General features: G+C 62.8%; 101 protein-coding genes, 3 tRNA genes, 2 pseudogenes and 1 riboswitch (2 of these 107 only partly in view). Of the genes and pseudogenes, 52 read left to right on the plus strand and 54 right to left on the minus strand.

The genetic code is table 11. From position 1 onward, the window contains the following. From EOC93_RS00290 to pdeM, 5 genes are all read left to right on the plus strand, one after another. Window positions 1-1,142, plus strand: the 3' portion of a protein-coding gene (locus EOC93_RS00290) for a leucyl aminopeptidase family protein (RefSeq protein ID WP_127203555.1). It extends 223 nt beyond the left edge of the window; only the last 1,142 of its 1,365 coding nucleotides appear in the window; the start codon falls outside the window, past its left edge; it ends in the stop codon at window positions 1,140-1,142. 70 nt (window positions 1,143-1,212) lie between these two features. Beyond that, window positions 1,213-1,563 carry a MarR family winged helix-turn-helix transcriptional regulator gene (locus EOC93_RS00295; protein WP_095487941.1) on the plus strand — a complete coding sequence of 117 codons (351 nt, stop codon included), beginning with the start codon at window positions 1,213-1,215 and terminating at the stop codon, window positions 1,561-1,563. Window positions 1,564-1,593: 30 nt separating this feature from the next. After that, window positions 1,594-2,454 carry an NlpC/P60 family protein gene (locus EOC93_RS00300; RefSeq protein WP_095487943.1) on the plus strand — a complete coding sequence of 287 codons (861 nt, stop codon included), beginning with the start codon at window positions 1,594-1,596 and terminating at the stop codon, window positions 2,452-2,454. Between the two features lie 90 nt (window positions 2,455-2,544). After that, complete coding sequence (locus EOC93_RS00305) at window positions 2,545-5,067, plus strand: ligase-associated DNA damage response DEXH box helicase (protein WP_127203556.1); 2,523 nt, start codon at window positions 2,545-2,547, stop codon at window positions 5,065-5,067. Next, a complete protein-coding gene (pdeM, locus tag EOC93_RS00310; RefSeq protein ID WP_126103722.1) occupies window positions 5,064-5,780 on the plus strand; it encodes a ligase-associated DNA damage response endonuclease PdeM in 717 nt (238 codons plus the stop codon). Before EOC93_RS00305 ends, pdeM begins: the two co-directional genes overlap by 4 nt. 5 nt (window positions 5,781-5,785) lie before the next feature. On the opposite strand, the gene EOC93_RS00315 is transcribed toward pdeM, so the two are convergent. Genes EOC93_RS00315 through EOC93_RS00325 form a run of 3 tightly spaced genes read right to left on the minus strand, consistent with a single transcriptional unit; the run spans window position 5,786 to window position 10,401 of the window. After that, the gene (locus EOC93_RS00315) at window positions 5,786-6,721 is read right to left on the minus strand and encodes a DmsC/YnfH family molybdoenzyme membrane anchor subunit (protein WP_127203557.1); all 936 of its coding nucleotides are present in this window, start codon (window positions 6,719-6,721) and stop codon (window positions 5,786-5,788) included. Window positions 6,722-6,736: 15 nt separating this feature from the next. Beyond that, window positions 6,737-7,471 (minus strand): 4Fe-4S dicluster domain-containing protein, encoded by a 735-nt coding sequence (locus tag EOC93_RS00320; protein WP_127203558.1) that lies wholly within the window; start codon window positions 7,469-7,471, stop codon window positions 6,737-6,739. Then, window positions 7,468-10,401: a molybdopterin oxidoreductase family protein gene (locus EOC93_RS00325; protein ID WP_127203559.1), complete on the minus strand. Its 2,934-nt coding sequence runs from the start codon at window positions 10,399-10,401 to the stop codon at window positions 7,468-7,470. Before EOC93_RS00325 ends, EOC93_RS00320 begins: the two co-directional genes overlap by 4 nt. Before the next feature lie 274 nt (window positions 10,402-10,675). On the opposite strand from EOC93_RS00325, the gene EOC93_RS00335 reads away from it, so the two are divergent. Further along, complete coding sequence (locus EOC93_RS00335) at window positions 10,676-11,578, plus strand: LysR substrate-binding domain-containing protein (RefSeq protein ID WP_127203560.1); 903 nt, start codon at window positions 10,676-10,678, stop codon at window positions 11,576-11,578. A 6-nt stretch (window positions 11,579-11,584) separates the two neighbouring features. Here the strand turns inward: EOC93_RS00335 and EOC93_RS00340 are convergent, their stop codons facing one another. The 4 genes from EOC93_RS00340 to EOC93_RS00355 all read right to left on the minus strand — a co-directional run bounded on the left by EOC93_RS00340 (window position 11,585) and on the right by EOC93_RS00355 (window position 18,791). Continuing rightward, a complete protein-coding gene (locus tag EOC93_RS00340; RefSeq protein ID WP_127203561.1) occupies window positions 11,585-12,841 on the minus strand; it encodes an Hsp70 family protein in 1,257 nt (418 codons plus the stop codon). A gap of 110 nt (window positions 12,842-12,951) precedes the next feature. Continuing rightward, entirely contained in the window at window positions 12,952-13,743 is a 792-nt protein-coding gene (locus EOC93_RS00345) for a TIGR02186 family protein (RefSeq protein ID WP_095487957.1), read from the minus strand. Beyond that, window positions 13,743-14,666 carry a sulfite exporter TauE/SafE family protein gene (locus tag EOC93_RS00350; protein WP_095487959.1) on the minus strand — a complete coding sequence of 308 codons (924 nt, stop codon included), beginning with the start codon at window positions 14,664-14,666 and terminating at the stop codon, window positions 13,743-13,745. Before EOC93_RS00350 ends, EOC93_RS00345 begins: the two co-directional genes overlap by 1 nt. 192 nt (window positions 14,667-14,858) lie before the next feature. Further along, window positions 14,859-18,791, minus strand: coding sequence for a peptidoglycan-binding protein (locus EOC93_RS00355; RefSeq protein WP_127203562.1), 3,933 nt, complete (start codon window positions 18,789-18,791; stop codon window positions 14,859-14,861). 488 nt (window positions 18,792-19,279) lie between these two features. Between EOC93_RS00355 and EOC93_RS00360 the strand changes: the two genes are divergently transcribed. The 7 genes from EOC93_RS00360 (at window position 19,280) to EOC93_RS00390 (ending at window position 28,144) form a co-directional block, all read left to right on the plus strand. Beyond that, window positions 19,280-19,741, plus strand: a complete 462-nt coding sequence (locus EOC93_RS00360) for a MerR family DNA-binding transcriptional regulator (RefSeq protein ID WP_095487963.1) — start codon at window positions 19,280-19,282, stop codon at window positions 19,739-19,741. A gap of 302 nt (window positions 19,742-20,043) precedes the next feature. After that, a complete protein-coding gene (locus EOC93_RS00365) occupies window positions 20,044-21,840 on the plus strand; it encodes an acyl-CoA dehydrogenase (protein WP_127203563.1) in 1,797 nt (598 codons plus the stop codon). 54 nt (window positions 21,841-21,894) lie between these two features. Next, a complete protein-coding gene (locus tag EOC93_RS00370) occupies window positions 21,895-23,067 on the plus strand; it encodes an acyl-CoA dehydrogenase family protein (RefSeq protein ID WP_095487967.1) in 1,173 nt (390 codons plus the stop codon). A 32-nt stretch (window positions 23,068-23,099) separates the two neighbouring features. Further along, window positions 23,100-24,308, plus strand: coding sequence for an acetyl-CoA C-acetyltransferase (locus EOC93_RS00375; RefSeq protein ID WP_127203564.1), 1,209 nt, complete (start codon window positions 23,100-23,102; stop codon window positions 24,306-24,308). A gap of 12 nt (window positions 24,309-24,320) precedes the next feature. Then, window positions 24,321-26,540: a 3-hydroxyacyl-CoA dehydrogenase NAD-binding domain-containing protein gene (locus tag EOC93_RS00380; protein WP_127203565.1), complete on the plus strand. Its 2,220-nt coding sequence runs from the start codon at window positions 24,321-24,323 to the stop codon at window positions 26,538-26,540. An 83-nt stretch (window positions 26,541-26,623) separates the two neighbouring features. Next, window positions 26,624-27,274 carry a helix-turn-helix transcriptional regulator gene (locus tag EOC93_RS00385; protein WP_126103710.1) on the plus strand — a complete coding sequence of 217 codons (651 nt, stop codon included), beginning with the start codon at window positions 26,624-26,626 and terminating at the stop codon, window positions 27,272-27,274. Window positions 27,275-27,283: 9 nt separating this feature from the next. Then, window positions 27,284-28,144: a thermonuclease family protein gene (locus EOC93_RS00390; protein WP_127203566.1), complete on the plus strand. Its 861-nt coding sequence runs from the start codon at window positions 27,284-27,286 to the stop codon at window positions 28,142-28,144. Here EOC93_RS00390 and EOC93_RS00395 read toward each other — a convergent pair. Continuing rightward, window positions 28,107-29,756 (minus strand): annotated as a pseudogene (locus tag EOC93_RS00395) (lysine--tRNA ligase). The gene EOC93_RS00390 and the pseudogene EOC93_RS00395 overlap by 38 nt on opposite strands. Window positions 29,757-29,926: 170 nt before the next feature. Between EOC93_RS00395 and EOC93_RS00400 the strand changes: the two are divergent. Next, window positions 29,927-30,337 (plus strand): tellurite resistance TerB family protein, encoded by a 411-nt coding sequence (locus EOC93_RS00400; RefSeq protein ID WP_126103707.1) that lies wholly within the window; start codon window positions 29,927-29,929, stop codon window positions 30,335-30,337. 109 nt (window positions 30,338-30,446) lie between these two features. Here the strand turns inward: EOC93_RS00400 and EOC93_RS00405 are convergent, their stop codons facing one another. Then, on the minus strand, window positions 30,447-31,265 hold the full coding sequence (locus EOC93_RS00405) for a transporter substrate-binding domain-containing protein (protein ID WP_127203601.1): 819 nt from the start codon (window positions 31,263-31,265) through the stop codon (window positions 30,447-30,449). A 286-nt stretch (window positions 31,266-31,551) separates the two neighbouring features. On the opposite strand from EOC93_RS00405, the gene EOC93_RS00410 reads away from it, so the two are divergent. The 3 genes from EOC93_RS00410 (at window position 31,552) to EOC93_RS00420 (ending at window position 33,780) form a co-directional block, all read left to right on the plus strand. Continuing rightward, window positions 31,552-32,283, plus strand: a complete 732-nt coding sequence (locus EOC93_RS00410) for a LuxR family transcriptional regulator (protein WP_095487979.1) — start codon at window positions 31,552-31,554, stop codon at window positions 32,281-32,283. Window positions 32,284-32,380: 97 nt separating this feature from the next. Beyond that, a complete protein-coding gene (locus tag EOC93_RS00415; protein WP_077377404.1) occupies window positions 32,381-33,019 on the plus strand; it encodes an acyl-homoserine-lactone synthase in 639 nt (212 codons plus the stop codon). A gap of 14 nt (window positions 33,020-33,033) precedes the next feature. Further along, window positions 33,034-33,780: an enoyl-CoA hydratase-related protein gene (locus EOC93_RS00420; RefSeq protein ID WP_126103706.1), complete on the plus strand. Its 747-nt coding sequence runs from the start codon at window positions 33,034-33,036 to the stop codon at window positions 33,778-33,780. 68 nt (window positions 33,781-33,848) lie between these two features. On the opposite strand, the gene ppk2 is transcribed toward EOC93_RS00420, so the two are convergent. Continuing rightward, entirely contained in the window at window positions 33,849-34,757 is a 909-nt protein-coding gene (gene ppk2 / locus EOC93_RS00425) for a polyphosphate kinase 2 (RefSeq protein WP_127203567.1), read from the minus strand. Window positions 34,758-34,920: 163 nt separating this feature from the next. Here ppk2 and EOC93_RS00430 point away from each other — a divergent pair, with 163 nt between their 5' ends. The 3 genes from EOC93_RS00430 to EOC93_RS00440 all read left to right on the plus strand — a co-directional run bounded on the left by EOC93_RS00430 (window position 34,921) and on the right by EOC93_RS00440 (window position 38,148). Further along, window positions 34,921-36,183, plus strand: coding sequence for an ATP-binding protein (locus EOC93_RS00430; RefSeq protein ID WP_127203568.1), 1,263 nt, complete (start codon window positions 34,921-34,923; stop codon window positions 36,181-36,183). Window positions 36,184-36,281: 98 nt separating this feature from the next. After that, window positions 36,282-37,007, plus strand: a complete 726-nt coding sequence (gene phoU / locus EOC93_RS00435) for a phosphate signaling complex protein PhoU (RefSeq protein ID WP_095487987.1) — start codon at window positions 36,282-36,284, stop codon at window positions 37,005-37,007. 133 nt (window positions 37,008-37,140) lie between these two features. Next, the gene (locus tag EOC93_RS00440) at window positions 37,141-38,148 is read left to right on the plus strand and encodes a magnesium and cobalt transport protein CorA (RefSeq protein ID WP_095487989.1); all 1,008 of its coding nucleotides are present in this window, start codon (window positions 37,141-37,143) and stop codon (window positions 38,146-38,148) included. 98 nt (window positions 38,149-38,246) lie between these two features. Here EOC93_RS00440 and EOC93_RS00445 read toward each other — a convergent pair whose 3' ends face one another. Next, on the minus strand, window positions 38,247-38,765 hold the full coding sequence (locus tag EOC93_RS00445) for a GcrA family cell cycle regulator (protein WP_095487991.1): 519 nt from the start codon (window positions 38,763-38,765) through the stop codon (window positions 38,247-38,249). A 355-nt stretch (window positions 38,766-39,120) separates the two neighbouring features. Here EOC93_RS00445 and EOC93_RS00450 point away from each other — a divergent pair, with 355 nt between their 5' ends. The 3 genes from EOC93_RS00450 to EOC93_RS00460 all read left to right on the plus strand — a co-directional run bounded on the left by EOC93_RS00450 (window position 39,121) and on the right by EOC93_RS00460 (window position 42,392). After that, entirely contained in the window at window positions 39,121-40,320 is a 1,200-nt protein-coding gene (locus EOC93_RS00450; protein ID WP_095488084.1) for an aspartate aminotransferase family protein, read from the plus strand. 17 nt (window positions 40,321-40,337) lie between these two features. Beyond that, window positions 40,338-41,249: an ornithine carbamoyltransferase gene (gene argF, locus EOC93_RS00455; protein ID WP_095487993.1), complete on the plus strand. Its 912-nt coding sequence runs from the start codon at window positions 40,338-40,340 to the stop codon at window positions 41,247-41,249. 108 nt (window positions 41,250-41,357) lie between these two features. Continuing rightward, on the plus strand, window positions 41,358-42,392 hold the full coding sequence (locus tag EOC93_RS00460; protein ID WP_095487995.1) for an Hsp33 family molecular chaperone: 1,035 nt from the start codon (window positions 41,358-41,360) through the stop codon (window positions 42,390-42,392). Window positions 42,393-42,547: 155 nt separating this feature from the next. Here the strand turns inward: EOC93_RS00460 and apaG are convergent, their stop codons facing one another. Continuing rightward, window positions 42,548-42,940: a Co2+/Mg2+ efflux protein ApaG gene (apaG, locus tag EOC93_RS00465; RefSeq protein WP_095487997.1), complete on the minus strand. Its 393-nt coding sequence runs from the start codon at window positions 42,938-42,940 to the stop codon at window positions 42,548-42,550. A 225-nt stretch (window positions 42,941-43,165) separates the two neighbouring features. Here apaG and EOC93_RS00470 point away from each other — a divergent pair, with 225 nt between their 5' ends. Then, on the plus strand, window positions 43,166-44,320 hold the full coding sequence (locus tag EOC93_RS00470) for a ceramide glucosyltransferase (RefSeq protein ID WP_095487999.1): 1,155 nt from the start codon (window positions 43,166-43,168) through the stop codon (window positions 44,318-44,320). Window positions 44,321-44,368: 48 nt separating this feature from the next. Here the strand turns inward: EOC93_RS00470 and EOC93_RS00475 are convergent, their stop codons facing one another. Further along, entirely contained in the window at window positions 44,369-45,559 is a 1,191-nt protein-coding gene (locus EOC93_RS00475) for an O-succinylhomoserine sulfhydrylase (protein ID WP_095488001.1), read from the minus strand. Between the two features lie 57 nt (window positions 45,560-45,616). Next, a riboswitch (SAM riboswitch) is annotated at window positions 45,617-45,694 on the minus strand. A 125-nt stretch (window positions 45,695-45,819) separates the two neighbouring features. On the opposite strand from EOC93_RS00475, the gene EOC93_RS00480 reads away from it, so the two are divergent. Continuing rightward, window positions 45,820-46,914, plus strand: a complete 1,095-nt coding sequence (locus EOC93_RS00480; protein ID WP_095488003.1) for a 2'-deoxycytidine 5'-triphosphate deaminase — start codon at window positions 45,820-45,822, stop codon at window positions 46,912-46,914. 97 nt (window positions 46,915-47,011) lie between these two features. Continuing rightward, window positions 47,012-47,785: an ABC transporter substrate-binding protein gene (locus tag EOC93_RS00485; RefSeq protein ID WP_095488005.1), complete on the plus strand. Its 774-nt coding sequence runs from the start codon at window positions 47,012-47,014 to the stop codon at window positions 47,783-47,785. 170 nt (window positions 47,786-47,955) lie between these two features. On the opposite strand, the gene araD1 is transcribed toward EOC93_RS00485, so the two are convergent. The 4 genes from araD1 to chvE all read right to left on the minus strand — a co-directional run bounded on the left by araD1 (window position 47,956) and on the right by chvE (window position 53,143). Next, window positions 47,956-48,948 carry an AraD1 family protein gene (araD1, locus tag EOC93_RS00490; protein WP_095488007.1) on the minus strand — a complete coding sequence of 331 codons (993 nt, stop codon included), beginning with the start codon at window positions 48,946-48,948 and terminating at the stop codon, window positions 47,956-47,958. A 209-nt stretch (window positions 48,949-49,157) separates the two neighbouring features. Further along, complete coding sequence (gene mmsB / locus EOC93_RS00495; RefSeq protein WP_095488009.1) at window positions 49,158-50,450, minus strand: multiple monosaccharide ABC transporter permease; 1,293 nt, start codon at window positions 50,448-50,450, stop codon at window positions 49,158-49,160. After that, window positions 50,447-51,979: a multiple monosaccharide ABC transporter ATP-binding protein gene (mmsA, locus tag EOC93_RS00500; protein WP_095488011.1), complete on the minus strand. Its 1,533-nt coding sequence runs from the start codon at window positions 51,977-51,979 to the stop codon at window positions 50,447-50,449. The genes mmsB and mmsA overlap by 4 nt, the downstream gene beginning before the upstream one ends. A 99-nt stretch (window positions 51,980-52,078) precedes the next feature. Further along, a complete protein-coding gene (gene chvE / locus EOC93_RS00505; RefSeq protein ID WP_095488013.1) occupies window positions 52,079-53,143 on the minus strand; it encodes a multiple monosaccharide ABC transporter substrate-binding protein in 1,065 nt (354 codons plus the stop codon). Window positions 53,144-53,454: 311 nt separating this feature from the next. Between chvE and EOC93_RS00510 the strand changes: the two genes are divergently transcribed. Continuing rightward, entirely contained in the window at window positions 53,455-54,444 is a 990-nt protein-coding gene (locus tag EOC93_RS00510; protein WP_095488015.1) for a LysR family transcriptional regulator, read from the plus strand. A 20-nt stretch (window positions 54,445-54,464) separates the two neighbouring features. On the opposite strand, the gene EOC93_RS00515 is transcribed toward EOC93_RS00510, so the two are convergent. Then, window positions 54,465-54,538, minus strand: a tRNA-Gly gene (locus EOC93_RS00515). Window positions 54,539-54,616: 78 nt separating this feature from the next. Next, window positions 54,617-56,416 carry an acyltransferase family protein gene (locus EOC93_RS00520; RefSeq protein ID WP_245461340.1) on the minus strand — a complete coding sequence of 600 codons (1,800 nt, stop codon included), beginning with the start codon at window positions 56,414-56,416 and terminating at the stop codon, window positions 54,617-54,619. Here EOC93_RS00520 and EOC93_RS34550 point away from each other — a divergent pair. Next, window positions 56,315-56,713, plus strand: a complete 399-nt coding sequence (locus tag EOC93_RS34550) for a hypothetical protein (protein ID WP_245461341.1) — start codon at window positions 56,315-56,317, stop codon at window positions 56,711-56,713. The two genes, EOC93_RS00520 and EOC93_RS34550, sit on opposite strands and share 102 nt — an antisense overlap. A gap of 41 nt (window positions 56,714-56,754) precedes the next feature. Then, window positions 56,755-57,018 carry a DUF6460 domain-containing protein gene (locus EOC93_RS00525; RefSeq protein ID WP_095488019.1) on the plus strand — a complete coding sequence of 88 codons (264 nt, stop codon included), beginning with the start codon at window positions 56,755-56,757 and terminating at the stop codon, window positions 57,016-57,018. Between the two features lie 52 nt (window positions 57,019-57,070). Here the strand turns inward: EOC93_RS00525 and EOC93_RS00530 are convergent, their stop codons facing one another. Beyond that, complete coding sequence (locus tag EOC93_RS00530; protein ID WP_127203570.1) at window positions 57,071-57,973, minus strand: histone deacetylase; 903 nt, start codon at window positions 57,971-57,973, stop codon at window positions 57,071-57,073. 117 nt (window positions 57,974-58,090) lie between these two features. On the opposite strand from EOC93_RS00530, the gene EOC93_RS00535 reads away from it, so the two are divergent. Together EOC93_RS00535 and EOC93_RS00540 are read left to right on the plus strand one after the other, a co-directional pair. Continuing rightward, complete coding sequence (locus tag EOC93_RS00535; RefSeq protein ID WP_127203602.1) at window positions 58,091-59,428, plus strand: MATE family efflux transporter; 1,338 nt, start codon at window positions 58,091-58,093, stop codon at window positions 59,426-59,428. A 28-nt stretch (window positions 59,429-59,456) separates the two neighbouring features. Continuing rightward, entirely contained in the window at window positions 59,457-59,735 is a 279-nt protein-coding gene (locus EOC93_RS00540) for a hypothetical protein (protein ID WP_095488021.1), read from the plus strand. 74 nt (window positions 59,736-59,809) lie between these two features. On the opposite strand, the gene EOC93_RS00545 is transcribed toward EOC93_RS00540, so the two are convergent. Both EOC93_RS00545 and EOC93_RS00550 read right to left on the minus strand, forming a co-directional pair. Next, the gene (locus EOC93_RS00545; protein WP_127203571.1) at window positions 59,810-60,886 is read right to left on the minus strand and encodes a quinone-dependent dihydroorotate dehydrogenase; all 1,077 of its coding nucleotides are present in this window, start codon (window positions 60,884-60,886) and stop codon (window positions 59,810-59,812) included. Further along, on the minus strand, window positions 60,883-61,233 hold the full coding sequence (locus EOC93_RS00550) for a DUF952 domain-containing protein (protein WP_164758999.1): 351 nt from the start codon (window positions 61,231-61,233) through the stop codon (window positions 60,883-60,885). Before EOC93_RS00550 ends, EOC93_RS00545 begins: the two co-directional genes overlap by 4 nt. A gap of 109 nt (window positions 61,234-61,342) precedes the next feature. Between EOC93_RS00550 and EOC93_RS00555 the strand changes: the two genes are divergently transcribed. Both EOC93_RS00555 and EOC93_RS00560 read left to right on the plus strand, forming a co-directional pair. Next, a complete protein-coding gene (locus EOC93_RS00555) occupies window positions 61,343-61,780 on the plus strand; it encodes a hypothetical protein (RefSeq protein WP_126103692.1) in 438 nt (145 codons plus the stop codon). A 116-nt stretch (window positions 61,781-61,896) separates the two neighbouring features. Continuing rightward, a complete protein-coding gene (locus EOC93_RS00560) occupies window positions 61,897-62,556 on the plus strand; it encodes a response regulator transcription factor (protein ID WP_095488092.1) in 660 nt (219 codons plus the stop codon). Between the two features lie 35 nt (window positions 62,557-62,591). Here the strand turns inward: EOC93_RS00560 and EOC93_RS00565 are convergent, their stop codons facing one another. Beyond that, window positions 62,592-66,080, minus strand: coding sequence for a PAS domain-containing hybrid sensor histidine kinase/response regulator (locus tag EOC93_RS00565; RefSeq protein WP_095488027.1), 3,489 nt, complete (start codon window positions 66,078-66,080; stop codon window positions 62,592-62,594). A gap of 239 nt (window positions 66,081-66,319) precedes the next feature. Between EOC93_RS00565 and mscL the strand changes: the two genes are divergently transcribed. Beyond that, window positions 66,320-66,739 (plus strand): large conductance mechanosensitive channel protein MscL, encoded by a 420-nt coding sequence (mscL, locus tag EOC93_RS00570; RefSeq protein WP_095488029.1) that lies wholly within the window; start codon window positions 66,320-66,322, stop codon window positions 66,737-66,739. Between the two features lie 111 nt (window positions 66,740-66,850). Then, complete coding sequence (locus tag EOC93_RS00575; RefSeq protein ID WP_127203572.1) at window positions 66,851-68,017, plus strand: pyridoxal phosphate-dependent aminotransferase; 1,167 nt, start codon at window positions 66,851-66,853, stop codon at window positions 68,015-68,017. A gap of 24 nt (window positions 68,018-68,041) precedes the next feature. On the opposite strand, the gene hemA is transcribed toward EOC93_RS00575, so the two are convergent. Then, window positions 68,042-69,319, minus strand: coding sequence for a 5-aminolevulinate synthase (hemA, locus tag EOC93_RS00580; RefSeq protein ID WP_095488094.1), 1,278 nt, complete (start codon window positions 69,317-69,319; stop codon window positions 68,042-68,044). Window positions 69,320-69,595: 276 nt separating this feature from the next. On the opposite strand from hemA, the gene galE reads away from it, so the two are divergent. The 3 genes from galE (at window position 69,596) to EOC93_RS00595 (ending at window position 73,731) form a co-directional block, all read left to right on the plus strand. Then, window positions 69,596-70,591, plus strand: coding sequence for a UDP-glucose 4-epimerase GalE (gene galE / locus EOC93_RS00585; protein WP_095488033.1), 996 nt, complete (start codon window positions 69,596-69,598; stop codon window positions 70,589-70,591). A gap of 61 nt (window positions 70,592-70,652) precedes the next feature. Next, the gene (locus EOC93_RS00590) at window positions 70,653-71,903 is read left to right on the plus strand and encodes a D-amino acid dehydrogenase (RefSeq protein WP_095488035.1); all 1,251 of its coding nucleotides are present in this window, start codon (window positions 70,653-70,655) and stop codon (window positions 71,901-71,903) included. A 1-nt stretch (window position 71,904) separates the two neighbouring features. Continuing rightward, complete coding sequence (locus tag EOC93_RS00595; protein ID WP_127203573.1) at window positions 71,905-73,731, plus strand: alanine racemase; 1,827 nt, start codon at window positions 71,905-71,907, stop codon at window positions 73,729-73,731. Here the strand turns inward: EOC93_RS00595 and EOC93_RS00600 are convergent, their stop codons facing one another. From EOC93_RS00600 to EOC93_RS00630, 7 genes are all read right to left on the minus strand, one after another. Continuing rightward, entirely contained in the window at window positions 73,732-75,102 is a 1,371-nt protein-coding gene (locus EOC93_RS00600) for an FGGY-family carbohydrate kinase (RefSeq protein WP_095488039.1), read from the minus strand. After that, window positions 75,099-75,416: an L-rhamnose mutarotase gene (gene rhaM / locus EOC93_RS00605; RefSeq protein ID WP_095488041.1), complete on the minus strand. Its 318-nt coding sequence runs from the start codon at window positions 75,414-75,416 to the stop codon at window positions 75,099-75,101. Before rhaM ends, EOC93_RS00600 begins: the two co-directional genes overlap by 4 nt. Beyond that, a complete protein-coding gene (locus EOC93_RS00610) occupies window positions 75,416-76,417 on the minus strand; it encodes an ABC transporter permease (protein WP_095488043.1) in 1,002 nt (333 codons plus the stop codon). The genes rhaM and EOC93_RS00610 overlap by 1 nt, the downstream gene beginning before the upstream one ends. Beyond that, window positions 76,414-77,391, minus strand: a complete 978-nt coding sequence (locus EOC93_RS00615; protein ID WP_095488045.1) for an ABC transporter permease — start codon at window positions 77,389-77,391, stop codon at window positions 76,414-76,416. Before EOC93_RS00615 ends, EOC93_RS00610 begins: the two co-directional genes overlap by 4 nt. Then, the gene (locus EOC93_RS00620; RefSeq protein WP_095488047.1) at window positions 77,388-78,929 is read right to left on the minus strand and encodes a sugar ABC transporter ATP-binding protein; all 1,542 of its coding nucleotides are present in this window, start codon (window positions 78,927-78,929) and stop codon (window positions 77,388-77,390) included. Before EOC93_RS00620 ends, EOC93_RS00615 begins: the two co-directional genes overlap by 4 nt. Before the next feature lie 85 nt (window positions 78,930-79,014). Next, the gene (gene rhaS, locus EOC93_RS00625) at window positions 79,015-80,010 is read right to left on the minus strand and encodes a rhamnose ABC transporter substrate-binding protein (protein ID WP_095488049.1); all 996 of its coding nucleotides are present in this window, start codon (window positions 80,008-80,010) and stop codon (window positions 79,015-79,017) included. A gap of 45 nt (window positions 80,011-80,055) precedes the next feature. Continuing rightward, entirely contained in the window at window positions 80,056-80,865 is an 810-nt protein-coding gene (locus EOC93_RS00630; RefSeq protein ID WP_095488051.1) for a DeoR/GlpR family DNA-binding transcription regulator, read from the minus strand. Window positions 80,866-81,077: 212 nt separating this feature from the next. Here EOC93_RS00630 and EOC93_RS00635 point away from each other — a divergent pair, with 212 nt between their 5' ends. Continuing rightward, a complete protein-coding gene (locus tag EOC93_RS00635; protein WP_127203574.1) occupies window positions 81,078-83,180 on the plus strand; it encodes a bifunctional rhamnulose-1-phosphate aldolase/short-chain dehydrogenase in 2,103 nt (700 codons plus the stop codon). 123 nt (window positions 83,181-83,303) lie between these two features. After that, on the plus strand, window positions 83,304-84,638 hold the full coding sequence (rhaI, locus tag EOC93_RS00640) for an L-rhamnose catabolism isomerase (protein ID WP_127203575.1): 1,335 nt from the start codon (window positions 83,304-83,306) through the stop codon (window positions 84,636-84,638). A gap of 222 nt (window positions 84,639-84,860) precedes the next feature. On the opposite strand, the gene EOC93_RS00645 is transcribed toward rhaI, so the two are convergent. After that, a protein-coding gene (locus EOC93_RS00645) for an IS630 family transposase (protein ID WP_095483232.1) occupies window positions 84,861-85,809 on the minus strand; the annotation gives its coding sequence in 2 pieces (ribosomal slippage) (window positions 84,861-85,472 and window positions 85,474-85,809; 948 coding nt in all). Window positions 85,810-86,061: 252 nt separating this feature from the next. On the opposite strand from EOC93_RS00645, the gene ggt reads away from it, so the two are divergent. After that, the gene (gene ggt / locus EOC93_RS00650; protein ID WP_127203576.1) at window positions 86,062-87,801 is read left to right on the plus strand and encodes a gamma-glutamyltransferase; all 1,740 of its coding nucleotides are present in this window, start codon (window positions 86,062-86,064) and stop codon (window positions 87,799-87,801) included. A 68-nt stretch (window positions 87,802-87,869) separates the two neighbouring features. Here the strand turns inward: ggt and EOC93_RS00655 are convergent, their stop codons facing one another. Next, entirely contained in the window at window positions 87,870-88,214 is a 345-nt protein-coding gene (locus EOC93_RS00655) for a hypothetical protein (RefSeq protein WP_164547040.1), read from the minus strand. 247 nt (window positions 88,215-88,461) lie between these two features. Further along, complete coding sequence (locus EOC93_RS00660) at window positions 88,462-90,621, minus strand: TonB-dependent siderophore receptor (RefSeq protein ID WP_164759001.1); 2,160 nt, start codon at window positions 90,619-90,621, stop codon at window positions 88,462-88,464. A gap of 229 nt (window positions 90,622-90,850) precedes the next feature. Here EOC93_RS00660 and EOC93_RS00665 point away from each other — a divergent pair, with 229 nt between their 5' ends. The 3 genes and pseudogenes from EOC93_RS00665 (at window position 90,851) to EOC93_RS00675 (ending at window position 94,667) form a co-directional block, all read left to right on the plus strand. Next, window positions 90,851-91,726 carry an ABC transporter substrate-binding protein gene (locus EOC93_RS00665; protein ID WP_127203603.1) on the plus strand — a complete coding sequence of 292 codons (876 nt, stop codon included), beginning with the start codon at window positions 90,851-90,853 and terminating at the stop codon, window positions 91,724-91,726. Next, a pseudogene (fhuB, locus tag EOC93_RS00670) lies at window positions 91,719-93,765 on the plus strand (Fe(3+)-hydroxamate ABC transporter permease FhuB). The gene EOC93_RS00665 and the pseudogene fhuB overlap by 8 nt, the downstream one beginning before the upstream one ends. 20 nt (window positions 93,766-93,785) lie before the next feature. Beyond that, window positions 93,786-94,667: an alpha/beta hydrolase-fold protein gene (locus tag EOC93_RS00675; RefSeq protein WP_127203578.1), complete on the plus strand. Its 882-nt coding sequence runs from the start codon at window positions 93,786-93,788 to the stop codon at window positions 94,665-94,667. A 546-nt stretch (window positions 94,668-95,213) separates the two neighbouring features. On the opposite strand, the gene EOC93_RS00680 is transcribed toward EOC93_RS00675, so the two are convergent. From EOC93_RS00680 to EOC93_RS00735, 12 genes are all read right to left on the minus strand, one after another. Next, complete coding sequence (locus EOC93_RS00680; protein ID WP_095483500.1) at window positions 95,214-95,654, minus strand: hypothetical protein; 441 nt, start codon at window positions 95,652-95,654, stop codon at window positions 95,214-95,216. A 258-nt stretch (window positions 95,655-95,912) separates the two neighbouring features. Further along, entirely contained in the window at window positions 95,913-96,449 is a 537-nt protein-coding gene (locus EOC93_RS00685; protein ID WP_095483501.1) for an MgtC/SapB family protein, read from the minus strand. A gap of 334 nt (window positions 96,450-96,783) precedes the next feature. Beyond that, window positions 96,784-96,859, minus strand: a tRNA-Phe gene (locus EOC93_RS00690). A gap of 198 nt (window positions 96,860-97,057) precedes the next feature. Then, window positions 97,058-97,255, minus strand: a complete 198-nt coding sequence (gene yacG / locus EOC93_RS00695; protein WP_095483502.1) for a DNA gyrase inhibitor YacG — start codon at window positions 97,253-97,255, stop codon at window positions 97,058-97,060. A gap of 49 nt (window positions 97,256-97,304) precedes the next feature. After that, window positions 97,305-97,931 (minus strand): Maf-like protein, encoded by a 627-nt coding sequence (locus tag EOC93_RS00700; protein WP_126103674.1) that lies wholly within the window; start codon window positions 97,929-97,931, stop codon window positions 97,305-97,307. Window positions 97,932-97,958: 27 nt separating this feature from the next. After that, complete coding sequence (gene infA / locus EOC93_RS00705; RefSeq protein WP_006200926.1) at window positions 97,959-98,177, minus strand: translation initiation factor IF-1; 219 nt, start codon at window positions 98,175-98,177, stop codon at window positions 97,959-97,961. A gap of 92 nt (window positions 98,178-98,269) precedes the next feature. Next, window positions 98,270-98,734: a low molecular weight phosphatase family protein gene (locus EOC93_RS00710; RefSeq protein WP_281032968.1), complete on the minus strand. Its 465-nt coding sequence runs from the start codon at window positions 98,732-98,734 to the stop codon at window positions 98,270-98,272. 1 nt (window position 98,735) lies between these two features. After that, entirely contained in the window at window positions 98,736-99,221 is a 486-nt protein-coding gene (locus EOC93_RS00715; RefSeq protein ID WP_126103672.1) for a UPF0262 family protein, read from the minus strand. Between the two features lie 6 nt (window positions 99,222-99,227). Next, window positions 99,228-100,520: a histidinol dehydrogenase gene (gene hisD / locus EOC93_RS00720; RefSeq protein WP_127203579.1), complete on the minus strand. Its 1,293-nt coding sequence runs from the start codon at window positions 100,518-100,520 to the stop codon at window positions 99,228-99,230. Window positions 100,521-100,530: 10 nt separating this feature from the next. After that, the gene (locus EOC93_RS00725; protein WP_095483507.1) at window positions 100,531-100,962 is read right to left on the minus strand and encodes a DUF2948 family protein; all 432 of its coding nucleotides are present in this window, start codon (window positions 100,960-100,962) and stop codon (window positions 100,531-100,533) included. 91 nt (window positions 100,963-101,053) lie between these two features. Further along, window positions 101,054-102,346: a UDP-N-acetylglucosamine 1-carboxyvinyltransferase gene (gene murA / locus EOC93_RS00730; RefSeq protein ID WP_127203580.1), complete on the minus strand. Its 1,293-nt coding sequence runs from the start codon at window positions 102,344-102,346 to the stop codon at window positions 101,054-101,056. Window positions 102,347-102,474: 128 nt separating this feature from the next. Further along, the gene (locus EOC93_RS00735; RefSeq protein WP_095483509.1) at window positions 102,475-102,663 is read right to left on the minus strand and encodes a hypothetical protein; all 189 of its coding nucleotides are present in this window, start codon (window positions 102,661-102,663) and stop codon (window positions 102,475-102,477) included. Between the two features lie 214 nt (window positions 102,664-102,877). Here EOC93_RS00735 and EOC93_RS00740 point away from each other — a divergent pair. Both EOC93_RS00740 and EOC93_RS00745 read left to right on the plus strand, forming a co-directional pair. Beyond that, window positions 102,878-102,952: transfer RNA gene (locus tag EOC93_RS00740), tRNA-Thr, on the plus strand. A 771-nt stretch (window positions 102,953-103,723) separates the two neighbouring features. Beyond that, window positions 103,724-104,023, plus strand: a complete 300-nt coding sequence (locus EOC93_RS00745) for a DUF1236 domain-containing protein (RefSeq protein ID WP_095483510.1) — start codon at window positions 103,724-103,726, stop codon at window positions 104,021-104,023. On the opposite strand, the gene EOC93_RS00750 is transcribed toward EOC93_RS00745, so the two are convergent. Next, window positions 104,014-104,895, minus strand: a complete 882-nt coding sequence (locus EOC93_RS00750; RefSeq protein ID WP_095483511.1) for a transglutaminase family protein — start codon at window positions 104,893-104,895, stop codon at window positions 104,014-104,016. The two genes, EOC93_RS00745 and EOC93_RS00750, sit on opposite strands and share 10 nt — an antisense overlap. 70 nt (window positions 104,896-104,965) lie before the next feature. After that, window positions 104,966-105,856 carry a transglutaminase family protein gene (locus EOC93_RS00755; RefSeq protein ID WP_126103670.1) on the minus strand — a complete coding sequence of 297 codons (891 nt, stop codon included), beginning with the start codon at window positions 105,854-105,856 and terminating at the stop codon, window positions 104,966-104,968. 218 nt (window positions 105,857-106,074) lie between these two features. Between EOC93_RS00755 and EOC93_RS00760 the strand changes: the two genes are divergently transcribed. Next, window positions 106,075-106,275, plus strand: a complete 201-nt coding sequence (locus EOC93_RS00760; RefSeq protein ID WP_127203581.1) for a hypothetical protein — start codon at window positions 106,075-106,077, stop codon at window positions 106,273-106,275. Between the two features lie 145 nt (window positions 106,276-106,420). Here the strand turns inward: EOC93_RS00760 and EOC93_RS00765 are convergent, their stop codons facing one another. Both EOC93_RS00765 and EOC93_RS00770 read right to left on the minus strand, forming a co-directional pair. Next, entirely contained in the window at window positions 106,421-106,621 is a 201-nt protein-coding gene (locus EOC93_RS00765; protein ID WP_095483513.1) for a CsbD family protein, read from the minus strand. 190 nt (window positions 106,622-106,811) lie between these two features. After that, the gene (locus tag EOC93_RS00770; RefSeq protein WP_127203582.1) at window positions 106,812-107,075 is read right to left on the minus strand and encodes a hypothetical protein; all 264 of its coding nucleotides are present in this window, start codon (window positions 107,073-107,075) and stop codon (window positions 106,812-106,814) included. A gap of 226 nt (window positions 107,076-107,301) precedes the next feature. On the opposite strand from EOC93_RS00770, the gene EOC93_RS00775 reads away from it, so the two are divergent. Beyond that, complete coding sequence (locus tag EOC93_RS00775) at window positions 107,302-107,586, plus strand: DUF3606 domain-containing protein (protein ID WP_127203583.1); 285 nt, start codon at window positions 107,302-107,304, stop codon at window positions 107,584-107,586. Here EOC93_RS00775 and EOC93_RS00780 read toward each other — a convergent pair. Then, window positions 107,543-108,544, minus strand: coding sequence for a YihY/virulence factor BrkB family protein (locus tag EOC93_RS00780; RefSeq protein WP_126103669.1), 1,002 nt, complete (start codon window positions 108,542-108,544; stop codon window positions 107,543-107,545). The genes EOC93_RS00775 and EOC93_RS00780 overlap by 44 nt on opposite strands. A 338-nt stretch (window positions 108,545-108,882) precedes the next feature. On the opposite strand from EOC93_RS00780, the gene EOC93_RS00785 reads away from it, so the two are divergent. The 4 genes from EOC93_RS00785 to EOC93_RS00800 all read left to right on the plus strand — a co-directional run bounded on the left by EOC93_RS00785 (window position 108,883) and on the right by EOC93_RS00800 (window position 111,881). Then, window positions 108,883-109,485, plus strand: coding sequence for an outer membrane protein (locus tag EOC93_RS00785; RefSeq protein ID WP_245461339.1), 603 nt, complete (start codon window positions 108,883-108,885; stop codon window positions 109,483-109,485). 343 nt (window positions 109,486-109,828) lie between these two features. Then, the gene (locus tag EOC93_RS00790; protein WP_127203584.1) at window positions 109,829-111,142 is read left to right on the plus strand and encodes an NAD(P)H-dependent oxidoreductase; all 1,314 of its coding nucleotides are present in this window, start codon (window positions 109,829-109,831) and stop codon (window positions 111,140-111,142) included. Between the two features lie 104 nt (window positions 111,143-111,246). After that, window positions 111,247-111,489, plus strand: coding sequence for a type II toxin-antitoxin system VapB family antitoxin (locus tag EOC93_RS00795; RefSeq protein ID WP_095483518.1), 243 nt, complete (start codon window positions 111,247-111,249; stop codon window positions 111,487-111,489). Beyond that, window positions 111,489-111,881: a type II toxin-antitoxin system VapC family toxin gene (locus EOC93_RS00800; RefSeq protein WP_127203585.1), complete on the plus strand. Its 393-nt coding sequence runs from the start codon at window positions 111,489-111,491 to the stop codon at window positions 111,879-111,881. The genes EOC93_RS00795 and EOC93_RS00800 overlap by 1 nt, the downstream gene beginning before the upstream one ends. A 15-nt stretch (window positions 111,882-111,896) precedes the next feature. Here EOC93_RS00800 and proC read toward each other — a convergent pair whose 3' ends face one another. The 3 genes in view from proC to EOC93_RS00815 are tightly spaced (at most 41 nt apart) and all read right to left on the minus strand, a layout consistent with a single transcriptional unit that may run on beyond the window. Then, the gene (proC, locus tag EOC93_RS00805; protein ID WP_127203586.1) at window positions 111,897-112,712 is read right to left on the minus strand and encodes a pyrroline-5-carboxylate reductase; all 816 of its coding nucleotides are present in this window, start codon (window positions 112,710-112,712) and stop codon (window positions 111,897-111,899) included. 41 nt (window positions 112,713-112,753) lie between these two features. Next, a complete protein-coding gene (locus EOC93_RS00810) occupies window positions 112,754-114,106 on the minus strand; it encodes an O-antigen ligase (protein ID WP_127203587.1) in 1,353 nt (450 codons plus the stop codon). Further along, window positions 114,075-114,755, minus strand: partial view of a glycosyltransferase gene (locus EOC93_RS00815; RefSeq protein ID WP_095483522.1) — the 3' portion only. It continues 318 nt past the right edge of the window; only the last 681 of its 999 coding nucleotides appear in the window; its start codon lies off the right edge, out of view; its stop codon occupies window positions 114,075-114,077. The genes EOC93_RS00810 and EOC93_RS00815 overlap by 32 nt, the downstream gene beginning before the upstream one ends.

A 114,755-nucleotide genomic window follows, 5' to 3' on the forward strand; every position in this document is an offset into this window, starting at 1 on the left:
TCGGCGCGTTGGCGCGAGCCTTGCCGGAGGGCGACTGGCATTTCGTCTCCACATTGGCCGAGCCGGACCTTGCGGCAATAGCGCTGGTTCTCAGTGGTTATGTCTTCACCCGCTACGGCAAGAAGCCCGGCAAGGCGCTGCGTTTTTCGCTGCCGTCCGGCGCTGAAGCGGCTTATGTTCGTCGTATCGCCGATGGCGTTTTCCTGACGCGCGATCTGGTCAATACGCCGACCAGCGATATGGGGCCGGACGATTTGGAGGCGGCTGTCCGGACCTTGGCCAAAAAGCACAAGGCCGAAGTGTCGGTGACCAAGGGCGACGATCTGCTCAAGAAGAATTTCCCGATGATCCATGCGGTCGGCCGCGCATCGGTCGGCGCGCCGCGCCTGATCGACATGATTTGGGGGCCGAAGAACGCCCCGAAGGTGACGCTGGTCGGCAAGGGCGTCTGCTTCGACACGGGCGGTCTCGACATCAAGCCCTCCTCGGGCATGCTCTTGATGAAGAAGGACATGGGTGGCGCCGCCAACGTATTGGGCCTTGCCTCCATGATCATGGCCGCTGGCCTGAAGATCCGGCTGCGTGTGCTGATCCCGGCGGTCGAGAATTCGATCGCCGGCAACGCCTTCCGGCCCGGCGACGTGCTGGCGAGCCGCAAGGGCATCACCGTGGAGGTCGGCAACACCGATGCCGAGGGACGGCTGGTGCTGGCGGATGCCTTGGCGCTGGCCGACGACGACGAGCCGCAACTGCTGATCGACATGGCGACCCTGACGGGGGCTGCTCGCGTCGCGCTCGGCCCCGACCTGCCGCCTTTCTACACCGGCGATGAAGCGCTGGCGTCCGATCTTGCTGCGGCCTCCGTCGCGATCGAGGATCCGCTGTGGCGCATGCCGCTGTGGAAGCCCTATGACGCAAAGCTGTCGTCGAAGATCGCCGACATCAACAACGTCACGTCTGACGGGTTCGCCGGCTCGATCACGGCGGCGCTGTTCCTGAAGCGCTTCGTCGAGAAGAGCGCCGGCTGGGCGCATTTCGACATCTTCGCCTGGAACCCGTCCGATCGTCCGTACGGTCTCGCCGGCGGTGAGGCGCAAGGCATCCGGGCGCTGGAAAGGGTCATCTCGAAACGCTACGCCTGACGGTTGCTGTCCGACAGGAAATTCTCGAGACTGAAACGGAACCGAAACAATTTGCCGTCATGTTGGCCGGATGTCGATTTCCATGCGCCCGAGCCAGGCCTTGCGACTGTGGCAGCAGGTGATGCTGTCCCAGGTGCGCGACGATACGCCGGACCTTACCATGCGCCAGACGGCGATCCTGTTCACCATCTATCTCGACCCGCCGCCGCACACGGTGCGCGGGCTCGCTGCCCGGCTCAATGTCACCAAGCCGGTGATTACCCGCGCGCTCGACACAATGGGCGCGCTGAAGCTGGTTTCGCGCCATCGCGACGAGCTCGACAAGCGCAACGTGCTGGTCAAGCGCACTGTCGAAGGTGCTCTCTTTGTCGAGCGCTTCGGCGATGTTATCATCGCCAGAGCCCAGGAATTGCCCATCTGACCGAGTTGCCGATTTGAACGAGTTGCCGATTTGACCGCCAGGGATGCCCGCCTCCACGCCTTCCGTTCCGATCTCGCTGATGTCAGGCTGAAAGGCGAGGTCGCCGCCGATCGCTTCGTCGCCGGACGGCCAGCGCGTATATCAGCTTCAGTGGCCGATATCCGCAAGGCGCCGCGCCCGGATGCCGGCGTCGACACGCAGCTTCTGTTCGGCGACGACGTCCTCGTCTTCGAGGACGTTGAGGGCTGGGCCTGGATCCAGGCCGAGCGCGATGGCTATGTCGGCTATGTCGCCGACACCGTGCTGGGGGCGCGAGGCCATACGCCCACCCATGTCGTCTCGGTGCCGCGCACCTTCCTTTATCCCGGACCGGATTTGCGGTTTCCGTCGAACGGACAGCTCTCGATGGGATCGGCGGTAACGGTGACGGGCGCGGCTGAAACACGCGGTACGCACTATGCGCTGCTGCCATCCGGCGAGGCGGTCATATCGGGCCATTTGCGGCCCTTGAACAAACCAGCTGCCGACTATGTCGCGGTCGCGGAAACCTTTCTCGGCACACCCTATCTGTGGGGCGGCGCCTCCGGCTTCGGCATCGATTGTTCCGGCCTCGTGCAACTGGCGATGCACATGGCCGGCAGGCAAGTGCTGCGCGACACCGACATGCAGGCGGCGACCATCGGTGAGCCGCTCGACCCGGACCGGGATTCTGCCGGGTTGCGGCGCGGCGACCTGGTGTTTTGGAAAGGCCATGTCGCTGTTATGACCGACCCAGAAACGATGATCCATGCCAACGGCCACACCATGCTGGTCTCGCGTGAAGGGTTCAGAGAAGCCGTCGCCCGCATCGGCTATCTCTATGGCGGCCCGACGGGGTTTCGGCGGCCTTAGCCGTCTTCCTTCACGAGCGAAATAGCGACGCGATCACCTTTTGTTCCGATTCTTCTTGGCGATCGCGCGCCGCCGCGCTACCTCTGGCGGGTGACAGAGCAGCCGCGTCTCGCCGAACAGAATGCCGCCGTGCACTTGCCCGAGCCATTCCTCAGATGGTTCGCGGAAAAGAGATGGTCGCCGCGCGCACATCAGATCGAATTGCTGGCGACTGCCGAAGCCGGGCAGTCGGTGCTGCTGATCGCGCCGACCGGCGCCGGCAAGACGCTGGCCGGGTTCTTGCCCTCGTTGACCGAGCTGGCCGGCCGGCCAAGGAGAAGACCGGGGCAGGCGCGCAGCGGCATCCACACGCTCTACATCTCGCCGCTGAAAGCGCTGGCCGTCGACATCGAGCGCAACCTCGGCAAGCCAGTAGAAGAGATCGGGCTGCCTGTTACCATCGAGACGCGCACCGGCGACACGCCCGCGCATAAGCGCCAGCGGCAAAAGCTGGTGCCGCCCGACATTCTGCTGACCACGCCCGAGCAACTGGCGCTACTGATCGCCGCACCCGACGCCAGGCGCTTCTTCGAGGACCTGCACTACGTCGTGCTCGACGAATTGCATTCGCTGGTGACGTCGAAGCGCGGGCATCTCCTGTCGCTCGGGCTGGCCCGGCTGCGATCCTTTGTTCCCGGCTTGCAGACGATCGGCCTTTCGGCGACGGTCGCCGAGCCCGACGAATTGCGGCGCTGGCTGGTTAGCCAGAATCCACCGGGCGGCATGGCCGAATTGATCGTCGTCACCGGCGGCGCCAAGCCCGAGATCTCCATTCTTGACTCGGAGGAGCGCGTGCCGTGGGCCGGACATTCGGCCCGCTACGCGACGCCGGAGATCTATAGCGAGATCAAGCGACACAAGACGACCCTGCTGTTCGTCAACACGCGCAGTCAGGCCGAGCTGTTGTTTCAGGAACTGTGGCGGGTCAATGAGGACACCTTGCCGATCGCGCTGCATCACGGCTCGCTCGATGTTGCCCAGCGCCGCCGCGTCGAAAAAGCCATGGGCGAGAATGCCTTGCGCGCCATCGTCGCCACCTCGACGCTCGACCTCGGCATCGACTGGGGCGATGTCGACCTGGTTGTGCATGTCGGCGCGCCGAAAGGCGCGAGCCGGCTGGCGCAGCGCATCGGCCGCGCCAACCACCGCATGGATGAGCCGTCGAAGGCCATCCTGATCCCGGCCAACCGCTTCGAGGTGCTGGAATGCCGGGCGGCGCTCGACGCCAATTATCTCGGCGCCCAGGACACGCCGCCGCTGGTCAATGGCGGGCTCGACGTGCTGGCGCAGCATGTGCTTGGTTGCGCCTGCGGCGCGCCATTTCTTGCCGATACTTTGTTCGAGGAGGTACGAACGGCTGCACCTTATGCCAGCCTCGATCGGCCGACATTCGACCGCGTTATCGATTTCGTCGCCACCGGCGGCTATGCGCTGAAGAACTATGAGCGCTACGCCCGTATCCGCCTGAACAAGGACGGGCTGTGGCGCGTGTCCAACCCTCGTGTTGCCCAGCAGTACCGGTTGAATGTCGGCACCATCATCGAGGTGCCGGCGCTCAACGTGCGTTATATTAAGGCCGGCAGCAAGGGCTCTGCCTCGCGCGGCGGTCGCGTCCTCGGCAAGATCGAGGAGGCGTTCCTTGAAACGCTGACGCATGGCGACACGTTCATGTTTGCCGGCAAAGTACTGCGCTTCGAGGGCATCCGCGAGAATGAGTGCTTCGTATCGAATGCACCCGGCAGCGACGCCAAGGTGCCATATTATGGCGGCGGCAAATTCCCGCTTTCGACCTACCTCGCTGAGCAGGTCCGCATCATGCTGGATGACCCGCAGCGCTGGAAGAAGCTGCCGGAACAGGTGGCCGACTGGCTACGTTTCCAGGCCGACAAATCGGTACTGCCGAAACGCGATGACCTGCTGATCGAGACCTTTCCGCGCGGCAACCGGCACTACCTGGTGGCCTATCCGTTCGAGGGCAGGCTGGCGCACCAGACGCTCGGCATGCTGCTCACCCGCCGTCTCGACAGGGCGGGCGCCAGGCCGCTCGGCTTCGTCGCCACCGACTATGCACTTGCCATATGGTCGCTGGCCGATATGGGCAGGATGTTCCGGGCGAAGAAGCCTTCGCTCAGTGAACTTTTCGACCAAGACATGCTGGGCGACGATCTCGAAGCCTGGCTGGCCGGCAGCTGGCTCTTGAAGCGCACCTTCCGCAACTGCGCGCTGATCTCGGGGCTGATCGAAAAACGCCATCCGGGCCAGGAGAAAAGCGGCCGCCAGGTCACTGTGTCGACCGACCTCATTTACGACGTTCTGCGCAGCCATGAGCCGGACCACATCCTGCTGCAGGCGACGCGTGCCGATGCGGCCACCGGTCTGCTGGATGTCAGCAGACTTGCCGAGATGCTCTCGCGCATCCAGGGACGAATCGTGCATAAGAACCTCGAACAGATCTCGCCGCTCGCCGTGCCGATCATGCTCGAGATCGGCAAGATGCCGGTGCATGGCGAGGCCGATGATACACTGCTGATGGATGCGGCAACGCTGGTCGAGGAAGCCATGGGGACGAAATGACGCGCGCGCTGGCCATGCCTGCACCCCTGGCGGATGCCGATTTTATCGGCATCGCCGGCGAGCGCGCGATCTGCGATCGGCGCGGCGTGCTCTACTTTCCCGAGCTGAAATTGCTGGCGGTGTCGGATCTGCATCTGGAAAAGGGATCGTCGCTAGCACGGCGCGGTACGTTGATCCCGCCTTATGATACCGGTGCGACGTTGTTGCGGCTGCAGGCGGTGATATCAGACTACCAGCCGGCGATCGTCATCAGCCTCGGCGACAGCTTTCATGATGGCGGCGGCGCGTCGCGCATGCACTCAAGCTTTCGCGAGCGGCTGGAAGGACTGATGGCCGGCCGCGACTGGTTCTGGGTTGCCGGCAACCATGACCCGGACGCGCCGGCCGACTTGCCCGGCGAGACGGTGCGCGAGCTGGCCATAGGCTCTCTGCTGTTCCGGCATGAACCTTCGGCAGTGAGAGTGGAAGGCGAGATCGCCGGCCATCTGCATCCGTGCGCCCGCATCGTGCAGCGCGGCCGCTCGGTGCGGCGGCGCTGCTTTGCCGGCGATGGCGGCCGCATGATCATGCCGGCCTTCGGCGCCTATACCGGCTCGCTCAATGTGCTCGACCGCGCCTATGCCGGGCTGTTCCGCCGCGAAACGCTGATGGCCTATATGCTCGGCACGGAGCGCATCTTCGCGATTTCCCGCTCAATGCTGAGGCCCGGCTGAGACCGCTACCGGCCGTAGTACAAGGTGACGGTGTGCTTCGCCTCGGCGAAAAACAGCCAGCGTTCGACCAGCATGCCGGCGAATTGAGTGATTGCGGCGAGCGCCGACAGCACCGCCGCATAGGGCCATGGCAAGGCGAACGCGGCAATCAGCAGTAAGGCGGGCAGCGCGAAGGCCAGCACTTGTGTGATCTGACGCAGCCGCGCCTTGTGCTTGCGTGCGATGCGAAAGCCCATCTCCTTGAGCAGGTAATTCTCCTCGGTGTGCGGCCATTCCAGCGACCGCACCGTGCCGCCGACAAGGCCGGTCGCGGTGTTGGCATTGGTCGGGATTTCCAGCCTGTCATTGTATCGCCAGGTTGCCAGCTTCCAGCCCCAGCCGAGCACGGTCAGCAGCACGCAACCTGCCAGCACGATGATCGAGCCGATGGCGAAACCCTGCAGCAGCGCGTTGAGCAGCACGCTGCCGCTCATCGCCGAAAAGATCAAATAACCAGGCAGGGTGAAGCGGCTGTGCCATTGAGCGATCGGCTTGAGCGACGCATAGATCATGCCGGTGGTGCAGACGGTGACGACCGCGCCGATGGCAGCCAGCAGCCCAGCGACAGCCACCCAGCCGTTCGTACGGCCGAGGAACACCCACCCGATGGCGAAAAACCCCGCCGGTACGAAGGTCGCAACCGACGCGACGCCTTCGCGCGACAGCCATGAGCTGCGCCATTGCGAGAAGGCGCGCCAGGCGCGTTCGGGCCGGCCGAGATGGCCGGCCGATGACAGCAGGCCGGCCGAGATCAGGCCGAGCGCCAGCCCCATACTGACCAAACCGAGCCAGAAATTGGGCGGGACGAACCCCAGTCCGGCCAGCGCGCCAAGCAGCGCGAGCAGGCCGTAGCCGGCGCCCGTGGCGGTGGTGAAAAAGACGACGGAGAAAGCTGGATGCATGAGGTCGGTTGCTGGTCAGTGCGAAAGCATGCGGTCGACCCAGCCAAGGAAACCGCCTTCGGCCCGCACCGGTTCGAGCGCCCGTGCCGGCACCGATGCGGCGCGTGTGGTATGGGCGCGCGGCGGCAAATATTTGTTGGTCGGGTGATAGCCGAGTTCGGGCATCAGATCGACGCCGCCACGTTCGGCCACCAATAGCGAGATCGCCGACGCCGGGTCGCCGAGATCGCCGAAATGTCGCGCGCTGGTTGGGCAGGCGGCTACGCAGGCCGGCACTCGGTCTTCTTCAGCCAGATTGTCGTTGTAGATGCGGTCGACACACAGCGTGCATTTCTTCATGACGCCGACATCGGTGTCGAATTCGCGCGCGCCATAAGGGCAGGCCCAGCTGCATAATTTGCAGCCGATGCACTTGTCCTCGTCGACCAGCACGATGCCGTCCGAGGCCCGCTTGTAGGAGGCTCCGGTCGGGCAGACGGTGACGCAGGCCGGTGTCTCGCAATGCAGGCAGGAGCGTGGGAAATTGACCGTTCGCCCACCCATCTCGGTCATGTGCTCGTAGCTGTGCACGCGGTTGAACCAGACCCCGTCGGCGTCGCCGCCATAAGGATCGATGTCGGTCAGCGGCGCCATGTGGCCGCCGGTGTTCCATTCCTTGCAGGCGGTGACGCAGGCCTGACAGCCGACACAGGTGTCGAGATCGATGACGAGGCCGAGCTTCTTGTCGGTTTGGGCGGGAAGGCAGGTCATGATCTGGAAGCTTCTCTTTCCCGGCGAAACTCGGCGCCGAAACTTAGCTTGTCGGGCGAGGGTTCGAAATGCGGCGGTTGCCGGAACCGCTCGAACTGCGGCTCGGTGAAGCCGGCTTCCTCGGCCGCGCATTTGACGATGCGGACGCGCAGGTCGAACCAGGCCGCCTGGCCGGTCACTGGATCGGAATTCGAATAGCGCCTGCCATTGGCATCGGCAGAAGTCTGGTCGCCGATGATATGGTTGAGCAGGAAGCCACGATTGGATTCAGCGGCGTCGTCCTTCAGCCCCCAGCTGCCGCGCCGCTTGCCGATCGCGTTCCAGGTCCAGACCGTATCCGCGTTGACGCCGTCGACCAGCTTGATCTGTCCCTTGACCTTGCCGTTGATGCTCTCGATCCAAACCCAGTCGTCGTCGACAAGGCCGAGGCCGGCGGCGGTCCGGTTGTGCACGAACAGCCGGTTCTGGCTGGTGATCTGCCTGAGCCAAGCGTTCTGCGAGCCCCAGGAATGATACATGTGCATTGGCCGCTGCGTCAGCGCATGCAGCGGATAGATCTGCGTGTCGACAGCCGCTTCCTCGAAGGGCGCGTACCAGAACGGCAGCGGGTCCATATAGGTCTCGATGCGGCTGCGCTCCGTCTCCGGCGGCAGCACCCGCCCATGGCCGCGCGCGGCGAGGCGAAACCGCTGGATCGGTTCGCAATAGAGCTGGAAGACGATCGGCTCGGCTTTCGGGATGAAGCCCATGTTCTCGGCGAAGTCGAGATAGGAGCGGTTGGCCATCTTGTAGTAGCGCTGGTCGTCCGCAAAATCATGGTGCCAGAAGCCGCCATTGTCGATGTAGCGCTGCAGCTGGTCGGGATTGGCCTCGCCCTTGCCGGTCAAGGTTCCGTCCTTGCCGCGCCAGCCGGCGAGCGGGCCGATGCCCGGCGTGCGCTGGTGATTGACGATATAATCGGCGTAATCGCGGTATTTGGCCGAGCCGTCGTCATCGACGAAGCCGGGCAGGCCAAGCCGCGCGCCGAGCTCGATCAGCACCGTCTGGAACGGGCGGACGTCGCGGTCTGGCTCGACGACGGGATGGCGGATGGCGTCACCCGGCCCGTCGGCATGGCTGATTGGCCGGTCGAGCAGGCTGATGCAGTCATGCCTTTCGAGATACGTGGTGTCGGGAAGCACGAGATCGGCGAACGGCACGGTCTCGGAATAATAGGCGTCGGAATAGATGATGAAGGGGATCTTGTAGTTTCCGGCCTCGTCGCTGTCGGTCAGCATCGCCATCGTCTCGACGGTGTTCATCGACGAGTTCCAGGCCATGTTGGACATATACATCATCAGCGTGTCGATCTTGTAGGGATCTCCGGCCCAGGCGTTGCGGATGACCGAGTGCATAAGGCCGTGCGCGGCAAGCGGTGCATCCCAAGAATAGGCCTTGTCGATACGAACAGGCGTGCCTGCGTCATCGACCAGCAGATCGTCCGGTCCGCAGACGAAGCCGAGCGGCATGCCTTCAAGCGGCGTCATCGGCCTGACGTCCTTGCCCGCCGGCTTCGGCCCCGGCGGCGCCGACCGGGGATAGGGCGGCTTGAAGCGAAACCCGCCCGGAACGTCCACCGTGCCGAGAAGCACCTGGAGCAGGTGGATGGCGCGGCAGGTGTGAAACCCGTTCGAATGGGCCGAGATGCCGCGCATCGCATGCATCGACACCGGCCGGCCCTTGATCGTCTCGTGCCGGCGGCCGGCCCAGTCGGTCCACGCCACCGGCAGTTCGATTGCTTGCTCGAAGGCGACATGCGCCAGTTCGGCGGCGATCCGACGAATGGTGTCGCCTGAAACGCCGCAGCGTTCGGCAACCGCATCGGGAGAATAGCTCTCATGCAGATAGCGGTCGGCGATGAGCTGGAAGACCGGCACGCAGCGGCGGCCGTCGATCGTGAAGTTGCCGGTCAGCGTCGGCTTTGCATCGGCATCTGTGGCGTTGACGGGCGTCTTCGCTACCCTGTCCCAAGCCAGCGGATCGCCGTCGCTGTCGCGCGCGAAAAGCCCGTCATCGGCAGCACCCGGCTCCTGGATGATGAGGACATGGGCGTTGGTGTAACGCAGCAAATAATCGAGATCGACACGGCCAGCCTTCAGCAGTTCGTGGATGAGGGCAAACACGAACAGGCCGTCGGTGCCGGGCCGAATGCCGATCCAGTCATCGGCGATGGCGTTGTAGCCGGTGCGGCACGGATTGATCGAAACCACCTTGGCGCCGCGCGCCTTGAGCTTGCCGAGGCCGATCTTGATCGGATTGGAATCGTGGTCTTCGGCAACGCCGAACAGCATGAAGTATCTGGTGTTGTCCCAATCGGGCTCGCCAAACTCCCAGAACGAGCCGCCGATCGTATAGAGCCCGCCGGCCGCCATATTGACCGAGCAGAACCCGCCATGGGCGGCGAAATTCGGCGTGCCGTACTGGCTCGCCCACCAGCCGGTCAAGGATTGCGACTGGTCGCGCCCGGTGAAGAAGGCGAGTTTCTTCGGATCGGTCCGGCGGATTTTCGAAAGCCGTTCCGTCGCGATCGAGAACGCTTCCTCCCACTCGATCTCGCGAAACTCTCCCGAGCCACGCGGACCTGTACGCAGCAATGGCTTCTTCAACCGGGCCGGACTGTAGTGCTGCATGATGCCGGCGCTGCCCTTGCCGCACAGCACGCCGCGGTTAACGGGATGGTCCTTGTTGCCGTTGATGTAGCGGACCTTGCCGCCCTTGATGTGGACGTCGATGCCGCAGCGGCAGGCGCACATATAGCAAGTGGTCTTGGCGATGCTGTCGGAGACATCAGGCGAAGTGTCGACGCCATCGCCTTCGTCGGGCGCGCGCGTGTCGGCAAGCGGCCGTTGCGACGGTGCGGAATTGGCGCCGCGCGGCGGTCCGTTCGTCATGATCTACTTTTGCGGTCCGAGTGTTTGGCTCGCGTTTTTGGCCCGGGGCCGCGCATGTAATGCTCTTCCGGATGATAGCTGTCGCCGGTGAGCCGCCGCCGGAGGCCGCGCGTCCAATGGGCAAACAGGGATTTGAATCGCCCGATCACTTTCTGCCCTTTGCGGGTTGGCCGCGATATTTTTCCAATTTCGTCCAAAAACTTAGAACAAAATGATCGATCCGTCTAACAAGTTGCTCTTGTAATTCCAATCGAATTTGTTTCTTAATTTTCTCATGACCCTGGACCAATTGCGGATCTTCGTTGCTGTCGCCGAACGGGGGCATATGACCAAGGCGGCCGAGCTGCTGGGCATTTCCCAGTCGGCGGCGTCGGCCGCCATCCGCTCACTCGAGCAGCAGCACGGCGTCCAGCTGTTCAACCGGGTCGGCCGCAACATCGAGCTTGCGCAGACCGGGCGCAGGTTCCTGCCCGAAGCCAAGGCCGTGCTCGAACGGGCGGCTGCCGCCCACAATGTGCTGGAGCACGTCTCGCAGACAATTACCGGCAGTCTTTCGATCGCCGCCAGCCAGACTATCGCCAGCTACTGGCTGCCGCGCCGGCTGGCCTCTTTCCACGAGGCCTATCCCGCCGTCAGGCTGAGCGTGACCATCGGCAACACCAGACAGGTCGAGACCAATGTCTTGGACGGAACGGCGGATTTTGGCCTGGTAGAGGGGCGCACTGATTCCGACATATTGCGGCGCGCCAAGGTCGATGTGGATCGCCTAGTGCTGGTCGTGGCGCACTCTCATCCCGAGATCGCTGAAGTCTCGCAAGGGCATCCCGATATCAGGGAGCTCCGGTGGATCATCAGGGAAGGCGGATCGGGCACCCGCGAGGTGCTGGAAGATCTTGCCCGCCGCGAAGGGATCTCGTTCGCGGACCTCAGGATATTCCTGGTGCTGCCGAGCAACGAGGCGGTCCGCCAAGCGGTCGAGGCCGGCGCCGGCGCCACCATCATTTCGGAGCTCGTCGTCGCCCGCGCGGTCGCCGAAGGCAGCTTGCGGTCCGTGCCGATCGATCTGCCGAAGCGCGATTTCGCGATGATCACGCATCGTGACCGGCAGGCAAGTCTGGCCCAAATGGCGCTCAAGGCGCATCTGGGCGAGAAGGCCGGCGAGACCGTCCGGGGCTAAGCTGGATCAGCCGAATTTCCGCTGCGCGTCGAGCGCCAGCCCAAGCCCGACCGAGCCGAACATGTCGCCTTCGATGACGGACGCCTGCGGCACCAAGGCTAGTATCTGTTGCTTTGCCAGCGGGATGGCGGTCGATCCGCCGGTCAGGAACACCGCGGTGATGTCGGACGGTTTCACCTGCGCGTCACGGATGGTCTCACCGACCGTCGCGGCAACCCGTTCGATGTCCCTGGCGATCGTGGCCTCAAGACCGTCGCGCGAAATTTCTGCCGTGAATTCCACTCCCGTCAGCGCGACCACGACATCGGCGGACAATTGCTCCGTCAGCTCGATCTTGGCCTTTTCGACCAAAGCGGCCAGCGCATGCCCGTAACGATGCTCGACGATATGGATGAAACGGTCGACTAGGTCGGCGCGTTCAGCCTCGTAGCGGATCTGGCGCAGATGCGTCATCGCCCGGGCGGTGTAGACCAGATTGATGCGCTGCCATGTCGCCAGATCGATGAAGTAGCTGGCCGGCAAGTTGCGCTTGCCGTCCTTGGTCGGCGAGAGATAGCCGAGCTGCGGCATCACATGGGCGATGCTCAGCAGCCGGTCGAAGTCGGTGCCGCCGATGTGGATGCCTCGGCTCGCCAGAATGTCGTCCTTGCGATCGAGGGAGCGGGCGCGCTGCGGCGAGACCCGCACGATCGAGAAGTCGGAAGTGCCGCCGCCCATGTCGACGATCAGCGCCAGTTCTTCCCGCGTGACCTTCTGCTCGTAGTCGAGCGCCGCCGCGATCGGCTCGAACTGTAATGCAATATGCTTGAAGCCCTGGGCGCGCGCCGCGTTTTCGAGTTCGCCTTCGGCCTTGGCATCGGCCTCGGCATCGTCGTCGACGAATTGCACCGGCCGGCCGAGCACCACGCTCTCGACCACGTCGCCGGCATCCTCTTCCAGCCTTTTCCTGAGATGGCCGACGAACAGACCGATGATCTCGGTAAAGGCGATCGACCGTGCCTTGATCCGCGTCTTTTCATGGACAAGCGAACTGCCGAGCACGCTCTTCAGCGAGCGCATCAGGCGACCTTCGATGCTGTCGGTATAGTTGGCGATGGCGCTGCGCCCGAAATAGGTGCGGTTGTCCTCGAAGTTGAAGAACACGGCGCTGGGCAGCGTGACCTGGCCGTCTTCCAGGGCCACAAGCCGCGGCTGCCCGTTTCTGACCACGCCCACGGTGGAATTTGACGTGCCGAAATCGATACCGCCGAATGCTGGTCGCATCGCAAGATCCTGTATTCTTGATTTGGGGAGCGACAGCTCGCGCTTCGGCCGAGCCGGGGAACGCGGTCTAACCCATGAAGCTCGAAAGGGGAACCGTCTTTCGGAAAAGATCAGTCCTTCCGGAAGACGAGCCTTCCGAGCCAGCCGGTCAGCATGGCCAGCGACACGGCGAAGATGCCGTAGAGGAAGGAATAGTCGTGGGCCACGCGGAAGATCGACTGTTCGAAACCGGACTTGCGGATTTCGAGCTGGGCGGAGCTTTCCTTGATGAACAAGCCGCTCTTGAACAGGAACGCACGGGCCTTGTGGGTGCCGACCGGAACATTGGGGGCGAGCCTGACGGTGGCACGGAACAGGTTCTGCGACAGGAACTGCACGCCGCCGACATTCTCGCTGTAGAGGCCGGTCGCCGTTTTGCGCTCGCGCAGCGCCGCGGTGAATTCCTCGATCGTCGCCGGGCTGTCGTCGTCGTCGGCCGGTTGCATATAGAGGTTGGCGGCGCCGAGCGACAGTTGCTTGTAGCTGTTGGGGTCGGTGACGTCCTGCAGCGGTCGCGTCGTCGCCACCGAATAGGACACCGGCACATTCTCGAAGGTTTCGGACTCCAGATTGATCCAGATGCCGAGCACCCGGTCCTTGCGGCGCACGACGACCGGCCGGGCCGGCCCTTCCAGCACGACGATGATGTCGTAGCGACCTTGGCGCGCGACAAGCGGGTCGGCATTTTCCAATGAGCCGAAGATGGTGAGGTCGGCACCGGAAAAGCCGGCGGTGATCGAGACATGATCGGTGGACAGGCCGATCTGGATGTTTTCGGCAGCTGGCGTCTGCGCTTCTCCCGGTGACACGGCGGCGAACAGCGACAGCGAGGCAACGGCCAAGAACGCCCTCAAGCCGGCCATCAGGTCAGACCCACGCCGGACAGGGAATAGAGGTTGGGCGGTGTCACGAACAGATCGATGGCGAGCCGGATGGCGACCGCCAGCACCAGCAGTGCCAGCAGCGCCCTGAGCTGCTCGCCACGCAGCCTTTGGCCAGCCTTGGCGCCATATTGCGCGCCGGCGACGCCGCCCGCCATCAACAGGAAGGCGAGCATGACGTCGACCGTCTGGTTGGTGGTGGCATGGACCAGCGTGGTGTAGGCCGAGGTGAAGATGATCTGGAACAGCGAGGTGCCGATGACGACGTTGGTAGGCACTTTCAAGAGATAGATCAGCGCCGGAACCATGATGAAGCCGCCGCCGACGCCCATGATCGACGACAGGAAGCCGATGCCGGCGCCGAGGCCGAGCACTGGGATAACGCTGACGAAAAGCTTCGAGGCCCTGAACCGCATCTTCAGCGGCAAGCGGTGGATCCAGTTGTGCTGGCCGGATTTCTTCAGCACCGGCGCGGCACCACTGCGGGTGGCGCGCAGCGCATTGACGCTCTCGACCAGCATCAGCCCGCCGACGGTGCCAAGCAGCACGACGTAGAGTAGCGAGATGAACAGGTCGAGCTGGCCGAGCCGGCGCAAGAAGCCAAAGACAAAGATGCCGCCGGTTGAGCCGACGATACCGCCTGCCAAAAGCACTCCGCCAAGCTTGAAGTCGAGCGTGCCGCGCTTCACGTGCGACAATGCGCCGGAGAAGGAGGAGGCGATGACCTGGTTGGCGCCGGTGGCGACCGCGATCGCCGGTGGTATGTTGTAGAAGATCAGAAGCGGCGTGATGAGGAAGCCGCCGCCCACTCCGAACATGCCCGATAGAAAGCCCACCGCCGCGCCCATGGCCAGCAGCACGAAGACGTTGACGGAAATTTCCGCGATCGGGAGATAGATGCCCACCCGTCAGTCTCGATCAGTTTGCCTCTCGGCGAATGCAACCGTTGCGGGCATTTTTGCGCCAAAAAGCTAAATTGTTCTTGCGCCGGCAGGACGGCGAAGTCAAACCCCGCCGTGCAGCCGAAACAAAAAACAACTCAATCAGTTAACAGGCAAATGTGTGGCAAAGGCATCGTGTAAACGACGCATCTGCCGTTATTTGCGCGCAAGCAGCGCCTTGACCAGCTTTTCGTCGACCGTGCCGGTCGCCGTCATGTCGTTGTCGGTCTGGAAAGCCATGATGGCGTTCTTGGTCTTCAGGCCCATCAAGCCATCGGGGTTGCCGGCTTCATAGCCATTCTTGTTGAGAATGCGCTGGATGTTCTGAACGGCCTTCTTCATGTCGACGCTGGCGGTCGTCTGCGGCGTACCGTCCTGCCACGATTCAGGAATGTCGGCCGAATTTGCCGCCGGATCGAGCGGTTTCGCCTTCCACATTTCGGTGGCGGCGCGTGCGCGTTCGAGCTGCTCGGGCCTGAGCGCCTTGGCGATCTCATCGCGCTTTGCCGCCGCATCCTTGTCGCCGGTCTTGGCGACGAGCGCGAACCATTTGTAGGATTCCTCGAGATTCTGTTTCATGCCGACGCCCTTCGCCGCCAGGATGCCGAGATTGAACTGGCTGTCCTTGACGCCGAGATCGGCGGCGGCCTGGAACCAGTGCGCGGCCGATTCATTGTCGGTCACGCCGTCGGCCGCCATGGCAAAGAGCACGGCGAGATTGTGCATGGCGCTGGCGTTGCCCTGCTCCGCCGCGAGCTGGTACCAGGTCTTCGCCTTCTTGACGTCGCGCGCGACGCCGGTGCCCTTCTCATAGAAGTTGCCAATGCGGTATTCCGCCGGTGCGAAGCCGAGCTCGGCGGCCTTCTCATACCATTTGGCGGCCGCTGCCATGTCTTGCTTGACGCCGCTCGATTCGGCGTAGCGCGAGCCGATCTCGAACAACGCTTTGGCATCGCCGCCGGCCGCTGCGTCACGCAATGCAGCCGGACCGGCATCGGCCGGGATGTCGATCTTGGCAGTGGCTGCCGCAATCGAAGCATCTGCGGGCGTAACCGTGCCGGTCATGTCCTGGGTCGCCGGCGTGGCGGCCAGCTCTGTGGCCTTTGGCTCGGTGTCCGCAGCTGCCGGGCCCTCAGGTGCCGACGCTGTCGCGTCCGCCGCCGGATCGGGCGACGCCGTTGAAGCCATGGCAGGGTCGGGTTCGGCCTCGGGTGCGGTGTCCATCGGCGTTCCGGCGTCCGACGGCGCGGCGAGGGTGGTCTGTGCCGGCATGTCGTTCTCGGTTACCGATTCGGACGGCTCTGCCTGCCGGACGGCGCGGGCCGGCGCGCTGTCCGGCGCTGCAGTTTGCGCGTCCGTCGTTGGCTCGCTGGCGGCACCGACCGACGCGGCTTCCGCTGGCTGCGCGGCCACGGTCGACGCCGCATCGTTGCTGGCTATTTCGACGGGGTCGGAGAAAAAGGCCTTGCCCAGTTGCAGGCCGGCGAGCGCCAGCATGATTGCAGCGGCCGCCATCAGGATCGGCTTGCGCCGCGCCTTGAGCAGGTCGCCGATCCTGAGCGCCTTCACCGGGCCACGCGTCGTCGACTGCCGCTTGAGAGCCTCGGCCTCGGCAGCGGCGGCTTGCGCCGCGCGTCTGGCTGCTGCGATGAAGTCGGATTTCGATGCATCGGCATTGCCGGCCCTGACCGGCGGTCCGCGTTCGTCGCGCACGCGTTTCATGATGGCGTTGAGGTCGGGTGGCCCGGAGCCGGGCTCCAGCGGCCGGTTGGCAACCTTCGGATCCAGTGGCTCGTCGAGATCGGCGCTCGGTATCTCGACATCAGGCGCCGAGCCGGCAAGCGGTGGAACATCCGCCTCCTTCTTGCCCTTGAAGGCGCGCGCCAGTCCGCCGAGCATCGACCTCCGGCCGCCGGTCTGCTCGCTTTTCTCCGTCGTCGTGTCCGAACCAAGCGCCGCCATGGCCGCGGCCGCAGCGGCTTCGGCTGGCGTGCGGGTGCCTGGTTCGCTACGCGAACCTGGCTCATTGCGCATGACGGCAGGTGCACGGCTGTCGAGGTCGGCCATGTCCCCGGTCAGCGGCAATGGCTGGTCGATGTCCATGGACGGCGCGTCCCGAACGGCCATCTTTGACGATCGCGCGCCGCGCCAGCTGTCCGGTTCGATCGGTTTCGTGCTGAGAAGTTCGCTCACCGCGTCGGTCGGCTCGCCGGTCTCCAGTGAGCCCAGTCGGTCGACGATCTTGAGCAGCGTGTCGTGGATGGCCTCGAAGGTCCTCGAATTGCGCTCGTCGGAACGGCGCGTCAGTGCTTCGAGCGTCTTCAGATCCTGGGCGAGGCCAGAAACGGCCGCCGTATTGGCACTGGAGTCGGCAAGCGAACGGACAGCGCTCTCGGCTGCCTCGCGCGCCGCGCTAAGGATGGAATCGCGGGTTCCAGCCAGCGACTTCTCGATTTCGTTGAGACGCGGGCTGATGTCTTCGAATTCCGGCAATGGCGTGCCGGGCTTCGAAAGATGCGCCGACAGGCCCGCGACCTGCGCTTCCAGGCTGCGGATCAGGGCCGGGTCGATGCCAGCGACTTGTGCCGCGGATGAATCCAGCCGGCTTGAAATGTCTTCGAGGCGGCTTTCCAGGCCACGGATCGCCGCTTCGCCTGCGGAATCGGGAACACGCGTCTCCATGCGTTTGGCCAGCGCGCTGAAGCGGGCGTCGATGGCATCCATGATGCCGGCCCCATCGATCTGCGGCATGCGCTGGTCCAGCCTGTCGGCGACTTCGTCCAGCCGGCGCTCGAGATCGCGAAACAGCATGTTGCCTTGTTCGATCGCGTCTCCCTGGCGGCGCTCCATCATGCCGGACAGCACGTCGAAACGCTGTTCCAGCCCCTGGAAGATGTAATCGGCGTCCGGCATGGCAGGCGCCCTGTCGATCTTCTCGGCAATGAGCGCGATCTGCTTGTCGAGGCGCTCCATCGCCTGCTCCGGCAGATTGGCCCGGCCGGCAAGATCGTCGACCCGGCTCGACAGCATGTTGAGGCGGTCGATGACCTCGCCACTGGGGTGCACCTGCGTGACTTCCTCGATCTGCTGGGCAAGCGAGGCGATCCGCCTCTCGATGCGCTCGAAGGGCTCGGGGTCGAATGAATTGGCCTGCGCGGCGACGGTTGAGGCAACGATAGCGCGGGAAATCTCATCCAGCCGCTCGTCGATCATACCGAATGTGCCGCTGCCGCGATTGTCCTGCTGCCTGGCGAAATGATCGACGGCGCCGGCAAGCGTGCGGACCTTCTCTTCAAGCGACCGCAGCGACAGCGATTCCGGCAAATTGTTGACGGCATTGCTGATCTGTTCGAGCCGGTCGGTCAGCATTGAAAGACCGGGTGCGTCCGACCGCTTGCGCTGATCGGCATCGACACGATCCTCGAACGCGGTCCAGCGGCGGTCGAAATCGTCCCAGCGGCGGCCGACCGCCTGCACGCTCTCCTCGCGCGCCAGCGTGTCGAGCGCGGCCTTGACCTGCTCCAGCTCGAGCCGGAGCATGTTGACGCTTCTGTCGTCGCTCTTTTCGGCCAGGGTCTGGATGGCGCCGGAAAGCCGTTCGAACTCGACGCCGAGTTCGGCGCTGCCTTTGCCGGAGCCCCCCGGCTGAGCGCTTGCTTGGAAAGCCCGCTCGATGTCCTTGCGCAGCGCTTCGAATTCGCGCTGCAGGCCGGCGGTCATCTGGTGGCGCAGTTCCTCGCGCAGGCCGCGCAATTCGCCGGCGATCTTGCCGACCACGGCGACGCCGTCTTCTTGGCCGCGCACGCGGTCGATGTCGCGGGCGATCGCGTGGTAATTCTGGTCGAAGGCAGCCGGTGCTTGGCTTTTCGGCGGCTGCGCGGGGCGCGGATCATCATAAGGCCGGGCGCTGGCATAGCGCGGCTCCGCGCTCGGCCGGCGAGGATCGGGACGCTCGCTCATGTCCTCGCGCGTCCGCTCCAGCCGCTGCTCCAGCGTTTCCAAGGAACGGTTGAGCTGTTCAAGCGTGGTGTGCGGCCTGCGCTGCCTGCCGGCGTTGAGTGTATCGAGATAGGACCGCTTGCTGTTCATCGATGCGCCCGTTCAGAATTACTGGTCCGTCTAATTGCTGGCCTATGACCAGTTTCCCAAGTCTGCCGGAAACGAAGGCGGCCGCGCGGCTCTGCTGCGGTGGAAGACGAGCTTCCCGGGTTTCACCCGCGCTCCGAAAAACCGTGAAAAATTCGCTACAGGATAAACACGGGTAACCGACATGCGCACATTTCGCCCAACGTGGTAAACAACGCGTTAATCAAGCTTAAGAAGTTGCAACGTTGTGTTGGCGGGCCGCCTAAAGCCGGAGTGATGCTCTGGCGGATGCGGCAAAAAGTTCCTCCCGCACAACGCCCTTGCTTCGTGAGGCGGCTATCGGTATAGAATTGACGTAAACGTAAAGGTGCACAGACCGTGCCGTTTGCGATTTGTTTGTTGAAACCACGACTGGAAGCACGCCCCCGCTTCCACTCAGGCGACGCTTGGTCCGGGACCGCGGCGCCACCAGATGGGGAAAGCCAGTGACCATGAAACTTGTTTCGCCCGGCGAAGCCGCGGCCAATACCAATGACATGTCTGACAAAGCCGGTGAGGATCTTGTCCGCATCGGCGAGATGGCCAAGAAATACGGAGTAACGTTGCGCACGTTACGTTTCTACGAGGACAAGGGCCTTCTCAATCCGCAGCGCGACGGCTCGACCCGTCTCTACACGCGCCGCGACAAGGCGCGGCTGAAGCTGATCCTGCTCGGCCGCAAGGTCGGGTTCTCACTGCGCGACGTCAAGCAAATGATGGACCTCTACGACCCGACCGGCTCCAACACCAAGCAGTTGCGGCTGGCGCTCGACAAGTCGGAGAAGCAGCTTGCCCGTCTGCAGAAGCAGCGGGCGCTGATCGATGATGCCATCAACGAGTTGAGCAACTCGATGGCGGCGGTGCGCCAGATGCTGAGCGAACGTTCGGCGCCGCAGGCCAGCGTCGCCGGGTAATTCGGCCTCACCGGCTTCCGGTGAGCCGCCCTTCTGAGAATGAAAGCCGCGTGGCCTTGGCCGCGCGGCTCTTTCCGTTGTCTTCCGGCTGCGGCGGGAAGAAGACATTTCAATCTGTTCCGCACTGGCTTCAACGGCATAGCGCCCCTAACCTCACGGGAGGGAAAATTTATCGTATCAAAAAATTGACGTTTACGCAAACGTCAACTTTTGCTATCTCGATCTGAACGTTGGTCCGATGCTGTCCCTGACTTCATTTTGGGGCTTGATTTCGGGACCAAGCCGCATGGTGGAGGAAGAGCATGCCGATCTACAGGGCGCCGGTCCAGGACACGCTGTTTGTGCTGAACGAGGTACTGGGCTACCAACGCTATTCCAATCTTCCCGGATTTTCTGACGCGACGCCGGATGTGGTTGAGGCCATCCTCACCGAGGGCGCCAAGCTCGCCGAAAACGTCATGCAGCCACTGAACCGCGTCGGCGACGTGGAAGGTTGCGTGCGCTATGACGATGGCTCGGTGACGACGCCGAAAGGCTTCAAGGAGGCCTTCGACCAGTATCGCGAAGGCGGCTGGATGGGGTTGGCGGCACCCGTCGAATTTGGTGGCCAGGGTCTGCCTTACGCGGTGCATACCGCTGTTTCCGAATATATGGTTTCGGCCAACATGTCGCTGATGATGTATCCGGGCCTGACGCAGGGCGCGATCGCGGCGATCATCACCCATGGCACCGACGAGCAGAAGGCGACATGGCTGCCGAAGCTGGTCGAGGGCACCTGGACCGGCACCATGAACCTGACCGAGCCGCATTGCGGCACCGATCTCGGCCTGTTGCGCACCAAGGCGGTTCCCAACGGCGACGGCAGCTACAGGATTTCAGGCCAGAAGATCTTCATCTCGGCCGGCGAGCACGACATGTCGGACAACATCGTCCACCTCGTGCTGGCCCGCATCGAGGGCGCGCCGGAAGGCGTGAAAGGCATCTCGCTGTTCATCGTGCCGAAGCTCAAGCTCGATGCGTCAGGCAATCCGGGTGAGAAGAACACCGTCTCTTGCGGCTCGATCGAGGAGAAGATGGGCATTCATGGCAATTCGACCTGCGTCATGAACTATGACGAGGCGCAAGGCGTGTTGCTCGGCGAGGCCAATGGCGGGCTGAAGGCCATGTTCACGATGATGAACGAGGCCCGGCTCGGCGTCGGCCTGCAGGGGCTTTCGCTGTCGGAGGTCGCCTACCAGAACGCTGTGTCCTATGCCAAGGATCGCCTGCAGGGCCGCTCGCTGTCCGGGCCGAAGGCGCCGGACAAGAAGGCCGATCCGATCATCGTCCATCCTGACATCCGCCGCAGCCTGATGACCATGAAAGCCTTCAACGAAGCCGGTCGCGCGCTGGCGCTGTGGACGGCGATCAAGTCGGACATCGCCCACCGCTCCGACGACGACAAGGACCGCCAGGCTGCCGACGACTACACCGGCCTGATGACGCCGGTGGTCAAGGGCGTGCTCACCGACAAGGGCTTCGACCACGCGGTGATGGCGCAGCAAGTGTTCGGCGGCCATGGCTATATCGAAGAGCACGGCATGAGCCAGTTCGTGCGCGATGCCCGCATCGCCATGATTTACGAGGGCGCCAACGGCATCCAGGCGCTCGACCTCGTCGGCCGCAAGCTGGCCTTGAATGGCGGCCGCGCGGTACAGGCCTTCTTCAAGGAGGTCGGCGAGTTCTGCGAGGAGAATCGCACAGATGAGAAGATGGCGCCTTTCACCAAGGCGCTGAAGAAGGGCCACAACGATCTGCAGGCGGCGACGATGTGGCTGATGCAGAACGGCATGGCCAGGCCCGACAACGCCGGTGCCGCCTCGACCGACTACATGCATCTCTTCGGCCTCGTGGCGCTGGGCTACATGTGGGCGCAGATGGCGAAGGCCGCCGGCGCGAAGCTGGCGAACGGCGCCAACGGTGCTTCGTCTTTCTACGACAGCAAGCTGGTGACGGCGCGCTTCTTCATGGAGCGGATCATGCCGGAGACGTCGGCGCACCTCGCTCGCATCTCCAGCGGCGCCGAGACATTGATGGCACTGCCGGCGGAAGCGTTCTAAGCTCGACAGCGTCGGCACAGCCGACCTTTGACCTGTCGATACGCGGAGGAAATCGTGGCGACAAATCCTGCCGAAATCCTCGGCCTCCCTAAACCCGCCTGGGCGGCGGATGAGGTCGGCATGCTCTACGACATGGCGCACCGTTTCATGTCGGAAGAGATCGCGCCGCGCTATGACGAGTTCGAGAAGAACGAGATGGTCGACCGCGAGTGCTGGCTGAAGGCAGGCGCGGCCGGTCTGCTCTGTGCCTCGATGCCGGAGGAATATAGCGGTTCGGGCGGGACATTCGCGCATGAGAGCGCCATCATCGAGGCGATCGGCCATGTCGGCGTCGACGGTTTCGGCATCGGCCTGCACAATTCGATCGTCGCCCCTTACATCCTCCACTACGGCTCGGAGGAGCAGAAGAAGAAGTGGCTGCCGAAACTGGCGACCGGCGAGTTGATCGGCGCCATCGCCATGACCGAGCCCGGCGCTGGCTCCGACCTGCAAGGCGTCAAGACGCGTGCCGAGAAGGATGGCAACCATTACAAGGTCAACGGCTCGAAGACCTTCATCACCAATGGCCAGCTCGCCAACTTCATCATCGTCGTCACCAAGACCGATCCGGAGAAGGGCGCTAAGGGCACTTCGCTGATCGTTGTCGAGACCGACGAGGTGGAAGGGTTCGAGCGCGGCCGCAACCTCGACAAGATCGGTTTGAAGGCCAACGACACGTCGGAACTGTTCTTCAACGATATGCGCGTGCCGACCTCAAATCTGCTCGGCCACGAGGAAGGCCAAGGCTTCGTCCAACTGATGCAGCAATTGCCGCAGGAGCGGCTGCAGATCGGCACCGGCGCCATCGCCATGGTCGAGCGGGCGCTGGCGCTGACAATCGACTACGTCAAGGAGCGCAAGGCCTTCGGCAAGGCGATCATCGATTTCCAGAACACCCAGTTCAAGCTGGCCGAACTGAAGACCGAGGCGACCATCGGCCGCGTCTTCTACAATGACTGCGTCGCTCGCCACATCAATGGCGGCCTCGACCCGGTGACGGCCTCAATGGCCAAATACTGGCTGTCCGACTTGCAAGGAAAAGTCGTCGACGAATGCCTTCAATTGCATGGCGGCTATGGCTACATGAACGAATACCCGATCGCCCGCATGTTCCGCGACGCCCGCGTTCAGCGCATCTACGGCGGCACCAACGAGATCATGAAATTGCTGATCGGGCGCTCTCTCTGAGCGACTTTTCAGCAAACCCAAGGAGCAGGAAAATGGCCGAAGCTTATGTCTATGACGCCGTGCGCACGCCGCGCGGCAGGGGCAAGAAGGATGGCTCGCTGCACGAAGTGCCGGCGGTGCGGCTCGGCGCCAAGGTGCTCGAGGCGATCCGTGACCGCAATGGACTGGACACCGGCACCGTCGACGACATCATCTTCGGCTGCGTCGATCCGGTCGGCGAGGCGGGTTCTGTCATTCCGCGTGCCGCAGCCTTCGAAGCCGGCTATGCGACCACGGCGCCCGGCATGCAGATCTCGCGCTTCTGCGCCTCGGGCCTGGACGCCATCAACTTCGGCGCCGCCAAGATCGCACAAGGCGCCGATGAGATCGTCATCGCCGGCGGCGTCGAATCGATGTCGCGCGTCGGCATGGGCGCATCCGGCGGCGCCTGGTTCATGGACCCTTCGGTTGGCCTGCCGGGCTGGTTCGTTCCGCAAGGCATCTCGGCCGATCTGATCGCCACCAAATACGGCTTTTCGCGTGATGACGTCGACGCCTATGCGGTCGAGAGCCAGAAGCGTGCCGCCAAAGCCTGGGGCGAAGGCCGCTTCAAGAATTCGGTGATCTCGATCAAAGACCAGAACGGGCTGACCATCCTCGACCATGACGAGCATATGCGGCCTTCGACCGACATGCAGTCGCTGGCGGCACTCAACCCGTCCTTCGTCATGCCCGGCGAAATGGGCGGCTTCGATGCCGTCGCGGTGCAGAAGCATCCCGAGGTGGAAGAGGTCAACCACGTCCACCACGCCGGCAATTCGTCCGGCATCGTCGACGGCGCGGCGGCCGTTCTGCTCGGCTCGAAGAAGGCCGGAAAGACGCTCGGCCTGAAGCCGCGCGCACGCATTCGTGCATTCGCCAATATCGGCTCGGAACCGGTGCTGATGCTGACCGGTCCGGTCGACGTGACCGAAAAACTGCTGAAGCGCGCCAAAATGAAGCTGTCGGACATCGATCTGTTCGAGCTTAACGAGGCTTTCGCCTCAGTGGTGCTGCGCTACATGCAGGCGTTCGACATTTCGCACGACAGGATCAACGTCAATGGCGGCGCCATCGCCATGGGCCATCCGCTCGGCGCCACAGGCGCGATGATCTTCGGCACCGTACTGGACGAACTGGAGCGCCGGAACCTGAACACCGCGCTGGTGACGCTTTGCATCGGCGCAGGCATGGGCACCGCAACGATCATCGAACGCGTCTGACGGGAGAGACCGATGAGCTACACCAATTTCACCCTCGACATCGACGCAGACGGCATCGCGCTGATCACCTGGGATATGCCCGACCGCTCAATGAACGTCTTCACCGAAGAGGCGATGCTGGAACTGAACGCCATCGTCGACAAGGTGGCGAGCGATGCGGCGATAAAGGGGGCGGTCATCACCTCCGGCAAAGACACGTTTTCCGGCGGCGCCGATATCACCATGCTGCAGAAGATGCTGACGACCTTCGCCGCCGAAAAGGGCAAGGACGTCGAAAAGGCGACCAAGGCGCTGTTCGACAATGCCGGCTACATGACCGGCCTGTTCCGCAAGCTGGAGACTTCGGGCAAGCCGTGGGTTTCGGCGATCAACGGCACCTGCATGGGCGGCGCATTCGAATTGTCTCTCGCTTGCCATGGCCGTGTCGCGGCCGATTCCGACAAGGTGAGGATGGCGCTCCCCGAAGTGAAGATCGGCATCTTCCCGGGTGCCGGCGGCACCCAGCGCGTGCCGCGGCTGACCGACCAGCAGCAGGCGCTGCAGATGCTCACTTCCGGCCAGACGCTGTCGCCCCAGAAGGCCAAGTCGATGGGCCTGATCCACGAGATCGCCGAGCCGCAAAAGCTGGTTGAGACCGCCAAGGCCATGATCAAAAATGGCTTGAAGCCGGTGGCGCCGTGGGACGAGAAGGGCTTCAAGCTGCCTGGCGGCCCGATCTATTCGGTGGCTGGAGCCAATCTGTGGCCGCCGGCAATCGCCATCCTGCGTCGCGAGACCTATGGCAATTATCCTGCCGCCGCGGCCATTCTGAAATGTGTCTATGAAGGCCTGCTGGTGCCGTTCGACACCGCCTTGCGCATCGAGCAGCGCTATTTCACCGAGATCATGCAGACTAAGGAAGCTGCGGCGATGATCCGCTCGCTGTTCGTCTCGCTGCAGGAGCTGAACAAGGGTGCCCGCCGCCCGGCCGATGTGCCGGAAACCAAATTCAAGAAGATCGGCGTGCTCGGCGCTGGTTTCATGGGCGCCGGCATCGCCTATGTCACCGCCAAGGCCGGCATTCCGGTGGTGCTGCTCGACCGCGACATGGAAGCGGCCGCCAAGGGCAAGGCGCATTCAGACAGCCTGATCTCGGATCAGGTCAGGAAGGGCCGCGCCAAGCCAGAGGACAAGGACAGACTGCTGTCGCTGATCACGCCGACGGCGGATTATGCCGACCTCGCCGGCTGCGATCTGATCGTGGAAGCGGTGTTCGAGGATTCGGGCGTCAAGAAGGACGCCACCGAAAAGGCGGAGGCCGTGCTGAAGCCGTCGGCGGTCTTCGCGTCGAATACGTCCACCATCCCGATCACCTCGCTGGCGAAGAATTCGGCGCGGCCGAAGAATTTCATCGGCATCCATTTCTTCTCGCCGGTCGACAAGATGATGCTGGTCGAGATCATTTTGGGCAAGAAGACGGGCGACAAGGCACTGGCCACCGCGATCGACTTCGTCCGCGCCATCAAGAAGACGCCGATCGTCGTCAATGACACGCGCGGCTTCTACGTCAACCGCTGCGTGCTGCGCTATATGTCGGAAGCCTACAAGATGCTGATCGAAGGCGTCCCGGCGCCGATGATCGAGAATGCGGCGAAGGCCGCCGGCATGCCGGTCGGCCCTTTGGCGCTCACGGACGAAACGGCGATCGATCTCGCGCAGAAGATCATGAAGCAGACCATGCGCGATCTCGGCGAAAAGGCGGTCGATCCGAAGCAGATGGCGCTGATCAACACGCTGGTCGATACGCATGGCCGCTTCGGCCGCAAGAACGGCAAGGGTTTTTACGACTATCCGCAAAAGCCAGCCAAGAAGAAGCTGTGGCCTGGTCTCAGAGATCTCTACCCGCAGCTTGCGCCGGAAAAGGTCGACTATGAGGAGCTGAAGCAGCGGCTGCTGGTCACCATCGCGCTGGAAGCGGCACGGGTGATGGAGGAGGGCATCGTCACCGATCCGCGCGAAGCAGATGTCGGCTCGATCCTCGCCTTCGGCTTCGCGCCTTTCACCGGCGGCGTGCTGTCCTACATCGACGGCATCGGTGCCAAGAAATTCGTCAAGATCGCCAAGGGTCTGCAGAAGAAATACGGAGCCGAGTTCAAAGCGCCCAAGCTCCTGCTCGACATGGCGGAGAAGGGCGAGACCTTCTACCAGCGCTTCGATCCCTACGCGAAAGGCGAGGTGAAGAAGGCAGCCTGACGCCGCCTTCGGTGGTGGACAAAATCACGGCCACCGGTTAGAACGAGGAAGGTATTTTTTCCTGTTCTGAAGGAGAGCAAAACGTGCTCTCGCATGATCGCGTATGGGCCGCCATCGACGCTCTCGCCGAGCGCTATTCGCTTTCGGCCTCGGGGCTGGCGAAGCGCGCGGGCCTCGATTCGACCGCCTTCAACAAGTCGAAGCGGCTGTCCTCAGACGGGCGGCCGCGCTGGCCGTCGACCGAATCGCTGGCCAAGATCATCGAGGCGACGGGCGCCTCGCTCGACGAATTTACGGGACTGGTCGAAGGGCGGGACAAGCTCGGTCCCGGATCCCTGCCCGCGCAGAGGTCTTCCGTGCCGCTGCTCGGCTTCGCCCAGGCCGGCGCCGGCGGCTTCTTCGACGATGCCGGCTTTCCGGCGGGGCAGGGCTGGGACTTGATCGAGCTTCCGGCACAGGCGACCGAAACCTCCTATGCGCTGCAGGTTCAGGGCGATTCCATGCTGCCGCTCTACCGCAATGGCGACGTGCTGATCGTCGAGCCGGGCGCTGCCACCCGCAAGGGCGACCGGGTCGTCGTCAAGACCAATGCCGGCGAGGTGATGGCCAAGGTGCTGGACCGTCAGACGGCGAAGTCGATCATGCTGGTCTCGCTCAATCCCGATCACCCGGACCGCGACATCCCCATGCGCGATGTCGAATGGGTGGCGCGGATTGTCTGGGCAAGCCAGTAGGGGCCGCCGGTGCGTCCGCTTCATGCAGCCGCCGCGGTGTTGACGATTTTGGTGATGGGGGCCGCGATCGTCGCCGGCGGCCGCGCCGTGCTGCATGACGAAAGCGTCCGTGTCGCAGCTCGGGCGCAGGCCGGCATGGCGGCGCAATCCGAAGCGCCTGCTACATCAGCGATTCCGCGACCCAAGGTGGCAAGGCCGGAGGCGCATTCCAGGGCCATCGATCCCGAGGTCATCGCGCCGCCGCAGCTTCAGTCCGAAGAGCTTGAACGGGTCGAGCCGCGCGCGCCGTTGAGCGAGCTGGCGCTGGCCGGACCGCCCAAGCCGCCCAAAACGAAAATGCCCGACGACTGGAACGGGACAAAACTGTTCCAGCCGGTTGCGCCAGCCGCAGGGGTGATCGAGGCCAAGGGCTACTCGGTCGCGATTTCCGGTATCGACATCGTCAGGCAGGACGAAACTTGCACCGACGGCGGCAAGCCCTGGACGTGCGGCACCCGGGCGCGAACGGCGTTCCGTGCTTTCCTGCGCGGCCGGGCGGTGGTCTGCACGGTGCCGCCCGAGGGCGGCCGCGACCTGGTCGCCGCCGAATGCCGCGTCGGCAACCAGGATGTCGGCCAGTGGTTGATCGAAAACGGCTGGGCACGCGCCACCAAGAACGGCCCTTACGCCGAGGCCGGCGACAAGGCGCGTACGGCGAGAAAGGGCATTTTCGGGCCGGCGCCCAGTCTCTCCGGCCTGCCTCCGGCACTAGCCCCTGTCGCTGCCGCATCGCAACCGACACAGCCGATTCTCGATCCGTCGGCGACGGCTACGCCGCCAACCGAGACGACGGCTACGCCACCAACTGACCAGCCAACGCCTTCTGAATGAGCGCGCGGGTCTCTGCGATGCCATAGAGCGCGGCGAACGAACCGAAGCGCGGGCCGCGCTCCTGTCCGATCAGCACCTGGTAGATCATCTGGAAGAAGGCGACGGAGACGCCCGGCCCGCCTTCCGGACTCTGCTTCGAATGGTCCTGATAGCGCTCGACCTTGCGCGCGACGTTGAGGGCGGCATTCTGGATCACCTCGCCATCGGCGTCTGGCGGCAACGCGGCGAGCGCTTCGGAGAGTTTCGTCAGCGCCTCGCGCTCGACCCCGTCGGCGGCCCGGTACACCTTGGCCGGCTTCACGAAATCGTCGAAATAGCGGATCGCATATTCAGCCAGCCGGTCGAGCTCGGGATGGGTCGTCGGCGTCACACCCGATGTGTGGCGCGAAATGAACCCCCACAGCACGTCCCTGTTCTGGGCGTTCGAGGCGCTGACCAGATTCAGCAGCAACGCGAACGACACCGGCAGGTCGACGACAGGCGGGTTACCGTCATGCATATGCCAGACGGGATTTCCCAGCCGCTCCTTCCACTCCTGCCGGCGATAGGCGGACAGAAAGGCGTAATACTCATCCACCGCCTTCGGAATGACGTCGAAATAGAGCTTCTTGGCCTGCCGCGGCCGCTGGTACATCTACAGCCCGAGGCTTTCGGTCGGTGCATAGGTCAGCCATTCGTCTATGGTCAGTCCGTTGCCCTTCGACTTTGAAATTTTCTGGCCGTTCTCGTCCAGGAACAGTTCATAGACGAAATGCTCCGGCGCCCGCCCACCTAGGATGTTGCAGATACGGTCGTAGATCACCGCATTCGTCTGGTGGTCCTTGCCGAACATTTCGAAATCGACGCCGAGCGCCGCCCAACGCATGCCGAAATCGGGCTTCCATTGCAGCTTCACCTTGCCGCCAGTTATGGGAAGTGTTGTCTCGGTGCCGTCATCGTCGAAGGTGATGGTGCCGGCCTTGGCGTCGACATGCTTCATGGGAACGTAAAGCACGCGGCCGCTCTTGGGGGAAATCGGCAAGAACGGACTGTAGGTCGCCTGGCGCTCTTCGCCGAGCGTCGGCAGCATCACGTCCATAATTTTGTCAAAACGTTCGGCAGCGCGCAGCAGAACTTCGTCGAAACGGCCAGCCTTGTAGTATTCCGTCGCGCTGGCGAACTCGTAGTCGAAGCCGAACGTGTCCAGGAAGCGGCAAAGCATTGCGTTGTTGTGGTCTGCGAAGCTCGCATAGTCGCCGCCGAAAGGATTGGGGACGGACGACAGCGGCTTGTGCAGGTGCGGCTCGAGTGCGGCGCGATCCGGGACGTTGTCCGGAATCTTGCGCATACCGTCCATGTCGTCGGAAAAGCACAAGATCTTGGTCTTGACCGTGTCTCCGGTAAGCACACGGAAAGCGTGGCGCACCATCGAGGTGCGTGCGACCTCGCCGAAAGTGCCGATGTGGGGCAGCCCCGACGGACCGTAGCCGGTCTCAAACAGGACGGTCTCGGGAAAGTCAGTGCCTTTGTAGCGCTCGACGATCTTCCTGGCTTCCTCGAACGGCCAGGCCTTGCTTTCACCCGCCGCCGCAAGCACCTCGGGATTGAGATCGATGATGTTTGATCCCGCCATGTCACTGTTTTCCAAATCATTCGCCGGCATCGCCGCAGAAGGGGGCCGGAAGAGGTTTTTTCAACCGGTCTCTAGGCGTGCCTGCCGTGGGCGTCAACGATCGCGGCTCTTTTTCCTTGCGGCGTTGGTGCCTCGTTCCTAACTTCGGAGCCCGTTCGAGGAGTTTTCAAATGTCGTTGCCGCCGCATGAAGCCCTGATCTATCTGATGGTTATCACCTCCGCGTCCGATCGCGACATGACCGATGTCGAATTGGCGCGGATTGGCGACGTCGTCCGCTCGTGGCCGGTGTTCGAGGATTTCGACCACGACCGAGTCGTTGGCGTCGCCCAGGATTGCCAGAAGATGCTGCATGAAAAGGACGGGCTGGAAGGCGTCCTCGCGCGCGTCGCCGAGTCGCTGCCTGAGCGGCTCCACGATACCGCCTATGCCGCCGCTTTCGAGGTCGCGGCCGTCGATCTCGAAATGCGGATGGAAGAGGTGCGGGTGCTGCAGCTCATCCGCCGCCAGCTCGATCTCGATACGCTGACCGTCGCCGCGATCGCCCGTGCCGCCAAGGCCCGCCTTCGCACGCTAACCTGATCCAGGCACTGAAGGGTCAAAAGATGCTGATCGGACCGGATCAGAAAAAGCCGGGCCGGATCAGAAAAAAACTGACCGGGCCGGATCAGAAAAAACTGACCGGGCCGGATCAAAAAAAACTGACCGGGAAATAGCGCAGATAGAATTCGGCGAAGATGCCCTTCACCGAAATCTCCTGCAGCGCGTAGTCGAACGCTGCGGCGAGCGCCGGATCGTTGGCCCTGGTGGCGATGGCCATGCCCGAGCCCAGATATTCGGGTGCCAGATAGGGGCCGCCAGCAAAGCGGCAGCAGGCTGCTGCATCCGAACCGCCCAACCAGAAGGCGAAGCGCATGCCGTCGCCGAAGGCGGCGTCGACCTTGCCGGCCTTGAGGCCATCATAGAGTTCTTCCGGCCGGTCGAAGGGAACGACCTGAACGGTGCCGAAATAATCGCGCAACATCCGCTCATGCGCGGAACTGGCGACCACGCCGACGCGCTTGTCGCGCAGTCTGTCGAAGATCGGTTCCGTCAGCGCCTTTGTCTTCTGCATGATGAAGCGCGCCGGAAACTGCAGGTAGGAACGTGAGAAGGCATATTTCGACCGCGACTCCGGCGTGGCGGCGATGCCGGCAATGATCGCTTCGCCTTCGCCCTTCTGCAGCGCCCCTTCGAGCTCGGCCCAGGGCAGCGCCTGGATTTGGCATTTTTCCGCGATGCCGAGTTCGGCGCAGATGGCGCGCGCCAGATCGACGTGGAAGCCGGACAACCGGCCTGCTCCGTCGAGGAAATTGAAGGGCGGGAAATCGGTGGTGGTCAGGAATCTCAGACGCGGCAGTGCGGAAAGGTCCGGCTTTGGCAGCCGCTCCTTGGCATCCCACAGCACAGGCACTTGCGGCTCCGCGGCACGCGCATTCGTGAGCAACTGTGCCCCCGTCATTACCAGCATCAGGACGATGGATATCCACCGAATTGCCACGACCGGAGCTCCGCCCTGTTCTGTCCAGCTTGGCTTTTCGTACGAAAATGGTGCAGGCACAACGGTTTTTGATTTCATCACGCCGATTTAGGGATATGGTTTAGCGAGTTTGCAAACGTGTGCGGCGTCGGCTGGAGGGGAGCAAGGCGCTGCAAGCAGAGGAGAGCAGGTTTGTAATCCGGGGTCGATGGCAAAGTGCAGATCAGGCACTGGACGTTGATCTCAACGCGGAAGGCAACATGGGGTAGATGTTGCGATGGGCCACTTCGATCGCACACTGGAATTCATAGATCAGTTGCAGCACGCCGACACAGCGGCGGCGGTCTGCCAAAAACTGCTTGGCATAACCTCGGAGTTCGGCCTGACGGCGCTTATGGCCGGGACGGTTCCGCAGCCAGGCACCCCGCGAGGCCAGCAAAAGGACCATGTGCTGCTCTGTGATTGGCCGGGAGAATGGCTGGAGCGCTATGTGGCGCGCAACTATGTCGACCATGACCCCGTCGTCAGCCACATGAAGCAGCTGCAGGCGCCGTTCCAGTGGCGGGAAGCGTCTCAGGGCATTCGCATCGACAAGAGCAGTGGCGAGGTGATGGGCGACGCCAGCGAATTCAAACTGCGCGACGGCATGGCCTTCCCGCTGGTCACGCTCGACGGTCAGATCGTTATGGTGTCGCTCGGCGGCGAGGCCGTGGAACTGTCGGGAGCCGAGTTCGGGCAGGTATCGCTGGCAGCGACCTATGCGATCGGCCGCGCCATGCAACTCCACACGATGGCGGCCAAGACCATCGACCACGTCGAACTGACGCCGCGTGAGCGCGAATGCATGCAATGGGCCGCCGTCGGCAAGTCCGAATGGGAGATTTCACAGATTCTCGGCATTTCGGAACACACGTCAGAGAAACACCTTCTTAACGCCAAAAGCAAACTCGGTGCCGTCAACCGGGTGCAGGCGGTCGCGGAAGCGATAAGGCGCGGCTATATTAGCTAGCTCGGCCGTGCCGGCCTAGAAATTCTTGCCTACGTGATCGCGTAATTTTCTCGGGACAGCCCGGCCGTATCTTCCTATTGAACCTAGGAGACGGCAGATGCTTTTTTCCCTTACCACACAGGAACTTATGGAACGTCCCGACCTTTGGGAGGCCGTTCATCGCTTGCGCTACAAGATTTTCGTCGAGGAAATGGGGTGGACCGATCTGCAGCGCCCCGATGGGCTTGAGATCGATCAGTTCGACCACGACGAGGCGGTGCATCAGCTCGTCATCCGCAACGGCGAGCTTGCCGGTTATCAGCGGATGTTGCCGACAACGCGGGCGCATCTTCTGACCGAGGTGCTGGCGGACCTCTATGAAGGGACGCCACCGTCCGGGCCGAACGTTTGGGAGCTGACCCGCTATGCGGTGGCGCCGGGCTTTCGTGACGGCAAGCGCGGCGTATCGACGGTCGGCACCGAGCTCATTGCCGGCTTCGTCGAGTGGGGGCTGAAGCGGAACGTCAATCAGGTGATCATCGAGTTCGAGCCGATGTGGGTCCTGCGGGCGCTGCAATTGCACTTCCTGGCGAAGCCGCTTGGCTACCAGCGCACCTATGGCAACCAGCAGGTCGTCGCCACGCTGCTCACCTTCAACGAGCATACGCTTGAGGTGGTGCGTTCGCGTCGTAGCCATTTCGCGCCGGTGCTGGCCAGGGGATATCCCGACAGGCTCGGAATGAGGCAGGCCTCGTGAGATTGGAGACAACCATGAACGTCCACACGCAAACGGAGTTCCGCAACCATACGCTGATCGTCACGGTGTCGTCGGATGACGGCCGGCCGGTGCTGGACAGGCGAGCCTATGAAAGCCTGGCCAAGACCTTCCATGAAGCCGCCGTCGACGATGATGTGCGCGTCGTAGTGCTGCGCGGCCTCGCCGGCTGCTTCTGCCTCGGCGGCGACTTTTCCGAGTTCCTCGACGCCACCAAGCATCAACGATTGATCGCCGCCGTCACCGACATGTTCCGCACGCTGGCGACGTTTCCAAAACCGGTCCTTGCCTGTGTCGATGGCGGCGCCGTCGGCGTCGGCTGCACCATCCTGTTCCATTGCGACATGGTGATCGCATCTGATGAAAGCACGTTCCGGGTGCCGTTCGTCGATTTCGGCCTCGTGCCGGACGCGGCGACCAGCATCCTGGCGCCGCAGAAACTCGGTTATGCCGGCGCTTTCCGCTTCTTCTGCCTGGGCGACACGCTCAGTGCCGAGGACGCTAGGATGCTTGGCCTGGTCACGGAGATCGTGGCGGGCGATGTCGAGGAAGCCGCACTTGGCAGAGCCAGGCAACTCGCCAAAAAGCCGGTCGCCGCGCTGCTGCAGACGCGCGACCTGCTCAAGGGCGACACAGGCGCGCTCTGCGATCGCATCGACCAGGAGATTTCGCTGTTTCAGCAGGCTTTGCAGGACGATGCTACGCTGAAGCGACTGCAGCGGATTGCCCGGCTGGCGGCATGAGAAGTCACTCGGGAGAATGACAAGAATGTCCGGAATCGTGCCGCGCGTCTTTGGCGCGCGGCAGTGCTTCAGGCCCCTGTTCCCAGGAACGAAGGCCCTTCCCCGATGATTTTCTTGTCTTCCTTGCCGATGGTGTCGAGGTCGCGGCCCTCATAGGGAAGCGACAACAGGATACGCCGGATGACGGCAAGTCGCGCGCGCCGCTTGTCGTTGGCCCGCACGATGATCCAGGGCGCGAATTCCTCGTGCGTGCGTGCGAACATGAGATCGCGCGCCTTGGTGTAGTCGTCCCATTTGGTGATGCCGGCAATGTCGATCGGCGAGAATTTCCAGCTCTTCAAAGGACTCCAGCGGCGATCGTGAAACCGCTCAAGCTGTGTCTCCCGACCGATGTTCAGCCAGAATTTGAAAAAATGGATGCCCTCGTTGCAGATCATCCGTTCAAAATACGGCGTCTCGTCCAGGAATTTCTCATGCTGCTCCGGCGTGCAGAAGCCCATGACCGGCTCGACGCCGGCGCGATTGTACCAGGAGCGGTCGAAAGTGACGAACTCGCCGGACGTCGGAAAGTGCGCGACATAGCGCTGGAAATACCACTGTCCGAGCTCGGTCGGGGTCGGCTTGGTCAGCGCCACATTGCGTGCGGTTCGAGGATTCAGGTACTGGCGCAGCGCAAAGATCGTGCCGCCCTTGCCGGCGGCATCGCGTCCTTCGAACAGCGACATCACCCGCTTGCCGGTCGATTGCAGCCATGCCTGCGCCTTGACCAGCTCGATCTGCAGCCGCTCGAGCGTCTCGTCGTACTCGTCGCTTTTCATTTTCTTGTCGTAGGGGTAGCCGCCGGCGGTCAGCTTATTGTCCTCGACCCAATTGGGAAGCTTGGGATCCTCGATGTCAAACTCGAGCTCCTTGCCGTCGATCCGTATCTTCAGCGGGCCTGCAACGGGCGCGGTGGCATCTTCCTTGGAGTTTTTCATCGAGACGAACCTTTCCAGCTTCCGGACTCATGCTATTGGGAGCCTAACTGCATCGGCCCGAAAATCGGAATCGATTTTCGGAAAGAACGAGGCAGCAGATTAAAAGTGGCAGAGCGTCCTTTGTGCATCCAATTGGACGCACGGCGCGCGTGAATGGGTGACAATGGCTGACATCGGCACAGAACAGCGAAGCAAGGCGCAAGCCGTCGCCAGTCGGTTGTGGAACAGCCGCTGGCTGCTGGCGGCCGGCATCGTCGCGGTCCTGACGGTCTATGTTTTCGCGGCCGGCTATGTGGTGCTGCTGGCATGTGCGGTGCTGCTGTTTGCCGCCGCGATGCTGCCGGCCGGCGTTGCGCGCCAGTCCGCCGGGGATGCCGCGGCGATCGAGGCGAGCGGGCTGCAACACCTGTCGGGGGAATATCTGGCGGCGGCCGTTGCCGATCCGCTGATCATCTTCGATCGCACCGCCACGATCGTCCATGCCAACGCCGCCGCCTTCGCCGCCTTCGGCGGCATCGCACCGGGCATGTCGCTGTCGCTGAAATTCCGTGCGCCCGAGATGCAGGCCTTGCTGGACAGTATTTTGTCTGGGGCCGCCGCTTCGGATGTCGTCGACTATACCGAAAAGCTGCCGGTCGAACGGGCTTATCGGGTGAGTGCGTCTTCAGTCGGCCACGGCACCGACCTCTATGTGCTGGTTTTCAAGGACCAGAGCGAGGCGCGCCGGATCGACCGGATGCGCGCCGACTTCATCGCCAATGCCAGCCACGAACTGCGCACCCCGCTCGCCTCGATCTCCGGCTTCATCGAGACGCTGCGTGGCCCGGCCCGCAACGACCCGGCGGCGCGCGAGCAGTTCCTGCAGATCATGCAGAACCAGACCGGCCGCATGGCGCGCCTGATCGATGACCTGTTGTCGCTGTCGCGGCTGGAGATGAAACCCTATCTAAAGCCGGGAACCGAGGTCGATCTCCGCCAGACGCTCGACAGCGTCATCGATTCGCTCGGGCCGCTTGCCAGGGAAAACGGCGTTGCCATTGAGCGGGATTTCGAGAAAGGACCGCTCGTTGTGCCCGGGGATCGCGACGAACTTTTCCAGGTCTTCGAAAATCTGCTGGAAAACGCCTGCAAATACGGACAATCGGGTGGACGTGTCGTGGTGACGATTGCTCACAGCGATGACGGTCCCGAACCGGGCATCGACGTCACCATCCGGGACTTCGGTCCCGGCATTCCCGAGGAGCACATCCCGCGCATCACCGAGCGCTTCTACCGCGTCGATGTCGAAAACAGCCGGACCCAGAAAGGCACCGGCCTTGGCCTCTCGATCGTCAAACATATCCTGACGCGCCACAACGCCAGGCTCTCGATCAAGTCCGAGGTCGGCAAGGGCGCAGCCTTCTCGGTTCATTTGCCGGCGCATTAGCGCCGCACTACGTATTAACGGGCTTTTTCTTTTTTCTGTCATCCGGCTAGCGTATCAGCGGGGATTCGAGGAAACGACTCACTCTGGAAGGCATTTCCATGCAGTCCGTGCACATCGTAAGCGCCTATGACGAGGAGTTGAAATATCTGTCAAAGCGCATCGCCGCGATGGGCGGGCATGCCGAACGTATGGTCGAACAGGCGATTGCGGCGCTCGTCAACGCCGACCCCGGCCTTGCCCAGAAGGTCATCCGTGATGATCTCGTTCTGGACGAAGGGCAGCGCGAGATCGACGACAAGGCGATCGTCATCATTGCCAAGCGCCAGCCGATGGCGACGGATTTGCGCGAGATCGTCGGCGCGATCCGCATCTCGGCGGATCTCGAACGGGTAGGCGACCTCGGCAAGAATGTCGCCAAGCGCGTGGTTGCCGTCACAGAAGGACGCCAGCCGACCAGCCTGTTCCGCGGCATCGAGGCCTTGGCCGACCTAGCGTTGACGCAGCTCAAGGAAGTGCTCGACGTCTACGCGTCGCGCTCGGTGGAAAAGATCGTCTTCGTGCGTGATCGCGACGATCAGATCGACGCCGTGTACACCTCGCTGTTTCGCGAATTGCTGACCTACATGATGGAAGATCCGCGCAACATCACGCCTTGCACGCACCTGCTGTTTTGCGCCAAGAACATCGAGCGGATCGGCGACCACGCCACCAATATCGCCGAGACGATTTACTACATCGTCACCGGCGATCAGATGCCGGCCGAGCGGCCGAAGGGCGACAAGACAGACAAGATTGTTCTCCCGGGAGCGCTACCCGCGAAATGAACGGCCAAAGCGAGAAGATCCCGTCTGAACTCATCTCGCTCGGCCTCTCGAACGCTTTATGAAACTGCGCTAAACTATCCGGACGTTAAGCTTCTCAGTCCCTAGTGAAGGCCATCCTTTCAGGAGGCTGCGAATGGAATATGTTCGGGAGTTCATGCCTGCGCCGCCGACGTCCAGCATTATCGCTTCCGGCGTCTACACGGCCGGCCGGCGTATCGCCGACATTCCGATCGAGGAAGCTGGCGAATGGGCAAAGAAGCCAGGCCATGTCGTCTGGATCGGCCTGCTGGAGCCCGACCGCAACCTGTTGCTTCGCGTCCAGGCGCAATTCCATCTGCATGATCTGGCGATCGAGGACGCGGAGCATCCGCATCAGCGGCCCAAGATCGAGCAATATGGCGACGCCTTGTTCATCGTCGCCCGCACGGCTCAATTGATCGACGGTCGTGTCACCTTCGGCGAAACCCATCTGTTCGTCGGTGCCGGCTACATCGTCAGCGTCAGGCACGGTCCATCAACCTCTTATGCCGCCGTTCGTCAGCACTGGGAAAGCTGCCCGCATTCGCTGGCCAAGGGCGAGGATTTCGTCCTCTATGCCATTCTCGATTTCATCGTCGATAACTACATGCCGGTGCTCGAGCAGATCGAGGATGAGGTCGAGGCGATCGAGGACAAGGTTCTGCTGAAACCTATGGCCGGCTCCGACATAGAACGGCTTTACATGCTGCGCCGCGACCTGTTGCGCCTGCGCAATGCGGCACTGCCGCTGGTGGAAGTCTGCCGCCGGCTGACCAGCGCCGACCTGCCGCAGATCCATGCGGCCATGCACCCGCTGTTCCGCGACGTCACGGACCACATCCGCACCGTCCAGGAGAAGATCGACAGCTTGCGGGAGGTTCTCGCCTTTGCCTTCGAGGCGAGCCTTCTGGTTGGTCAGAGCCAGGAAACGGCGATCACCAAGAAGCTTGCCTCATGGGCTGCCATCCTGGCGGTGCCGACGGCGCTCGCCGGCATCTACGGCATGAATTTCAACGACATGCCGGAACTGAGGATGGAATATGGCTATCCGATCGTGCTGGGAGCGATTGTTTTGGTCTGCTCGGTTCTCTACTGGCGCTTCCGCAAGAGCGGCTGGCTGTGAAAGAGAGCGAATAGGAAATAGCGAGTAGCGAATAGGTGAAAATGAAGCTGCTTCCTCGCGGAGGCTCAATCCGTCTCTATTCGCTATTCGCTATTCGCTCAGCGACTGCGGCGCCGCTCCGAGGCCGGCTGGAACGCTATGCGGGAGTGATACTTGCAATAGGGTCCGGTTTCGGCCGCGTCGTTGCCGCAGAAATGGAATTCTTCCGAAAGCGGATCGCCATTCGGCCATTTGCATGTCCGCTCGGTCAACTCGACGAGTTGCAGATGCCGCGAGATCGGCACAACGACGTTCTCGACCGGACGGACGTAATGACGCGTCATCGGTACGGCGTCGAATTGCGCCTGCAGCGCGGTCGCGCCGATCGACGTGGTGATATGCCGCGCTGTGCTTGCCGCCCGCGACACCGATTTCTGGACGGTTGATCCCTGCACGCTCTTCTTCTGGCGTGCCGGCGTGGCGGTCGAGCGTCCGCGGCCCGACAGTTTCAGCCGATGCACCTTGCCGATGACAGCATTGCGGCTGACACCCCCGAGCTGTGCGGCGATCTGGCTGGCGCTCAGTCCCTCCGACCACAATTTTCTAAGAAGTTCGACCCGCTCGTCAGTCCAATTCATGAGACCGCGCTCCTGCTGAAATGTGCGGCGATCGGAATCCTTCCACGATCCGGCTTTCGCCGGGCAGACACCACATATATCGGGTGATTAGGTCCGCCGCACGAAATCTAGTTATTTCTCGACTACAATTACCTTATGCGCTGACTCGGTGACAAGAGTCCGAGGGCCAACACGAATCGGTTTTTTCGGTTTTCCCCAACTTGCCCGGTCGCTTATGAGCCGGCGCCTCGCTGGAGGGCTTGCCGCGCGTCATTGCGCGACGTTTTCGTTGACTTCATGGCCGAAAAACACGATAAGCCGCAAAGGCCGCCGCTTTGGCGGCTTTTTTGATTTTCCGGTACCGGAGACGCATATAATGAGCGGTTCGGCGCTTTTCGAGACCTTTACCCGCGCACCCCTGGCCTTCGACCATGGGGAAGGCACCTGGCTGGTCACCGACAAGGGCGAGCGATATCTCGATTTTGGCGGCGGCGTCGCCGTGAATTCGCTTGGCCACAGCCATCCGCGTCTGGTCTCGGCACTCACCGAGCAGGCGGCCAAGGTCTGGCATGTCTCCAACCTTTACGAGATTCCGGGGCAGAGCCGTCTGGGCGAGCGGTTGGCCGACGCCACCTTCGCCGACAAGGTGTTCTTCACCAATTCCGGCGCCGAGGCGCTGGAATGCGCCATCAAGACGGCGCGGCGCTACCACTTCGTCAAGGGCCATCCCGAGCGCTTTCGCATCATCACCTTCGAAGGCGCCTTTCATGGCCGCACGCTGGCGACCATCGCCGCCGGCGGCCAGTATAAATACCTGGAAGGCTTCGGGCCCAAGGTCGAAGGCTTCGATCAGGTCGGCTTCGACGACATCGACGCCGCCGAAAAGGCGATCACTTCAGAGACCGCCGCAATACTGATCGAGCCAGTGCAGGGCGAGGGTGGCATCCGCCCGGTGCCGACGCAGTCGCTGAAGCGGTTGAGGCAGCTCTGCGAACAACATGGCCTGCTCCTGATCTTCGACGAGGTCCAGTGCGGCATCGGCCGCACCGGAAAACTGTTCGCGCATGAATGGGCTGGCGTCACCCCAGACATCATGGCGGTCGCCAAGGGCATCGGCGGCGGCTTCCCGATGGGCGCCTGCCTCGCCACCGACGAGGCGGCCGTCGGCATGACCGCTGGCGTGCACGGCACCACTTTCGGCGGCAACCCGCTGGCGATGGCGGTCGGCAACGCCGTGCTCGACGTGGTGCTGGAAGACGGCTTCCTGGAGGATGTCCAGCGCAAGGCGTTGCTGCTGAAGCAGGGGCTGGCGAGTGTCGCCGACGAATTTCCTGATATCATCGAAGACATCAGAGGCACCGGCCTGATGCTCGGCTTGAAATGCGCCGCACCCAACACCAAGGTGAACATGGCGTTGCGCGACCAGCATCTGCTGGCGGTTCCGGCCGGCGACAACGTCCTTCGCCTGCTGCCGCCGCTCACCGTCACCGATGCCGAGATCCACGAGGCGCTCGACCGCATCCGCGCCGGCGCCCGGGGCCTGGCCGACGCCATCGCCGCGGCTGCCGCGAAGTAACAGTCGAAAGACCCCAAATGAGCCTTCGCCATTTCACCGATCTTTCCGCCGTTTCTGAGGGCGATCTGCGCTTCATGCTGGACGATGCCGTCGTGCGAAAGGCAAGGCTCAAGGCCGGCGAGCGGACGAAACCGCTCGAAGGCAAGGTGCTGGCGATGATCTTCGACAAGCCGTCGACGCGCACGCGCGTGTCCTTCGACGTCGGCATGCGCCAGCTCGGCGGCGAGACCATCATGCTGACCGGCACCGAGATGCAGCTCGGCCGCTCCGAAACCATCGCCGACACGGCCAAGGTGCTGTCGCGCTATGTCGATGCGATCATGATCCGCACCACATCGCATGACCGGCTGCTGGAGCTGACCGAGAACGCCACCGTTCCCGTCATCAACGGGCTGACCGACGATACCCATCCCTGCCAGCTGATGGCCGACATCATGACCTTCGAGGAACATCGCGGTCCGGTCGCCGGCAAGACCATCGCGTGGACCGGAGACGGCAACAACGTGCTGCATTCGCTTCTGGAAGCCTCGGCGCGGTTCCGCTTCAACCTCAACGTTGCCGTGCCGGAAGGCAGCGAGCCGGCGCAGAAGCATGTCGACTGGTCGACGGCGCATGGCGGCAAGTTGAATTTCACCCGCTCGCCCGAGGAGGCGGTCCACGAGGCCGACTGCGTTGTCACCGACTGCTGGGTGTCGATGGGCCAGGAGCACCGTGCCCGCGGCCACAATGTCTTCTCACCCTATCAGGTCAACGCGGCGCTGATGGCGAAGGCAAAGCCCGACGCATTGTTCATGCACTGCCTGCCGGCGCATCGCGGCGAGGAGGTCACCGACGAGGTCATCGACGGGCCGCATTCGGTGGTGTTCGACGAGGCCGAGAACCGGCTCCACGCCCAGAAGGCGGTTCTGGCCTGGTGCCTCGGCGCTTGATCCGGGCCACCTTGATCCGGGCCACCTTGATCCGGCAATGTGTGGTGCCTATCTCAGGCGCATCACGCAAATCGAGCGCGTTTCGACGCATGCGCCCCGGAGGGCGGCATGGCCGCGCCCCGGAGCTTTGTTATGTTGGAAACTCATCAATTGGCTGAACATCAACCCAAACTCGGCGAGTTCGGCTATGCCGGCGACGATCATGTCGTGCCCTTCGAGGTCGGCCCGCTCGACGTGCGTGGCCGCACCGTCCAGCTCGGGCCGATGCTCGACGCGATCCTCAGCCGTCATGACTATCCCGAGCCGGTCGCCCGCCTGCTGGCGGAAGCCTGCGTGCTGACGGTGCTGCTCGGCACCTCGCTCAAATTCGAGGGCAAGTTCATCCTGCAGACCCGCACCGACGGGCCGGTCGACATGCTGGTTGCGGATTTTTCCACGCCGCAGGCTCTGCGCGCCTATGCGCGCTTTGATGCCGACCGGCTGGAAGCGCTGACGTCTGCCGGCGAGACCTCGCAGCAGACGCTGCTCGGCAGCGGTGTCCTGGCCCTGACCATCGACCAGGGCGCCCACACGCAACGCTATCAGGGCATCGTCCAGCTCGACGGCGAGACGCTGGAAGAGGCCGCGCGCACCTATTTCCGTCAGTCGGAGCAGATCCCGACCGATCTCAGGCTCTCGGTGGCCAAGCTGTTGACGCCCGGCGTCGGCGGTGCCCGCGAGCAATGGCGTGCCGGTGGCATTCTGGCGCAATTCCTGCCGCAATCGCCCGAACGCATGCGCGTGCCCGACCTTCCGGGCGGCGACGGCGATCCGCGTGAGGAGATCCACGATCCGGCCGACAATTCCTGGCAGGAACTGCTGGCGTTGCTTGGAACGATCGAGCCGACGGAGATGATCGATCCGACGATCGGCGCCGAGCGCTTGCTTTACCGGCTGTTCCACGAGCACGGCGTCCATGTCTTCGGCGGCGTGCCGGTCGCCGACCAGTGCTCATGCTCCAAGGAGAAGATCCGCGGCATCCTCGAAGGCTTCTCCGCCGACGAGATCAGGGACAGCACCGAGGATGGCGGCATTCACGTCGCCTGCGAATTCTGCTCGAAGCAATATGACTTCGATCCGGCGGAGTTCGGCTCGGCACAGTAAAGTGGATAGCGTTGGCGCTGCCCCTCACCCTCACCCTCTCCCCATAAGGACGGGGAGAGGGGGGCGCTGGAGCTTGTCCCTTCTCCCCGTCCTTTACGGGGAGAAGGTGCCGGCAGGCGGATGAGGGGCGGCGCGAACGGCCGATGCTTTCTCTCTCAGTTCACCGTCCGCCGTGTGCCCGGCAAGTCGAGCGAAAAGGCGGGGATGGCGATATCAAACGTCTCGCCCCGCTTGTTGCGCATCGTGTAGTGGCCGACCATGATGCCGGACGGCGTCGAGAGCGGGCAGCCGGATGTATATTGATAACTGTCGCCGGGGTTGAGTTCGGGCTGGTCGCCGACAACACCGGCGCCGCGCACTTCCTCGACCCGGCCGGTGCCGTCGGTGATGTGCCAGTAGCGTGACAGAAGCTGCACGAATTCATCCGACTGATTGTCGATGGTGACCTGGTAGCCCCAGACATAGCGGTTCTCCGACGGATCGGAGCGATCCTCCAGATAGAACGGCCTGACCTGTACTTCGATGTTGCGCGTAACGGCGCTGTACATAGACTACTCCACAATATGTAGACGGAACTTTCGACGCTCTCCGTGGTTTGGTCAACCGGGTGCTTTCTGGCGTTGTCCGACTCCTTTGAGCGCAGCTGCCGAAGAACAATGTCATTTAAGTGACACATGACAATGATGGTGTGCAGGGCCGGGCGACTCAGCATTCTGTCGAACTGTTGAAAACGGCTTCCATGCGGCCGGTTTTTCTGGAGTGACCAGATATCGATGGAACTGACAGTCACAGCCGCCTTGCTTTCCACAGCTCTGCTCCTTGTCAATCTCGCCAGCATCCTGCTCGCTTCGTTGAAGCTGAAGCGGCCTGGCAGGATCGCGCCGCCAGCCGGCAAGGCGCCTGCGGTGTCGATCGTCGTGCCGTCGCGCGGCGTCGAGCCGTTTGCCGAGGAAACGCTCGAGCGCGTCTTCTCGCTCGACTGGCCGCGCTATGAGCTCATCTTCTGCGTCGCCCATGCCGACGACCCGGTGGTCAGGCCGATCACCGATGCGATCGCCCGCTTTCCGGCCGTGCCGGCCCGGCTGCTCGTCGGCGACGACCGCATCAGCGGCAATCCGAAACTCAACAATTGTGTGAAGGGCTGGGAGGCCGCGCGCCACCGCTGGGTCATCCTTGCCGATTCCAACGTCCTGATGCCGAGGGACTATGTCCAGCATCTGATGGCGACGTGGCGGCCCGACACCGGCCTTGTCTGCTCGACGCCGATCGGCTCGCGGCCGGACGGGTTCTGGGCGGAGGTCGAATGCGCATTCCTCAACACCCTACAGGCGCGCTGGCAATATGCCGGCGAGGTGATCGGCCTCGGTTTTGCCCAGGGCAAGAGCATGTTGTGGGACAAGCCCATGCTCGACGCCAATGGCGGCATCCGTGCGCTTGCCGCCGAGATCGCCGAGGACGCCGCCGCGACCAAGCTGGTCAACGGGCTCGGACTGCGCGTCAATCTCGTCGCCTCGCCCTTTGAGCAGCCGCTCGGTTTGCGCACTCTCGGCGAAATCTGGTCGCGCCAGGCCCGCTGGGCACGCCTGCGCCGCGTCACCTTCCCCCTGTTCTTCGCGCCCGAGATACTGATCGGCGCGGCGATGCCGCTGGCGCTTGCGCTGATTGCGGCGGCCAGCGCCGGCTTCAGCCTGTCGGCAACCGCCATCGCCGTGCTGGTAGTCGCGTATTTGCCGGAATGCGCTCTCGCCTCGGCTAAGGGCTGGCACCTGTCGCTGCGCATGATCCCGGCGATGGTTGCGCGGGACGTGATGCTTCCCGCCATTTGGGCGCGAGGCTGGCTCAGCGGTGCCGTCGACTGGCGCGGCAACACGATGACCATCCACACCAGCGCCGCTGCGGAATTGGAAGAGACCCCGTCGGGCGCCTGACAGCGCCTGCTTTTGACGATGCGAGCAAAGCCGCTCCAGTGCGTATCCCTATCTGGCGGCTTTCAATGCCTGCTCGATGTCTTCGAGCAGGTCGTCGGCGTCCTCCAGGCCGACAGACAGCCTGAGCGTGCCTGGCCCGATGCCGAGTTCGGCGCGCGCCTCGTCGCTCAGATTCTTGTGCGTCGTCGTCGCCGGGTGAGTGATCAGGCTCTTGGCGTCGCCGAGATTGTTGGAGATCAGCACGATATCGAGCGCGTTCTGGAAGGCGAAGGCCGCCTGCTTGCCGCCCTTGACGTCGAGGCAGATCAGCGTCGAGCCGCCCGACATCTGCTTTTTGACGATCGCCGCCTGCGGGTGGTCGGCGCGGCCCGGATAGATGACACGGGCAATCCCTGATCGCTCGGCAAGGAAATCTGCGATCCGGCCGGCACTTTCCGTCTGCTGGCGCACGCGCAGCGGCAGCGTCTCCAGGCCCTTCAGCAGCGTCCAGGCGTTGAAGGGCGACAGGCTCGGACCGGTGTGGCGGAAATAGTCGTGCAGGTTCTCATCGATCCACTTCTTGTCCGACAGGATGACGCCGCCGAGGCAGCGGCCCTGGCCGTCGATGTGCTTGGTCGCCGAATAGACGATGATATGGGCGCCGAGCTGCAAGGGCTTCTGCTGCAACGGCGTGGCAAAGACATTGTCGACGATCAGCCGCGCGCCGATCGAATTGGCAAGCGAGGCAACGGCTGCGATGTCGACGACTTCCAGCGTCGGATTGGTTGGGCTTTCAAGAAAGAACAGCTTGGTGTTCGGCCTGACCGCCTTTTCCCAATTGGCGATTTCGGTGCCGTCGACCAGCGTCGCCTCGATGCCGTATTTCGGCGCCAGCGTCTCGACCACCCAGCGGCAGGAGCCAAACAGCGCGCGCGCCGCCACGATATGATCGCCGGCCTTGGCGCTGCACAAAAGTGCTGCGGTGACCGCCGCCATGCCGGATGCTGTGGCGCGTGCATCTTCGGCACCTTCCAGTGCGCACATGCGCTTCTCGAACATGTCGACCGTCGGGTTGGCATAGCGCGAATAGATGAAGCCCGGTTCCTCGCCCTTGAAGCGCGCTTCCGCCGCCTGCGCGGTGTCGTAGACATAGCCCTGGGTGAGGTACATCGCCTCGGAGGTCTCGCCGAAGCCGGAACGCAAGGTCCCGCTATGCACGAGTGTTGTCTGAGGTTTCCAGTTGCGCTTCTTGCTTGTCATCACTTTTGTTCCAGACACAAAAAAACCGGTCGCGAAAGTCGCAACCGGTCCATACGGCCTTGCGGCCCGACGGTCCTTTAGCGACTTGTTTAACGTGGCTGCAAGCCGACCGGCCAAATCACCACGGGATAACGACCCTTTAGACCCGCGCCGCGCTTGCGTCAATTGCCGGCATGATTAAGAGGTTTGTACCAGCAGGTTCCGCGGCAAGAACCTGCGGCAAAACGATACGTTGCCCGGCCTTCGAGCGGAGCCAGACTTTGCGGCAGACAGGCATTCTTCCCGATCAGAATATTTCGGCGCTGTTCCAGTCGGGCGCGCTGACGTCGCTACGCGCGCTCGATGCCGACCAGATCCAGCCGGCCAGTCTCGACCTCAGGCTTGGCGACAAGGCCTGGCGGGTGCGCGCCTCCTTCCTGCCCGGCCCGAACCACAGGGTCGCTGAAAAACTCGACCGCCTGAAGCTGCACGAAATCAATCTCGCCGACGGCGCGGTGCTGGAGACGGGCTGCGTCTATATCGTGCCGCTGCTGGAGAGCCTGGCACTTCCGGCAAACATTTCGGCCTCGGCCAACCCGAAGAGCTCGACCGGACGGCTCGACATTTTCACCCGCGTGATGACCGATCGCGGCCACGAGTTCGACAAGATCGCTGCCGGTTACAACGGCCCGCTCTATCTGGAAGTCAGCCCGCGCACCTTTCCGATCGTCGTCCGCACCGGCTCGCGGCTGTCGCAGATCAGGTTCCGCACCGGCAATGCGCTTTTGTCTGAAAGCGAGCTCAACGACTTGCACCGCGCCGAGACGCTCGTCGCCACCGAGCCACCGAACATTTCCGGCGGCGGCATCGCGCTGTCGATCGATCTCGATGGCGATAAGGATGGCCTGGTCGGTTACCGCGGCAAGCACCACACCGGCCTGGTCGATGTCGACAAGCGCGCCGCACAGGATGTTGTCGACTTCTGGGAGCCGCTCTACAAGAGCGGTGCCGGCGAATTGGTGCTCGATCCGGACGAATTCTATATCCTCGTCAGCCAGGAGGCGGTGCATGTGCCGCCGCTCTACGCCGCCGAGATGACGCCCTTCGATCCGCTGGTCGGCGAATTCCGTGTCCACTATGCCGGTTTCTTCGATCCGGGCTTTGGCCATTCGGCGGCCGGCGGCACCGGCAGCAGGGCGGTGCTCGAAGTGCGCAGCCACGAAGTGCCGTTCATCCTCGACCACGGTCAGATCGTCGGACGGCTGGTCTACGAGCACATGCTGAAGCGGCCGCAGGCGCTCTACGGCACAGATCTCGGCTCGAACTATCAGGCACAGGGCCTGAAACTGTCCAAGCATTTCCGCGCCGCGCGCTGATCGCCCATCACGATCAGACCGCGCTTGCCTGAACCCTGCGCGACGTGCTTGGCTGTGCCCAGCCGTCAGGGTGGCTCTGAACCAAGGGAACAAAAAAATGCAGATTTCAAGATGGATCGCATCGGCAGCAACAGCCGCCATGTTGGTGATATCAGCCGGGTCCTTTTCGGCGCAAGCACAGGAAAAATTGAAGATCGCCACCGAAGGCGCCTATCCGCCGTTCAACACCATCACCGCGGATGGCAAGCTCGTCGGCTTCGATATCGACATCGCCGAGGCGCTTTGCGCTCAGATGAAGGTCGAATGCGAACTTGTCACGCAGGACTGGGACGGCATGATTCCGGCGCTCCAGGCCAGAAAGTTCGACGCCATCGTCGCGTCCATGAGCATCACCGAAGAGCGCAAGAAGCAGGTCTCCTTCACCAACAAATACTATACGACGCCGCTTTCGCTGGTGGCCTTGAAAGACAGCGATATTGCCTCGACCGAACCCGCCGCACTCGCCGGCAAGACGGTCGGCGCCCAGGCTTCGACCACCCAGGCCGACTATGCCCAGGATGTCTATGGCAAGGCCGGTGCCGAGGCGAAGCTCTATCCGACCCAGGAGGAGGCGGTTACCGACCTGATGAACGGCCGCCTCGATGCCGTCCTTTCAGACAAGTTCGTGCTGATGGACTGGATGAAGAAGTCGAGCGACGGCTGCTGCAAGATGGTCGGCGACGTCAAGGGCACTGAGACGGAAGCGGGCATCGCCGTGCGCCAGGAAGACAATGCGCTGCGCGAAAAGCTCAACGCCGCGATCGATGCAATCGTCGCCGACGGCACCTACAAGAAGATCCAGGCCAAATATTTCGACTTCGATATTTACTGAGGTAGGAACTGCCAATCTCCCCCCTTGAGGGGGAGATGGCCGGCAGGCCAGAGGGGGTCGGTCCGGCCGGGCTCGGCTCTTTATCGCAGACGCAGGGGGCTGGCGCTCTACGCGAGACGACCCCCTCTGTCGCCTTCGGCGACATCTCCCCCTCAAGGGGGGAGATCCCGCTACAGCGCCTTCACCGACACCTTCACCGGCTGCTCGATTTCAAGCGGGTTGCGCAGCGGCAGGCCAAAATCCTTGGCCTCGATCTCGAACACGTCGCCGGCCTCGGTCCTGACGCCGTCGGCGAAGGACAGCGTCGCGGTGCCGAACATGTGCACATGAACGTCGCCCGGCTGGCGGAAAGCCGAATATTTGAAGTGGTGATGTTCGAGATTGGCGATGGTGTGCGACATGTTCGCCTCGCCTGACAGGAACGGCTTTTCCCACAGCAGCTTGCCGTCGCGGACAATGCGTGAGGAACCCCTGATGTCGGACGGCAGGTCGCCGATCAGGATCTCCGGCCCGAACGAGGCGTTGCGCAGCTTGGAATGCGCGAGGAAAAGATAGTTCACACGCTCAGTGACGTGGTCGGAAAACTCGTTTGACAGCGTGAAGCCGACGCGGAACGGGGCACCGTCGTCGCCGATGACATAAATGCCGGCGATTTCCGGCTCCTCGCCGGCATCCTGGGCGAAGGCGGGCGACAGAAGTGCCGCACCGGGCGCCACCGCCATGGTGCCGTTGCCCTTGTAGAACCATTCCGGCTGCACGCCCGTCTGGCCGTTGGTCGGCTTGCCGCCCTCCAACCCCATGCGGAACATCTTCATGGAATCGGTGAGCTGCTCTTCGCCGCCGGTGCTGAGCTTCTTGTGCATGGCATCGCGGGTCGCGGCGGAGCCGAGATGCGTCAGCCCGGTGCCGGTGAGATGAAGATGCGCCGGATCCGGATGGTTGATCGGCGACAACAGCCGTCCCTTCTTGTAGGCGGCATCGAGGTCGACCGCTTCACCGAACCCCTTGCGCTCGATGAGGGCGGCGAGCCCGGTGCCGGTGCGCGCGGCCTCCATCGCCAGCGAATAGACGCTGCGGGCGCCGTTGATGATCCTGGTCTTGCCGCCGTTGCGGGCAACAACGCGGATGGTCTCCGCGTCGTCGAGGATCTGGGAAATCAGCATGATGTGCCCTCTCTATTGTCTTGGCCCGGCCGCCCATCTGGCAAACCCGGACCTGCGCGGCTCGGGACCAATCCGTGCCACGGGTGAAATTCTTCGTCCGGATTGCGCTCGCTGGCCTGGTCTCTCAGGAGACTTCTTCGCACCGGCCTCTTGCCGGCAGCCGCGATGTGACCCGTATGGTTTCCTCGTCCGGCCAGGTTTCTCCCGGCTCAAGCCTTGTTCTTGTTGTAGACGTCGAAGACCACGGCGCCGAGCAGCACCAGGCCTTTCACCACCTGTTGCCAATCGACATTGACGCCCATGATCGACATGCCGTTGTTCATCACGCCCATGATGAAGCCGCCGACCACCGCGCCAATAACCTGGCCGACGCCGCCCATCGCCGAAGCGCCGCCGATGAACACGGCGGCGATCACGTCGAGCTCGCTGCCGAGGCCCGCCGCCGGCACCGCCTGGCCAAGGCGCGCCGCAATGATCAGCCCGCCGAGCGCCGAGAGCACGCCCATATTGATGAACACCATCAGGGTCAGCCGCTCGGTCTTGATACCCGATAGCTGCGCCGCCTTGGCATTGCCGCCCATTGCGTAGATACGACGGCCGACCGTCATGCGTTTGGTGACGAAGACGAACAGCGCGATCAGCACGCCCATCACCACGAGAACGATTGGCAGACCTCTGTAGGTGGCGAATTGGTAGACCAGGAACAGCGTCAGGGCGCTGATCACCAGGGTCTTGACGACAAACAGCGGGAAGGGTTCGGCTTCATAGCCATGCCGCTCTCGGCTGCGCCGCGCCCTGAGCCCGAGATAGGCATAGGCGAGCACAGCGACGAGGCCGATCACGATCGTCGTCATGTGCAGCGTCAGCCCGCTGCCGACGATGGTCTTGCCAGCGGCGTTCACGACCGGCGGGATCAGCGTCAACGAGCCGATCACGTCCGGAATGAAGCCGGAACTTAGCGCCTTGAAGCCGACCGGAAGCGGCCCCACGGAAGACCCGCCACCCAGCAGCGCCTGGCAGATGCCGCGGAAGATCAGCATCCCCGCCAGGGTGACGATGAAGCTTGGTATTCGGTGATAGGCAATCCAGTAGCCTTGTGCCGCGCCGATTGCGCCACCGACGATCAGGCAGATGATCGACACCACCAGCGGATTGCTGAAAGGGCCGAGAGGCCAGATGACCATCATCATCGCTGCCAGCGCGCCGATGAAACCGGCGACGGAGCCGACGCTGAGATCGATATGGCCGGAGACGATCACCAGCAGCATGCCCAGCGCCATCACGATGATGAAGCTGTTCTGCTGCACCAGGTTACTCAGGTTCACCGGTTTGAACAGCGTTCCGGACGTCGTGAACTGGAAGAACACCATGATGAGGATCAGCGCCAGGATCAGGCCGTATTCGCGCAGGTTGGTGACCAGCGCCGAGACGGCAACGCGCGGCCCCTGCTGCACATCTTCGGCGACGCCGCTTTTCGGCACGGGAGCGCTTTCGGTGCTCATGATGCTTTTCCTTCTCCGCGAACGATGGCGCGCATGATCTTTTCCTGGCTGGCATCGCTCGCCGCCATTTCGCCGACGATACGCCCTTCGTTCATGACATAGATGCGGTCGGTGATGCCGAGCAGTTCGGGCATTTCCGACGAGATGACGATGATCGCCTTACCCTCCGAGGCGAGACGCGCGATGATCGTATAGATTTCATACTTGGCGCCAACGTCGATGCCGCGCGTCGGCTCGTCGAGGATCAGCACTTCCGGATTGGCGAACAGCCACTTCGACAGCACCACCTTCTGTTGATTGCCGCCCGACAGGTTGCCGGTCATCTGATAGACGCTGGACGAGCGGATGTTGGTCTTGGCCTTGTAGTCGTTGGCTACCGCAAGCTCGCGCATATCGTCGATCACGCTATGGCGCGACACGCCGGGAAGATTGGCCAGCGTGATGTTGTGCTTGATATGATCGATTAGGTTGAGACCGTAGGTCTTGCGATCCTCGGTGACGTAAGCAATGCCATGTTCCACCGCCTTGCTGACAGAGGAGACATCGATGGGCTTGCCCTTGAGCAGCACTTCGCCCGTGATGCGGCGGCCATAGGAGCGGCCGAACAGGCTCATCGCGAATTCGGTACGTCCAGCACCCATCAGCCCGGCGATACCCACCACCTCGCCCCTGCGGACGTTGATATCGATGCCCTTGATCACCTGCCGCTCGGCATGGATCGGGTGATAGACCGACCAGTTCTTCACCTCGAGCACGGTCTCGCCAATCTCTGGCTCTCGCGGCGGGAACCGGTCGTCCAGCGAACGGCCGACCATCGAGGTGATGATGCGGTCTTCCGAGATGTCTTTCTTGGGCAGCGTCTCGATGGTGCGCCCGTCGCGGATGATCGTGACCTTGTCGGCGACCCGATTGATCTCGTTGAGCTTGTGCGAGATCAGGATCGAGGTGATGCCTTGCCGCTTGAATTCGAGGAGCAGATCGAGCAGCGCCTGGCTGTCCTTTTCGCTGAGCGATGCCGTCGGCTCGTCGAGAATGAGCAGCTTCACTTCCTTGCTGAGCGCCTTGGCGATCTCGACCAGCTGCTGCTTGCCGACGCCGATATTGGTAATCAGCGTCTTTGGGTCTTCCTTGAGGCCTACCTTCTTGAGCAGAGCGCCGGTGCGCGTCTCGTTGGCGTTCCAGTCGATGATGCCGAATCTGGCCTGCTCGTTGCCGAGAAAGATGTTTTCGGCGATCGACAGCATCGGCACCAGCGCGAGTTCTTGGTGGATGATGACGATGCCGCGGCGCTCGCTGTCGTGGATGCCTTTGAAATGGCACTCATCGCCGCGATAGATGATTTCGCCGTCATAGGTGCCGGATGGGTACACGCCCGAAAGCACCTTCATCAGCGTCGATTTGCCGGCGCCGTTCTCGCCGACCACGGCATGGATCTCGCCTTCCTCAACGCTGAGGTTGACATTCGACAGCGCCTTGACGCCGGGAAACGTCTTGGTGATGTCACGCATCTCCAAAATCGTCGAGGTCATCAGGAATTAAGCTCCTCCGAGATCGGCAAACATACCGGCCTCGCTGGTTAACGAAAAGGGGCCCTGCGTTGCGCAGGACCCCAGACTTTGCAACTGCGGTTACTTCAGCTCTTCGGCCTTGATGTAGCCGGAGTCGACCACGAGGGCCTGGTAGTTCGACTTGTCGACCTCATGCGGCGTCAGCAGGATCGAGGGGACGACCTTGACGTCGTTGTTGTAGGTCGTGGTGTCGAGGCCTTCCGGCTTGCCGCCCGAGAGCACCTTGTCGACGAGCTCGACCGTCGCCTTGGCGAGTTCGCGGGTATCCTTGAACACGGTCGAGTACTGCTCGCCGGCGATGATCGCCTTGACCGAAGCGGTCTCGGCGTCCTGGCCGGTGACGATTGGCCAGGGCTGGTCGGCCGTGCCGTAACCAACGGCGCGCAGCGAGGCGATGATGCCGCGCGACAGGCCGTCATACGGCGAGAGCACGCCATCGACGCGGCTGCCATCCGAGTAGTTGGCGGAGAGCAGATTGTCCATGCGGGCCTGGGCGGTCGCTGCCAGCCAGCGCAGCGTGCCGACCTTGTCCATGCCCATCTGGCCGGACTTCACGACGAGGGTCTTGTCGTCGATCAGCGGCTGCAGCACCGACATGGCGCCGTTGTAGAAGAAGAAGGCGTTGTTGTCGTCCGGCGAACCGCCGAACAGCTCGACGTTGAACGGACCCTTGTTTTCGGGATAGCCGAGGCCCTTGAGCAGCGATTTGGCCTGGATGACGCCGACGCCGAAATTGTCGAAGGTGGTGTAGTAGTCGACATTCGCGGTCTTCTTGATCAGGCGGTCATAGGCGACGACGACGACGCCGGCGTCAGCCGCCTTCTGCAGCGCGTCCGACATCGTGGTGCCGTCGATTGAGGCGATGATCAGCGCCTTCGGGCCTTTGGTGATTTCGTTTTCCAGCTGGCTGAGCTGATTGGGGATATCGTCCTGCGCATATTGCAGGTCGACAGTGTAGCCCAGAGCCTCGAGCTGGGACTTGACGGCGTCGCCGTCGTTGATCCAGCGCTGCGAGGTCTTTGTGGGCATCAGCACGCCGACGAGGCCTTCGCCTGCCTGCGCCGGGACCGTCATGGCCGCGATGCCAAGGGCCGCGACGGCGGCCAGTGTCTTGATGATCTTCACATTAACTCTCCCTGTTTGATGGACGCGCACCCTGGGTTTCGTGGGCCGCGCGATCGTGCAGGAGCGCCAAACGCGCCGCTGCCGTCATATCGATCTCCGGTATCCTCCCAATCGGCCCTGAGACTCTGGTTCCAGTCGATGCGATTTTTCTCGCTGGCGACGGTCAAGCTTCAGGACGCGCAAAGGGTGTGGCTCTTTGCCATAACTGTCAAATGCGATCTTTGATGGTTGCTATACCGAAACTGATATATTGAAAGCCGACGAAGACCTGGCCGGATTGCCGGTGGCCACGAGCGGGACAGAAAAAGACGATGGCGGCGCTGCGGAATCCTGATGGACTTTCAGCCGGTTACGAAGAACCCCCCGGCGACGGAGAGATCCTGCTGCGCAGCGGCCTCAGCCTGCGCCACATGCGCATGATCGCAGCCCTTGACGACCATGGCCGGGTCAGCGCGGCAGCCCAGGTCATGAACATTTCGCAGCCCGCCGCCTCACGGATGATCGCCGAGATGGAGGCAGTGCTCGACGTCAAGCTGTGCGAAAGGCTGCCGCGCGGCATCACGCTGACGCCCTATGGCAAGGCATTGGCGAGGCGCGCGCGCTCGATCCTGCTCGAGATGCGTGAGGTCGACCGCGAGATATCCGAGCTCAAGGCGGGCAAGGGCGGCTCGGTGTTCCTGGGCGCGGTGACGGCCCCTGCGATCGAGCTCGCCGTGCCGGCGATCCGCGAAATCCGGCGCATCTATCCGCGTATCGAGATCACCATGCAGGTCGAGACCTCCAATGTGCTGGCGCGCGAGCTGATCGCCACGCGTCACGATTTCATCATCGCGCGCATCCCCGACGACCTCAATCCACGGCTGTTCGAGGCCCGCGTCATCGGTGTTGAAAAAGCCTGCCTGATCGTGCGCCGCGGCCACCCGCTCGCCAAGGGCAAGGCGGTGCGGCTGGAGGAGACCGCTGCCTACGACTGGGTTTTCCAGTCGGGCGGCTCGCCACTGCGCCAAGCGATGGAAAGCAATTTCCTGAACCGCAACATCGCGCTGCCGGACCGCATCCTCAACACCAGTTCGCTGCTTCTGACCCTGGTCATGGTCGCGCAGTCGGACGCCATCGCGCCGGTGTCGATTCAGGTGGCGAAATTCATCCAGAATCCCGAGGGGCTGGCCGGCGCCATCGACGTCGTCCAGACCGAGTTCGACATCGAGGTCAGGCCCTACAGCCTGATCACCGTGAAGAATCGCGTGCTGTCGCCGGCAGCCAAGATGCTGCACGACTTTATCTTGAGGGAGGTGGGTTGAGAGAGAGGTGGGCTGACGGCTGGAGCGGGTAGCGGGAATCGAACCCGCGCGTTCAGCTTGGGAAGCTGACAAGCTACCATTACATCATACCCGCGCAGCAGCCTCGTTACCACGCAATCCGGCGTTCGGGCAATCGTTAAGCGCGCATTCGAGCTTTGCCCGCCGCCCGCCGCTACTTCGTCGTGGCAAGGGCATCGTCTACCGCAAACACCGGCCAGTATTTCGCAATGGCCCGCGTGGCCCCTATCGAGGAGAAATGGCCATAGTCGAAATAGAGAAACTGGCCTGCGTCGGCGTAGGAGCAGCGTCCTGCGCTACAGAGGAATTCGAGCGGATCGATGAAGGTGGCGCCTTTGGTAAATGAGCGCACGCGGTTGTTGATGTCGGGATCCATGGCCATCGGCCAGGACGTATCACTGAGATTTCCGCGCTTTGCGAAGAATGCGATTTTCCGAACGTCGGTTATGAACTGCGGAGACTGGCCGATGACAAACACGCGCACACCCAGGCCATGAAGCGTATCGATCGTTTGCTGGAGACCGTCGAAACTCCTGGCCTCATAGTCGGTCCACCGGCCGCTGAGTACAACCGTCTTGATGCCGGCGTCCTGGATGACTTTCAGGGCCTGCTGATTGAACCGCATGCAATCCGGGCGTGCATAGGAGAAGTAAGAGAGGATTGGTGGACAGCCTGCGTATGTGTATTCGACGACGTTGGCCTGAAGCTGATTTATGTTGGCCTCCAGGCCCGATACATAGTGGGCGGCAAACGAGTCGCCCCACAACAAAACGGTTGTAGGGAAGCCGCGAGTGCGTGTGCAGTCCTTGATGTTCCAGCTTTCGATCCGGCTGGAGCCCTCGTTGAAACAGGTGCCCTTGAGCCAGTCCCCGACAGGGATCCGCTGTTGGGCATAGTCCGGAAACCGTTGCGGAAAACCGTTGCCGAGCGCCCCGGTCGCCCCGCCAACGCAAAGAAGAGCGATCGCGCCGGCTGAAAAGGCGAAGATGGGCATCGGGGCGGTGAAGCTCCTTTTCTGCCGAAACGGCTGCTCGATATACTTCCAGGAGAATGCAGCCAATGCGAAGCTTGCAACCGTCATCGCAACGGTCATCGACGGGTCGAGTTTTTGCAATGAAAGATAGTGCGCGAACGCATTGATCGGCCAGTGAACAAGATACAGCGAATACGAGATGAGACCGATCCAGACCAGCGGTCGGACTTCGAGTATGCGGCTAGCGATCGTCGAGGGGCTGTTTTGGCCGACATAGATGAGGAGTGCCGTTCCGAGGCACGGATACAAAGCGTTGTAGCCCGGGAACGGGTCGCTCTCCGAAATCGCGAAGAACCCGATGGCGAGAAGGCCAAATCCGGCCAGCCCCACCAGTTCCATAAGAAATCGATTGCTCAACGGCGGGGGCCGTTTCAGCATGAGCACAGCGCCCAGCATGAGTTCCCAGACCCGTGTCGGCAGCAGGTAGAATCCCGCGCTTGGCGCCAGCCATGTCGCCATCACCGCCAGCACGAAGCTGCCGAGAATGATCGGCAGGAGTGCTGTCAGCCAGCGCTTCGCAAAATAGCGATAGATCAGGAACATCAGGATTGGGGCAAAGATATAGTACTGCTCCTCGACCGAAAGCGACCACGTATGCAGCAGCGGTCGGAGCTCGGCATCGATGGAGAAGTAATTTGACGTTTTCCAAAAATAGATGTTCGACCAGAAAGTCGAGGCCGCTATGACGCTGAGACTGAATTCATGCAGATCTGACGGCAGAAGAATGAACAATGCCGCAATACAGGTGAGAAGCGTGACAAAGATCAGAGCCGGCAGAATGCGCCGGGCACGGCGCCAGTAGAAGCTGACGATCGAAAATTGGCCGCGTTCAAGGTCGTCCAGAAGACTTCCGGTGATCAGGTAGCCGGATATGACGAAGAAGATATCGACGCCGGTAAAGCCGCCTGGAATTGCCGAGATTCCGAAATGGAAGAGTACAACCGGCAGCACCGCAACAGCCCTAAGGCCATCGATATCGCGCCTGTACTTCATTCAAGAAGCCCTGTGTTCGCAGGTCACGGCGAGACGGCGCAGTCCGTCCATAGTCGGGCGATGAGTCTGGCAGATCAATATCAACGGATTACCCTCTGTCCTCCAATTTTGCTGCGCTGCAACATAGGTGTCAAGGTCGGCGAGCAGACAATCCGCAAACCGCCGTGCGGAGCAACTGGATTCAGCGACCACCTTGATGCCAGCGCGGCAAGTGCGTATTTCTGAACCTGTACCCGAATCGGGTTAACCGAATCTGGAGACACGCCTTGTCCGCACTGACGCGCTTTCTCGGCGATACGCCGCTCCGGGTGCTTCTGAAGCTGCTGGTGGTATCGTTCCTCGTCGGCCTTGTCATGAACGCTTTCGGCTGGTCGCCGGTGGATGTGCTCTACGGCATCCGGAATTTCTTCGTCGATCTCTGGAATCTGGGCTTCCGCGCCATTGACCGTTTCCTCGGCTACATCCTGCTGGGCGCGGCGATCGTCATTCCGGCCTTCCTCCTGCTCAGGATCGCCAACTACCGGAAATAGGTATGGCCCCGAACCTGCGGTTCGGCAAGGATCATGCTCAATCGGTCAGGCCTCACGCGAAGCCTGATGCCACTTCGAACAGGATGGCATGGCGCGCGGCAAGCGCCGCCACGTCAGTCGAATAGCCGCCGCCGATAACGCCGCAGACCGGGATGCGGAGCGCGCGGAAATGACGGATCACCATGTCGTCACGGGCGCGCAGCCCCTCGTTCGACAGCGATAACCTGCCAAGCCGGTCATCGGCATGGACGTCGACCCCGGCATTGTAGAAAACGATGTCCCAGGGCGCCCTGGCGGTGAGTTCCGGCAGAATGCCGCCCAACCTTTCGAGATAGGCCGCATCGCCGGTGCCGTCGGGCAGGGCGACGTCGAGGTCGGAAGCGATCTTGCGCGCCGGATAGTTACGGTCGCCATGCATGGAAAAGGTGAACACGCGCCGTTCATCGCCCAGAATGTCCGCCGTGCCGTCGCCCTGATGGACGTCGAGATCGACGATCAGGATGTTGCGGGCGGCAGCTTCGGCAAGCAGCACCAGCGAAGCCACGGCAACATCGTTGAAGGTGCAGAAGCCGGCGCCTTGCGCGCGCCGCGCATGATGGCTGCCGCCGGCGGTGTTGCAGGCGATGCCGTTCAGCAACGCCAGCCGCGCCGCCAGCACCGTGCCGCCCGTTGCGAGCTGCGCCCTGAGCGAGACCCGCGGACCCACCGGAAAGCCGATCTCGCGCTCGATCTTTTCAGGCACTTCGCAGGCCAGCACCTGATCGACATACGAGGCGGCATGAGCAAGCTTCAGCCATGATGCCGGCGCCGGCCTGGGCATGCTGAGCGCCTCGGGCCCGGCAAGTCCGCGCGCGCTCAGGGCTTCCATCAGCAATGGGTATTTGCTCATCGGGAAGCGATGGTTGACGGCAAAACCGGCGTCGTAGTCGGGATGATGAACGATCTGCAGTGGCATGAGCGCTCGGTGCGCCAGAAGCGGGTTTCGGTTGACCATGACGCGATGAAAGATTGCGCGGCGTCGGGAAACTGGGGCACATCGGCCATTCGAGCAAGCCGCAATGAGGGTCGGGTCCTGGATCAGGTGTCAGCAACGGCCAACAGACGGTCCTTTGTCGTCACCAACCGCTCGGTGCTCGCCATCGCGGTGCCGATGACGCTGGCCTATCTGACGACGCCGCTGCTCGGCATCGTCGACACCGCGGTGATCGGCCAGTTCGGCGACGCTGCCCTTCTCGGTGGCCTGGCGGCGGGTGCCCTGGTCTTCGACGTCGTCTTCACCTCGTTCAATTTCCTGCGCTCCGGCACCACGGGCCTCGTCGCCCAGGCGCTTGGACGTGGCGACGAACTGGAGGAACAGGCGGTGTTCTGGCGTGCCGTGCTGATCGCGGTCGTTGCCGGCATCGTGCTTGCCGCCCTTGCGCCACTGTTCGCCACCGCCGGACAGTGGTTCATGGATGCCGAGCCGCGCGTCAGCGAAGCGATGGCCGTCTATATCCGCATCAGGCTGCTCGCGGCTCCGTTCTCGCTGATCAACTACGCCATCCTCGGCTATGTGCTGGGGCGCGGCGAGGGCGGGCTGGGACTGATGCTGCAATTGGTGCTGAACGGCATCAACATCGCGCTCTGCATCCTGCTGGGGCTGGAGCTCGGCTGGGGCGTCGCCGGCGTCGCCTGGGCGACCGTCACCGGTGAATTCGTCGCCATGCTGCTCGGCCTGGCAATCGTCATCAGGCGTTTCTGGGCGGCACCCCGGCTGCCGCGCCATCGCGTCTTCGATCTGCCGGCATTCTTGCGCATGGCGTCGCTCAACCGTGACATCATGATCCGGTCGTTCTCGCTGCTCGCTGCCTTCGCGCTATTCACCCGCCAGGGCGCACAATTCGGGACGGTGACACTGGCCGCCAATGCGGTGCTGATGAACTTCTTCCTTATCGCCGGCTATTTCCTCGACGGTTTCGCCACGGCAGCCGAACAGCTCGCCGGGCGGGCCATCGGCGCGCGTGCCGCCATGCAATTCCGGCAGGCGGTGCGGCTGACCCTGTTCTGGGGCTTCGGGCTGGCGGCCACGGCGACGCTTGTCCTTTTGCTGGGCGGTACCGATCTGATCGCCCTGATCACGACGTCACAAGATGTTCGCGCCGTTGCCGACATCTATTTGCCTTGGGCGGCATTCACCGCGCTCAGCGGCGTGCTGGCGTTTCAGATGGATGGGGTCTTCATCGGTGCGACCTGGTCGCGCGATATGCGCAACATGATGCTCTTGTCGTTCCTCGTCTTCAGCGCTGCCCTGCTCATCCTGGCGCCGGCCTTCGGCAATCACGGCCTGTGGGCGGCGCTGCACGTCTTCCTGCTGGTGCGCGGCTTCAGCCTGCTTGCCATTTTGCGCTTGCGGATCCGGGCGGCGTTTTAGGCAGTGTCCTGGTCACATTCGGCACAGGGTGGAAAGCGATCCTATTTTCCACAGGCTCTGGCGTCAGCAGATCGCTTGCACGTCCAGTCGATTTTGTTACGCTTTCCAGCAGCTTGATGCAGCAATTGCTCTGGGGAAAACTGTGCGAAGTTACCTGCCATATGTCTTAGGCGCGGCGCTGGGGCTGCTCGTTGCGTTCATTCTCTCCGCAATTTTTGGTGTCGGCGGAACTGCCCAGTTGCTTCTTTTTGGGTTGTTGCCTGCTATCGGCGGCGCCACCTGCGAGCGGATCGTCAGTCGCAATTGACCCTGAACGAATGAGCGCAAATGGGTCGTGAGCGGATGCATCTCGAACTGAGACACTACGCTTTTTAGAGCAGTTTACAGTTGTTTCGACGCCCAGAAGTCGAGGCGGCGGTCACGCAGATCGCGGACAGATTTGAGCCGCTCTTTTTCCACGGAGCGGATCATTCCGGAAAGAATGCGGCCCGGCAGTGCGGGCCCGGCATAGATCATGCCGGTATAGAGCTGGACGAGATCGGCGCCGGCGCGGATCTTTTCCAGCGCCGTCTCACTGGAATCGACACCGCCGACGCCGATGATGGCGCGGTCCGGGCCAAGCAGTTTGCGCATCTTGGCCAGCACGATGGTCGAGCGCTCGAATAGCGGTTTTCCCGAAAGCCCTCCGGTCTCGCCGGCAAGGCCGGCGCTGCGCAGGCCAGTCCGCGCAATCGTCGTGTTGGAAACGATGACGCCGTCTATTGCCTTGTCGGTGACCTCGGCGGCGATATCCTCGAGCTCGGCCTCGACCAGGTCCGGCGCGATCTTGAGGAAGACCGGCGGCTGCGCGGCCGCTGCCGCCCGTGCGGCCATGACGCGCGACAAGAGCTCGCCGAGCTGCTGGCGCGCCTGCATGTTGCGCAGGCCGGGCGTGTTCGGCGAGGAGATGTTGACCGTCAGATAGGTCGCGTATGGCGCAAACCTGATAACGCCGCGTTCATAGTCACCGACGCGGTCGGCGCTGTCCTTGTTGGCGCCGATATTGACGCCGACGATGCCGGCGCGGCCCTTGCGGGCGGCAAGCCGTTTCTCGGCGCCTTCGTGACCCTCATTGTTGAAGCCCAGCCGATTGATCACCGCTTCGTCCGATGTCAGCCGGAAAATGCGCGGCTTCGGGTTGCCGGCCTGCGGCAGCGGCGTGATCGTGCCGACCTCGGCAAAGCCGAAGCCGAGGCCAAGCAGGGCATCGGGAACCTCGGCGTTCTTGTCGTAGCCGGCAGCCATGCCGAGCGGATTGGGGAAATCGATACCGCAGATGCTGACTTTCAGCCTATCGTCGCGCACCGGTCGCCCGGCCACCGGCAGCCCGCATTTCAGTGCGGCGATCGACAGGCCGTGGGCGGCTTCCGGATCGAATGCGAACAGGAGCCTCTGGCCGAGCCGGTCAAGCACGCTCATTCGGCCTCCAGCGCCGGGAATTGGTGGAGGCCATCGGCGCCCAGCGGCAACGGTTGCACCCAGACGACGGCCTTCAGGTCGAGCGGGCCGTAAAGATGCGGGAACAGCGCGCCGCCGCGCGAAACCTCGTATTTCAGCGCATCACCCAGTTTGGCTCCATCGATCGCGACCAGCAACAGCCCGGTCTGTCCGACGAAGTGTTTTGCAGCCGTTTCCCTGGCCTGCCCGGCGGTGGAAAAATGGATGAAGCCGTCGGCGACGTCGATCGGCGCACCGGTGAAGCGGCCATTTCTTTCGGCCTCGCGCCACAGCGGTTCGGGTACTATCTTGTAGATAATCTGAGACATGATTGCGCTATAGTCCGAACCAACCATGCGGGGAAGGGTGCGCCAGAGTTCTTCCCCATTTCCGGCGCAAACATGCGATAAATTGCGCTACTGGCCCATGGAGGACAATATGCGTCCGCAGCACGTCTTAATCCCCGCAGCGCTCGTCTCGCTCGTCGCGGCGTCGGCCTTTTCCGAGGAAGCGAACCGCTACCGGCTGGAAAAATCGGCCACCGGCTATGTCCGCATGGACACGCAGACCGGTGCGATGTCGATCTGCGAGGAGCGGGCCGGCCAGCTCGTCTGCAAGATGGCGGCCGATGAACGCGCCGCCTTCCAGGACGAGGTCGACCGGCTGCAAAATTCGGTGAAGGCGCTCGACGAGCGCGTCGTCAAGCTCGAGAACTCGCTGGCCGCCCGGTTTGAGTCGACGTTGCCCAGCGAAGAGGATTTCAACAAGACGATGAGCTACATGGAGCGCTTCCTGCGCGGCTTCATGGGTATCGTCAAGGACATGGAAAAGGACAGCGGCGAAGATGGCGCCAAACCCAATTCGCAAAAAACCTGAGCACCGGTCAACCCGGCGCATAGTCTTGCCGCTTGAAAATGGCTGATATCGCCGCATAATCGTCGACTGATCCCGTAAGAAGCAGACAATCATCAATGGGATTCGGGGAGGGCCATGTGCCGTCAGGCTACACTTTCGTCATTGCCGACGACCATCCGCTTTTTCGCGGCGCGCTGAGAGAGGCGCTTGCCGGCATCGGCAACGTCGCCGGCATTCACGAGGCCGGCGATTTCGAAAGCGCCAAGGCGCTGGTCGTGGCCAATGAGGAAGTCGATCTGGTGCTGCTCGACCTGTCGATGCCGGGCGCGAGCGGCCTTTCCGGTCTGATCTCGCTGCGCGGCATCCATCCGACGGTGCCGCTGGTGGTGGTATCGGCGCATGATGACCCGGTGACCATCCGGCGCGCGCTCGATCTCGGCGCTTCGGGTTTCATCTCCAAATCGGCCAGCATGGAGGAGATCCGCAGCGCTGTGCAGTCGGTGCTTGCCGGCGACATCGCTGCGCCCACCGGCATCGATCTCGGCGTCGAGCGCGATCCCGAGATCTCCGATCTGATCAAGCGGCTGCAAACGCTGACGCCGCAGCAGACGCGCGTGCTCGGCATGCTGGCCGAAGGGCTGCTCAACAAGCAGATCGCCTACGAACTCGGTGTCTCCGAAGCGACGATCAAGGCGCATGTCTCAGCCATTTTGCAGAAGCTTGGCGTCGACAGCCGCACCCAGGCGGTGATCCTGCTGTCCAAGATCGGCAGCGACCCGCTGCCGGCAGCCATCTGACCTCGGCACCCGGGGTCAACAAAATGTTGTGATCGTTACTCGGCCGCCGACGCCAGTGGCCTTACCCTGGCCATCATCGAGCGCAGCACCGCCGGTTTGAGCGGCTTGTTGATCACCGGCACGTCGAGCCTGGCGGCGGTGGCGCGCACCTCGCTCGATCGGTCGGCAGTGACCAGAACGGCCGGCATGTCCTGGCCGTGGATCGCGCGCAGTTTAGCGATCATTTCGAGACCGGTCTCGCCGTCGAGATGGTAGTCGGCAAGCACGATGTCGGGGCGATGCATGACGGATCTCCCGAGATCCTCAGAGCCGGAAAATGTGTCGACGCTGCAGCCCCAGCCTTCGAGCAGCAGCCGCATGCCGTCGAGGATGCGGGCGTCGTTGTCGATGCAGAGCACGCGGAGCCCGGCAAGCGAAGCTGCGGTGCGGACCGACGCTTTCGCCACGATCTCGCGGCGTGGCTCCTGCGCTGCCGCGACCGGCAGGATGACGGAAAAGCGCGTGCCTTTGCCCGGGTTCGAAAAGATCCGGATTTCGAGGCGCAAGACGCGAGCGATGCGGTCGACGATCGAGAGGCCGAGGCCGAGGCCTTCGGCCTCGCGCGCACCCTCGTCGAGCCGGGTGAATTCGCGGAAGACCGTGTTCAGCTTGTCGCCGGCAATGCCGATGCCGGTATCGATCACCTGTATCTCGACCAGTTCGCCGCGCCGCCGCACCCCGACCAGGACGTGGCCGCGGCGCGTGTATTTGACGGCGTTGGATACGAGGTTCTGGATCAGGCGGCGTAGGAGATTGCGATCCGTCATCACGCTGAGCGACGACGGCACGATCGTCAGGCCGAGCTTCCTCTCGGCGGCAAGCGGCTGGAAGTCGTTGCCGATCTGTCGCAGCAGCTCGTCCAAGCTGAAGACGGTGTCGTCCGGTTTCATCGCGCCGGCATCGAGGCGCGAGATATCGAGCACCGCGCCGAGAATGGTCTCGACCGATTCCAGCGAGGATTCGATGTTGATCGCCGCCTTGCCGGCCCGCCCCTTGCCGGCCTTTTCGATCAGCGACGAGCAATAGAGGCGGGCGGCGTTCAGGGGCTGCAGGATGTCGTGGCCGGCGGCAGCAAGGAAGCGCGTCTTGCCGAGATTGGCCTCCTCGGCCAGCATCTGCGCCTGTGCCAGCTCCTCGTTGACGCGGGTCAGTTCGACGGTGCGGTCCTTGACGCGCTGTTCCAGCGATTCATTGGCGCGCTTGAGCGCCAGATCCTGCTCGACGCGTCCGGAGATGTCGGCATAGGTGGCGACGATGCCGCCGTCCGGCATCGGATTGGAACGCAACTCCAGGATGCGGCCGCTGGTCTTCAGCTCCATCTGCCAGGGGCTGACGAAACTGGTGAGGCGGTTGAGCATCGCCACCCTCTGGTCGGCCGGAATGTCGCCGCGCTCGGCAAGGTAGCGCAGGATGCGATCGAGCGAGACGCCGACCTGGCCCATCTCGTCGGGCAGGTCGAACAGCGCCCGATACTGGCGGTTCCAGCAGATCAGCCGGAAATCCCTGTCGAAGACGGTAATGCCCTGTTCCATCTGGTCGAGCGCGATCTGCAACAGGTCACGATTGTGCTGCAGCGCCTCGGTGGCGTCGTCGAGCAGGCGGAAGGCATCCTTGGATTCGCGGTCGTTGCGGCGCAGCAGCAGCGACAGGATCAGCCGCGCCGAGGAGGAGCCGACGGCACTCGCCAGAAGCTGCTCGGAGAAGCGGATGACGTCCATGCTGGCCTGCTCGTTGCCGTGCAACGAAACGCCACTGCTCTCTTCGAACGTCTGAAAGGACCGCTCGGTACGTTCGACGCCAAGATAACGCGCGATCGTGTCCTTGAGGCCATTGACGGTGACGGTGGTGCGGAAGCGGCGCAGGCTGGGCATCGGGCTCGCCTCGCGCGGCACGAAGATCGACGCCTGGATGCGTTCCAGCGGCACCGACGCGCGCGACAGCGAGCCGAGCACGAAGAACAGGGTGTTGATCGACAGGCTCCACAAGACGCCATGGTTCAGCGGCTCGGCGACGGTGCCGAACAGTGCCTGCGGCCGCAACGCTTCGAAACCGAATAGGCCGTGCACGACGATGCCGGTATCGGAGGCGACGAGCGACGGAAGCAGCAGCGTGTAGCCCCAGACGACGATGCCGGCGACCATGCCGAGTGCAGCACCCCTGCCGTTGGCGCCGCGCCAGATCAAACCGCCGATCAATGCCGGCGCGAACTGCGCGATCGCGGCGAAGGACATCAGGCCGATCGAGGAGAGCCGCGCGCTGTCGGTGCTCTCGCGATAGTAGAGGAAGGCGATGAACAGCATGATGAAGATCGCCGCCCGCCGCACGTTGAGGATGAGCGCCGACCAGTCCTCGTTCTCGGAAGTCGTGGTCCTGAGCAGGCGGCGCACGAACAGCGGAATGACGAGGTCGTTGGAGATCATGATCGACAGCGCGACGCTTTCGACAATCACCATTGCGGTCGCCGCGGACAGGCCGCCGATGAAGGCCGCCATCGCCAGCAAATCGTGGCCGCTGAGCAGCGGCAGCGACAAGACGTAGAGGTCGCTGCTGGTCCTGGTGCCGACCAGCGCCAGGCCGGCGAGCGCGATCGGCAGCACAAAAAGGTTGATCGCCACCAGATAGAGCGGAAACACCCATGTCGCGGTGCGCAGCTCGGCCTCGCTGCGGTTTTCGACGATGGTGACGTAGAACTGGCGCGGCAGCATGATGATGGCGAAACCGCTCAAACACGTCAGCACCAGCCAGGTTGCGAGCGACGTCCTGTAGCCCATCGCTTGCTGAACTTGCGGATTCTCCGCGAGCTTGTCGACCATATCGCCTGGGCCGCCGAAGATCAGGAAGATCACCAGCAGGCCGATCGCCAGGAAGGCGGCCAGCTTGACCACGGTTTCGACCGCCACCGCCAGCACCAGCCCGTCCTGGTGCTCGGTGGCGTCGGCGTGGCGCGTGCCGAACAGCACTGCAAACAGCGCAAGCAGCATGGCAACGACCAGCGAGATGTCACTGACGAAAGGATCGAAGGAGGGTGGCGAGCCGGTATAATGCTCGACCATCAGGCTGACCGAGCCGGAAATCGCCTTCAACTGCAGCGCCATATAGGGCACCGCGCCGATCGTCGCGATCAGCGTGGCGATCGCCGCAACGGTAAAGCTCTTGCCGTAGCGGGCACCGAGGAAGTCGGCGATCGAGGTGATCTTCTCGGTCTTGGCCAGCCTGACGATGCGATGAAGCAGCGGAAAGCCGAACACGAATACCAGCACCGGTCCGGTATAGATGCCGAGGAACTCGAGGCCGCGCTCGGAGGAAAGGCCGACCGAACCGAAGAAGGTCCAGGATGTGCAGTAGATCGCCAGGCTGAGCGCATAGATGAAGGGGCGGGCCTGGCCAGGCCCGGATGCCGCCGAGCGCCGGTCGCCGAGGCTGGCGATGACGAACAGCAACGTCACATAGGCTATCGCGATGATGACGATGAACCAGCCCTGCACGGCTTGATAATCCTCCCTTACCGGTTTTGCATCCGGCCTGGCTGAGACGCAATCACAGCTTGGCGATCAAGTCCATCGCGGCTTTCGGCGCAGCATGGTTGCGGCTTCGGGAATTTGGCCGGTGGAAACCGGTCATTTGCCCATGCTGCAACCGCAGGTTTTTGCTATCTTGCCTGTGGGCCGGTGCCGAAAGGCGCGGTAGAGCGGCAGCACGGCCCCGTCATGACAAGGAGGGTGGAATGCTGAAAGAATTCCAGGAGTTCATTTCCAGGGGCAACGTGATGGACCTGGCCGTCGGCGTCATCATCGGCGCTGCCTTCGGCAGAATCGTCGATTCGCTGGTCAACGACATCATCATGCCGATCGTGGGCGCAATTTTGGGCGGACTGGACTTCAACAATTACTTCTTCGCGCTGTCCTCTGCCGTCAATGCCACGTCGCTGGCGGATGCCAAGAAACAGGGCGCCGTTTTCGCTTATGGCAGCTTTATCACCGTGGTGCTGAACTTCATCATTCTCGCCTTCATCATCTTCTTGATGGTCAAGGCGGTCAATAATCTGCGCAGGCGGCTAGAAGCTGAAAAGCCCGCCACCCCTGCCGCGCCGCCGGCCGATGTTGCGCTCCTCACCGAAATTCGCGATCTCCTCGCCAGGAAATAGCGCAGGGGCAAGATCTCTGGACCAAAACCCCGGTCGTTTTCGGCCGGGGTTTTCTATTTTCGCCTGTCGTAAAACACGCTAGCAGTCCAGAAGACGAAAACGGATCTATCCATGACCCTGATCGAGAATTTGCGCGCCGAGGCCCGGGCTGCGCCGGAAAGCGGCATTGTCGCCGTCATGAACCGCGGCCGCGACCGCGACGGCATGATCCCGCTCTGGGCCGGCGAGGGCGACCTGCCGACGCCCACCTTCATCACAGATGCCGCTTCCCGCGCGCTGGCCGGCGGCGAGACCTTCTATACCTGGCAGAAAGGCATCCCCGAGCTGAGGCAGGCGCTCGCCCGCTATTACGTCAGGCATTTCGGCAAGAGTTTCGCCGAGGAAGAATTCATCGTCACCGGTTCGGGCATGCACGCTATCCAGCTGGCGCTCGACGCGGTCGCCGGCAATGGCGACGAGGTCGTCTATCTGTCGCCGGCCTGGCCCAACTTCGCCGCTGCCGCCAGCCTGGCGGGCGCCATCCCGGTCGCTGTCACGCTCGACCAGTCCGGCAATGGCTGGTCCTGCGACGTCGACAAGATCGAGGCGGCGATCACGCCAAGGACGAAGGCGCTGTTCGTCAACACACCGTCCAACCCGACCGGCTGGACTGCCGACAGGGAGACGCTGCAGGCGATCCTCGACCTTGCCCGCGAAAGGGGCCTGTGGATCATCGCCGACGAGATCTATTTGCTGTTCCACTACGGCGACCGTCGCGCGCCGTCCTTCATCGACATCATGGCCGACGAGGATCGCATTCTGTTCGTCAACAGTTTTTCCAAGAACTGGGCGATGACCGGCTGGCGCGTCGGCTGGATCAAGACCCATCCTTCGCTGCAGCAGGTGTTCGAAAATCTGGTCCAGTATTCGACCTCGGGCGTTGCCCAGTTCATGCAGCGCGGCTCGGTCGTCGCCCTCGACGAAGGTGACGCCTTCATCGTCGAGCAGGTGGAGCGGGCGAGGGCGGCGCGTGACCTGGTCTGCGGCATCCTGGCTGCGACCGGCAGGGCACGCTTCACCGTGCCGCAAGGCGCGTTCTATCTGTTCTTCGCGATCGACGGCATCACCGATTCACGCGCCGCCGCCTTCGACATCGTCGATCGCGCCAGTGTCGGCCTGGCGCCCGGAACCGCCTTCGGCCCCGGCGGCGAGGCCTTCCTCAGGCTGTGCTTCCACCGCCGCCTCGACCAGCTCGAGGAAGCCGCGCACCGGCTGGCGAAGTGGATGAGAAGTGTTTGAGGGTGCCGGAGCCTGAGGCGACTTTCACCCGCCGGACTTCGGCACCAGCAACGGAATGACGCGGTCGCTTTCCCTCACGGCCGGCCGGCCCGCCGAGCCATAGGGTATGCCCAAAGCGTCCCAGGTCTCGACGAGAGCATCCTGAAGCTCCGCGATCAGGTGATCCGAATGGAACGGCGTCGGCGTGATGCGCAGCCGTTCGGTTCCGCGCGGCACGGTCGGGTAGTTGATCGGCTGGATGTAGATGCCGTGGACGCCGAGCAGGCGGTCGCTGGCCATCTTGCAGAGCTCGGGATCGCCGACGAGCAGCGGCACGATGTGGGTGGCGGAGTCCATCACCGGCAGGCCGGCGGCGGTAAGAACCTGCTTGGTTCGCGTCGCCTGACGCAGTTGCGCGTCGCGTTCGGCCTGCGAGCGCTTCAGATGGCGGATCGACGTGGTCGCCGCGGCGGCGATGGCCGGCGGCAGCGCCGTGGTGAAGATGAAGCCCGGCGCATAGGAGCGCACGGCATCGATCACGGCACTTGTGCCGGTGATATAGCCGCCGAGCGTGCCGAACGCCTTGGCCAGCGTGCCTTCGATGATGTCGATACGGTCGGCCAGCCCTTCACGCTCGGTGATGCCGCCGCCGCGCGGTCCATACATGCCAACGGCGTGGACCTCGTCGATATAGGTCATGGCATTGTAGCGCTCTGCGAGATCGACGATCTGCCTGATCGGCGCGATATCGCCGTCCATCGAATAGACGCTCTCGAAGACGATCAGCTTGGCGCGTTCGCGGCCCGCCGCCTGAAGCAGGCTTTCGAGATGGGCAACGTCATTGTGGCGGAAGATCTTCTTCTCGGCGCCCGAACGCCGCACGCCTTCGATCATCGAGGCGTGGTTTAGTTCGTCCGAGACGATCAGGCAGTTGGGCAGGAGCCGCGCAATGGTCGAGATCGAGGCTTCGTTGGAGACAAAGCCGGAGGTGAAGACGAGTGCGGCTTCCTTGTCGTGCAGGTCGGCCAGTTCCAGTTCAAGCTCGACCAGCGGGTTGCTGGTGCCGGAGATGTTGCGGGTGCCACCGGCGCCAGATCCCATCTTGCCGGCGGCATTCTGCATCGCCGCGATGACGTCTGGATGCTGGCCCATGCCGAGATAGTCGTTGGAGCACCAGACGGTGATTTCCTGGGCGCGGCCGTTGGCGCGCCAGATGGCGCGCGGGAATTTCCCCACGATGCGCTCGAGGTCGGCGAAGATGCGGTAGCGACGCTCTGCATGGAGCTGGTCGATCGCGTCTTCGAAGAAACGCTGATAGTTCATTTCGGCTTCCCAATTTTTGCGTGGGATCATAATCATTGCCCTATTCGACGTCCACTTGGCCTTTTTGGTCAAAATGCCACGCCCCAAGCCTGTTCCTAACGGCCACGGATCATGGCCTATTCCCTTGATGTGGATCAATTTTGTTTCAGGACGATGCCATGCGCCGATGAGACTGGTTACCGCAGACACTAATGGTACTAATGGCCTAGTGGCAGCCTTTCCAGTAAGGCGGGTGTTGAGACAGTTTCCGATAAATCTTGAGCAGCGAGGACGCGGATGACGGTTTTGGTGACAGGCGGCGCCGGCTATATCGGCAGCCACATGGTCTGGGAGCTGCTGGACGCGGGCGAAAGCGTCGTCGTCCTCGACCGGCTTTCGACCGGCTTCGAGTGGGCGGTGGCGCCCGAGGCAAAGCTCGTCGTCGGCGATGTCGCCGACAAGGATCTGGTCGGCGGGATCATTCGCGACAACAAGGTCGACGCGATCATCCATTTCGCCGGCTCCATCGTGGTTCCCGAATCGGTCGCCGACCCGCTCGGCTATTACGAGAACAACACCTGCAAGACCCGCACGCTGATCGAGACCGCGGTGCGCGAAGGCGTGCCCAATTTCATCTTTTCCTCGACCGCCGCCGTCTATGGCGGCGCCGGGCTGGAGCCGGTGCGCGAGGATGCCCGACTTGCGCCGGAATCACCCTACGGCCTGTCCAAGCTGATGAGCGAATGGATGCTGCGTGACGCCGCAATCGCCCATGGCTTGCGCTATACGGCGTTGCGCTATTTCAACGTCGCCGGCGCCGATCCGAAGGGCCGCACCGGCCAGTCGACGCCGGGCGCCACGCATCTGATCAAGGTCGCCGCCGAGACGGCGATCGGCAAGCGTCCCTTCATGCAGGTGTTCGGCACCGACTATCCGACACCGGACGGCACCTGCATGCGCGACTACATCCATGTCAGCGATCTGGCGGCCGCGCATCGGCTGGCGCTGGAGCGGCTGCGCGCCGGCGGGACGAGCCTCGTCGCCAATTGCGGCTACAGCCACGGCTATTCGGTGCTTGAGGTGATCGACAGCGTGCGCCGCGTCTTTGGCCATGATTTCGAGGTGCGGATGGGCGAGCGCCGTCCGGGCGACGCCGCTGCGGTGGTTGCCAATTCGGAGTTGGCGCGCCGCGAGCTCGGCTGGACCCCGCAGCGCGACGACCTCGACCGGATCGTCGCCGACGCGCTGGCCTGGGAGCGCATTCTGACCAGCAAGAATTCGTCGCGGGGCTGAGACCGGGTTCTTAGGCTCGAAGCGTGGGCGCATTTGGCCGCGTGAGACTTTTGGGGGCGGCATGAGAATATTGGTGCTCGGAGCTGGCGTCGTCGGCACGGCGGCCGCCTACTATCTGGCGAGCGACGGCCACGAGGTGACCGTGATCGAGCGCCACCCTGCGGCGGCGCGCGGCACCAGCCAATCGAATGCCGGGCTGGTGTCGCCAGGCGACGCCACCGCCTGGGCCTCGCCCGCTGCGCTGAAGACGTTCCTGCGCGCGCTTTACAACCATGATCTCGGCATCAAGGTGCGGCTGCGCTTCGATCCCTATTTCTTTGCCTGGAGTCTGCGCTTCCTGCGCCAGTGCACGCAAGCGCGCTTGCGCGCCAACACCGACATCAAGCTGCGCCTTGCGCTCTATTCGCGCGACTGCATCAACGCCATCTCGGCCGACACCGGCATTCACTATGACGAGCGCAAGAAGGGCATTCTCTATTTCTTCCGCTCGCAGCAGAGTTTTGATAGCGGCACCGACAATTACCGCTATCTCGCCCAACACGGTCTGCCGATCGAGATCGTCGGCCGCGATCGGCTGGTCGAGCTCGAGCCCGGCCTTGCCGGGGCCAAGGACAGAATAGCCGGCGGCGTCTATTCGCCGATCGACCAGACCGGCGATTCCAGCCAATTCACCCAAAACCTCGCTGCCTATGCCGCCGAGAAACTCGGCGTTCAATTTCTCTACGGCACGTCAGTCGAAGGCCTCGACATCGAAGGCGATCGGATACGTGCGGTGATGACCTCGACCGGCCCGGTCGCCGGCGACGCCGTGGTCATATCGATGGGACCGGAAAGCGGGCTGCTCGGTCGCCGTTACGGCATCGATCTGCCGGTCTATCCGGTCAAGGGTTACACCGCGACCGTGCCGCTGGAGGACGAGAGCAAGGGGCCGACCATGGGCGGCGCCGATGAGGATCAGCTCATTGGCTATTCGCGGCTGGGCAATCGGCTGCGGCTTGCTTCGACCGCCGAATTCACCGGCTTCGACCGCACCCACAAGCCGAGCGATTTCGCCGCCATGTTCAGGACCGGCAAGGAGCTTTTCCCGGGTGCCTTCGATGAGAAAAAGGCCGAGCTCTGGGCCGGCTTGCGACCGATGATGCCGAACTCGGTGCCGGTCATCGGCCGGGCGCGCTACAGCAACCTCTACCTCGATACCGGCCACGGCCATGTCGGCTGGACCATGGCCTGCGGCTCCGGAAAATTCCTCGCCGATCTGGTCGCCGGCCGTAACCCGGAGATCGACCCGCAAGGGCTGGTCTACAGGGGCTAAAATGTCGGGACCGCAAGTCGCCATCGACCTTGGCCGCATCGAGCGCAATGCGCGCACCATCGTCGATCGCTGCGCCCTGTCCGGCATCAAGGTCTTCGGCGTCACCAAGGGCACTTGCGGTATGCCGCAGGTAGCCCGCGCCATGCTGCGCGGCGGCGTCGCCGGCATCGCCGAATCGCGCTTCGAAAACATCCGCCGGCTGCGCGACAGCGGCATCAATGCGCCGATCATGCTGCTGCGCAGCCCGCCGATGGCGCGCATCGAGGAGGTGGTGCGCACCGTCGACATCAGCCTGCAGTCTGAACTCGCCGCCATCCGCGAGCTATCGCGCATCGCCGAGCGCATGGGCCGCGTTCACGACATCTTGCTGATGATCGATCTCGGCGATCTCAGGGAAGGCATCTGGCCGAACGATCTCGTGCCCACTGTCGAGCAGATACTAGCGCTCAGGGGCGTGCGTATCGCCGGCATCGGCACCAATCTTGGCTGCTTCGGCGCCATCATGCCGACCGAGGAAAATCTCGGGCAACTCGTCGCCCACGCCTACAAGACCGAGCGGCTGTCCAGTACAAGGCTCGACTGGATTTCCGGCGGAGCGTCATCGTCGCTGACGCTGCTGCTGGAAGGCAAGCTGCCCGCCGGCATCAACAATCTGCGCGTCGGCGAGGCGATATTGCAAGGCGGCGTCGAAACCTTCCGCGAGACGCCGTGGGCCGAACTCGAACCCGATGCCTGCCGCCTGACCAGCGACATCATCGAGGTCAAGCTAAAGCCGTCGCGGCCGATCGGCCAATCCGGCTACGACGCTTTCGGCAACCAGCCAGTGTTTCCCGACGAGGGCGACAGGTTGCGTGCCATCGCCAATATCGGCCGCGAGGACGTGTTGATCGAAGGGCTCACCCCGATCGCCAAGGGTGTGCGGGTGCTCGGCGCCTCCAGTGACCATCTGCTGCTCGACGTGACCGACGCCGAGCCGCCACCCGCCGTCGGCGACCGTGTCGCCTTCCGTATGAGCTATGGCGCCATGCTGCTGGCGATGACCTCGGAATATGTCGAAAAGGCCCCGATGCACGACATCAAGGATTTTTCCGGCCGCAAGATGGTGTCGATATCAGCCGAACCGGCTGCCGCCGGCATACTGGCCCGGGAAGCGACCGGCGCCCGGCTGGAGGCGATGAATTTCGATGTGGTCGAACTGGCCGATATCGAGCGGCCACCGTCCGGCCTGATCCGGCTAACCGCCGGTAGTGACCGGCGCGTCGCCCACAGAGCGCTGACGACGACCGCGCGGGCGACACACTCCTTCGGTTTGATATGGATAGATTCCATCGCCGCCTTGATGCCCGAGGGCGAGGACGGCATCGACCTGCCGGAACGTTCGGTGCTGGCGCGGGCGCTCGGTCTCGATCATAAGCCCGGTGCGCTGCAGCCGCAGCTGTCGCCGGAAAACGTCGTCATCGTCGGTTTGCGCCATGCCGATCCGGCCGAGGCTCGGGTACTGAAGGATTCGCGCGTCTCCGCCTTCACCATGACAGATATCGACGCCATGGGCATGCGCGACCTGATGCACGAGGCGATCCGCATCGCCACCTCCGGCACGCAGGGCTTCCATGTCAGCTATTCGCCTGAGGTGACCGAATTCGCCGGTTGGGCGGCTGGCTCCGGCGGCATCACTGTGCGCGAAACGCATCAGGCGATGGAGGCGATCGCGCTGTCCGGCGGGCTGTTGTCGATGGATGTTTCCGGCCTGACCGCCGATTTGGAATCGCGGATTGCGACAGACACCGTCAACTTCGTCATGTCGGCTTTCGGCAAGCGGATTTTGTGATCAGCCTCGCGCCTCGACCGCCGCACGCCACGAGCGCGCATAGTTTGCCCAGGCTGGACCGGCTGGCAGTTCGATCCTTTCGCCTTTGCCTTGGACCGTTCTTTGGTCGGACGCCAGCAAGGCAGCGCCGATGCTGGTGCCGGTCGCTGCCTCGGACGCAATGACGGCACGCGCCGTTGCTGCCGCCAGCATGCTGACAAAAAGCCGGTTGCGGGCGAATGGGCCTTCGACGATAGCAGGGCCGTCGGCGCCGATCAGATCGAGGCACGTCGCGGTCATCAGCGCCAGGTAGAAAGAGATGGCGGCAAAGCGCTGGCCGCTGTTGATGCCGTCGGCGTTGAGCCATGCGGCAGTGTGGTGCGGAAACGGCCCCGAACCCTGTTGCGTTGCCGGCAGCAGCAGAGCTGTCCTGGCGAACACCGCCTCAACATCCTCTTCGCTCCAGTCTTCCGGTTGACCTTCGGTCAGCAGCGAAAACTCGCGGCCGCCCATGAAGCGCGCCGACGGCACCGGATCGCCGAGCGCATTGACGTTGACCAATGTGTCGCGTGCCGGGTCGAGCGCGATCTTGTTGCCACCGACGGCCATCGACACCACCCAGGTGCCGGTCGAGACGACGGAGAAAGGCGGTCTGTCCGACAGGAGATGCGGCAGCAGCGAGGCGTTGGAATCGTGCAGACCGCAGAATACCGGCGTCTGCGGATCGAGCCCGGTTAGCTTGGCAAGGGCGGGCAAGATCGGGCCGAGGCGGTGCTTCGCCGGCCGCACCGTGGCCATCAGGCGGCGCCATTCCATTTTGTCGACCAGCGACGAAAAATCCGCTTTCCATGGGCTCCACAGATCCGTGTGGCAGCCAAGCGAGGTCACTTCATTGGCGGCGACACCGGTCAGCCGCAACGCCCAGTACTGCGGGTACATCAGGATCGCGGCGGCCTTGGCGAACTCCGCCGGGAAGCGCTTCTGCTGCCAGAACAACTGCGCGGCGAGATTGAGACCGACCGGCAGGCGCGGCGTGCCCGTCTCCGTGAAGGCCGGACGCATCGCGTCATAGTCCTTGGCGAGGGCGTCGGGCCCGGTGAATTCATAGTCGAGCACCGGCAGCGCCAGTTCACCGGCAGCGTCCACCAGCACGCCCGTCGCGCCGTGGGTGGTGATCGATATCGCGTCGATGCGCTGTTCGCGATTGATCCCGGCGAGGCTGTCGAGGATGAACGACCACAGAAGCTCGACATCGTGGTGTGGGTAGGGACCGTCGGCAACGGGCGCGTTCGCCATGCGGCGCAGCGCGACCTCGCGCATATCGGCGAGATCGACCAGCGCCACCTTGGCGTTGGTCTTGCCGATATCGATGACGGCAATGTGGCGGGTCATTCCATATGGAACATTGTTTCCAGCGGCACTGCCACCGGTTCGTTATCAGGCCTGGTCTCCATGATGTCGGCCATCTCGGCCCACCAACGCTGCATCACCGGGTGCTTCGGCAATTCGTCCATGCCATGGCCGTCACGCCGCCACAGCACGCCGAACAAGGTGTTGGTCTCTTCGTCGAGATGGATCGAATAATCGGAAACGCCGGCCTGTTTGAGCAGTGTGACCAGCGACGGCCAGATGTCGTCGTGGCGCCTTTTGTATTCGGCCTTCATGCCCGGATTGAGCTTCATCTTGAACGCGTATTTCTCGGGCATCAGGTGAAGCGCTCCCGCCGCACGCGCCGCCAGATGATCGGCAGCGCGATGACGATGATCAGCAGCAGGCCGATGAAGATCGACATGACGATGCCGGGCACGTTGAGCAGCCCCAAGCCGAAGGTCACCAGCCCCATGATGAAGGCGGCCAGCACCACGCCCACAATGCTGCCGGCGCCGCCCAGGATGCTGACGCCGCCGAGCACCACCATGGTGATGACCTCCAGTTCGTAGCCTTGCGCGATCGACGGCCGGGTCGAGCCGAGGCGCGAGGTGATCAGCACCGAGGCGATGCCCGCCATCAGGCCGGTCAGGCAAAACAGGATGAACTTGATGCGGCCGACGCGCACGCCGGAAAACTGCGCCGCAACCGGGTTGTTGCCAATGGCGAAGACGCGGCGGCCGAAGCTCGTCCGGTGCAGCAGGAACCAGTAGATGACGGCCGCGACGAGGAAAAGCGTCAGTTCGAACGACACCACCCACCAGACATAGCCCTGGCCGAAAAAGGCGAAGCTCGAGGGATAGCCCTTGTAGGCCTGGTCGCCGAGGACGATGAAGGCGATGCCACGAAACAGGCTCATCGTGCCGATGGTGACGACGATCGACGGCAATCCCAGCCTTGTGACGAGCAGCCCGTTGAAGGCGCCGCAGCCGAGCCCGACCAGGATGCCGATCGCCACCAGCACCGGCGTGCCGGCGCCAGCCTGCACCGCCATGCCCATCATCGTCGAAGCTAATGCAATGATGGCGGCGACCGATAGGTCGATCTCGCCGGAAATGATCAGCAGCGCCATGGCGAGCGCGATCAGCGCCTTTTCGGTGAAGTTGAAGGTCAGGTCCGACAGCGACCACGCGTCGAGGAAATAGGGCGAGGCAAAGCTGTTGACGGCAAAGATGGCGACCGCCACGGCAACCAGCAGCGCCTCCCAGGAGAAGATCGCCGAAGTGAATGGCTTGTCGAGCCGGTCGGGAATGTGGCGTGGAGCAGGAGTGTCGGTCATGCCGCTTCCGCCTTTTTGAGGATGATGCGGCCTTGCCGGCGTTCACCGCGCGCGTTGAGCACCACGGCCAGGATGATGGCGCTGCCCGAAATTGCCATCTGCCAGAAGGGCGAGATGTTGATGACCGGCAGCGCGTTGGAGATGATGCCGAGGAACAGCGCACCGAGAACCGCGCCGCCGACCGAGCCGATGCCGCCGGCGATCGAGATGCCGCCGATGACGCAGGCGGCGATGATGTTGAGCTCGTAGCCATTGGCGACCTCGACCGAGGCGATGACGTAGCGCGAGATCCAGAGATAACCGCAGAGACCGCCGACCATCCCCGAGATACAGAAGACGATGAACTTGGTCCGGCCGACATCAATGCCGGCATAGACCGATGCCGTCGGGTTGACGCCGATGGCGTAGATCGAGCGGCCGAGCGCGGTGCGCGTCATCAAGAGAAAGAACAGGGCGATGACCAGTATGGCGATCCACGACAGGACGGGAATGCCGAGGAAAGCCGCGCGCTGCAGGCCGATGAAATCAGGGCTCATCTGGTCGGCATTGACCCAGGCGCCGCCTGAAATGACGAAGGTGGCGCCGCGGTAGATGGTGAGCGTCCCGAGCGTCACCACGATCGAGGGAATGTTCAGCCGCCACACCAAAAACCCGTTGATCGCGCCGAGCACCAGTCCGACTAGAAGTGCGATGACGATCAGCAGCGGGATCGGGATTGCCGGATGCGCGGCGTTCAGCATCGCCACCACCATGCCGGTGAAGCAGAGGTTCGAGGCCATCGACAGGTCGATCGAGCGGGTCAGGATCACCACCATCTGACCCAGCGCCAGGATCATCAGGATCGAGGTGTCGTTGAACACCTGGCGCAGATTGCCGGGAGCGGCAAAGCCCGGAAAGCGCATCGAGATCAGCCCGATCAGCAAGACGATGGCCGCGAGCAGCCAGACTTCGCGATACTTCAGAAAAGCCTTCATGCCGCGATCCCCGCTGCCGTCTTGACCAGCGTTTCCGCGTCGAGCCCCTTGTTGTCGTATACCGAAGCGATGCGCCCCTCGCGCATGACGACGACCCGGTCGGACATGCCGAGGATTTCGGGCAGTTCGGACGACACCATGATCACCGACAGGCCTTGCGCGACGAGCTCGGCCATAAAGCCGTGCACGGCCGCCTTGGAACCGATGTCGATGCCTTTGGTCGGCTCGTCGAGGATGATCACCTTCGGCGCGGTCGCCAGCCATTTGGCGATGACGATCTTCTGCTGGTTGCCGCCCGACAGCGTGCCGACGTCCTGGCTCAGCGAAGAGGCGCGCAGGTCGAGCCGCTCGGTGTAGGAGCGGGCCAGCGCGAACTCCTCCGCCAGCCGCAGCATGCCCGATTTGGATGTGCGCTTGAGTGAGGGCAGCGAGATATTCTGGAAGATCGGCAGGCCGATCACCACGCCTTGCTTGCCGCGTTCTTCCGGCACGTAGACGATGCCGGCGTCGATCGAATCCGCCGCCGATTTCGGCGCGATCTGTTTGCCTTCCAAGGCGATCGTGCCGCTGCTGGTGCGGGTGATGCCTGATATTGCCTGCATCACTTCGCTGCGGCCAGCGCCGACAAGGCCGTAGAAGCCGAGGATTTCGCCTCTGTGCAGCTCGAAGCCGATGTCGTCGAACTCGGTCGGATGCGACAGGCCGGAGACAGTGAGCACCGGCGCGCCGATCTCGGCCTTGCGTTGCGGAAAGATATGATCGACGGCGCGACCGACCATCATGCGCACGATCTGGCTCTGGCCGGCGTCCTTGATCAGGCCTTCGCCAACCATCTCGCCGTCGCGAAACACCGTATAGCGGTCGGCGATGCGGTAGATCTCGTCGAACTTGTGGCTGATGAACAGGATCGCCTTGCCTTCGCTCTTCAGGAATTCGACCAGCAAGAAGAGCTCCTCGATCTCCTTCAGCGAAAGCGCTGCGGTCGGCTCGTCCATGATGACGATCTGCGCATCGATCGACATGGCGCGGGCGACCGCCACTAGATGCTTGTTGGCGATGCCGAGATCCTTGAGGCGCGCGTCGGCGTCGATGTGGCCGGCACCCATGGTGTCCAGCACCTCGCGAGCATTCTTGCGCATGGTGCGCCAGTCGATCGTGCCGAAGCGCGACCGCGGCGCATGGCCGAGAAAGATGTTCTCGGCCACCGTCAGGTCGTCGAACAGCACGGTTTCCTGATGGATGGCGGTGATGCCGTGCCCGAAGGCGGCATGGGCGCTGGGCAGGGTGACGGCCTGGGCGTCGATACTGATGGTGCCTGCGTCGGGCTGGTAGATGCCGGTCATGATCTTGACCAGCGTCGACTTGCCGGCGCCGTTCTCGCCGATCAGCGCGGTGACTTGGCCGGGGTAGAGCGACAGGCTGACATCGTGCAGCGCGCGCACGCCGGGAAAACTCTTCGAAATGCCGGACAGGGTCAGGCGCGGAGCCGGAGCCAAAGGCTGCTCGGTCGTCGGGTTGAGTTGGGCTGTCGTGTCCATAGTCGTATCAAGCCCTGAAGCAAGGTTCGTTTGAAGGCGCGGCGGGACCTAAGGTCCCGCCGCACCGGCTTGAAGGGCTCCAGGATCAATAGATCTTGGAGAACTCTTCGATGTTCGACTTGTCGAACTTGAAGGGCGGAGCCATCGCGGCCGAGTTGGTATCGTCGAGCGTGACCTTGCCGACGCGGCCGATCGACAGCGTGGCACCCGGCTTGGCTTCCTCCTTCTTCACCGCCAAATCATGGGCGAGGTAGACGGCCGAGTAACCGAGGTCGATCGGGTTCCACAGCGCAACCGCTTGGCTGGCGCCATTGTCGATGAACTTCTTGAACTCCGACGGCAGCGCCAGGCCGGTGACGTTGACCTTGCCGATCAGGTTCGCGTCGGTCACCACCTGGGCGGCGGCGACAACGCCGACCGTGGTCGGTGCGATGATCGCCTTGAGGTTCGGATAGGACTTCAAAAGGCCCTTGGCCTCGTCCGTGCTCTTGGCCGAGTCGTCGTCGCCATAGACGGTGGCGACGACGTTGATCTTCGGGAATTTCTCCGGCAGCACCTTCTTGGCCGCGTCGATCCAGGCGTTCTGGTTGGTCGCGGTCGACGAAGCCGACAGGATGGCGACATCGCCGCCTTCCGGCAGGTAGTCGGCGGCAAGCTTGATGATGGTCTCGCCGATCAGGTTGGTGTCCGACGGGTTGAGGTGGAGCTGGCGGCCTTCCGGAGCGACGCCAGAATCCCACGAGATGACGGTGATCCCGCGATCCATCGCCTTCTTCAGCGCCGGAACCAGCGCGTCGGCGTCATTGGCCGAAATGGCGATGGCGTTGACCTTCTGGGCGATCAGCGAATTGATCACTTCGATCTGCGCTTCGGCGGTCGCCTTGGTCGGGCCGGTGTAGATGATGTCGACGCCGCCGAGTTCCTTGGCCGCCTCTTCGGCGCCCTTGTTGGCGGCATCGAAGAAGCCGTTGCCGAGCGACTTGACCACCAGCGCGATCTTGACGTTCTCGGCATAGGCGGCATTCACGAACATGGCGGCCGAAAACGCCGCCGTAACCATCAATTTCCTAAGAAAGCTCATCGAATATCCTCCCTTGAGCGTTGCATTCCATCGCCGCTGCGGGCCTCAGGCCTGCAGCGAAGATTCTTCCTTATTGCTTGCCGCTGTGCGGGCGACGATCAGCGTCACACCGGCGGCCTCCAACATCTTGGCCTCGCGATCCTCGATGCCGTCGTCGGTGATGACCGTGGCGATGCGCGACAGGCCGCACAGGATCAGGCTCGAGCGTTTGCGGAACTTCGACGAATCGACCAGCACCACCAGCTCGTCGGCCTGATCGATCAGTTTCTGCTCGGCCTGGATCAGCAGCGGATCGCCTTCCATCAGACCCAACGGCCCGAGCCCTTGCGCACCCATGAACATGCGGCGGGCATAGAAATTGCGCGTCACGTCATTGTCGAAGGGCGACAGGATGATGTTCTGCTCGCGGTAGATGGTGCCGCCCGACAGCATCACCGTGTTCTTGGAGTGCTTGAGCAGGTGCTCGGCGATCGGGAAGGAATTGGTGAAGATCGGCATGCGGCGGCCGGTCAGGAAATGCACCATCTGGAAGGTGGTGGTGCCGCCATTGATGATGATCGGCTCGCCTTCCTTGCACAACTCCACGGCTTCCCGCGCGATCGCCCGCTTCTGCGAAGCGTTGATCGTCTCGTTGACGGAAAAAGGCCGTCCGGCAAGGCCGATGAACTGCGGTGGCGAGATTGCCTCGGCGCCGCCGCGCACGCGGCGCAGGCGCTTTTGCACATGCAGCGCCGCGATGTCACGCCGGATCGTCGCCTCGGACGAGTCCGTCAGGTCGACCATTTCCTGCACCGTCACCACAGGCTTTTCCTGGACGGCGGACAAAATGATCCTGTGGCGCTCTTTCTCGTGCATGGTTCCTCCCTGCCTGAGCATCTAGGCACCCAAAACGCGCAGTGTCAATCATTTCCGATCATATAATTCCATTGTGCAGTGCAATATGATCAATCTTGATCGTTTATGATTGACAATGCCGCCGCTTCCGAGGACATTCGACCAAAGCTGACCCGCTATGCGGTGGCTTGACCGCACCGTTTTGCGCGTCTCACGTCACGGGAGGATTACCTATGCTCGACAAGCGCTCCGGCACGCGCCTCGCCAATCTTTGGGATGAGGCGAAAGCCCAAGCAATGAGCGAGCCGGAACGTCTCGTCTATCGCTCGAATGTTCTCGGCTCCGACAAGCGCGTCACCAACTATGGCGGCGGCAACACCTCCTCCAAGATCTGGCAAAAGGATCCGCTTACCGGCGAGGACGTGGAAGTGCTGTGGGTCAAGGGCTCGGGAGGCGACAGCGCCTCGATCAAGCTCGACGGCTTCGCCACTCTCTATATGGACAAGCTGCGCGCGTTGAAGGGCCTCTATCGCGGCGTCGAGCATGAGGACGAGATGGTCGGCTATCTGCCCCATTGCACGTTTAATCTTAACCCACGCGCGGCCTCGATCGACACGCCGCTGCACGCGTTCGTGCCGAAGCCCTATGTCGACCATATGCATCCCGACGCGATCATCGCCATCGCCGCCGCCAAGGATTCGCAAGCGCTGACCAAGGAGATCTTCGGCGACACGATCGGCTGGTTGCCATGGAAGCGTCCGGGCTTCGAGCTTGGCCTCTGGCTGGAAAAATTCTGCATCGAGAACCCCGAGGCCAAGGGTGTCGTGCTGGCGAGCCATGGCCTGTTCAGCTGGGGCGAGACGCCTCGGGAATGCTACGAGACGACGATCTCGGTGATCAACCAGGCGATCGACTGGTTCGAGCGCAAGTCTGAAGGCAAGCCGATCTTCGGTGGCGAAGTGGTCAAATCGCTCGACGCGCCGGCGCGTCGCGCCGTGGCGGCAAAGCTGATGCCGCGGATCCGCGGCCTGATCTCGGAGAAGAGCCACAAGCTTGGCCATTTTGACGATTCGCCTGCCGTGCTCGAATTCGTCAATTCGAAGGATTTGCGCCCACTGGCGGCCCTCGGCACATCCTGCCCCGACCATTTCCTGCGCACCAAGATCCGGCCGCTGGTCATCGAGTTCGATCCCAAGAACCCCGATGTCGATGCCGTCATCGCCCGTCTCCACGACGACGTGGCGGAGTATCGGGTTGGCTATCAGGCTTACTATGACAGGTGCAAGCATGCGGATTCGCCACCCGTGCGCGATCCGAATGCGGTGGTCTATCTGATGCCCGGCGTCGGCATGTTCACCTTCGCCGGCGACAAGGCGACGGCGCGCATATCGGGCGAGTTCTACGTCAACGCCATCAATGTCATGCGCGGCGCCTCGACGGTGTCGGCCTATGTCGGCCTGCCCGACCAGGAGGCTTTCGACATCGAATATTGGCTGCTCGAAGAGGCAAAGCTGCAGCGTCTGCCGAAGCCGAAAGCCTTGGCCGGCCAGATCGCGCTGGTCACCGGTGGCGCCGGCGGCATCGGCCGGGCGACGGCCAACCGGCTGCTGCGCGAAGGCGCCTGCGTCGTGCTGGCCGATATCGACGAAGCCGCCCTTGCCAGCGCCAATGGTGAGTTGGCCCAAGCTTATGGCAAGGATTTCGTGCGGCCGCTGGTCATCAATGTCACCGCTGAAGACCAGGTGATCTCCGGCTTCGCTGAGACCGCGGTCGAGTTCGGCGGCATCGATATTCTGGTGTCGAATGCCGGCCTGGCAACCTCTGCGCCGATCGAGGAGACGACGCTGGCGCTGTGGAACAAGAACATGGACATCTTGTCGACCGGCTATTTCCTCGTTTCGCGGGAAGCATTCCGGTTGTTCCGCGCGCAGAAGATCGGCGGCAACGTCGTCTTCGTCGCCTCCAAGAACGGCCTTGCAGCCTCGCCCAATGCCGCTGCCTATTGCACGGCCAAGGCCGCCGAGATCCATCTGGCGCGTTGCCTGGCGCTGGAGGGCGCGGAAGCGCAGATCAGGGTCAATGTCGTCAACCCGGACGCGGTGCTGCGCGGCTCGAAGATCTGGACCGGCGAGTGGAAGGAACAGCGCGCCGCCGCCTACAAGATGTCGACCGACGATCTCGAGGAGCATTATCGCTCGCGCTCGATGCTGAAGCGTTCGGTGTTCCCCGAAGACATCGCCGAGGCGATCTATTTCTTCGCCTCCGACATGTCGGCCAAGTCGACCGGCAACATCGTCAATGTCGACGCGGGCAACGCGCAGAGCTTTACGCGCTAATAGTTTGAAGGCGGCGCTGCCCCTCACCCTTACCCTCTCCCCGTGAAGAACGGGGAGGGGTCGCCAGCGGCGGAGCTTCACCTTCTCCCCGTCTCCATACGGGGAGAAGGTGCCGGCAGGCGGATGAGGGGCAGCGCCAACCGAACGCATTTGGGAGGAAACGCAGTGTCCGAAACCATCATCTCCGCCGATATCGTCGACAAGGACAATGCCGCGCGCGAAGCCGACCTCAAGCGCGATTATGGCTCGCTCGGCGAGCGCCTCGACCGCCGCGGCATCGCCATCGACTCTATCAGAGACAAGGTCGAAAAATTCGCCGTGGCGATCCCGTCCTGGGGCGTCGGCACCGGCGGCACTCGCTTTGCCCGCTTTCCCGGCGCCGGCGAGCCGCGCGACATTTTCGACAAGATCGAGGATTGCGCCGTCATCCGGCAGTTGACGCAGGCGACGCCGACCGTCTCGCTGCACATTCCGTGGGATAAGGCCGATCCGAACCGGCTGAAACAGGCGGCCTCCCGCTTCGGCCTCGGCTTCGACGCGATGAATTCGAACACGTTTTCCGACGCCCGAGACCAGGAGCTTTCCTACAAATTCGGCTCGCTGTCGAATGCCGATGCCGCAACGCGCCGGCAGGCGGTCGAGCACAATCTCGAATGCATCGAGATCGGCAAGACGCTGGGCTCCAAGGCACTGACGGTATGGATCGGCGACGGCTCGAATTTCCCCGGCCAGGTCAATTTCGCCAAGGCGTTCGAACGCTATCTCGACGCTATGAAGGAGATCTACGCTGGACTGCCGGACGACTGGAAGCTGTTCACCGAGCACAAGATGTACGAGCCGGCTTTCTATTCCACCGTCGTGCAGGATTGGGGCACCAACTACATCATCGCCAAAGAGCTCGGCGACAAGGCCTTCTGCCTGGTCGACCTCGGCCACCATGCGCCCAACGTCAACATTGAGATGATCGTGTCGCGGCTGATCCAGTTCAAGAAACTCGGCGGCTTCCATTTCAACGATTCGAAATATGGCGACGACGATCTCGACGCCGGCTCGATCGATCCTTATCGGCTGTTCCTCGTCTTCAACGAGCTGGTCGATGCGGAGCTTTCCGGTGCCGAAGGTTTTGATCCGGCCCACATGCTCGACCAGAGCCACAATGTCACCGATCCGATCGAAAGCCTGATGCTGTCGGCGATCGAGGTGCAGCGCGCCTATGCGCAAGCGCTGCTGGTCGATCGCAAGGCACTGGAAGGCTATCAGGACGCTAACGACGCGCTGATGGCGACGCAGACGCTGAAAGCCGCCTATCGCACCGATGTCGAGCCGATCCTCGCCATGGCGCGGCTGAACACGGGCGGCGCCATCGATCCGGTTGCCGCCTACCGGGCGGCCGGCTACCGGGCCAAGGTCGCGGCGGAACGGCCGGCGGTTGCGGGTGGCAGCGGTGGGATTGTTTGATATTCGGGGTCGGTCTGAAAACGAAAACCCGCCTAATGCGGGTCGCGGCGCAAATCAGCACCGTAATTGAATTTGTAGCATAACTGTCGGCACAAAGCAAGAACAAAACGGCTGAAGCGTGAAGCATGGGGCTTGCCATCAACGCTGCGACACTGAGATGTTACGGCGTGGACCCTAGGGCGGAGCAGGAGCGAAGCGACGTCGCGGAGACCCTAGAGTCTTTCACGTTTTGACGGAAGCGTACCCGGCGTTTGCGAAGTAGTTCTTGCATTCGCCGGGTTCGATCGTTGCGACGAGATGGCCGATGTGTCGCCAAGTGTCCTCGATGGTGCGTTTCTGAGCCTGACGCATCCAGTGTTTGATCTTGGCGAAGGCCTGCTCGATCGGGTTGAGGTCCGGAGAGTAGGGCGGCAGATACCAAAGCCTGGCGCCGGCAGCCTTGATCATCTGCCTGATGGCCGCCGACTTATGACTTCCCAGATTATCCATGACGACGATGTCGCCGGGCTTTAGCACGGCGATGAGCTGCTGCTCGACATAGGCGCGGAAGCATTGACCGTTGATCGGGCCGTCGAAGACACAAGGTGCCGCGAGCCGATCGCAGCGCAGCGCGCCGAGGAAGGTCAATGTGCGCCAGTGGCCGTGCGGAGCCAGGCCGCGCAGCCGTTTGCCCTTCGGCCCCCAACCTCGCAGCGGAGCCATGTTGGTCTTGATCCAGGTCTCATCGATGAAGACCAGGCACTGCGGATCGAGGTTGGCCTGCCAGGATCGCCATCGTTGGCGCCTGCGGGCGATATCAGCACGCGCCTGCTCAAGGGCGAACAGCGTTTTTTTTGAAGCTCAGGCCCTCGCGGCGCAGGAACAGCCACACCGCATTGTGCGAGACCTTGACTCCGCGCCCGGCCAACTCATCCTTCAGACCGTGCAGCGTCAGATGCGGCGTCTCGCGCATACGCGCCTCGATGAAGGCACGGTGCGGCTCCAGCACCCTCTTGCGATGTCCGCCCATCTTGCCCGGTGCCACCGAGCCGGTTGCCTCATGGCGCTGCAACAGCTTCACCGCCGCCGAAGCCGAAATGCCGAACCGTTTGGCGGCAGACCGGCGGCTTTCACCACTCAAAACCGCCGCCACCACCCGCTCGCGAAGATCATTGGAAAGGGGTCGAGTCATCAGATGCTGGCCTCCACTCCAGCCAGCATCTTGAATCACAAAACCCACAAATCTGGAATCCCCTTCGATTCCATCAAGCCGTGAACCGCTCTAGGATCCATGCGGTAACATCAGCCGAAGAGCGCAACGGCGCTTTACGAAGCGGACCGGCAAAGCGCGCGAAGGCCTCCGGAATCTTTCTACCATTGGCAGTAGACTCAACCCCTCCGACAGGGTCTTCTAGGCACATCCAACGCCCCTCGGAGAACGGCCATGCACCACACCCGCCGAACGTTGATCGCCGTCAGTCTTTCCCTCACCTTGACCTTTGCGCCGCTGGTGGCCGCATTCGCCGCCTCGCCACAGCCGGCGAAGGGCGAGCATGGCATGGTGGTGACCGCCCAGCATCTTGCGTCGGAAGTCGGCGTCGAGGTGCTGAAGAAAGGCGGCAACGCCGTCGATGCGGCGGTCGCCGTCGGCTACGCACTGGCCGTGGTCTACCCGAACGCCGGCAATATCGGCGGCGGCGGCTTCATGACCGTCCGCTTCAAGGACGGCCGCTCGACGTTCCTCGATTTCCGCGAGCGTGCGCCGCTCGCCTCGACGAAGACCATGTATCTCGACAAGGATGGCAAGCCGGTGAAGGGCGCCAGCCTGGACGGCTATCTCGCGGTCGGCGTGCCGGGCTCGGTGGCCGGCTTCGAGATGGCACGGGAGAAGTACGGCACGCTGACGCGGCAGGACCTGATGGCGCCGGCGATCGGCTATGCCAAGGACGGCTTCGTGCTAGAGCAGGGCGATGTCGCCTCGCTCGAAGGCGGCGCCGAGCGGCTGGCCAAGGACCCAGCGGCCGCTGCCATCTTCCTGAAGCCGGACGGCAAGCCGTATGCCATCGGCGAGCGCCTTGTTCAGGCCGACCTCGCCGCGTCGCTTTCAGCCATTTCGGAGCAAGGTCGCGATGCCTTCTACAAAGGACCGATCGCCGACGGCATCGTTAGGGCGAGCGCGGAGAAGGGCGGCATTCTGGCCAAGGCGGATTTCGAAACCTACGCGGTCCGCGAGCTCGAGCCGGTGACCTGCAACTACCGTGGCTACGAGATCACCTCCTCGCCGCCGCCGAGCTCGGGCGGCGTCATCATCTGCGAGATCCTCAACGTGCTGGAAGGTTACCCGCTGTCCTATCTCGGCGCCGGTTCCGCCGAAACCGTCAAAGTCATGGTCGAGGCGATGCGCTATGCCTATGTCGATCGCAACTCGGCGCTCGGCGACCCCGACTTCGTCGACAATCCGGTCGAAAAGCTGCTCGACAAGAACTATGCGAAAGAAATCCGCGAAAAGATCGATCCGTTCCGGGCTGGCGTGTCGCAGGAATTGATGCCGGAGGGTTTTGGCGAGAGCCAGGAAACGACGCATTATTCGATCGTCGACAATGACGGCAACGCCGTCGCGGTGACCTATACGCTGAACGGCTCGTTCGGCGCCGCCGTTGTCGCCGACGGCACCGGCATCCTGCTCAACAACGAGATGGACGACTTTACCCAGAAACCGGGCGTGCCCAACCTCTACGGCCTCGTCCAGGGTGAGGCGAATGCGATCGAGCCGAGAAAGACGCCGTTGTCGTCGATGAGCCCGACCATCGTCGCCAAAGACGGCAAGCCGTTCATGGTCATCGGCAGCCCCGGCGGCTCGCGCATCATCACCATCACGCTAGAAGCGATCGTCAATGTCGTCGATCATGGCATGAACATCCAGGAGGCGATCGACGCGCCGCGCATCCACCACCAGTGGCTGCCCGACACGGTCTACATCGAGCCGTTTGGCCTGTCGCCGGACACCGAAAAAATGCTTGCCGGCATGGGCTACCGCCTCGATGTCACCGAGGCGACCTGGGGCCAGGCGGCCGGCATCCTGGTCGGCGGCAAGAGCCTAGCCGAGATCGAAAAGGGCGGCGGCGCCCGCTACAATGGCGCTATCGATAGCCGCGCCGCATCCGGCGAGGCAATCGGATATTAGGTTTCGTGCGCCCCGGGGTCTGTTGAGATTCAGGTCAGGCCGGCATCACCTGAATATCGGCAGACCCGTCAGATGACCAAGGTGACGGTGGACGCAATCAGCATCACCGCCGCCACGCCGACGAACAAGGCATAGATACGCGGCCGATCGAGCAGAAGCGCATTTCCGGATATCCACGCCGCGGTGGCGCCGCCAAGCGCGTACAGGAAGCCGTTGCGGTGCCCCAAGGCCAGGGATGCGGCCATCAGCCCACCGATGATAAGGGCGCCGAACACGATGATCACGGCGACCGCGTATTTCTCGAAATCGTTGCTGGCCACACCCGGACCCATTGCGTTCAACGTCGACAGGTCGTCCGGGTCGAAGGGGTTGGCCGACCCATATTCGTCTTGACCGACAGGCTCGCGCATCATTCATTCTCCTTGAAGCGGCAACAAATCATCAAGCCTTGCCGAGCGCAACTGGATCGCGCCGCGTGGAATACGATCGGCACGGTCTTCAACACTTTCTGGCGGCGGCTTGCTACCGGTTTTTTGGATTTATGTCGGGTCGTCCTGCCGTTCCAGGCGATCTGCCCGGCTGGAATCGCAGGTCGGAGCCGTTTCAGCATGCAATGCGTTCATGGAGGAAAAATGATGCTGGAGGCCGCCGCCGCTGCCCCTAGAACCTCATGCTGAGGCTGCCCTTGATGACGCGGCCTTCGCCATAGATGCAGCTGAGGTCTTCATTGCTGCCGGCCCTATAGCAAGTCGAGTAGTAGGTCTTGTCGAACAGGTTGGAGACATTGATCGCGGCCTGCCAGCCGTTCTTCTGGTAGCGCAGTGCCGCATCGACCAGCGTGTGGCCGGGCACGTTGGTTGCGTTCGCGTTGTCGCCGAAGCTTGCGCCGATGTAACGCACGCCGGCGCCGACGCTCAAGCCCTCAAGCATACCGTTGCCGACCTCGTAATTGGCCCACAGCGACGCCTGATGTTCAGGCACCAGCGACGGGCGGTTGCCGACGACGGCGGGGGCATCCTTGGTTATCTCGGCGTCGAGATAGGTGTAGGCCGCAGTCATGCTCAGGCCGGACGCGAGGTCGGCATTGGCCTCGATCTCGAGGCCGCGATGCCGGACTTCTCCGGTTTGAACTTGAAACTGACCGATGGAGGTCACGACATTGGTCTTGCGCAGGTCGAACAGCGAAGCAGTGATGAAACCGGGGAAGAAGCTCGGTTCGTACTTCACGCCGACTTCGTATTGCTTTCCCAACGAAGGCTGGAACGCGTCTCCGGACTGGGACTGGCCGATATTGGTGGTGAAGGATTCGGCATAACTGGCATAGGGCGTCAGGCCATTGTCGAAAAGATAACCGACGCCGGCATTGCCGGTGAAGGCATGGTCGTTCTGGTCGTAGCTGCCCCCGTTGCCGCTGCGGTCCTCATTGGTGTGGTCGATCCAGGCCTGTCGGCCGCCGAAAGTCAGCACCCAGTGGTCGGCGATCCTGGACTGGTTCTGCGCATAGAGGCCGACCTGTCCGATCGTCTCCACGCGATCCACAAGGATGCCGGGGGGTGGCGTGATCGGGATCGAGTAATCCGGGTTCAGGATGTCGAGGACTGGCCCTTGCCCATAGTGGTTTATACCATCGACGGACTGCCTGTTGTAATCGAGACCGAACAGCAGCTTGTTTTCGACCAGCCCGAAGTCAGCCTTGTATTCGGCCTGGTTGTCGACGCTGAACAGCCGTGCCGTCTCGTCCACCGTGAACAGGGTGCGCGCCATCGTGTGGTCGTCGATCATCGCCGGGCCGCCGAGCCAGTCTCCAAAATAGAGTTGCCGGTAGTCGGTATCCTGCTGGGAGTAGCGCAGGTTCTGCCGCACCGTCCAATGGTCGTCGAACTCGTGACTGAACTGGTAGCCGATCGAGCCGTGGTTGGCGTCGAAGCGGTCGAAGTCAGGCGAGCCGGTGAAGAAGCTGCGCGGCAGGCCGTAGCCCACGGGAAGGAACTGACCGGGCGCCAGCCTGTCCCACTGGTAGTTGGCGAGGATGGTGAGCGAGGTCTGCGCGTCCGGCTGCCATGTCAGCGCCGGTGCGACGAAGATGCGGTCGTTGCGCGAATAGTCGGTTTCGATCGCGCCGTTGCGCACCAGCCCGGTCAGCCGGTAGGACCACACGCCGGCGTCGTCGACCGGCCCGCCGATGTCGAGCCCGGCCTCGACCGTGTCGAAGCTGCCATAGCTGAGGAAGCCGTCATAGATCGGCGTGTCCGTCGGCCGCTTGCTGATGGCGTTGACCATGCCGCCGGCTTCGTTCTCGCCATAGAGGACTGATGACGGCCCCTTTAGCACTTCGACGCGCTCCAGCCCGTAGGGCTCGATCTTGAAGCCGGAGAAGTCGATCACCTTCTGTGGCAGCCCGTCGCGGTAGATCGCCGAGGTGCAGAGGTCGAAACCGCGGATCAGGCACTGGTCGAAGCGGTTGTCGACGCCCCAAGGCGAGGTGGTGACGCCGGCAAGATAGGATAGCGCGTCCTCAAGCTGCCCGGGCTGGCGGTCGTCGAGCTGCTTGCGGGTCACCACCGACACCGACTGCGGAATTTCCCTCAGCGGCGTGTCGGTCTTCGAGCCGGTGGTGGTGTTCTTGGCGATATAGCCGTCATCCGGGCCGATCGGGCTGTCGGTCTGTCCCTCGATATTGATCGGGTTGAGCTCGACCGTATTTTCCTGCGCGAAGGCCTGGGTGCAGAGCAGGGTCGAGAGGCATGTCGCAGCGATCAGGGCGCCTTGGCTTGGAATACTGTTTCGCCGACCTGCCGCACGATATGCGCTCAACCCCATCTCGATCATCCCTCACTGTCTGCGAAGCGCGCGGCATCGATTCGGCCGGCACAATAAATGTTGACTCTTTTAGTCATCTTCAATGTTGACTATAAAGTCATGTTTCATAGTCAACCGGTATCGACCGCCGGCAGCCAAATTCCGGAAATGCCCACACCGCGTTTGAAGGGAGAGACCAGGGACCGTGCTTGAGCGTCACATCCAGACGGCCATCCGCCCTCGCAACCGAATGACCCGGCGCGCGGCGCTCGGGCTTTTCGCGCTGCCCTTCGCCGGCGTTGCGCCCTCGACGGTCGAGGCGAAACCGCTGCGCATCGTCTGCCTGGATGACGGGCTCGCCGAGACCTTGCTCACGCTCGGCGTTAATCCGGTGGCCATTGCCGGTCGCGATGTCTGGGAGAACTGGGTGGTCGAACCGCCGCTGCCGCCGGAGATCGCCGATGTCGGCACATTGCTGGAACCGAATCTCGAACTGCTGCAGCAGCTTGCCCCGGACATCATCCTGTCCATGCCGTATCTCGACGGCATCAAGCCGCTGCTCGAACGCGTGGCGCCGGTGACGACGATTGGGCTCTATACCGAAGCGGGACAGCCCTATCAGCGCGCCGTCGAGGCAACCCGCCAACTGGCCAGGCTTGTCGCCAAGGAAAGGGAAGGTGAAGCGCTGATCGCGGCGACGGATGCGTATTTTTCAGAGGTTCGCCGGGAACTGGCGCCGCTTTCGGCGCGGCCGATCTATGTCGTCAGCTTCTTGGATCCGCGCAATGTGCGCGTCTACGGCAGGAAAAGCCTGTTTCAAGAGGTGTTCGACCGTATCGGACTGCGCAATGCCTGGGCGGGCCAGACCAATTATTGGGGGTTTTCGACCGTCGGCATCGACGGCCTGGCGACGTCGAGCGACGCGCGCCTTGCCTATCTCGAACCCTTGCCCGAGGGCGCCGGCGGCACGCTGACCGAAAGCCCGGTCTGGAATGCGATGCCCTTCGTGCGCAACCGCTCGATCATGCGTCTTCCCGCCGTCCTGATGTTCGGCGCGCTGCCGTCCGCCACCCGTTTTGCCCGCGTCCTGGCCAAGGCGATGACTGGGGAAGCTGCCCGTGGCTAAGGACGCAGCAGCCTTGGCGGAAGACGGCAGACTGGCTGGCCGGAGAGGGTCGCGCCGCATGTTGGGCAAACAGCCGGTGGCCGCGATCCTGCTCTGTGCGGTGCTGTCGGCGGCAGCGGTTGCGGCAACTATCTCCAATCTCACCGTGCAGCTGCCTTGGGCACTTTGGCTGCAAACGCTCACCGCTCCCGATATCGAGGACATGCGGCAGGTTCTCGTCCATTATGCCTTTCTGCCCAGGCTTGCGGTCAGCCTTTTGTGCGGTGCCGCCCTTGGCCTAGCCGGAACCGTTCTGCAGCAGGTCTTGCGCAACCCGCTGGCCTCGCCGGAAACCGTCGGCGTCTCGGCCCGGCGCCTATCTGGCTCTGGCCTTGGCGACGCTTCTGGCACCCTCCCTGCTTGCCTATGGCCGCGAATGGGTGGGGCTTGCCGGCGCTTTTGTCGCCATATCGGCCGTCTTTGCCCTGTCCTGGCATAAGGGCCTGTCGCCGCTTTCCGTCGTGCTGGCAGGGCTGGTCGTCAGTCTCTATGCCGGCGCGGTTGGAGCAGCCCTCATCGTGCTGCGGCACGAATGGCTGACCAGCCTGTTTATCTGGGGCGCCGGTTCGCTCGGCCAGCAAGACTGGACGACGACGCTTTGGCTGTTGCCGCGCATCGGCGCTGCGGCTTTGGCGATCGGCCTCATGGTGCGGCCGCTCACCCTGCTTGGCCTCGACGATGAAGGCGCGCGCAGCCTCGGCGTTCCGCTTGGCGTGTATCGTTTCGCTGGGCTGGCTGCTTCCGTCGCACTCATCGCTTTCGTCGTCGCTGCCGTCGGCGTGGTCGGCTTCGTCGGCCTGGCGGCGGCGTCCCTTGCCCGCATCGGCGGTGCGCGCCGGCTGAGCCAGCGGCTGGTCATGGCGCCGCTCATAGGTGCAGCGCTTCTGTGGGCCGCCGACCAGGCGGTGCAATTGGCGACCGGGGCGCAGGGCGACCTGCTGCCGACCGGCGCGATCACAGCCCTTCTCGGCGCACCGCTGCTGCTGTGGCTGCTGCCACGCCTGGCGCTTGGCCTGGAGATTCCGGCGCTCACCGAGGAGCGCCTGCCCAGAACAGGCCGGCCCGGCCTAGTGCTGGCGACGATTGGCCTGTCCCTGCTTCTGTTGCTTGGGCTGGCCTTGCTCTATGGACCGGGGCCGGACGGTTGGACGTTCGCCTTCGGCGACCAGTTGCAGCCCTTGTTGTCGTGGCGCTGGCCCCGCGTGTCCGCCGCGCTGGCAGCCGGCGCTATGCTGGCGCTTGCCGGGCTGATGATGCAGCGGCTGACCGGCAATCCGATGGCCAGTCCCGAGGTGCTCGGCATCAGCGCCGGTGCGGCGCTCGGCATGATGGTGGCGCTGTTTTCGCTCGCCGATGCAGGCCGCCCGGCCCAGACCGCGGCGGCGACCGTCGGCGCCTTCGCCGCTCTGCTGGTGACGCTGGCGATGGGGCGACGCGCCGCCTATGCGCCGGAGCGCCTGCTGTTGGCCGGCGTGGCCCTGACGGCGCTGTTCGATGCGCTGATCCTCGTGCTGACCGCCACCGGCGACCCGCGCGCCGTGAAGCTCCTCAACTGGCTTACCGGCTCGACCTATGGCGTCGATGCCGGTGCCGCGCTTCTGACCGGCGCCATCGCTTTTTGCCTGTTGCTGCTCGCGCCGCTTTTCCTGCGCTGGCTGGAGATGCTGCCGCTCGGGTCCTCCGCCGTCCAGTCGCTTGGCGTCGATGTGCCCAAGACCCGGCTTCTCGTACTGCTGATGGTTGCTGCTCTCACCGCCGCATCGACGCTGATCGTCGGCCCGCTGACCTTCATCGGCCTGATAGCGCCGCATCTCACCCGCCGCCTTGGGCTCGCCCGTGCGCTGCCGCAAGCCGCCGGCGCGGTGCTGGTTGGGGCTTTGATCATGGTCGCCGCCGACTGGATCGGCCGCACCGTCATCTTCCCGCGCCAGGTTCCGGCCGGGCTCGTCGCCACGCTGATCGGCGGCCCGGTGCTGATGTGGTTGCTGCGCCGCCGCTGATCCCGACGCAAGAGGCACCCATGTCCGAACGACCGATTTCGACACCCGCATTGATCGCCGACACCACAGTCCACGATCTGGCTCCCGCGCATGGCGGTGATCCCTACCGGATATTCCTGCATGTGCCGGCAAAGCCAGAGCCGCAGGCTGGCTGGCCAGTGCTCTACATGACCGACGGCAACGCCGTGATCGGCACCGCCGTCGATGCCATGCGCGCCCCGGCGGGTTACCCGCTCGGCACCAATGTCGAGGAGGGGATCATCGTCGCCATCGGCTATCCCGTGGCGGGCGCCTACGACCCGCTCAGGCGGTCATGGGATCTCGGACCGCCGCCGGGCAATACCTATCCGCCGTTCCATGATGGTGGCCCCGAGGTCAGGACCGGCGGGGCGGAAGAATTCCTTGCCTTCATCGAGGACGAATTGAAGCCGTGGGTGGCGAACCGCACCAGGATCGACAGCAGCCGGCAGGCGCTTTACGGCCACTCCTTTGGCGGGCTGTTCGCGCTCTATGCCCTGTTCACTCGCCCTCTCGCCTTCCAGACCTGGATTGCTGCCAGCCCGGCCATCTATTGGGAGGATCGCCTCATCGACCGCTTTCTCCAGGCGTTCGAAGCCGCCGTGCCGGATGGCTTGATGACGCAGGTGATGCTGTCGGCCGGCGAATACGAGACGGAAAAGCTGGCGCCGTTCCAGATCGGTGCTGCGGATGAGGCAAAGCGCCTGGAGCACAAGAAGCTGACGCGCACCGACGAATTCGCGCGGCAGATGGCGGAGCGTCTCGGCACGATCCCTGGCCTGAGCGCCGGTTTCGAACTGCATGCCGGCGAAAACCACATGTCCATCCTGCCGGTCACGGTCAACCGTGCCGTTCAGGCGGCATTCGCGGTGCATCGTCCCTAAACGCAGGTGCTCGGGGCGCGCCAACGCGGCGCCGAGGGCGCCTCTTCCGATCGCAGATCCGTGTGTGCCCGATATGAGGTCCGCTCGAGGTGACTATCGGGCCTGGCGACGGTGGCGCGCAAGTCTCGCCCTCGCAGGGCTTGCTGGAGATGTCGGTGGCGAAGATTGGCCGGCGCCACTTGGGGGGGCGTTGGGGTAGGTTTGCCTGATGGGCGCCGGCCAGGCGGAAATCAGGTCCACCGCAAGGGAATATAGCAGGCGTGGCAAGCGATGGCAGTGGTGTGATCGCGGAAGGTCGTTCGCGCTTCCCGGATGCGGTGACCCATTATGGGTCAACATGTCTGGCACCTGAATTGCACCGTAGGCAATGCCGGGTAACACCCCGGCATCGTCCCCGAGTATGGGGCCTCGCCGCTTCGCAAATGGAGCGGCGGGCCTTTTCGGCTAAGGCAACAGCTGCGAATTGCAAAATCACACTTCAGTTGGATTCAACCATCCGCGCGCCGCTGTGAGCGCGTCGCCACCGGATCTCCAAGGTAGCGTTTGTTATTCGGCGCGAGCCGGCGGTAGTTCGAACAGGTTGGCGCCATTCTCCTGGCCTCGCTCGACATAGCCGATTATTCGAAACCATTTTGCGACATCCGGTCTCTGGAGCCAGCTGCGCGAGTGAATGGGGAGGTTACCGGCGAGCGCCTGGATATGGCGAATGTGCCGCTTACAGAAGCGAACCGTTGCGGCGCTGAAGAAATCCTCCTGTGCGGCGAATAGCGTATCGGCGGCGTCGCTATGCTCGTGCCACGCGATGATCGCCACGGTCTTTTCACCCTGGACAAGCGCATGAGCACGGCCCTCTTTCAAATTCATCATCAGATTGTCGTACGCGATCTTGCTGTCCTTGCCGGCCGCGGCGTACTCGTCCGATATCCGCTTGGACAGATCACGGAAAAGAGCTTCCAGATCTCCAACCGTTGCTGCGCGTGCTCTCATTTCTCCTCCTAGAGCCCAGAGGTAGTTTGCCCTAAGGATAGGGGATCACCAAGCAAATCAAATCCGTCATCGGCCCAAAGCGAGCAAAGATGTTTCGTCGGGCGAGGCCGGCTGTGTTGGAAAATGGTGCCCTGAGGTGGAATCGAACCACCTCCGGGGTCAAATTTCTCCAGGCAGCGAGGGATATGACGCGCCAGGGGCCAGCTTGGGATCCGTCACGCACGCCGCGGTTCGTCCTTTGCACGCGGGGCGTTGCCCTCAGCCTTTGCGCCGCTTGGACTTATCTTCTTCCGACATGGGCTTTCCTTGTTCGGTGCTCTCGCCAATCCCGGACTTGGCTGCCAAACTATAAAGAAGGCCTGCCACGACAAGCACCAAAAGCGTGCCGAGGGCCGCCACCTGCCACAGACCGAGCCCGCACGCCACGCCAATTGCGCCGGACAGCCACATGCCTGCACCGGTCGTCAGCCCGTGGATCTCGCCTCTCGAAAACAAAATCGATCCGGCGGCAAGGAACGCGACGCCAGCGGTAACCGCTTCGACAACACGAATCGGATCCACCTTCACCGATTCCTGCAGAAACATCGGCGCGTGAACGATTTCAATCGTCAGAATACCGAAAGTAGCCGCTGCCACGCAGATCAGGATATGGGTGCGAAGGCCAGCAGGCCGATTTCGCCATTCGCGTTCGAAACCGATCGCAGCACCGAAGATCGACGCCAGTAGAAGCCTGGCCGCAATAACCGGAAACGGGACGTATGTCGGATGGCCGAATTCTTGGAGGAGTTGTTGCATGAGTAACCCGGGCTGACCGGACACAACGTGCTCGGACCGGCCAGGTTCCCCAAGGTTTGCCGGAGGGAGCGCCGGCCTCCACCTTATGGCGCACGATCCGATCGACACGCTGGGAAAGGCCCGGCACAATATGCTCATCAAGGCGGAATGCAGTTGCGGCAATGTCCGCTATTGCCGTTCGGCCGACCTGACGATGGTGTATGGCGGCGGGTTCGGTCCGCTAAAGCTGGAGTTCGATTGCAGCCGGTGCAAGCCGGAGATCAAAGTCACGCTGCTCGAAGTTCATCCCGAACCACAGCTTTTTCATAAGTTTCTGAATTTATTTGGGAAAAATTGGTGCCCAGAGGCGGATTCGAACCACCGACACGCGGATTTTCAGTCCGCTGCTCTACCAACTGAGCTATCTGGGCCTGTTCCGGCACGCGGGCAGTGTTGCACACCGGATTTCTTGAAAGCGCCGCAGGCGCCCCTTGAAAGCGCGTGGGTTATAGCACGGGAATCCGGCCTGTCCAGCGCTTAAGCGTTGATTTCGAGCGGGAGACCAGCAGTTGTTCGACAGGCTGATTCATGGGCCACGGTCGGGACCAGCGGACTGCTCTGAACGGGCCTCATTTGGGAGGGTCACCGTCCGTTTCGTCCTCGTCGTCGCGGGCCGAAATGACGTAGGCGCCCTTGAGCCAGCGGTTGAGGTCGATGTCCTTGCAGCGTGTCGAGCAGAATGGATAGGTCTCGCGCGCCGACGGCTTGCCGCATTCGGGGCATGGCCGCTTGGGGCGCAGCGGCGTGACTTTGTCGTCCGAGCTCATGGCCGCCCCGAACTTATAGCCGCTCCGAAACTCATGGCCACCCCGAAACTCATGGCCGAACTGACTGCCAGTTGGCGTGCACCTTGAACCCCTCGCCAGTCAGAAGCGCCACCGTCTCATAGAGCGGCAGGCCGACGACGTTGGTGTAGGAGCCGACAAGCTTGACGACGAAGGCGCCGGCCAGCCCCTGGACGGCATAGCCGCCGGCCTTGCCTCGCCATTCTCCCGAGGCCACATAGGCGTCGATCTCGGCGCGCGGCAACCGCTTGAAACGCACCCTGGTCTCGACCAGCCGCTGGCGCAGCTTGCCGGCCGGCGTGATCAGGCAGATGCCGGAATAGACCCGGTGCGAACGGCCGGACAGCAGCCCGAGGCAATTGGCGACGTCGTCGAACGTTTCGGCCTTGGGCAGGATGCGCCGGCCGACGGCGACCACCGTGTCGGCGGCCAGCACGAAGCTGGGCGCATAGTCCTCTTCCGTCTGCAGTGAGCCCAGCGCCTTCTCGGCCTTTTCCTTCGACAGGCGCTTGGCCAGCGAGCGCGGATGCTCGGCGCGCAGCGGCGTCTCGTCGACACCGGCCGGCAGCACGCGATCCGGCTCGATGCCGGCCTGCTGCAACAGCTCGATCCGGCGCGGCGAACCCGAGGCAAGCACGAGCTTCTGCAAAATGCTCATCGCGATCCCGGCCGAACTCTGACGATCTTACTTGAAACGGTAGGTGATGCGGCCCTTGGTCAGGTCGTATGGTGTCATCTCGACCAGGACCTTGTCGCCGGTCAGCACGCGGATGCGGTTCTTGCGCATGCGGCCGGCCGTGTGGGCGATGATCTCGTGTTCGTTTTCGAGCTTCACCCTGAACATCGCGTTGGGCAACAATTCCGTGACGACACCCGGAAACTCGAGGACTTCTTCCTTCGGCATTCGATACCTTTGCTTGGATGGGGATTCCCAGCGCCCCGGCCGGAATTTGGGCGGAACCTATATGATAATCGTGCGCTTGTGAACATGCTTAATCAGCGCGGTTTTTTTGCTTCCGGCGCCAGAAAACGGCCGCCGATCCGCGCCTTTAGCCGTTCGCGCACTTCACGATAGGCGGCCATGATCTGCTCACGCGTGCCGCCCACGCCGGTCGGGTCCGGCATCGGCCAGTATTCGACGTCGACGGCAAGCGAGCGGGTAAGCTCGAGCGCGGTGTGATGCGCCTCCGGCGACAGCGTGACGATCAGGTCGAAATAGTCGTCCTCAAGATCGTCCAGTGTCCTCGGGTGTCGTCCACCCAGCGAAAGCCCGTCCTCGGCCAGCACGGCGTCGACGAATGGGTCGCGTTCGCCGCCGCGCACCCCGGCCGACGCCACGAAAGTGGTCGCCGGAAGCATTTGGCGCGCCAGCATCTCGGCCATCGGCGAGCGCACGGCGTTCATGCCGCAGACAAACAGGATCGAGCGGGGCAGGATCGAGCGGGGCAGAGGGGCTGGCAGTTCAGCCTCGCCAGTGCAGCACGCAGACCAGCGTGAACAGCCGGCGCGCCGTGTCGAAATCGATATCGATCTTGCCGGCCAGCCGGTCCATCAAAGTCTGCGAGCCATCGTTGTGCAGGCCGCGCCGGCCCATGTCGATCGCCTCGATCTGGCTGGGGGTCGAGGTGCGGATGGCGTCGTAGTAGCTTTCGCAAATCATGTAATAGTCCTTGACGATGCGCCTGAGCGGCGTCAGCGACAGGATGTGGGTGACGACCGCCGTGCCGTCCTCGCGCGTCACCGCGAAGACCAGGCGGGATTCGGCCAGCGACAGTTTTAGCCGGTAAGGCCCGGCGCCGTCGTCATTGACCGGCTGGAAGCGGTTCTCCTCGATGAGGTCGAAGATCGCCACCGCCCGCTCATGCTCGACATCGGGCGTCGAACGGCCGATCGATTCGTCGAGTTCGACATCGATCAGCCTGCCATGGGTTCGATCGTAGTCGGACATGTCAGTCTACATGTTCAGCCGTATGGCGACGGAGCGTCCATGCGCGTCGAGGCCTTCCGCCTTGGCCAGCGCGATGGCCGCCGGCGCCAGCGCCCGCAACTGCTCCGGCCCGAGCTTCAGGATCGAGGTGCGCTTGACAAAATCGAGCACCGACAGCCCGGATGAGAAGCGCGCCGAGCGCGCCGTCGGCAGCACGTGGTTGGAGCCGCCGACATAGTCGCCAATCGCTTCCGGCGTGTGGCGGCCGAGAAAAACAGCACCTGCATTGCGCATCCGCGCCAGGAAGGCTTCCGGCTCGTCGATCGCAAGCTCGACATGTTCGGCCGCGATGCGGTCGACCAGCGGCAGTGCTGCCTCGATTTGGGGAACGAGGATGATGGCGCCGAAATCGCGCCAGCTCGCCGCCGCCGTCTCGGCGCGCGGCAGGCTTTTCAACTGGCGCTCGACCGCCTGTTCGACCGCCGCGCCAAAGGCGGGATCGTCGGTGATCAGGATCGACTGCGCCGACACGTCATGCTCGGCCTGGGCAAGCAGGTCGGCGGCGATCCAGTCCGGATCGTTGCTGCCGTCGGCCACGACAAGCACTTCCGAAGGCCCGGCGATCATGTCGATGCCGACCGTGCCGAAGACCTGGCGCTTGGCCGCGGCGACATAGGCATTGCCGGGGCCGACGATCTTGGCGACCGGCTTTATCGTCTCGGTGCCATAGGCCAGCGCCGCGATCGCCTGCGCGCCGCCGACGCGGTAGATTTCGGAGACGCCGGCGAGGTCGGCGGCCACCAGCACCAGCGGCGGCACCCCGCCGCCGGAGGCAGGCACAACCATGGCGATGCGCTCGACGCCGGCGACCTTGGCTGGGATGGCGTTCATCAGCACCGAGCTCGGGTAGCTCGCCGTGCCGCCCGGCACATAGAGCCCGACCGCTTCGACCGCCGTCCAGCGCGAGCCGAGCTCGACGCCGGCGGCGTCCGTATAGCGGTCATCCTGCGGCAGTTGCCGCTGGTGATGGGCGCGGATGCGCTCGCGCGCGAATTTCAGCGCTTCGATCGTCTGCGGATCCGCTGCGTCGTACGCCTTGGCAATGTCATCCTCGGAGACGGCAATGCCGAGCTTGATCAGGTCGCCGCCGCCGAATTTTTGCGTGTAGTCGACCAGCGCCGCGTCGCCCTCGGCGCGCACTCGTGCGATGATCTCGCGCACCACGGCATCGACATCAGCCGAGACTTCCCGCTTGGTCAAAAGGAACGCGGCAAAACGCTGCTCGAAATCGGCATCGGACAGGCGAAGGGTGATGGCCATCTTGCGCTGCTCAGGCTCTGTGGAAGGGGCGCGAGGTCGCTTCCCAGGCACCGCCGATGTCGGCGAGCCGCGCCTCGATGCACTCGACATCGAGCATGATCGCGCCACCGCCTGAAAAGATCAGCTCGACAATGCCGGCCGGCTTGTCGAGGGCGAGAAAGCTGATCGCCAGCAGCGACAGCACCTCATCGGGCTTGTCGCGGGCAATGCCGCTGGTCTTGGCGCCCAGCACCCGGTCGAAATGCAGCACACTTTGCCGCCGCTCATTGTGCTGGCGGAACAGGCCCGATTTCGCCTCCCAGACGAAGCGGTTCATGGTCACCACGAAGCGCTTGGCCGCCGGCATGTATTCGAGGTCGCCGACCTTCAGCACCGCGTCCTGGACATGGGCCGAGACGATGCTCAGATCCTGATCGTCGAGCGCGACAAGCTTGAGAGCCATGCGGATTTCACACCTGAAAGTTGACAATTCAACCTTCTGTTAGGCGGTCTTTTCGGTCCGCGCAACCGCGCCGCAAACCTTGCGAAATCGCCTAGCCGGAAATCCGCTCGATCACCGCGCCGCAGCCGGACAGCTTTTCTTCCAGCCGCTCGAAGCCGCGGTCGAGATGGTAGACGCGGTTGACCGTGGTCTCGCCTTCGGCCGCCAGGCCGGCGATGACCAGCGACACCGAGGCGCGGAGGTCGGTCGCCATGACCGGGGCGCCCTTCAGCTTCGAGACGCCGTCGACGATCGCCGTCTGGCCGGAAAGCGTGATGTGGGCGCCGAGCCGGGCAAGCTCCTGCACGTGCATGAAGCGGTTCTCGAAGATCGTCTCGGTGATGCGCGATTTGCCCTTGGCCATGGTCATCAGGCCCATGAACTGCGCCTGCAAATCGGTCGGGAACGCCGGGAAGGGCGCCGTCGCCACGTCGACCGGCGCAATGCCGGCGCCGTTGCGCCTGACGCGGATGCCGGAATTGGTCTGCGTGATCTCGGCACCCGTCTGGGAAATCACGTCGAGCGCGGTCTGCAGCAGGTCCGCGCGCGCGCCTTCGAGCACGACGTCGCCGCCGGTCATCGCGACGGCCATCGCATAGGTGCCGGTCTCGATGCGGTCGGGTATCACCCGGACGCGCGCACCCGACAGCGCTTCAACGCCGTCGATGGTGATGGTCGCGGTGCCGGCGCCGGAAATCCTGGCGCCCATGGCGTTGAGGCAATCGGCGAGGTTGACGATCTCGGGCTCGCGGGCGGCGTTTTCGAGCACCGTCTCGCCTTTGGCCAGCGAAGCCGCCATCATCAGCACATGGGTGGCACCGACCGATACTTTCGGGAAGACGTAGCGGTTGCCGACAAGACGGCCATTCCTGGTCTTGGCGATGACATAGCCGGTGTCGACGTCGATATCGGCGCCAAGCACCTGAAGGCCTTCCAGGAAAAGATCGACTGGGCGCGTGCCGATGGCGCAGCCGCCGGGCAGCGAGACCTTGGCCTCGCCCATACGGGCAAGCAGCGGCCCGATCACCCAGAAAGACGCGCGCATCTTCGACACCAGCTCGTAGGGTGCCGTGGTGTCGACAATGTTGCGGGCGGAAAAATTGATGGTGCGCGAATAGCCTTCTTGCTGCTTTTCGCGGCGGCCGTTGACCGAATAGTCGACGCCATGATTGCCGAGGATGCGGATAAGCTGCTCGACATCGGCCAGGTGCGGCACGTTTTCCAGGGTCAGCGTGTCGTCGGTCAAAAGCGAGGCGATCATCAGCGGCAGCGCGGCATTTTTCGCGCCCGAGATCGGAATGCTTCCGGCAAGCCTGTTGCCGCCGACAATTCTGATGCGATCCATGGAAGAAACGTCCCCTCGGCCGAAAGGCCGGTTTTCAATCGGTTGAGTCTGTTGTGGCCGGTCTAGACCATTGGCCGGCTTGGTTCAAGAAACAGGATTTCGGGCTTGGGCCCAGCCTGTTGATATAGTCAATCCTTTTGCGTTTCCCTTAAGGCATCGAGCCCGTCCGGCCGCTTGTCGGCGTCGCCAGTGCGCCGCGAGCGCGACTGCGCCTTGCGCTTCTGCAGATTGGCGCGCAATTGCTCCGCGAGCCGGGTCTTGCGGTCGGTCTTTTTCGATGGACCGCTTTTGTCAGGTGGAATTATCGTGTCGTTCATGGTTCCGTCCCGGCTGACGCTTAAAGCGACGTGCGTCCGCCTGGACGCACAAAGTACGCTTTAATACTTTTTATCTCGCCAATCCGTTCTCAAGGGATAGCCAACATTGTGGCGCCGCCATGTCCGGAAAACCCGCCGGAGCGGGCTTTCACAGATGACTTGCGCTTGGCCTTGCGCTTGCCGGTTCGATATGGCAGAAGCCCCGCCATCAGCGGCTGCGGTAGCTCAGTGGTAGAGCACTCCCTTGGTAAGGGAGAGGTCGAGAGTTCAATCCTCTCTCGCAGCACCAGTTTTCCTGAAGACTCTCAATAGTGTGCTTCGCCTGGTCATTTCTTCTTTCCGGCACCAGCAGGCGAACGAAGGCGCAACACGGCACCAGTATCCGTGGATTTTCCGTGGACTTTATCCCCGTTGCATTTACGAGTCGTGCGGAAATTCAAGCCGTCGACGAGGAGTGACGATGTGTCTCCCGTCGGCTAAAAGACGCGATGCCTGTTGTGGTCTTAATCGGATTGTTTGCGCTCTTGGCGATCGGCAAATTGTTTGAGCCGCTGATCGGTGGGATCGGTTTCTTTTTGTTGATTGGTATCGGGCTGCCCTGCATTATGGCCGCCTACTATTATGCTTGGGACCTTCGGAACCGAGACAAGTTTCGCAGAAAGTGACGGGCAGCCTGCCGAGCGCAAGCTGATGCTGGGTCAAACCTAAGCTGGATCCTGCTACAATCCCCTATGGCCGCTCGATTAGTGGTTATCCTGGTGCTGCTTTTCGCCTTCGCCTACGGATTCGCAAAACTCGTGGAACGTTATGGCGACGCTGGCGACAAGCCCTCTCCGTGTGAACAATGGCCGCATCCTGATTGTCCAGTCCCAAGCGCGCCTCCTCAGGAAGAAACTAAGCCTTGAGCGGGCGCGACCTCAAACGTCAGCGTTGATATGCCGTGGCAGCGGGTTCGCGCCGCGCCACCGGAACAAGAATTGCTCCGCCCCGTTTTAGATAAGTAAGCAACCCGTGGCGGCAGCAATCAAGCACCGCAGCTGAAGGTTGCTCGGAGGCTAATATGGGTAAGCAACTTACATCGGCTGCGGCAGGCATCCTTCTGCTCGTTGGTGTCAGCGCCGCCGCTGCTCAGGACGTCATCATTCAACCCGAGCAGGACACTGTGATCCGGGAATACGTGAAAAAGAAACCGTTGGCATCCCTCAGCCTTCCCGGCGTGGAGCTCAACATCGGCACTGCTCTGCCCGAGACAGTCGAGCTCTACGAGGTGCCGGACGTTCAGTACCGCTACGTAGTCATCGACGGCCGAACCGTCCTGGTCGATCCAGGTACCCGCAAGATTGTGAAGGTCTACGATTGACTTGACCCCTCCCGCTGAAGCCCGTCATGCCGAAAGGTGCGGCGGGCTGGCGCCTTCTCAGGCTCGGCTTGGACTTCTTCTGTGATGACTTCGAAGCGAGTAAGCCGGGAAAGACCGAAGCTCGTTGAGATGGCGACGTCATTCGCATCGCATCCCGTCGCCATTAGGATTCTGCCGATACGAGGCTGGTTATGCCGTGCATCAAAGGTGAACCAATGGCCGCTGAGATAGGCTTGGAACCATGCGTTGAAATCCATGGGATACGGCATCGGCGGTATCCCGATGTCGCCGAGGTAGCCGGTGCAATATCGCGCCGGAATGTGCATGCAACGGCACAGCGTGATTGCCAGATGCGCAAAATCACGACAAACGCCGGCCCGATCGGTTAGCGCGCCGTAGGCGGTCCGCAGCGTGTCCGCGGCCTGGTAGTTGAAGGCGATGTGTTCGTGAACGAAATCACAGATCGCCTGGACGCGCGCCCATCCGGGTGCGGTGTTGCCGAAATTGGCCCAAGCGAAGTCGCCAAGCCGATCGGTATCGCAATAGCGACTGCCGAGAAGAAACCTGAGCACGTAGTCGGGCAGCTCTTTGATATCGTGCTGGATGGCGTCGGCGACCACAATTTCTGGCTTACCGGTGTCATAGATTTCGAAGTTCGTTGATATCGTCGTCAGCCCGGCGGGCGCTTCTATTCTCGTGCATAGATTGCCGAAAGCGTCGATATAGCCGCGGGCCTCGCTCGGGCGATCGAAGCCGATGATTTGTTCTGTCAAAAGATCGATGCGACGTGAAGGATGGATCTCAAGGACGAGCAGCATCGGTGTCGGCTGCGGACATTCGTAGGCAAGCTTGAAACCGGCGCGGATACGCATGGCAGCTCCAACGCGTTGATTTCAGCAAACTCCAGACTGTCCGAACAGTTCCGCAAAACATTAGGGTTCTCTAATTTCCATTGGTGCCGGCTTCCTTCACCACCTTGACCTCCACCGTCATGCCGAGAAAACTCGACGCGCTGCCGGAGTAGCTTCCAGAAAGAGGGATGGCTTGCTGCGGGTGCCTGGCGACGGCCACCCTGATCAGATCCCGGTTGCCGACAATGCCATTGGTGGGATCGAACTCGACCCAGCCCGCGCCAGGCAAATAGACCTGGCACCAGGCATGCGTCGAACCGCCGCCGAGGACAGAAGCACTATCGCGGTTCGGCACATAGACATAGCCAGTCACAAAACGCGCGGCAAAACCCAGCGAACGAACTGCTTCCATCATAAACAGCGCAAAGTCCCGGCATGTGCCTCGACGCAGGTGCAACGTCATGAGCGGCGGTTGCGTCCCTGGTTCAGTTCGACGGGAATACACAAAGCTCTCGTGGATGGCATAGCAAAGCGTCATCAACAATTTGCCCGTCTCGGTATGCCCTCTGGCACTCACGAACTGTCGTGCCCATTTGCCGATCTCGTCGCCGTCATCGAGATGATGGCGCTCCATGGTTTGAGTGAGGTCGGTTGCCTCGTCGGGATCATAGGAGAAGGGATAGCTGAGTGCCGCTTCATCGATCCGGAAATCAGGCGCATGCTGCGGTGTGTGATCGAGCCGAATGTCTGTCACGAAACGCAGTTCGTCTTCGGAGCCCTTGAAGTCGACTACCGCAACGCAGTTTCCGAAAACGTCGTGGATCCAGCGAATCTCTTTGGGCTCGGGGTTCACAAACAGCGCGTGATCGAGAAGTCGCTGATCGAAACTATCGCGCGGCCTGAACATCAGCCGGTGCTCGCCAAACGTCACCGGTTGCGTGTAGCGATAGACGGTCGTGTGCTTGACTGAAAAAATCGGCATTGGCTTGCGTCGACCACCTGCGATATCAGCGCAATCATATATCTTTTTCGATGTGCAGCGGACAAAATGGAGGCTTCCGCCTCGACACGGCCCGCATCAGGCGCCGTAGGCCTAAGCCTTTTGCAATCTCCAATTGGTAGACTCTCTCAATGCCCCGGAACTTAATCTTTGCGCCAAGGAGGGGCCAAGGCGAGGAACGTCGCAAACGGGAGGAAATAATGAACGAAGACTACGATCTGGCCATAGGTCACGACAAGCCCTACGAAATAGCTGCTTTCGCTGAAAAGCATGGCATTACGATAGGGGCTGCCGAACTGATCCTTTTCGCCTATAGCCCGTCCCGAGCGGCGTGCGATACTGCCGCAACGGCTTTCCTCACGGCAGTCGCCGCACAAGCCAACAGACAATCGGCGCGCTAGCTCTCGTTCCGAACATCCTGAAAGCGACAGTGGCGTAGATCACCTCGCCACCATCGCATACACGTCGCCCGCCGCTCATTTCGGAGCGGCAGACTTTGGACGGTGCCGAAGGCTGCGCCGATCGACGGCGCAGCCTTCTGAACGCTCAGGTGAGGCTTCTGGACCAGTCGTCTATCTGGCGCTCTGCCTCTTCCTTGGCGATTCCATACCGCTCCTGAATACGTCCTGCGAGTTGGTCACGATTGCCCTCGATGCGATCAAGGTCATCGTCCGTGAGGTCGCCCCATTGCTCCTTGGCCTTGCCTTTGAACTGCATCCATTTTCCCTTGATTTGATCCCAGTTCATGGATTCCTCCTTTGTTGTCTGGAGGAAATGCATATGGACACCACACGTTCCCGAACGGCGGATCGCCCATGACGATTATTATGGGCGACGCAGCAAAGCCGCCGGCCGGAGCCAGCGGGGCGGAGAAGGGGATCGAATGGAACCGTCCGCGTCTTGAAATCACACTCGACAGGAAGGTTCCCCAGCGGGATCAGCTGGCGCGCGCCAAGGCGATCGATATGACGTTATCTGCATCCGCCTCCGGTAGATCGAACAGCATCGGGAGTTGGCGGGTCATGGCCATTTCAACGATCAGCTCTTCGATGGAAGCTGTCGGCAGGTCGGTCTCGACACTATTCGAGATCATCGAGGCAAGCTTGTGGACTGGCACTGGTGCCGACTTCGCACGGTCGTCGAGCAACCTGCTGATTTCGATTACAACGTCTGCGTCAATGCTCTTTGGCAATTCGCGCATGGTTTTTCCTCCCTGCCGATATCATGCGCGTGCCAGAGGGCTGAGTCTCGAAAAATCGACGTATGAGTTTAGCCGAAGGCGTGCGTCGGTCCGATTGTTTTTGGCCTTGCGTTCGGGTCTGCGGCGAAAAGCCGAGGCGCCCTGGTGTCGCATGCGGCAACGAATTCGCCCCTTTTGCGTTGGCCAATCATACATCGTGAGCAAACGTGACCAAAGGAGAGTAAGCATGACAGCCGACGCGGCGAAGCTCTATCCCCGCCACCGGGATCGGATCTCCGGCAGCGAGGACTACATAGTAGCGCATTTTGCCCGGCAAAACGGCATCACCCCAGCGCAAGTCCATCAGTTGATCAAGAGATATGGAAGCAACCGCGCCAAGCTGGTGGCGGCGGCGAAGGAACTTCGCACGTCGCTTCGATCGGATGTCCCCAAGCCCCTGCTAGGCTCGGGCCGCCGCGCCGGACGTCTCAACGCCGGTGTTGATGCCAGAAATGGCTTAGAAACGCGGTGAGGAGACTGCTGAAAACAATCCAGCCAAGGATTTCGTTTTCAGACTTTTCAATCCTGGCCGCCGTCGCCAGCTTCTGTTCGCGATCACTTGCTTTGATGGTCGCCTCCAGATCGGATCGGCTGCCATATCGAACCGAGTAGGCTCGTGTAAATTCGGCGCCCAGCAGAAAGATCTCGGACGAATAAAAGACCCACAACAGCACGACGAGCAATGCGCCGGCTGCGCCGTATGACGATGCGGTTGCGCTTGCTCCGATATACCAACCGATCAGCGACTTGCCGATCGTGAAGAGAAACGCCGTCACCACCGCGCCGATGCCAACGTCGCGCCATCGCAGCGCGCGATCGGGCAGGACCTTGTAGATTGCCGCGAACAAAAGCGCGATCAGGGCAAACGAGACGATCCCGTTGATTGTGCTCAGGATAATGGTGCCGAAGGGCAGATATGCGTTGATGATTTCGCCAAGCGCAGAAATTGCAGCGCTCGCGACCAGGGACACCAGGAGCAGGAAGCCAAGCGCGGCGACGAGCCCAAGGCTTGCGGCGCGGGCCCGCACAAGCCCGGAAATCGATGTCTTAACCGGTTTGACTTTCCAGATTTCGTTCAGCGCAAGTTGCATTTCGCCGAACACGCCGGATGCGGTGACGAACAGCGTGACGAGCCCCAGGATGGCCGCAAGAGTGCCCGCCGTCCGATGGGAGGCATTTTCGATTGTCGCTTGCAAAAGCTCCGCGCTCTGCGGCCCCATCAGACCCGCGAGCTGGGCCGAAAGGGCAAGTTGCGCCGCATCATTTCCGAAGGCCAGGCCAGCGATAGCGACAACGATGAGCAGGATCGGCGCAAGCGAGGTTGTGGCATAAAACGCCATTGCTGCCCCGTGACTCAGGGCGTTGTCATTGATGAAGCCGACAATGCTCTCCGCAAGGAGTGCCCAGCCCTCTTTCGCCAGATTCCACATGCTAGCCTCACCTGCCTCTCAGCAAGCAATTAGAGGCAGCACGGCAACGGACCAGAGCAGCAGATGGGTAAGTCCGTTTGGATCCGGAGTTTAGGTGATGGATCTTGAGTTGTTTGACGAGGTGCCACTGCGACGACGAGGAGGTAGCAGGCGGCCGAGATTGCAGATCTGGGAGCGGGCGTGGCGCTCTTTTGCGGCAATACGGGCCAGGTTTGACGTGATGAATGTTTTCCTGCAGCGTTGCAGTTCAGCAACAGACTTCGGGGAGATAGCCGGCTACTGTGGGGGATATTCTGGAGCCGACGAGGGGTGCCATGTTTTCTATCAGACGGACTGCTTTGACCGCCACGATGCTGCTTGCCTGGGGCGGATGCGCTCTCGCGGCAGACCCAGTGTATGAGGAGCCCGTGGTCGCTTCAGTCTATGACTGGAGCGGTGTCTACCTTGGCGTGCAAGGCGGATATGGCTGGGCTGATGCGGATGTGACGATTTTCACCAATCCACCACTTGTTGGAACGGCCGATCTGGACGGAGCATTTGTTGGAGCGCTTGCCGGCTATAATTTCCAGTCCGGAAATTTCGTGTTCGGTGTCGAGGGTGACATAAACAAGAGCTGGATCGAGCTCGACGATGACGGAGACGCCGAGATCGACTGGTTCGGGTCCGTGCGCGGACGCGTGGGCTACGCTTGGGATCGCACATTGCTTTTTGGCACGGCCGGTATTGCTTTTGCGCATGGCGAAGTGTCTACGGTTGTGGAAGATGACGATATGAGCTTCACCGGCTGGACCGCGGGGCTCGGTGCGGAACACGCTTTCACCGACAACTGGCTTGGACGGGCCGAGTATCGCTATTACGATTTCGGCACGGAAGACATCACGCGCGGGGAAGTCGACCTGACGATGCACACCGTCTCTGTAGGCCTCGCATACAAGTTCTAGTCTAAACGAAGCCAGCAGACGAACCGACTGCGGTCCCTGGACGACCCATGCCGGCCTCAGGCAATTGAGCGCAGGCTTGGGCACCGTCGTCGCTCTGACGGCAGCATGACTGCGGTGTGGGCGTGAACTCATTTTGTCATGCCAACCTCGCCTGAGACCCTGTCGGGGCGCGCCGCGCCCGACAGGGGCGTCTCCTCGTCTCTGAACAGTATCCAGGCTGAACCTTATCCGCTCGCGACCTGAGAGCCAGCCACAAGAAATTGCCTACGGCGGCCGGTTTCGTTGGCAAAAGGTGGGCGTTCCCTGCTATTCCCCCTTCAAATCAAAAGCAGTGGACTTGCGCATGACCAATGTCGCCCTGACCGGGCTTGCCCGCGATCTCGCCAAGCGCGCCGCGGAAGGCCGTCCGGTGCGCATCGGCGTCATCGGCTCCGGCGAGATGGGCACCGACCTGGTGACGCAAGGCATGCTTATGCCGGGCATTTCGGTGTGCGCCGTTTCGACCCGGCGCCCGCACACGGCACGTGACGCCGTCCGCATCGCCTATGGCGACGAGGCGATGGCACGGGAGGCCGATACGCCGTCGAAGGTCAGCGAGGCGATCGAGAGCGGCAAGATCGCCATCACCTCGAACGAGATGCTGGTGACCAATCCGCTGATCGACGTGGTGATCGACGCCACCGGCAAGCCAGGCGTCGCCGCCGATTTTGACCTGATGGCGATGGAGCACGGCAAGCATCTGGTGATGATGAATGTCGAGGCCGACGTTACCATCGGCTGCTATCTGAAGCAGCAGGCCGACCGGCTCGGCGTCGTCTATTCGGTCGGCGCCGGCGACGAGCCGTCGAGCTGCATGGAACTGATCGAGTTCGCCTCGGCGCTCGGCTACACCATCGTCTCGGCCGGCAAGGGCAAGAACAACCCGCTCAACCATGACGCCGTGCCCGACGACTATCGCGCGGAAGCGCTCCGCCGCAACATGAACCCGCGCATGCTGGTCGAGTTCGTCGACGGCTCGAAAACCATGGTCGAGATGTGCGCCATCGCCAACGCCACCAGGCTGGTGCCTGATGTTGCCGGCATGCACGGCCCCAAAGCCGATCGCGATGAATTGGCCAAGGTGCTCATCCCGCGCGCGGATGGCGGCATCCTGTCGAAGAAGGGCGTCGTCGACTACACGATCGGCAAGGGCGTGGCGCCCGGCGTCTTCGTCATCGTCGAGGCGACTCATCCGCGCATCATCGAGCGTATGGACGATCTGCATATCGGCCACGGTCCCTATTACAGCTTCTTCCGGCCGTATCATCTGACCTCGCTGGAAGTGCCGCTCACCGCCGCGCGTATCGCGCTCTACGGCAAGCCGGACATGGTGCCGCTGCCGAGGCCGGTTGCCGAGGTCTGCGCCGTGGCCAAGCGCGATCTGGCGGCAGGAGAGACGTTCGATGCGATCGGCGAGACCTGCTACCGCTCGTGGACCATGACTGTCGAAGAGGCTCGCGCCAACCGCGCCGTGCCGGTCGGCCTGCTCGAAAGCGGCAAGGTGCTGAAACCGGTCAGGAAGGGCGAGCTGCTGACATCAGGCAATTCCGCACCCGACCCGACGACCAGGCTGTTCGCCTTGCGCCGGCTGCAGGATGAGATGCTGTACGGGGCTTGATGCCGTCGAGAGCGGGAGCTATCGGACGGCTTTCGTCCGAGCACGCTGGTATTGTCATGACAAACTCTCTATATTGTAGTGACAGCGAAGCGGAGGCCAATTACATGAATCTTCAGATCAGGGACCCGCGCGCACGCGAACTGGCGCGAGAGCTTGCTGCCAAACGAAAGATTTCGATGACCGAAGCGGTCATCGAAGCGCTTGAATCCGAATTGAAGCGGGAAAGCGGACGCATTCCTCTGGCGGAGCGGCTCGCTGCCATTGCCAACGACTTCAAGGCCAAGGCAGGCCAGGGCGGTCGGGCTGTCAACAAGGATGAGATCGACGAAATGTGGGGACATTCCTAATGTTCGTCGACACCTCCGTGGTTGTCGCGATTCTTTCAGGAGAAGAGGATGCCGACGAGTGGAGCAACCGCATCGACGCAGCGCCCGCAAGGATAACTTCGGCGCTGGTCGTGCTTGAAGCGGCGATGCGGCTTTCAACGATGCTCGCCGTCCAGCCGGGTGTCGCCGGCGACGCGATAGAAGCGTTTCTTCGAGAGGCTGAAATCGAAATCGTGCCGATCGACGCCGGCGATGCAGCGCTCGCGATCCAGGCGTTTTCAAACTATGGAAAGGGGCGTGGGCATCCCGCCCAGCTCAACTTAGCCGACTGCCTTTCTTACGCCTGCGCAAAAAGTCATGGCTCCGCACTGCTCTACAAGGGTAACGACTTTTCGCATACCGATCTCGCGTAATCCGCGAAGCCGCGCCTACTTCCCCAACTCGATCGACCTTAGCCGTGCCGCTTCCACGGCTTCCGTGAGCAGGTGGGTCAGCCGCTCCTCGCCCATCAGCACGGCAAGCGCGGCTGCCGTCGTGCCATTCGGGCTGGTCACCTGCTGGCGCAGCACGCCCGGATCTTCGCCGCTTTCGGCGGCGAGCGAGGCGGCGCCATAGACCGTCTGCATCGCCAGCAGCCTGGCGGTTTTGGTCGGCAATCCGGCCCTCTCGGCCGCCACGGTCAGCGCTTCGATGAAATGGAAGATATAAGCGGGGCCGGACCCGGACACCGCCGTCACCGCGTCCATCAGGCCTTCGTCGTCGATATCGGTCACTTCCCCGCTCGCCGAAAGCAGGTCGGCGACAAAGCGCTTGGTGGCGTCGGACACCAGCCTGTTGGAAAACACCACCATCATGCCCTTGCCGATGGCCGCCGGCGTATTGGGCATGCAGCGCACGATCGGCGCGCGATCGCCTAGAATGCCCTCGAAAGTGGCGACCGGCGTTCCGGCGGCGATGCTGACGAAGGTGGTGCGGCCATCGTTGAAGCGCTGGTAGGCGGCGGTCACGTCGCGGATCACTTGCGGCTTCACCGCGATGACGACGAGGGCTGGCACCGCGTCCGCCGGAATGCCGCCGGCATCCGCGGCGGCACCGCAGCCCAGCGCTTCGGCGCGCTTGCGCAGATCGGCATTGGGCTCGACCACGATAACCGCCGCCGGGGGGAGCTTGCCCGATTTCAGCCAGCCCGAGAGCATGGCGTAACCCATATTGCCGCAGCCGGCGAGAACGAGCCTGATCGTCATGGAAAACCTCCGCTAAAAGGTTCTCCCATAGACGCTCGCGACTAGGCGGGAAAGCCCTCTTGGGACGGATGGCGTGAGGACAGGCCCCGAACTGCCATCGGCCGCAGCGACACCTGCCTCAGGCCGAACATGCCGAACACGAAGAACAACCAGACCGGATCGGCGCGATGGAAGAAGAAGCTTTCGAGGAAGGCGTTCAGCGCTGCGAACAGCACCACCATCATGAAGAAGTCGCCGAGATAGATGTTTTCCTTGCGCAAGGGGATGCGCATGTAGTCGCGCAGCGGCGCGATCAGGAACGTGTAGACCGCCACGCAGAGCGCCGGGATGCCCATCAGCACCGCGATGTCGAGATAGCCATTATGGCCATGCACGATGGTTCTGATATCCCAGGCCCGGTCGAAGGGCTGGTCCTGGTTGAGCAGCAGCGGCGTGCCCCAGAAGCTCTCGTAGCCGTAGCCGGTCCATGGCCGCTTCGCCAGCATCTCGCCGGCGAACTCCCACAGCGTCGTGCGTCCGGTGTAGGTCAGGTCGGGGAAATAGAGTGCCGTCAGATGCTTCACCGGCGGCAGGAAGACGATGCCCAGTGTGGCGACCGCCGTGGCGATGACGGCCAGCGCAAACAGAAGCGGCGTCCCAAGCCGCATGCCGATCAGGCTCGGCAGCACGACGATCAGGATCGAAAACGGCACCAGTCCCGCGGTCGTCTTGGAACCGGTGTGCAACATGAAAATCATCGCCGCGCAAAAGATCGACGCGCCCCATAGCCGCTGTCCGCGCCGATAGAGGTACAGCCCGGCGAAGCTGAAACAGGCCATGACGGGCCCGGCGATATTCTTGTGGGTGAACACGCCGCGCCACAGGCCGGCATGTTCCGGCTCCAGCGAAGCGGTGGTGTGCAGCGCCTCGTGCGGAAATAGGATGAGGCCGACATAGGAGAGGCCCATGACGACGACGGTGGTAAAGATGATGACTTTCGAGAAAGCCTCGGCGTCACGGGTCAGCGCCAGGATCGTCGCCATCGTCAAGATGCCGATCAGCGTGAACGAGGCGGCGCGCATGGCCGTCGGCGGGTCGGTTGCCATCACCACCGACAGCACGAGGAAAGCCAGCATCAGCAGCCAGGACGGGCTGAGCAGCGAGCGCACCACGCGCGGGTCGGCGAAAGCCATCAGCGAGAAGATCGAGATCGCGCCAAGCGAGCCGAAGCCGAGCTGGTTGACGATGTCGCCGCCGTCGCCGGTCATTTCGGCGCCGGCCGGCTGGAAGGGGCGGAACGACACCAGGATGACGGTGAACAGCAGCGCCGCGATCGCGGTCGCGACGCCGTCGCGCGTGAACGCCGCGCTGAGCGGCGCGCGCTCAGTTCTTCTCAGGCTGCCGGTATTGCTCATTGGCATATCCGAATTCGGCAAGCACGCGGCCGAGGGCGACATGAATGGGGTATAAGGCGGCCGCCGATGATCCCGTCCGCATCAGCCTGGCCGCGCCGCGAAACGGCGAGGCGGCAAGCAGCGCCAGGCTCTTTAAAAAGACCTTGGTACCGGCGAACGGCGTGCCAGCCCGTTTTTTCTTCTCGACCAGTGTCGAGATGACGCCATTGCGCAGGCTGCGGGCGCGGATCCAGTCGGCTTCGACGCGCCGGGCCGGGACGCTTTCCCGCACTTGCGCCTCGGCGCACCAGCCAAGCACAAAGCCTCTTTGCGCGGCGCGGCTCAGGAAATCGGAATCGCCGCCGCCTATGAAGTTGAATTTCAGGTCGAGGAAGGGCGGCCCCATGGCGGTGAGCACGTAACGCCCAACCAGCAGATTGCCGGAGGAATAGAGCGCAGGCACACGCCTGGTCTCCCGGTAGGGTGGCGCAAAGACCGGGTGCTCGGCCCATCCAGCATGGGCGGCGTCGGCAAACACAGGCCTTTGCGGGCCACCGACGATGTCGGCACTGAGTGTCTCGGCCGCCGTGCACATGCGCTCGAGCCATTGCGGATCGGCGATCTCGTCATCGTCGATGACCAGCAAGTGCCTGAAATTTGGAAAGTGCAG

This window comes from Mesorhizobium sp. M6A.T.Ce.TU.002.03.1.1 (assembly GCF_003997275.1).
Lineage (GTDB): Bacteria > Pseudomonadota > Alphaproteobacteria > Rhizobiales > Rhizobiaceae > Mesorhizobium > Mesorhizobium mediterraneum.

Coding starts and splice junctions, on each gene's coding strand:
- yacG (WP_095483502.1), bottom strand. CDS start 97,255: ATGAGCTCGGACGACAAAGTCACGCCGCTGCGCCCCAAGCGGCCATGC.
- EOC93_RS00700 (WP_126103674.1), bottom strand. CDS start 97,931: ATGAGCATTTTGCAGAAGCTCGTGCTTGCCTCGGGTTCGCCGCGCCGG.
- EOC93_RS00745 (WP_095483510.1), top strand. CDS start 103,724: ATGGGTAAGCAACTTACATCGGCTGCGGCAGGCATCCTTCTGCTCGTT.
- EOC93_RS00475 (WP_095488001.1), bottom strand. CDS start 45,559: ATGACAAGCAAGAAGCGCAACTGGAAACCTCAGACAACACTCGTGCAT.
- EOC93_RS00440 (WP_095487989.1), top strand. CDS start 37,141: ATGGAATATGTTCGGGAGTTCATGCCTGCGCCGCCGACGTCCAGCATT.
- EOC93_RS00345 (WP_095487957.1), bottom strand. CDS start 13,743: ATGGCCGGCTTGAGGGCGTTCTTGGCCGTTGCCTCGCTGTCGCTGTTC.
- EOC93_RS00335 (WP_127203560.1), top strand. CDS start 10,676: ATGACCCTGGACCAATTGCGGATCTTCGTTGCTGTCGCCGAACGGGGG.
- EOC93_RS00365 (WP_127203563.1), top strand. CDS start 20,044: ATGCCGATCTACAGGGCGCCGGTCCAGGACACGCTGTTTGTGCTGAAC.
- rhaS (WP_095488049.1), bottom strand. CDS start 80,010: ATGAGCTTTCTTAGGAAATTGATGGTTACGGCGGCGTTTTCGGCCGCC.
- EOC93_RS00760 (WP_127203581.1), top strand. CDS start 106,075: ATGAACGAAGACTACGATCTGGCCATAGGTCACGACAAGCCCTACGAA.
- EOC93_RS00595 (WP_127203573.1), top strand. CDS start 71,905: ATGTCGGGACCGCAAGTCGCCATCGACCTTGGCCGCATCGAGCGCAAT.
- EOC93_RS00315 (WP_127203557.1), bottom strand. CDS start 6,721: ATGCATCCAGCTTTCTCCGTCGTCTTTTTCACCACCGCCACGGGCGCC.
- EOC93_RS00555 (WP_126103692.1), top strand. CDS start 61,343: ATGCGTCCGCAGCACGTCTTAATCCCCGCAGCGCTCGTCTCGCTCGTC.
- apaG (WP_095487997.1), bottom strand. CDS start 42,940: ATGTACAGCGCCGTTACGCGCAACATCGAAGTACAGGTCAGGCCGTTC.
- EOC93_RS00610 (WP_095488043.1), bottom strand. CDS start 76,417: ATGACCGACACTCCTGCTCCACGCCACATTCCCGACCGGCTCGACAAG.
- EOC93_RS00415 (WP_077377404.1), top strand. CDS start 32,381: ATGCTTTTTTCCCTTACCACACAGGAACTTATGGAACGTCCCGACCTT.
- pdeM (WP_126103722.1), top strand. CDS start 5,064: ATGACGCGCGCGCTGGCCATGCCTGCACCCCTGGCGGATGCCGATTTT.
- EOC93_RS00795 (WP_095483518.1), top strand. CDS start 111,247: ATGAATCTTCAGATCAGGGACCCGCGCGCACGCGAACTGGCGCGAGAG.
- EOC93_RS00430 (WP_127203568.1), top strand. CDS start 34,921: ATGGCTGACATCGGCACAGAACAGCGAAGCAAGGCGCAAGCCGTCGCC.
- EOC93_RS00460 (WP_095487995.1), top strand. CDS start 41,358: ATGGCCGCGCCCCGGAGCTTTGTTATGTTGGAAACTCATCAATTGGCT.
- galE (WP_095488033.1), top strand. CDS start 69,596: ATGACGGTTTTGGTGACAGGCGGCGCCGGCTATATCGGCAGCCACATG.
- phoU (WP_095487987.1), top strand. CDS start 36,282: ATGCAGTCCGTGCACATCGTAAGCGCCTATGACGAGGAGTTGAAATAT.
- EOC93_RS00665 (WP_127203603.1), top strand. CDS start 90,851: ATGACCCGGCGCGCGGCGCTCGGGCTTTTCGCGCTGCCCTTCGCCGGC.
- ggt (WP_127203576.1), top strand. CDS start 86,062: ATGCACCACACCCGCCGAACGTTGATCGCCGTCAGTCTTTCCCTCACC.
- mscL (WP_095488029.1), top strand. CDS start 66,320: ATGCTGAAAGAATTCCAGGAGTTCATTTCCAGGGGCAACGTGATGGAC.
- rhaM (WP_095488041.1), bottom strand. CDS start 75,416: ATGCCCGAGAAATACGCGTTCAAGATGAAGCTCAATCCGGGCATGAAG.
- EOC93_RS00575 (WP_127203572.1), top strand. CDS start 66,851: ATGACCCTGATCGAGAATTTGCGCGCCGAGGCCCGGGCTGCGCCGGAA.
- EOC93_RS00630 (WP_095488051.1), bottom strand. CDS start 80,865: ATGCACGAGAAAGAGCGCCACAGGATCATTTTGTCCGCCGTCCAGGAA.
- EOC93_RS00450 (WP_095488084.1), top strand. CDS start 39,121: ATGAGCGGTTCGGCGCTTTTCGAGACCTTTACCCGCGCACCCCTGGCC.
- EOC93_RS00485 (WP_095488005.1), top strand. CDS start 47,012: ATGCAGATTTCAAGATGGATCGCATCGGCAGCAACAGCCGCCATGTTG.
- EOC93_RS00615 (WP_095488045.1), bottom strand. CDS start 77,391: ATGAAGGCTTTTCTGAAGTATCGCGAAGTCTGGCTGCTCGCGGCCATC.
- EOC93_RS00510 (WP_095488015.1), top strand. CDS start 53,455: ATGGCGGCGCTGCGGAATCCTGATGGACTTTCAGCCGGTTACGAAGAA.
- murA (WP_127203580.1), bottom strand. CDS start 102,346: ATGGATCGCATCAGAATTGTCGGCGGCAACAGGCTTGCCGGAAGCATT.
- EOC93_RS00660 (WP_164759001.1), bottom strand. CDS start 90,621: ATGGGGTTGAGCGCATATCGTGCGGCAGGTCGGCGAAACAGTATTCCA.
- EOC93_RS00380 (WP_127203565.1), top strand. CDS start 24,321: ATGAGCTACACCAATTTCACCCTCGACATCGACGCAGACGGCATCGCG.
- EOC93_RS00375 (WP_127203564.1), top strand. CDS start 23,100: ATGGCCGAAGCTTATGTCTATGACGCCGTGCGCACGCCGCGCGGCAGG.
- EOC93_RS00355 (WP_127203562.1), bottom strand. CDS start 18,791: ATGAACAGCAAGCGGTCCTATCTCGATACACTCAACGCCGGCAGGCAG.
- EOC93_RS00780 (WP_126103669.1), bottom strand. CDS start 108,544: ATGTGGAATCTGGCGAAAGAGGGCTGGGCACTCCTTGCGGAGAGCATT.
- EOC93_RS00530 (WP_127203570.1), bottom strand. CDS start 57,973: ATGCCACTGCAGATCGTTCATCATCCCGACTACGACGCCGGTTTTGCC.
- EOC93_RS00750 (WP_095483511.1), bottom strand. CDS start 104,895: ATGCGTATCCGCGCCGGTTTCAAGCTTGCCTACGAATGTCCGCAGCCG.
- EOC93_RS00800 (WP_127203585.1), top strand. CDS start 111,489: ATGTTCGTCGACACCTCCGTGGTTGTCGCGATTCTTTCAGGAGAAGAG.
- EOC93_RS00680 (WP_095483500.1), bottom strand. CDS start 95,654: ATGAGAGCACGCGCAGCAACGGTTGGAGATCTGGAAGCTCTTTTCCGT.
- rhaI (WP_127203575.1), top strand. CDS start 83,304: ATGAGGGGCAGCGCCAACCGAACGCATTTGGGAGGAAACGCAGTGTCC.
- EOC93_RS00590 (WP_095488035.1), top strand. CDS start 70,653: ATGAGAATATTGGTGCTCGGAGCTGGCGTCGTCGGCACGGCGGCCGCC.
- EOC93_RS00320 (WP_127203558.1), bottom strand. CDS start 7,471: ATGACCTGCCTTCCCGCCCAAACCGACAAGAAGCTCGGCCTCGTCATC.
- EOC93_RS00790 (WP_127203584.1), top strand. CDS start 109,829: ATGACCAATGTCGCCCTGACCGGGCTTGCCCGCGATCTCGCCAAGCGC.
- EOC93_RS00550 (WP_164758999.1), bottom strand. CDS start 61,233: ATGTCTCAGATTATCTACAAGATAGTACCCGAACCGCTGTGGCGCGAG.
- ppk2 (WP_127203567.1), bottom strand. CDS start 34,757: ATGAAAAACTCCAAGGAAGATGCCACCGCGCCCGTTGCAGGCCCGCTG.
- EOC93_RS00655 (WP_164547040.1), bottom strand. CDS start 88,214: ATGATGCGCGAGCCTGTCGGTCAAGACGAATATGGGTCGGCCAACCCC.
- EOC93_RS00715 (WP_126103672.1), bottom strand. CDS start 99,221: ATGTCCGACTACGATCGAACCCATGGCAGGCTGATCGATGTCGAACTC.
- mmsB (WP_095488009.1), bottom strand. CDS start 50,450: ATGAGCACCGAAAGCGCTCCCGTGCCGAAAAGCGGCGTCGCCGAAGAT.
- EOC93_RS00735 (WP_095483509.1), bottom strand. CDS start 102,663: ATGAACGACACGATAATTCCACCTGACAAAAGCGGTCCATCGAAAAAG.
- EOC93_RS00295 (WP_095487941.1), top strand. CDS start 1,213: ATGTCGATTTCCATGCGCCCGAGCCAGGCCTTGCGACTGTGGCAGCAG.
- EOC93_RS00725 (WP_095483507.1), bottom strand. CDS start 100,962: ATGGCTCTCAAGCTTGTCGCGCTCGACGATCAGGATCTGAGCATCGTC.
- EOC93_RS00400 (WP_126103707.1), top strand. CDS start 29,927: ATGTCGTTGCCGCCGCATGAAGCCCTGATCTATCTGATGGTTATCACC.
- EOC93_RS00810 (WP_127203587.1), bottom strand. CDS start 114,106: ATGAGCAATACCGGCAGCCTGAGAAGAACTGAGCGCGCGCCGCTCAGC.
- EOC93_RS00635 (WP_127203574.1), top strand. CDS start 81,078: ATGCTCGACAAGCGCTCCGGCACGCGCCTCGCCAATCTTTGGGATGAG.
- EOC93_RS00620 (WP_095488047.1), bottom strand. CDS start 78,929: ATGGACACGACAGCCCAACTCAACCCGACGACCGAGCAGCCTTTGGCT.
- araD1 (WP_095488007.1), bottom strand. CDS start 48,948: ATGCTGATTTCCCAGATCCTCGACGACGCGGAGACCATCCGCGTTGTT.
- hisD (WP_127203579.1), bottom strand. CDS start 100,520: ATGGCCATCACCCTTCGCCTGTCCGATGCCGATTTCGAGCAGCGTTTT.
- EOC93_RS00775 (WP_127203583.1), top strand. CDS start 107,302: ATGACAGCCGACGCGGCGAAGCTCTATCCCCGCCACCGGGATCGGATC.
- EOC93_RS00685 (WP_095483501.1), bottom strand. CDS start 96,449: ATGCAACAACTCCTCCAAGAATTCGGCCATCCGACATACGTCCCGTTT.
- EOC93_RS00405 (WP_127203601.1), bottom strand. CDS start 31,265: ATGCTGGTAATGACGGGGGCACAGTTGCTCACGAATGCGCGTGCCGCG.
- argF (WP_095487993.1), top strand. CDS start 40,338: ATGAGCCTTCGCCATTTCACCGATCTTTCCGCCGTTTCTGAGGGCGAT.
- EOC93_RS00675 (WP_127203578.1), top strand. CDS start 93,786: ATGTCCGAACGACCGATTTCGACACCCGCATTGATCGCCGACACCACA.
- EOC93_RS00770 (WP_127203582.1), bottom strand. CDS start 107,075: ATGCGCGAATTGCCAAAGAGCATTGACGCAGACGTTGTAATCGAAATC.
- EOC93_RS00420 (WP_126103706.1), top strand. CDS start 33,034: ATGAACGTCCACACGCAAACGGAGTTCCGCAACCATACGCTGATCGTC.
- EOC93_RS00765 (WP_095483513.1), bottom strand. CDS start 106,621: ATGAACTGGGATCAAATCAAGGGAAAATGGATGCAGTTCAAAGGCAAG.
- EOC93_RS00360 (WP_095487963.1), top strand. CDS start 19,280: ATGAAACTTGTTTCGCCCGGCGAAGCCGCGGCCAATACCAATGACATG.
- EOC93_RS00410 (WP_095487979.1), top strand. CDS start 31,552: ATGGGCCACTTCGATCGCACACTGGAATTCATAGATCAGTTGCAGCAC.
- EOC93_RS00340 (WP_127203561.1), bottom strand. CDS start 12,841: ATGCGACCAGCATTCGGCGGTATCGATTTCGGCACGTCAAATTCCACC.
- EOC93_RS00600 (WP_095488039.1), bottom strand. CDS start 75,102: ATGACCCGCCACATTGCCGTCATCGATATCGGCAAGACCAACGCCAAG.
- infA (WP_006200926.1), bottom strand. CDS start 98,177: ATGCCGAAGGAAGAAGTCCTCGAGTTTCCGGGTGTCGTCACGGAATTG.
- EOC93_RS00545 (WP_127203571.1), bottom strand. CDS start 60,886: ATGAGCGTGCTTGACCGGCTCGGCCAGAGGCTCCTGTTCGCATTCGAT.
- EOC93_RS00755 (WP_126103670.1), bottom strand. CDS start 105,856: ATGCCGATTTTTTCAGTCAAGCACACGACCGTCTATCGCTACACGCAA.
- mmsA (WP_095488011.1), bottom strand. CDS start 51,979: ATGACCTCGACGATTTTGGAGATGCGTGACATCACCAAGACGTTTCCC.
- EOC93_RS00445 (WP_095487991.1), bottom strand. CDS start 38,765: ATGAATTGGACTGACGAGCGGGTCGAACTTCTTAGAAAATTGTGGTCG.
- EOC93_RS00325 (WP_127203559.1), bottom strand. CDS start 10,401: ATGACGAACGGACCGCCGCGCGGCGCCAATTCCGCACCGTCGCAACGG.
- EOC93_RS00470 (WP_095487999.1), top strand. CDS start 43,166: ATGGAACTGACAGTCACAGCCGCCTTGCTTTCCACAGCTCTGCTCCTT.
- proC (WP_127203586.1), bottom strand. CDS start 112,712: ATGACGATCAGGCTCGTTCTCGCCGGCTGCGGCAATATGGGTTACGCC.
- hemA (WP_095488094.1), bottom strand. CDS start 69,319: ATGAACTATCAGCGTTTCTTCGAAGACGCGATCGACCAGCTCCATGCA.